At 47.2% G+C, this 115,343-nt stretch carries 101 protein-coding genes, 6 tRNA genes, 1 pseudogene and 1 other annotated feature (2 of these 109 cut by a window edge); of the genes and pseudogenes, 98 read left to right on the top strand and 10 right to left on the bottom strand.

Features of this window, described 5'->3' with window-relative positions:
* A protein-coding gene (locus SATMO3_RS20865) for a LysR family transcriptional regulator (RefSeq protein ID WP_371371673.1) crosses the window boundary here: on the top strand, positions 1–802 show its 3' portion. It extends 95 nt beyond the left edge of the window; the window shows 802 of its 897 coding nt (coding positions 96–897); the start codon falls outside the window, past its left edge; it ends in the stop codon at positions 800–802.
* Positions 803–1,050: 248 nt separating this feature from the next.
* Here SATMO3_RS20865 and SATMO3_RS20860 read toward each other — a convergent pair whose 3' ends face one another.
* Both SATMO3_RS20860 and SATMO3_RS20855 read right to left on the bottom strand, forming a co-directional pair.
* Positions 1,051–1,515, bottom strand: a complete 465-nt coding sequence (locus SATMO3_RS20860; RefSeq protein WP_371371672.1) for a hypothetical protein — start codon at positions 1,513–1,515, stop codon at positions 1,051–1,053.
* 8 nt (positions 1,516–1,523) lie between these two features.
* On the bottom strand, positions 1,524–1,802 hold the full coding sequence (locus tag SATMO3_RS20855) for a hypothetical protein (RefSeq protein ID WP_371371671.1): 279 nt from the start codon (positions 1,800–1,802) through the stop codon (positions 1,524–1,526).
* Positions 1,803–1,970: 168 nt separating this feature from the next.
* On the opposite strand from SATMO3_RS20855, the gene SATMO3_RS20850 reads away from it, so the two are divergent.
* Positions 1,971–2,186, top strand: a complete 216-nt coding sequence (locus SATMO3_RS20850) for a hypothetical protein (protein WP_371371670.1) — start codon at positions 1,971–1,973, stop codon at positions 2,184–2,186.
* On the opposite strand, the gene SATMO3_RS20845 is transcribed toward SATMO3_RS20850, so the two are convergent.
* From SATMO3_RS20845 to SATMO3_RS20835, 3 genes are all read right to left on the bottom strand, one after another.
* A complete protein-coding gene (locus SATMO3_RS20845; protein ID WP_371371669.1) occupies positions 2,183–3,235 on the bottom strand; it encodes an AbrB family transcriptional regulator in 1,053 nt (350 codons plus the stop codon). The genes SATMO3_RS20850 and SATMO3_RS20845 overlap by 4 nt on opposite strands.
* A gap of 125 nt (positions 3,236–3,360) precedes the next feature.
* Positions 3,361–4,656: a CitMHS family transporter gene (locus SATMO3_RS20840; protein WP_371371668.1), complete on the bottom strand. Its 1,296-nt coding sequence runs from the start codon at positions 4,654–4,656 to the stop codon at positions 3,361–3,363.
* 212 nt (positions 4,657–4,868) lie between these two features.
* Positions 4,869–5,753, bottom strand: a complete 885-nt coding sequence (locus SATMO3_RS20835) for a LysR family transcriptional regulator (RefSeq protein ID WP_371371667.1) — start codon at positions 5,751–5,753, stop codon at positions 4,869–4,871.
* A gap of 211 nt (positions 5,754–5,964) precedes the next feature.
* Here SATMO3_RS20835 and citD point away from each other — a divergent pair, with 211 nt between their 5' ends.
* From citD to SATMO3_RS20695, 28 genes are all read left to right on the top strand, one after another.
* The gene (gene citD, locus SATMO3_RS20830) at positions 5,965–6,237 is read left to right on the top strand and encodes a citrate lyase acyl carrier protein (protein ID WP_371371666.1); all 273 of its coding nucleotides are present in this window, start codon (positions 5,965–5,967) and stop codon (positions 6,235–6,237) included.
* 13 nt (positions 6,238–6,250) lie between these two features.
* Positions 6,251–7,123, top strand: a complete 873-nt coding sequence (locus tag SATMO3_RS20825) for an aldolase/citrate lyase family protein (RefSeq protein WP_371371665.1) — start codon at positions 6,251–6,253, stop codon at positions 7,121–7,123.
* A 16-nt stretch (positions 7,124–7,139) separates the two neighbouring features.
* Positions 7,140–8,678 carry a citrate lyase subunit alpha gene (gene citF / locus SATMO3_RS20820; RefSeq protein ID WP_371371664.1) on the top strand — a complete coding sequence of 513 codons (1,539 nt, stop codon included), beginning with the start codon at positions 7,140–7,142 and terminating at the stop codon, positions 8,676–8,678.
* Between the two features lie 186 nt (positions 8,679–8,864).
* Positions 8,865–10,253: a triphosphoribosyl-dephospho-CoA synthase CitG gene (gene citG / locus SATMO3_RS20815; RefSeq protein ID WP_371371662.1), complete on the top strand. Its 1,389-nt coding sequence runs from the start codon at positions 8,865–8,867 to the stop codon at positions 10,251–10,253.
* A 133-nt stretch (positions 10,254–10,386) separates the two neighbouring features.
* Positions 10,387–11,736, top strand: a complete 1,350-nt coding sequence (locus SATMO3_RS20810; protein WP_371371660.1) for a pyruvate carboxylase subunit B — start codon at positions 10,387–10,389, stop codon at positions 11,734–11,736.
* 162 nt (positions 11,737–11,898) lie between these two features.
* A complete protein-coding gene (locus SATMO3_RS20805; RefSeq protein ID WP_371371658.1) occupies positions 11,899–13,518 on the top strand; it encodes an ABC-F family ATP-binding cassette domain-containing protein in 1,620 nt (539 codons plus the stop codon).
* A 39-nt stretch (positions 13,519–13,557) separates the two neighbouring features.
* Positions 13,558–14,418: a YitT family protein gene (locus SATMO3_RS20800; protein ID WP_371371656.1), complete on the top strand. Its 861-nt coding sequence runs from the start codon at positions 13,558–13,560 to the stop codon at positions 14,416–14,418.
* Between the two features lie 222 nt (positions 14,419–14,640).
* Complete coding sequence (locus SATMO3_RS20795) at positions 14,641–15,699, top strand: GNAT family N-acetyltransferase (RefSeq protein WP_371371654.1); 1,059 nt, start codon at positions 14,641–14,643, stop codon at positions 15,697–15,699.
* Positions 15,700–15,748: 49 nt separating this feature from the next.
* Positions 15,749–16,567 carry a bifunctional DNA-formamidopyrimidine glycosylase/DNA-(apurinic or apyrimidinic site) lyase gene (mutM, locus tag SATMO3_RS20790; RefSeq protein WP_371371652.1) on the top strand — a complete coding sequence of 273 codons (819 nt, stop codon included), beginning with the start codon at positions 15,749–15,751 and terminating at the stop codon, positions 16,565–16,567.
* Between the two features lie 66 nt (positions 16,568–16,633).
* Positions 16,634–17,101, top strand: coding sequence for a pyridoxamine 5'-phosphate oxidase family protein (locus SATMO3_RS20785; RefSeq protein ID WP_371371650.1), 468 nt, complete (start codon positions 16,634–16,636; stop codon positions 17,099–17,101).
* 11 nt (positions 17,102–17,112) lie between these two features.
* On the top strand, positions 17,113–17,829 hold the full coding sequence (locus tag SATMO3_RS20780; RefSeq protein WP_371371648.1) for a class II aldolase/adducin family protein: 717 nt from the start codon (positions 17,113–17,115) through the stop codon (positions 17,827–17,829).
* 512 nt (positions 17,830–18,341) lie between these two features.
* Entirely contained in the window at positions 18,342–18,584 is a 243-nt protein-coding gene (locus SATMO3_RS20775) for an ACT domain-containing protein (RefSeq protein WP_371371646.1), read from the top strand.
* 5 nt (positions 18,585–18,589) lie between these two features.
* On the top strand, positions 18,590–20,251 hold the full coding sequence (ilvB, locus tag SATMO3_RS20770) for a biosynthetic-type acetolactate synthase large subunit (RefSeq protein WP_371371644.1): 1,662 nt from the start codon (positions 18,590–18,592) through the stop codon (positions 20,249–20,251).
* Between the two features lie 52 nt (positions 20,252–20,303).
* Positions 20,304–21,572, top strand: coding sequence for an ATP-binding protein (locus tag SATMO3_RS20765; RefSeq protein WP_371371642.1), 1,269 nt, complete (start codon positions 20,304–20,306; stop codon positions 21,570–21,572).
* A gap of 243 nt (positions 21,573–21,815) precedes the next feature.
* Positions 21,816–22,817 (top strand): galactose-1-phosphate uridylyltransferase, encoded by a 1,002-nt coding sequence (galT, locus tag SATMO3_RS20760; RefSeq protein WP_371371640.1) that lies wholly within the window; start codon positions 21,816–21,818, stop codon positions 22,815–22,817.
* On the top strand, positions 22,804–23,979 hold the full coding sequence (locus tag SATMO3_RS20755) for a galactokinase (protein WP_371371638.1): 1,176 nt from the start codon (positions 22,804–22,806) through the stop codon (positions 23,977–23,979). The genes galT and SATMO3_RS20755 overlap by 14 nt, the downstream gene beginning before the upstream one ends.
* A gap of 5 nt (positions 23,980–23,984) precedes the next feature.
* Positions 23,985–24,917 carry a hypothetical protein gene (locus tag SATMO3_RS20750; protein WP_371371637.1) on the top strand — a complete coding sequence of 311 codons (933 nt, stop codon included), beginning with the start codon at positions 23,985–23,987 and terminating at the stop codon, positions 24,915–24,917.
* Positions 24,914–25,903 carry a UDP-glucose 4-epimerase GalE gene (gene galE, locus SATMO3_RS20745; protein WP_371371636.1) on the top strand — a complete coding sequence of 330 codons (990 nt, stop codon included), beginning with the start codon at positions 24,914–24,916 and terminating at the stop codon, positions 25,901–25,903. Before SATMO3_RS20750 ends, galE begins: the two co-directional genes overlap by 4 nt.
* Positions 25,887–27,098 (top strand): ROK family transcriptional regulator, encoded by a 1,212-nt coding sequence (locus tag SATMO3_RS20740; RefSeq protein ID WP_371371635.1) that lies wholly within the window; start codon positions 25,887–25,889, stop codon positions 27,096–27,098. The genes galE and SATMO3_RS20740 overlap by 17 nt, the downstream gene beginning before the upstream one ends.
* Positions 27,099–27,294: 196 nt before the next feature.
* The gene (locus tag SATMO3_RS20735) at positions 27,295–28,329 is read left to right on the top strand and encodes a galactose ABC transporter substrate-binding protein (protein ID WP_371371634.1); all 1,035 of its coding nucleotides are present in this window, start codon (positions 27,295–27,297) and stop codon (positions 28,327–28,329) included.
* Positions 28,330–28,422: 93 nt separating this feature from the next.
* Entirely contained in the window at positions 28,423–29,940 is a 1,518-nt protein-coding gene (locus tag SATMO3_RS20730) for a sugar ABC transporter ATP-binding protein (protein WP_371371633.1), read from the top strand.
* 15 nt (positions 29,941–29,955) lie between these two features.
* Positions 29,956–30,969, top strand: a complete 1,014-nt coding sequence (mglC, locus tag SATMO3_RS20725) for a galactose/methyl galactoside ABC transporter permease MglC (RefSeq protein ID WP_371371632.1) — start codon at positions 29,956–29,958, stop codon at positions 30,967–30,969.
* A 188-nt stretch (positions 30,970–31,157) separates the two neighbouring features.
* Entirely contained in the window at positions 31,158–33,638 is a 2,481-nt protein-coding gene (gene hrpB, locus SATMO3_RS20720) for an ATP-dependent helicase HrpB (protein WP_371371631.1), read from the top strand.
* A gap of 144 nt (positions 33,639–33,782) precedes the next feature.
* A tRNA-His gene (locus SATMO3_RS20715) sits at positions 33,783–33,858 on the top strand.
* 16 nt (positions 33,859–33,874) lie between these two features.
* Positions 33,875–33,950: transfer RNA gene (locus tag SATMO3_RS20710), tRNA-Gln, on the top strand.
* A gap of 95 nt (positions 33,951–34,045) precedes the next feature.
* Positions 34,046–34,121 (top strand) — tRNA-Lys (locus tag SATMO3_RS20705).
* Positions 34,122–34,363: 242 nt separating this feature from the next.
* Positions 34,364–34,439 (top strand) — tRNA-Lys (locus tag SATMO3_RS20700).
* A 146-nt stretch (positions 34,440–34,585) separates the two neighbouring features.
* Positions 34,586–34,668 (top strand) — tRNA-Leu (locus tag SATMO3_RS20695).
* Between the two features lie 135 nt (positions 34,669–34,803).
* On the opposite strand, the gene SATMO3_RS20690 is transcribed toward SATMO3_RS20695, so the two are convergent.
* Entirely contained in the window at positions 34,804–35,049 is a 246-nt protein-coding gene (locus tag SATMO3_RS20690) for a hypothetical protein (RefSeq protein ID WP_371371630.1), read from the bottom strand.
* A 149-nt stretch (positions 35,050–35,198) separates the two neighbouring features.
* Between SATMO3_RS20690 and SATMO3_RS20685 the strand changes: the two genes are divergently transcribed.
* The gene (locus tag SATMO3_RS20685) at positions 35,199–35,777 is read left to right on the top strand and encodes a hypothetical protein (RefSeq protein ID WP_371371629.1); all 579 of its coding nucleotides are present in this window, start codon (positions 35,199–35,201) and stop codon (positions 35,775–35,777) included.
* A gap of 665 nt (positions 35,778–36,442) precedes the next feature.
* Here the strand turns inward: SATMO3_RS20685 and SATMO3_RS20680 are convergent.
* Positions 36,443–37,690, bottom strand: a complete 1,248-nt coding sequence (locus SATMO3_RS20680; protein ID WP_371371628.1) for a radical SAM/SPASM domain-containing protein — start codon at positions 37,688–37,690, stop codon at positions 36,443–36,445.
* A 179-nt stretch (positions 37,691–37,869) separates the two neighbouring features.
* Here SATMO3_RS20680 and SATMO3_RS20675 point away from each other — a divergent pair.
* The 49 genes and pseudogenes from SATMO3_RS20675 to glp all read left to right on the top strand — a co-directional run bounded on the left by SATMO3_RS20675 (position 37,870) and on the right by glp (position 90,942).
* A tRNA-Gly gene (locus SATMO3_RS20675) sits at positions 37,870–37,944 on the top strand.
* A 242-nt stretch (positions 37,945–38,186) separates the two neighbouring features.
* Positions 38,187–39,476 carry a trigger factor gene (gene tig, locus SATMO3_RS20670; RefSeq protein WP_371371627.1) on the top strand — a complete coding sequence of 430 codons (1,290 nt, stop codon included), beginning with the start codon at positions 38,187–38,189 and terminating at the stop codon, positions 39,474–39,476.
* A gap of 23 nt (positions 39,477–39,499) precedes the next feature.
* A complete protein-coding gene (gene clpP, locus SATMO3_RS20665) occupies positions 39,500–40,105 on the top strand; it encodes an ATP-dependent Clp endopeptidase proteolytic subunit ClpP (protein WP_371371626.1) in 606 nt (201 codons plus the stop codon).
* A gap of 12 nt (positions 40,106–40,117) precedes the next feature.
* Entirely contained in the window at positions 40,118–41,380 is a 1,263-nt protein-coding gene (gene clpX, locus SATMO3_RS20660; protein WP_371371625.1) for an ATP-dependent Clp protease ATP-binding subunit ClpX, read from the top strand.
* Between the two features lie 188 nt (positions 41,381–41,568).
* Entirely contained in the window at positions 41,569–43,263 is a 1,695-nt protein-coding gene (gene lonB / locus SATMO3_RS20655) for an ATP-dependent protease LonB (protein ID WP_371371624.1), read from the top strand.
* A gap of 214 nt (positions 43,264–43,477) precedes the next feature.
* On the top strand, positions 43,478–45,799 hold the full coding sequence (gene lon / locus SATMO3_RS20650; protein ID WP_371381764.1) for an endopeptidase La: 2,322 nt from the start codon (positions 43,478–43,480) through the stop codon (positions 45,797–45,799).
* A complete protein-coding gene (gene yihA, locus SATMO3_RS20645; protein ID WP_371371623.1) occupies positions 45,792–46,424 on the top strand; it encodes a ribosome biogenesis GTP-binding protein YihA/YsxC in 633 nt (210 codons plus the stop codon). The genes lon and yihA overlap by 8 nt, the downstream gene beginning before the upstream one ends.
* 70 nt (positions 46,425–46,494) lie before the next feature.
* On the top strand, positions 46,495–46,944 hold the full coding sequence (locus SATMO3_RS20640; protein WP_371371622.1) for an Lrp/AsnC ligand binding domain-containing protein: 450 nt from the start codon (positions 46,495–46,497) through the stop codon (positions 46,942–46,944).
* Between the two features lie 41 nt (positions 46,945–46,985).
* Complete coding sequence (locus SATMO3_RS20635; RefSeq protein ID WP_371371621.1) at positions 46,986–47,471, top strand: AsnC family transcriptional regulator; 486 nt, start codon at positions 46,986–46,988, stop codon at positions 47,469–47,471.
* 7 nt (positions 47,472–47,478) lie between these two features.
* Entirely contained in the window at positions 47,479–48,387 is a 909-nt protein-coding gene (locus SATMO3_RS20630; protein WP_371371620.1) for a phosphate butyryltransferase, read from the top strand.
* Positions 48,388–48,802: 415 nt separating this feature from the next.
* Complete coding sequence (locus tag SATMO3_RS20625; protein WP_371371619.1) at positions 48,803–50,434, top strand: L-lactate permease; 1,632 nt, start codon at positions 48,803–48,805, stop codon at positions 50,432–50,434.
* A gap of 269 nt (positions 50,435–50,703) precedes the next feature.
* On the top strand, positions 50,704–51,780 hold the full coding sequence (locus tag SATMO3_RS20620; protein ID WP_371371618.1) for a ferredoxin oxidoreductase: 1,077 nt from the start codon (positions 50,704–50,706) through the stop codon (positions 51,778–51,780).
* Between the two features lie 20 nt (positions 51,781–51,800).
* Positions 51,801–52,571 carry a thiamine pyrophosphate-dependent enzyme gene (locus SATMO3_RS20615; protein ID WP_371371617.1) on the top strand — a complete coding sequence of 257 codons (771 nt, stop codon included), beginning with the start codon at positions 51,801–51,803 and terminating at the stop codon, positions 52,569–52,571.
* A 4-nt stretch (positions 52,572–52,575) separates the two neighbouring features.
* Positions 52,576–53,292: a 2-oxoacid:acceptor oxidoreductase family protein gene (locus SATMO3_RS20610; RefSeq protein WP_371371616.1), complete on the top strand. Its 717-nt coding sequence runs from the start codon at positions 52,576–52,578 to the stop codon at positions 53,290–53,292.
* 12 nt (positions 53,293–53,304) lie between these two features.
* Positions 53,305–53,553, top strand: coding sequence for a 4Fe-4S binding protein (locus SATMO3_RS20605; protein ID WP_371371615.1), 249 nt, complete (start codon positions 53,305–53,307; stop codon positions 53,551–53,553).
* A gap of 79 nt (positions 53,554–53,632) precedes the next feature.
* Positions 53,633–54,607, top strand: a complete 975-nt coding sequence (locus SATMO3_RS20600) for a polyprenyl synthetase family protein (RefSeq protein ID WP_371371614.1) — start codon at positions 53,633–53,635, stop codon at positions 54,605–54,607.
* Positions 54,608–54,626: 19 nt separating this feature from the next.
* Positions 54,627–55,412, top strand: coding sequence for a FadR/GntR family transcriptional regulator (locus tag SATMO3_RS20595; protein ID WP_371371613.1), 786 nt, complete (start codon positions 54,627–54,629; stop codon positions 55,410–55,412).
* Between the two features lie 115 nt (positions 55,413–55,527).
* Positions 55,528–55,737 (top strand): twin-arginine translocase TatA/TatE family subunit, encoded by a 210-nt coding sequence (locus SATMO3_RS20590; protein WP_371371612.1) that lies wholly within the window; start codon positions 55,528–55,530, stop codon positions 55,735–55,737.
* A gap of 171 nt (positions 55,738–55,908) precedes the next feature.
* Entirely contained in the window at positions 55,909–56,592 is a 684-nt protein-coding gene (gene tatC / locus SATMO3_RS20585) for a twin-arginine translocase subunit TatC (RefSeq protein ID WP_371381763.1), read from the top strand.
* A gap of 37 nt (positions 56,593–56,629) precedes the next feature.
* A complete protein-coding gene (locus SATMO3_RS20580; RefSeq protein WP_371371611.1) occupies positions 56,630–58,090 on the top strand; it encodes a menaquinone biosynthesis decarboxylase in 1,461 nt (486 codons plus the stop codon).
* Positions 58,083–58,928, top strand: a complete 846-nt coding sequence (locus SATMO3_RS20575; RefSeq protein ID WP_371371610.1) for a UbiA-like polyprenyltransferase — start codon at positions 58,083–58,085, stop codon at positions 58,926–58,928. The genes SATMO3_RS20580 and SATMO3_RS20575 overlap by 8 nt, the downstream gene beginning before the upstream one ends.
* 15 nt (positions 58,929–58,943) lie before the next feature.
* Positions 58,944–58,991, top strand: a pseudogene (locus SATMO3_RS20570) (KxYKxGKxW signal peptide domain-containing protein); the annotation flags it as partial.
* A gap of 203 nt (positions 58,992–59,194) precedes the next feature.
* Positions 59,195–59,827, top strand: coding sequence for a cyclodeaminase/cyclohydrolase family protein (locus SATMO3_RS20565; RefSeq protein WP_371371609.1), 633 nt, complete (start codon positions 59,195–59,197; stop codon positions 59,825–59,827).
* A 13-nt stretch (positions 59,828–59,840) separates the two neighbouring features.
* Positions 59,841–60,704 carry a bifunctional 5,10-methylenetetrahydrofolate dehydrogenase/5,10-methenyltetrahydrofolate cyclohydrolase gene (locus tag SATMO3_RS20560; protein ID WP_371371608.1) on the top strand — a complete coding sequence of 288 codons (864 nt, stop codon included), beginning with the start codon at positions 59,841–59,843 and terminating at the stop codon, positions 60,702–60,704.
* Between the two features lie 44 nt (positions 60,705–60,748).
* Positions 60,749–61,396, top strand: coding sequence for a DUF3786 domain-containing protein (locus SATMO3_RS20555; RefSeq protein ID WP_371371607.1), 648 nt, complete (start codon positions 60,749–60,751; stop codon positions 61,394–61,396).
* A gap of 119 nt (positions 61,397–61,515) precedes the next feature.
* Entirely contained in the window at positions 61,516–62,280 is a 765-nt protein-coding gene (locus SATMO3_RS20550) for a P-loop NTPase (protein ID WP_371371606.1), read from the top strand.
* Between the two features lie 47 nt (positions 62,281–62,327).
* Positions 62,328–64,001: a formate--tetrahydrofolate ligase gene (locus tag SATMO3_RS20545; protein ID WP_371371605.1), complete on the top strand. Its 1,674-nt coding sequence runs from the start codon at positions 62,328–62,330 to the stop codon at positions 63,999–64,001.
* Between the two features lie 185 nt (positions 64,002–64,186).
* Positions 64,187–66,121 carry an anaerobic carbon-monoxide dehydrogenase catalytic subunit gene (cooS, locus tag SATMO3_RS20540; RefSeq protein ID WP_371371604.1) on the top strand — a complete coding sequence of 645 codons (1,935 nt, stop codon included), beginning with the start codon at positions 64,187–64,189 and terminating at the stop codon, positions 66,119–66,121.
* Between the two features lie 84 nt (positions 66,122–66,205).
* Positions 66,206–68,335, top strand: a complete 2,130-nt coding sequence (gene acsB, locus SATMO3_RS20535) for an acetyl-CoA decarbonylase/synthase complex subunit alpha/beta (protein ID WP_371371603.1) — start codon at positions 66,206–66,208, stop codon at positions 68,333–68,335.
* 135 nt (positions 68,336–68,470) lie between these two features.
* The gene (acsC, locus tag SATMO3_RS20530; RefSeq protein ID WP_371371602.1) at positions 68,471–69,814 is read left to right on the top strand and encodes an acetyl-CoA decarbonylase/synthase complex subunit gamma; all 1,344 of its coding nucleotides are present in this window, start codon (positions 68,471–68,473) and stop codon (positions 69,812–69,814) included.
* 75 nt (positions 69,815–69,889) lie between these two features.
* Positions 69,890–71,857: an ASKHA domain-containing protein gene (locus tag SATMO3_RS20525; RefSeq protein ID WP_371371601.1), complete on the top strand. Its 1,968-nt coding sequence runs from the start codon at positions 69,890–69,892 to the stop codon at positions 71,855–71,857.
* Between the two features lie 45 nt (positions 71,858–71,902).
* Positions 71,903–72,658: an AAA family ATPase gene (locus SATMO3_RS20520; protein ID WP_371371600.1), complete on the top strand. Its 756-nt coding sequence runs from the start codon at positions 71,903–71,905 to the stop codon at positions 72,656–72,658.
* A 21-nt stretch (positions 72,659–72,679) separates the two neighbouring features.
* The gene (locus SATMO3_RS20515) at positions 72,680–73,648 is read left to right on the top strand and encodes an acetyl-CoA decarbonylase/synthase complex subunit delta (protein WP_371371599.1); all 969 of its coding nucleotides are present in this window, start codon (positions 72,680–72,682) and stop codon (positions 73,646–73,648) included.
* An 84-nt stretch (positions 73,649–73,732) separates the two neighbouring features.
* Positions 73,733–74,524 carry a methyltetrahydrofolate cobalamin methyltransferase gene (locus SATMO3_RS20510; protein WP_371371598.1) on the top strand — a complete coding sequence of 264 codons (792 nt, stop codon included), beginning with the start codon at positions 73,733–73,735 and terminating at the stop codon, positions 74,522–74,524.
* A 40-nt stretch (positions 74,525–74,564) separates the two neighbouring features.
* Positions 74,565–75,155, top strand: a complete 591-nt coding sequence (locus SATMO3_RS20505) for a 4Fe-4S dicluster domain-containing protein (protein WP_371371597.1) — start codon at positions 74,565–74,567, stop codon at positions 75,153–75,155.
* On the top strand, positions 75,152–76,015 hold the full coding sequence (locus tag SATMO3_RS20500) for a CoB--CoM heterodisulfide reductase iron-sulfur subunit B family protein (RefSeq protein WP_371371596.1): 864 nt from the start codon (positions 75,152–75,154) through the stop codon (positions 76,013–76,015). The genes SATMO3_RS20505 and SATMO3_RS20500 overlap by 4 nt, the downstream gene beginning before the upstream one ends.
* 118 nt (positions 76,016–76,133) lie before the next feature.
* Positions 76,134–78,977: an FAD-dependent oxidoreductase gene (locus tag SATMO3_RS20495; protein ID WP_371371595.1), complete on the top strand. Its 2,844-nt coding sequence runs from the start codon at positions 76,134–76,136 to the stop codon at positions 78,975–78,977.
* Positions 78,978–78,979: 2 nt separating this feature from the next.
* Positions 78,980–79,387 (top strand): hydrogenase iron-sulfur subunit, encoded by a 408-nt coding sequence (locus tag SATMO3_RS20490; RefSeq protein WP_371371594.1) that lies wholly within the window; start codon positions 78,980–78,982, stop codon positions 79,385–79,387.
* A 21-nt stretch (positions 79,388–79,408) separates the two neighbouring features.
* Positions 79,409–80,077, top strand: a complete 669-nt coding sequence (locus tag SATMO3_RS20485) for a methylenetetrahydrofolate reductase C-terminal domain-containing protein (protein WP_371371593.1) — start codon at positions 79,409–79,411, stop codon at positions 80,075–80,077.
* Positions 80,074–81,027, top strand: coding sequence for a methylenetetrahydrofolate reductase (locus SATMO3_RS20480; RefSeq protein ID WP_371371592.1), 954 nt, complete (start codon positions 80,074–80,076; stop codon positions 81,025–81,027). Before SATMO3_RS20485 ends, SATMO3_RS20480 begins: the two co-directional genes overlap by 4 nt.
* A 254-nt stretch (positions 81,028–81,281) precedes the next feature.
* Positions 81,282–81,797, top strand: a complete 516-nt coding sequence (locus SATMO3_RS20475) for an NAD(P)H-dependent oxidoreductase subunit E (protein ID WP_371371591.1) — start codon at positions 81,282–81,284, stop codon at positions 81,795–81,797.
* Positions 81,794–83,095, top strand: a complete 1,302-nt coding sequence (locus SATMO3_RS20470) for an NADH-quinone oxidoreductase subunit F (protein ID WP_371371590.1) — start codon at positions 81,794–81,796, stop codon at positions 83,093–83,095. The genes SATMO3_RS20475 and SATMO3_RS20470 overlap by 4 nt, the downstream gene beginning before the upstream one ends.
* A 2-nt stretch (positions 83,096–83,097) precedes the next feature.
* Entirely contained in the window at positions 83,098–84,843 is a 1,746-nt protein-coding gene (locus SATMO3_RS20465) for an NADH-dependent [FeFe] hydrogenase, group A6 (protein WP_371371589.1), read from the top strand.
* A gap of 115 nt (positions 84,844–84,958) precedes the next feature.
* Positions 84,959–85,561 carry an aminodeoxychorismate/anthranilate synthase component II gene (gene pabA, locus SATMO3_RS20460; protein ID WP_371371588.1) on the top strand — a complete coding sequence of 201 codons (603 nt, stop codon included), beginning with the start codon at positions 84,959–84,961 and terminating at the stop codon, positions 85,559–85,561.
* Positions 85,562–86,968: an aminodeoxychorismate synthase component I gene (gene pabB / locus SATMO3_RS20455; RefSeq protein ID WP_371371587.1), complete on the top strand. Its 1,407-nt coding sequence runs from the start codon at positions 85,562–85,564 to the stop codon at positions 86,966–86,968.
* 19 nt (positions 86,969–86,987) lie between these two features.
* Positions 86,988–87,833 carry an aminotransferase class IV gene (locus SATMO3_RS20450; protein WP_371371586.1) on the top strand — a complete coding sequence of 282 codons (846 nt, stop codon included), beginning with the start codon at positions 86,988–86,990 and terminating at the stop codon, positions 87,831–87,833.
* Between the two features lie 5 nt (positions 87,834–87,838).
* Positions 87,839–88,636: a formate dehydrogenase accessory sulfurtransferase FdhD gene (gene fdhD, locus SATMO3_RS20445; protein ID WP_371371585.1), complete on the top strand. Its 798-nt coding sequence runs from the start codon at positions 87,839–87,841 to the stop codon at positions 88,634–88,636.
* A gap of 53 nt (positions 88,637–88,689) precedes the next feature.
* Positions 88,690–89,715: a molybdopterin-binding protein gene (locus tag SATMO3_RS20440; protein ID WP_371371584.1), complete on the top strand. Its 1,026-nt coding sequence runs from the start codon at positions 88,690–88,692 to the stop codon at positions 89,713–89,715.
* Between the two features lie 12 nt (positions 89,716–89,727).
* Positions 89,728–90,942 carry a gephyrin-like molybdotransferase Glp gene (gene glp, locus SATMO3_RS20435; protein WP_371371583.1) on the top strand — a complete coding sequence of 405 codons (1,215 nt, stop codon included), beginning with the start codon at positions 89,728–89,730 and terminating at the stop codon, positions 90,940–90,942.
* A gap of 186 nt (positions 90,943–91,128) precedes the next feature.
* On the opposite strand, the gene mobB is transcribed toward glp, so the two are convergent.
* A complete protein-coding gene (gene mobB, locus SATMO3_RS20430; RefSeq protein ID WP_371371582.1) occupies positions 91,129–91,617 on the bottom strand; it encodes a molybdopterin-guanine dinucleotide biosynthesis protein B in 489 nt (162 codons plus the stop codon).
* A 271-nt stretch (positions 91,618–91,888) separates the two neighbouring features.
* Between mobB and fdhF (SATMO3_RS20425) the strand changes: the two genes are divergently transcribed.
* The 5 genes from fdhF (SATMO3_RS20425) to SATMO3_RS20405 all read left to right on the top strand — a co-directional run bounded on the left by fdhF (SATMO3_RS20425) (position 91,889) and on the right by SATMO3_RS20405 (position 98,885).
* Positions 91,889–94,030, top strand: coding sequence for a formate dehydrogenase subunit alpha (gene fdhF / locus SATMO3_RS20425; protein ID WP_371371581.1), 2,142 nt, complete (start codon positions 91,889–91,891; stop codon positions 94,028–94,030).
* A 231-nt stretch (positions 94,031–94,261) separates the two neighbouring features.
* Positions 94,262–96,403, top strand: coding sequence for a formate dehydrogenase subunit alpha (gene fdhF / locus SATMO3_RS20420; protein ID WP_371371580.1), 2,142 nt, complete (start codon positions 94,262–94,264; stop codon positions 96,401–96,403).
* A gap of 43 nt (positions 96,404–96,446) precedes the next feature.
* Positions 96,447–96,992 carry a 4Fe-4S dicluster domain-containing protein gene (locus tag SATMO3_RS20415; protein ID WP_371371579.1) on the top strand — a complete coding sequence of 182 codons (546 nt, stop codon included), beginning with the start codon at positions 96,447–96,449 and terminating at the stop codon, positions 96,990–96,992.
* A gap of 12 nt (positions 96,993–97,004) precedes the next feature.
* Positions 97,005–98,375 carry a [FeFe] hydrogenase, group A gene (locus tag SATMO3_RS20410; protein WP_371371578.1) on the top strand — a complete coding sequence of 457 codons (1,371 nt, stop codon included), beginning with the start codon at positions 97,005–97,007 and terminating at the stop codon, positions 98,373–98,375.
* A gap of 3 nt (positions 98,376–98,378) precedes the next feature.
* On the top strand, positions 98,379–98,885 hold the full coding sequence (locus tag SATMO3_RS20405; protein WP_371371577.1) for a 4Fe-4S dicluster domain-containing protein: 507 nt from the start codon (positions 98,379–98,381) through the stop codon (positions 98,883–98,885).
* 83 nt (positions 98,886–98,968) lie between these two features.
* On the opposite strand, the gene fdhF (SATMO3_RS20400) is transcribed toward SATMO3_RS20405, so the two are convergent.
* Entirely contained in the window at positions 98,969–101,656 is a 2,688-nt protein-coding gene (gene fdhF, locus SATMO3_RS20400; protein WP_371371575.1) for a formate dehydrogenase subunit alpha, read from the bottom strand.
* 256 nt (positions 101,657–101,912) lie between these two features.
* Positions 101,913–102,779, bottom strand: a complete 867-nt coding sequence (locus SATMO3_RS20395; RefSeq protein ID WP_371371574.1) for a formate/nitrite transporter family protein — start codon at positions 102,777–102,779, stop codon at positions 101,913–101,915.
* Positions 102,780–103,119: 340 nt separating this feature from the next.
* Between SATMO3_RS20395 and SATMO3_RS20390 the strand changes: the two genes are divergently transcribed.
* The 13 genes from SATMO3_RS20390 to nuoF all read left to right on the top strand — a co-directional run.
* Positions 103,120–103,749 (top strand): molybdenum cofactor guanylyltransferase, encoded by a 630-nt coding sequence (locus SATMO3_RS20390; protein WP_371371573.1) that lies wholly within the window; start codon positions 103,120–103,122, stop codon positions 103,747–103,749.
* Positions 103,750–103,808: 59 nt separating this feature from the next.
* Positions 103,809–104,031 (top strand) — a binding site (T-box leader).
* 45 nt (positions 104,032–104,076) lie between these two features.
* Positions 104,077–106,737, top strand: a complete 2,661-nt coding sequence (locus SATMO3_RS20385; protein WP_371371572.1) for a valine--tRNA ligase — start codon at positions 104,077–104,079, stop codon at positions 106,735–106,737.
* Positions 106,738–106,758: 21 nt separating this feature from the next.
* Positions 106,759–108,042, top strand: coding sequence for a folylpolyglutamate synthase/dihydrofolate synthase family protein (locus SATMO3_RS20380; RefSeq protein ID WP_371371571.1), 1,284 nt, complete (start codon positions 106,759–106,761; stop codon positions 108,040–108,042).
* Between the two features lie 256 nt (positions 108,043–108,298).
* Entirely contained in the window at positions 108,299–109,537 is a 1,239-nt protein-coding gene (locus SATMO3_RS20375; RefSeq protein ID WP_371371570.1) for an O-antigen ligase family protein, read from the top strand.
* A 264-nt stretch (positions 109,538–109,801) separates the two neighbouring features.
* The gene (locus tag SATMO3_RS20370) at positions 109,802–110,182 is read left to right on the top strand and encodes a DRTGG domain-containing protein (protein ID WP_371371569.1); all 381 of its coding nucleotides are present in this window, start codon (positions 109,802–109,804) and stop codon (positions 110,180–110,182) included.
* Positions 110,161–110,589 carry an ATP-binding protein gene (locus SATMO3_RS20365; RefSeq protein WP_371371568.1) on the top strand — a complete coding sequence of 143 codons (429 nt, stop codon included), beginning with the start codon at positions 110,161–110,163 and terminating at the stop codon, positions 110,587–110,589. The genes SATMO3_RS20370 and SATMO3_RS20365 overlap by 22 nt, the downstream gene beginning before the upstream one ends.
* Positions 110,590–110,721: 132 nt before the next feature.
* Positions 110,722–112,053: a [Fe-Fe] hydrogenase large subunit C-terminal domain-containing protein gene (locus SATMO3_RS20360; RefSeq protein WP_371371567.1), complete on the top strand. Its 1,332-nt coding sequence runs from the start codon at positions 110,722–110,724 to the stop codon at positions 112,051–112,053.
* Positions 112,054–112,085: 32 nt separating this feature from the next.
* The gene (locus SATMO3_RS20355; protein WP_371371566.1) at positions 112,086–112,427 is read left to right on the top strand and encodes a DRTGG domain-containing protein; all 342 of its coding nucleotides are present in this window, start codon (positions 112,086–112,088) and stop codon (positions 112,425–112,427) included.
* Positions 112,424–113,167, top strand: coding sequence for a PHP domain-containing protein (locus SATMO3_RS20350; RefSeq protein ID WP_371371565.1), 744 nt, complete (start codon positions 112,424–112,426; stop codon positions 113,165–113,167). The genes SATMO3_RS20355 and SATMO3_RS20350 overlap by 4 nt, the downstream gene beginning before the upstream one ends.
* Before the next feature lie 60 nt (positions 113,168–113,227).
* Complete coding sequence (gene nuoE / locus SATMO3_RS20345; RefSeq protein WP_371371564.1) at positions 113,228–113,737, top strand: NADH-quinone oxidoreductase subunit NuoE; 510 nt, start codon at positions 113,228–113,230, stop codon at positions 113,735–113,737.
* Positions 113,738–113,746: 9 nt separating this feature from the next.
* Complete coding sequence (locus tag SATMO3_RS20340; protein WP_371371563.1) at positions 113,747–114,310, top strand: ATP-binding protein; 564 nt, start codon at positions 113,747–113,749, stop codon at positions 114,308–114,310.
* Positions 114,297–114,662, top strand: a complete 366-nt coding sequence (locus tag SATMO3_RS20335; RefSeq protein WP_371371562.1) for a ferredoxin — start codon at positions 114,297–114,299, stop codon at positions 114,660–114,662. The genes SATMO3_RS20340 and SATMO3_RS20335 overlap by 14 nt, the downstream gene beginning before the upstream one ends.
* Positions 114,663–114,690: 28 nt before the next feature.
* Positions 114,691–115,343: the beginning of an NADH-quinone oxidoreductase subunit NuoF gene (gene nuoF / locus SATMO3_RS20330; RefSeq protein ID WP_371371561.1), read on the top strand. 1,138 nt of this gene lie beyond the right edge of the window; 653 of the gene's 1,791 nt are visible here — the first part of the coding sequence; it begins with the start codon at positions 114,691–114,693; its stop codon lies off the right edge, out of view.

Raw genomic sequence — 115,343 nt, 5'->3', positions numbered from 1 at the left:
AAGCCAAACCATTGCCGAGCTTGAAAATCATTATAGTATTAAATTGTTTGAACGATTGGGAAAAAAATTGTTTATCACGGCTGCCGGCCGGAAACTTATCACTTATGCCAGGCACATTGTGAACCTGAGTAAAGAGGCCGAAGATGCGATGCGGGATATTGGAAGCAATGCAGTTATAAGACTTGGTGCGAGTGTTACTGTCGGCACCTGTATATTAAATGACATCATTAGCGAATTTTCGGGCTATAATCCGCATGTACGCATCATTGCCACTGTCAACAATACAAAAGTAATTGAAGAGATGATCTTACTGGATCAACTGGATATCGGCTTGGTTGAAGGCAAAATCCATTCACAGGCAATTATGTGTAAGCCGTTTATGGACGATGAACTTGTCCTGGTTTGTAGTTATTCCAATCAACTAGCAAAGAGCGGTAAAATCAAGCCCGCAGCAATTCATGCTGCGAGTTTCATCATTAGAGAAGAAGGCAGTGGCACCAGGGAATTATTTGAGGAAGTAATGGCCAAGCACGGGGTTCCTTGGAAGATTTACGGCGTTTATAATAATGCCGAGGCGATTAAAAATGCTGTCGCCGCCGGGCATGCACTATCGGTAATGTCAAGATTAACAGTTGATCAAGAGGTAAACCGTCACGAATTGGCTGTTGTAGATATCGCCGGACTGGACTTTAAAAGACAGTTTACTATTATTCATCATAAAAATAAGTTTATTTCTTCAGCATTGGATAATTTTATTAAGCTTTGCATGGAATTGAGCTTTAACCATAAAAGGAAGATTTAACAAAAATACTACAAAAATGCGGCATAAATATAATAAAATAGACTTAGCTTCAAGAGGGGCCTTAACCCTATCTAAAGCTAAGTCGCGGGATAAGATTAACGCCGGCGGGAAGGGCCCCTGCAGTTTTAGAGACAAAAAAACAGGATGCAAATCTTATTGCATCCTGTTTTCAGTTGTCCTCCAGCAGCTTCCTTCTGGATAGAGACGATGTCGCTATTGAGCTTTAGAGAAAGATTTTCTTTACTGCGTTAGCGGTAGTCTTTCTTATCACGGTTTTTGAATTTATCCCATAGGAAACGTCCGGCCATAAATATGCCGGCAAGTATCAGCACGTTGAATAACATCCCCATGATGTTGGCAAACATTCCTGCATTGCCAAAACCAAACATACCGCCAAGCATGCTGCCTAACAGCATACCGCCGCCGAAGAGGCCGGCATTGCGCAAGAAACCGCCGGTATTGGATTGTTGTGCAGGCTGCTGCATAGTTTGCGAATTCGGCTTGGCGGCGGCGGCAGGAGCTTTATCGCTATAGCTTTGCGCCGGGGCGGAAGGCTTATATTCGCTGGAAGTATCTTTGGCAGGTGTTGTTTGTGTGGTAGGCGGTTTGGACGATGGTGCAGACATTTTGGACTTAGAGCCGCTTACTGCGGCAAAACTTACCGTATTAAAAGCAAACATGAGCATAAAAGTCAGTAAAAGCAGTTTTTTCATTAGTGTGTTTACTCCTCCTTATAAGTCTTTACATCTTCAGGGAACGTGTATATTTCCGCTAAATTGGGCAGTTCTCCTGATAAATAACGGTCAATATCATGGACGTCGATATAAAATGTGCAGGCTACCTCCAGATAACCCTGTTCTTTGGCTTGACTTAGGTCCCTAATGGCCATCAACCGTTCGCGAAGCGAACGGCAATCCTGCTCGGATGCTGTTACGTGGAGAGTTGCGAGTGGAATGCCATACTCCCGGAGAACATCTTGCAGGTTCATTCTTTCTGACATTAAATTAATCACCACTTTGCTATATTTTGTCCTCATTATAAGGGCTCAACACCAACAATGTAATATGAAAGTGAAAAAAAGTCAAGGGATAAACTGGGTTAAAGGATGACTCAAGCCATGCTCCTTGTTATAATAGAGAGCATAAATAATTGTCTGTGAGGTTATTTCATGCGTAAATTTGTTAAAGTCACCGAAGGTGTTATTACTCCGCTCGAACCGCGCCGCGCCTGTATTTTGGGCGACGAATGCCTTGTCGATGTACGCTTTGTCGAAAGTCGCAGCGAAGCTGCTGGCTGGCTGTATGAATATGAAGTTAGCGGGGAAGTGGGTAAAGTAGAAAAATTTTTGATTCGGTTAAAAGATATTGAGCAAAAACGGGCTTAGTGCTGGCTGGCGCACTTTCTTTGTATTAGCCGCCGGGTTACCGGTACGCATACCAGCAAAATGAACAACAGGCGAAACAATTGGTAGGCAACAACGGTCGGCAGGTCGGCGTTGACTGCCATGGCTGTCAGCCCCATCTCCGATATACCCCCGGGGGCCATGCTGATAAAGGCTGTCACCAGAGAGGTTGGAGCAATATGCGAGTAGGCGAAGGCTATTCCCAACAGCACTGCTATTACTGACGTTACACTTAAAAAATTAATAAAGGCAATAGTCTTCCAGTTGGTAAGACTGCCAAAATCAACATCCTGTCCCATCTTAATGCCAACAACAATCTGGGCAACGGCCACAATGGGAGTTGGCAATACGGGAGCGGTCACACCCGCTAAAACCAGACTGGCTGTGCCCAGGACCGGGGCCAGGACATAGACGCTGGATAATTGAATCCGTTTGGCCAATTTTACTGAAACCAGTATCAACAGGGTGAACAGAGCCAGAACCGGTAGCTGACTTAATTCAAGATGCGTAACCGGACGGCTGGTGGCTGCAACCTGGTCAGCCAGACCATGCAGAGCCAGCAGGGGAACAACAAATAACACTGTAAGTACCCGGACGGTTTGCATGAGCGTTACTACCGACAGGTTAATTCCTTCGATTTCTTCGCAGATAACAGACATCTGCGACAAGCCGCCAGGTATGCTGCCCATCAGGCTGTTGGCCAAGCCCACCCCTGTATAGCGGCCGGATACATAGCCAGTGCCTAAACACAGGCCAATTAGCAGCAATGTGGATGCCAGCATTAGGGGAAGCTGCTGTACAACCTGGTGGGCAACGGCAGGTGTAAAAGGACTTCCCAGCATATACCCCAAGATGACCAGGCCGGCGTTACGTACTTTTTTGGGCCAGTTTAAGGTTCTTTTCAGCAGCAATTTCCATATAATTGCCATGGCCATTGGACCTAAAGTCCAGGGAATCGGCAGATGAAGCAGGCTGAAGATATAACCGCCGATTGCCGCCAACAAAAAAATAAGCAGATTTTGTTTATACATGTACTCACCTTTTTAAAACGTAATGAGTATATATTACCACTTCATGCTCAAAAGTAAAAATACGACAGAGCTTAAAAAACAGGCTCTGTCGTATTTATTAGCTCTACGGTAACCAAAGCGGCATTTTAGAAAGGAATGATACCGATTACCAGTGAGAGGGCCAGCATGACCAGCGAGGTGCCAATGGCCCACAGCAGCGTATATTTTTGGAAATCACCGAATTCAACCCCGCACAGGCCAACCAACAGGTAGGTTGAAGCGACAAGCGGGCTCAATAGATGGGCTCCCTGACCAATCAGGGATGCGCGGGCAATCTCTGCCGGAGTGATGCCATAGGTTGCCGCTGTTTTAACGAGCACAGGGACAACGCCGAAGTAGAAGGCATCATTAGTCAGAAAGAAAGTGAACGGCAAGCTGGCTAAAGCGGTAATGAGCGCCAAGTGCGGACCCATGGAGGGAGGAATGACAGAGACCAGGGAGTTGGCCATTGCGTCGACCATTTTTGTTCCTGACATAATACCCATAAAGATACCGGCGGCGAACACCATAACGATAACCGGCAGAGCGTTGGCGGCGTGAGTGGCAATACGGGCCTGCTGCTCCTTCAGTTTTGGATAGTTAATAATGAGAGCCAGAGAGGTACCGATCATAAACAAAACGTTGAGTGGCAGAACTTCTTTTACCAAGGCAGCCATTAACAAAACTGTCATGCCCAGGTTAACCCAGAAAAGGTGCGGGCGTTTAAGCCGTTCGCTTTCTTCGTCAACCGCGGCGGTGGTTTCTGCAATTACGTCATGATACTGTAATGTGCCAAGACGGGCGCGTTCTTTTAAACCAATACGGTAGGCTACAAACAATACCCATAGGGTGCCGGCAACCATTGCCGGAATGAGCGGAACAAACACCTCGCCGGCATCAAGACTCAAGGCGCTCATGACCCTGCCGGTAGGTCCGCCCCACGGCAGGATGTTCATAACACCATTTTGCATAATTGCCATAGCCGGCAGAACCAGGGGATGCAGGCCAATACGGCGATGTACGGCCAGCATGGCTGAACAGGTAATCATATAGGTGGTTGAACCGTCACCATCCAGTGAAACAATACCTGCCAGTACGGCTGTGCCAACAACAACCTTCATCGGGTCGCCTTTAACTGCTTTTAGGATCCGGTTTATCAACGGATCAAAGAGACCGGCGTCAATCATGACACCAAAATAAAGAATAGCAAAGCAAATCATGATACCGGTAGGAGCAACCTTTTTGATGCCGTCTAATGACATTGCACCGAGTTTAGGCCCAAAACCGAGGGCGATGCCGAAAGCCAACGGCACCAGCACCAGAGCCGTCATAGCGGAAAGTCGCTTAGACATGATGAGATACATAAAAACGATAACCATTAAAAATCCTGTTAATGCGAGCATAGGAACAATCTCCTCTCTGACTAAAAATTACGACAATTGTCATCGTATACGTTTCTGAGTATAGAGTATGACTGTATATAAGTAAAATTCAAACTACTTATGGCTGGATATCGAAGAAAGTTATAAGAATATTTATAATAGAGGTAATGCTTAGCATGCTGCGCGGTAAATATATAAGCCCGTGCCTTTGGTGAAGTGCACGGGCTTATGCTTTAGCGCTGAGACAAAATGACGCGGGGAAAATCAGTATTTTTTACGAACTCTACAAAGGCGCTGACAATGTTCATCTCCAGCATCTCTTCATGGTACAGCATCCAGGTCCGGCGAAGCAATGGCGCCCCGGCTTTGTCGGTGAGTATGATTTTATGGAGGTTCTTATTATTGTTAACAATCATTGTTGGTATTATGCCATATCCCAAGCCGTTCACCACCATCTCCTTACAGGTGGAAAGTTTGTCCACCTCCATGCTGATAGAGGGCGGTTCACTAAAGTTTTCCCGCCACCATTTATCAATAAGAGCTTTGATTAAAGCATCGGTTTGATAGTTAATTCGTGGCAGTTTGGGCAGCTGACTGATGTCAATCTCGCTTGTCGACGCAATGCAGATGGGTTCTTCAAATAAGAGATGCTGTTTGCCTTGCCAACCATAATCAGAACTGACCAGACCGACATGGACATCCTGATTATGGACGAGATTAAATATATCGCGGCTCCAGGTTGTTGTCAGCTTGAACTCCACGTGCGGATATTCTTCTTTAAATAGTTTGAGCAGCCGGGGCAGCATGTACATGGTTAAATAACCGGAAGCGCCCAGACGCAGTGTGCCGGCTACCGTGGTATTCATGTCGGTTACCCGTTCTTTGATATTACGCAATGTAAGCAGCATAGCGGCTGCTGATTTGGCTATATATTCGCCCTGGGGTGTAAAATGCACGCCTTTACTTGTTCGATAGACAATTTTTATGCCGAAATATTCTTCAATAGATCTAAGGCGGGAGGTTAGGGCAGGCTGGGAAATGAATAAGGCCTGGGCTGTTTTAGTAATATTCTTTTGTTCAAAAAGTACTTGTAAAATGAGCCAGTCACGGTCTTCCATAGCAAAAATCCTCCTGAACCCGGTGTTTGTCTATTTCTAGTATACGCTATTCGTTGATGGTTTCCTCCCGGCATGGCAGCCAATATGATTTCAGTACCTGATATACAAATATGTTATGGCCTGCTATCGTGTATATGTATTGTTGTTGTTTCAGAATATTAGTTATAATATGACAGAACTAGATTGTCAATTAACGGGGGAGGATTATGTTATGACTAAATTGCTCAAACCGGCGCAAGCCGGCAGCATAGAATCAAGCGACATTCTTATTATGCTTGCTCCGGCACAGCCCGGAGACGGAATAAAAGTAGAGTTAGTTAGTCCCACAATGCAACAATATGGCGAGCAAATTAAGAGCGTAATCATTCAAACGCTCATGGCACATGGCATCGAGGATGCCGTTATTCATGCCAATGATAAAGGTGCACTAGACTTTGTTATTGAAGCCCGGGTCACAACGGCTGTCAGCCGGGCTTTGAGTTAGGGAGGGAGCTATTATGGATAAGAAGTTACGGCGCGCTATGATGTTTATGCCGGGCAATAACCCGGCCATGCTGCAAAATGCAGGTATTTACGGAGCCGATACGGTTATATTTGATCTTGAGGATGCTGTAGCCATCAGTGAAAAAGATGCGGCCCGGCACCTTGTGCATAACGCAATAAAAATAATTAAATATCCCTGTGAAGTTGCCATCCGTATTAACCATATCCAAACACCTTACGGCCTTGATGACTTAAAGGTGGTATTGGCCGCTAAACCGGATCTGATCCGGTTGCCCAAGGCTGAACTACCCAGCGATATTGCCGAGGTAGACGCTATTATTACAGAGGCTGAATCACGCTATGGTTTTGCGGCAGGATCCATCCGGATGATGGCGGCAATCGAAACGGCGAAAGGCTTGCGGAACGCCTATGAAATTGCTACCGCCAGTCCGCGGATGGAGGCTCTGGCTATTGGCGGCGAAGACTTTATCGCCGATTTGAAAACTACCCGCAGCAAAGACGGCAAAGAACTGTTTGTCGCCAGATCGCAACTTTTATTAGCAGCCCGGGCGGCCGGTGTTGACGCCATTGATACTGTTTTCTCGGATATCAATGATGAGGAAACATTTATCGCCGAGGTTAACATGATTAAGCAGCTGGGCTTCGATGGAAAATCAGTTATTAATCCGCGGCAGGTACGTATTGTTCATCAAATATTTACGCCCAGTGAGAAAGAAATAGCACAGGCTAAGCGGGTAATTACCGCATATCAGGCGGCCATAGAACGTAATTCGGGTGTAATTAACCTTGATGGCAAAATGATTGATACGCCGATGGTGCTTAGAGCCGAACGAGTTCTGGCTTATGCTCAGTCGGTAAAAAAGTAACAGGGGGATTTATATCATGATGAATGCAGCTGGAAGAGTAATTCCGGATCAAATAGCAGGCTACACCACAGTTCGCCCGTATGCCGGCGCCTTTGCCACTATACCGCAGGGGCGCCTGACCGGACCTAAGATCAGATTCAATATTCCTAAATCCGATAAACTGGTAAAGTCTATTGATCAGGCTATCGACGCTGCCGGCTTAAAAGATGGAATGACAATCTCATTTCATCACCACTTCCGGAACGGGGATTTTATTTTAAATCAGGTAGTTGAGGCTATTGCCAAAAAAGGAATCAAAAATCTTACTTTGGCGCCCAGCTCGCTAAATGATATTAATGATGCCATTATTCCTTTTATTGAAGAAGGTATCATAACTGCCATAGAAACCAGTGGCGGACGGGGCAAACTGGGCAAGCTGATGACTTCAGGACAACTGGCTAAGCCGTCCATTATCCGGTCGCATGGCGGGCGGGCCCGGGCTATTGAAGCCGGCGACTTAAAAATTGATGTCGCCTTTATCGGGGCTCCCTGCTGTGATGCTTATGGCAACATGAACGGTATTCATGGCAGGTCGGCCTGCGGCTCCATGGGATATGCCATGGTTGATGCGGCTTATGCCGACAAGGTCGTGGCCATTACCGATAATCTTGTGCCGCACCCGGTATATCCTATCAGTATCCCGCAGACTCAAGTCGACTTTGTTGTTGTTCTGGAAAGTATCGGCGACCCTAAAGGCATTGCCTCAGGTGCGCTTAGAATCAGCCGTGACCCCAGGGAATTGTTAATTGCGGAATATGCTACCGGGGTTATTGAACATTCTGGCTATTTCAAGGACGGCTGGTCCTTGCAATTGGGCAGCGGCGGCGCTTCGCTGGCGGCTGCCAAATTCATCAAGGAGAAGATGCTTGCCCAGAGCATTACGGCCAGCTTTGGTGTCGGCGGCATTACCGCGCCTTTTGTTGATATGCTGGAACAAGGGCTTATCAAAACCATCTTTGATACTCAGGATTTTGACATACCCTCTATCGAATCATTAAAAAACAATCCCAATCATTTGGAAATGTCGGCTTCGTACTACGCCAATCCTCATAGTGGCGGCCCGATTGTCAATAATCTGGATGTCGTCATTTTAAGCGCCACCGAGGTAGACGTTGATTTCAACGTCAATGTCATTACCGATTCCAACGGCGTCATCATGGGAGCCTCCGGCGGTCATTCCGACACGGCGGCAGGCGCCAATCTCGCCATTGTTGTTGCGCCGCTGCTCAGGGGTCGGCTGCCTATGGTACTGGACAAAGTTAATACCATCGTAACGCCGGGAGAAACAGTTGACGTTATTGTCACAGAACGTGGTATTGCAGTTAATCCGCGCCGTACCGACCTGCGCGACAATCTTAAGGGTACAGGCCTGCCTGTCATGGATATTCATGACCTGCAGAAAATTGCCTATGAGTTGGCTGGTAAGCCGGAGCCCATTACTGTGAGCGATGAGGTTGTCGCTGTTATTGAATATCGTGACGGTACGATTATTGACGTTGTCCGCAAACCGCTATAATTTGCGCATAGGTAAACTAATAAACCGTATTTTAAAGGCAGGTTGCCAGTAACGCCTCAAACCGGCGCTTGCTCAATGCTTATAGGAATGTTCTGCCATTAATCTGTATTGAGTACTATATGGATTTTCTATTTCGGACAAACTATGGTAAAATTGGATAGATATATTTGGAAGGGAGATGGGAGATTGCAGGAGATTACCCTGGAAGCTGTTCTGGAAGCCAAGGAACGGCTTGCTTCCCTTCAGGCGGAATTACGTAATTGCTACCATTTGCCGCTAGTCAGTTTTACCACAAACATTCCCGGACCTGTAAAAGACAGCCCGACAATACGGAGACTGCTCAGGCATGCTGTTGACGAGTTTCGCAGTATGGCAGAGGGTATGGGCTGTAGCATTCAGGAAGAGCGGTTTCTCTATCGCCTTACAGGACCGGCTGCCGTGCTGGCAGTCGGCGGTGATGCAAGCCGGCTTAAACACGCTTGCGTCCGCCTTGAAGAAACCGGTTTTTACGCCAGGTTGTTGGATATTGATGTTTTTGACGCCGGCGGACGGCAATTATCCCGCAGTTCCTTGGGCCAGCCGGAACGTACCTGCTTTATCTGCCCGGAGGCAGCTGTCGTATGCCGGCGGTCAGGCAGACATACACTTGAGGAGCTTGGGCGGAATGTGCAGGAGCGGCTGCTGGCTTTTACCGCTGCCGGGACGAATCCCTGGCCTAAAAGTGTCTGGGATATTGGCTCGTGGGCTGTAGAAGCCATGCTGATGGAAGCAGCCTGCACACCTGCCCCGGGCCTGGTGGACCGGGATAATGCCGGAGCGCACCGGGATATGGACTTTTTTACGTTTCAGATGAGCACAAGTGCGCTGGCCGGCAGCATGTTCCGCTGCGCTGCCGCCGGACACAATCACCAGGGCTTTTCCCGGGAGTTACTGCCTGCGCTGCGCTATATCGGCAAAGACGGCGAACAGCAAATGCTCACAGCGACAAAGGGCGTTAATACCCAGAAGGGCTTGATGTTTTTGCTCGGCATCCTTACGGCGGCAACTGCTTACAATACCAGGAATGCGGCTGTTACTGCCGGGCAGATTCTCGAAACCGTAGCTGATATGACGCAGGGGATTGTAGCCAGAGAGCTTTCGCCGTTAGCGCTAAAGCAGCCGGACAGGCTTACTGCCGGTGAAAAGCTGTATATGCAATATGGTGTGCCTGGCATTCGCGGCGAAGTGGAAGCAGGTATACCCAGTATTCGACACCAGGGGCTGCCGGTGCTGAAGCTGGCGCTTGCCGCCGGCTTGTCTTTAAATGATGCCTTGGTCCACACCCTCATGAATTTAATGACAGTAGTTGAAGATACAACCATCTTAAACCGCCATGGTATGGAAATTTTACTTGACGTCCAAAAGAGGGCCAAGTGTATAATGGATATTGGCGGAATGCTTACAGACATTGGCAAGCAGCAAATTATTGCCCTGGATGAAGTATTTATTGCCCGTAATATTAGTCCGGGTGGAGTTGCCGATCTTTTGGCTGCTACCTATTTCCTTTATTTAGTCGAGCAAAAACAGTCTATGTGAATCCAATAAAGATTTTCTCAAAGGCAGGTAGTGAGTAACGCTCCGCCGCTGGCGTTTTTACCGTAGCTCACTGTCTGCCTATAAATCTTTATTGGACTATATAGCCAACTACACTGGGAAGGGGCCGAATTATATGACTACTAACAACCGTGTAAAAATTATGGAGACAGTACTTAGAGATGGTCACCAATCACTTGCTGCCACCCGTATGCGGATTACCGATATGATTCCCATGCTGGAACAGCTCGATGAAGCGGGGTTTCATGCGCTTGAGGCCTGGGGCGGAGCAACATTTGACAGCTGTCTCCGGTTTCTCGATGAAGATCCGTGGGAACGTCTGCGTACATTAAAAAAATATCTTAAAAAAACTCCCATTCAGATGCTGCTGCGTGGGCAGAATGTACTTGGCTATAACCATTATGCCGACGATGTTGTCAAGGAGTTTGTCAACCGGGCGGTAGATAACGGGGTCGGCATTATCCGGATTTTTGACGCTTTAAATGACGTCCGTAATCTGGAAGTTGCGATGAAGGCCGCCAAGGCAGCCGGCGCTCATGTCCAAGGCGCGTTTGTCTATACCATCAGTCCGTATCATAACCAGGAGAGTTTCCTGAAAGTCGCCAAGGATTTAGTCGACCTGGGAGCTGACTCGATTTGTATCAAAGATATGTCCGGTCTCTTAGCCCCCTATGCTGCCTATGATCTTGTTAAGGCGCTGAAGGCCGATATTGCCATTCCTATTCAACTTCATACCCACTACACCAGCGGCATGGCTTCGATGACATATCTCAAAGCCATTGAGGCCGGTGTTGATATTGTTGACTGTGCGCTATCGCCATTTGCCATGGGAACATCCCAACCGGCAACCGAAGCCATTGTTGCCGCTCTGGAAGGAACAGAGCGCGACACCGGTATTAAAAAGGAGCAGCTGTATCCAATTGCCGATCACTTCCGGAATGTGAAAAAGGCGTTGGCTCAGGACTTCAATCTTAACACTGCGATTGATATCGATACCAAGGTGCTGTCCTTCCAGATACCGGGTGGCATGCTTTCCAACCTTCTGAATCAGATGAAGGAACAGGGAATGGCTGATAAGTATCCCGAGCTTTTGGAAGAAATGCCGCGCGTGCGGGCTGAGCTCGGTTACCCGCCGCTGGTAACGCCTACAAGCCAGATTACAGGCTCCATGGCCGCCTTCAATGTTATGCTGGGCCGGTATAAGGTTGTTCCCCGGGAGATCAAGGACATTGTCCGCGGTAAATATGGTCGTACGCCGGCCCCTATTGATCCGGAATTCAGGCAAATGATTGTCGGTGATGAGCCGGTTATTACTCATCGTCCGGCCGATGATATTGCGCCGCAAATGGATGCGTTAAAGCAGGAGCTGGCGGAAAAAGGGTATGCCAATGCTTCAGTGGAAGACGTATTGTCTTACGCTTTATTTCCGGAAGTGGCTTTAAGCTTTTTCGGTAAGCACCGGTAAAATAATTAACAGGCAGCACTGTTTGTTTTGGCAGTGCTGCCTGTAATTTTTTTAAATGCGTAATTTCTTTAAGTATAAAATTGCTAAAAGACTTTATTTTTACAGAAAAATATGGTATAATTATGAACCCAAGACAATGCTTAAGAAAGATAGGTACAAAAAATGATTAGCACAAGTAATCTGACTCTACAATTTGGCAAGCGCATTCTGTTTAAAGATGTCAACATAAAGTTTACGCCCGGCAACTGCTATGGGCTTATTGGCGCCAATGGCACTGGCAAATCAACCTTTTTAAAAGTCCTATCAGGCGAGATTGAGCCCACTGCGGGTGATGTGGTAATTACCCCCGGGGAACGTCTGGCAGTGCTAAAACAGAACCACTATGAATTCGACGAGTTTGAAGTTTTAAAAACAGTTATTATGGGGCATACCCGCTTGTACGAAATAATGGAAGAAAAAGATGCCCTGTACGCGAAACCTGATTTTTCCGACGAGGATGGCATCCGGGTATCGGAACTGGAGTGTGAGTTTGCCGAACTCAATGGCTGGGACGCTGAAACGGAAGCTGCTAAACTTTTGAATGGACTGGGAATTAAGGAAGAACTCCATCAGCAAAAGATGGGAGAAATCAGTGGCAACGAAAAGGTGCGGGTGTTATTAGCGCAGGCATTGTTTGGCAATCCTGACATTTTATTGTTGGACGAGCCGACAAACCATTTGGATATCGATTCGATTTCCTGGCTGGAAGATTTCCTGGCCGATTTTCCCAACACAGTAATCGTGGTGTCCCATGACCGGCATTTCCTTAATCAGGTCTGCACCCACATTGCTGATATCGATTTTCAAAATATCCAGTTATATGTCGGCAACTACGACTTTTGGCTGGAATCCAGTCAGCTGGCCCTGCAATTAGCCAAGGAAGCCAATAAGCGCAAGGAAGATAAGATAAAAGATCTGCAGAACTTTATCCAGCGGTTTAGCGCTAACGCATCTAAATCTAAACAGGCTACGTCGCGCAAAAAGTTGTTGGAAAAAATTACGCTGGATGATATAAAACCCTCGTCCCGCAAGTATCCCTACATTGCTTTTAAGCCTGACCGCGAGGCCGGAGCACAACTCTTAACGGTAGAAAACATTAGTAAAAAAGTAGAAGATGAGCAGGTGCTGAACAACATTAGCTTTACTCTCAGCAAAGGTGACAAAGTTGCTTTTGTCGGTCCGGAAGGAATGGCCAAAACCACCCTGTTTAAAATGCTTGTGGGTGAGCTTGAACCTGACAGCGGATCTTTCAAGTGGGGGGTAACGACAAGTCAGGCTTATTTTCCTAAAGATAATTCCGCCTATTTTGACGGGGTTGAACTAAATCTTGTTGATTGGCTGCGGCAGTTTTCCAAAGACCAGGAAGAAAGTTTCATCAGAGGTTTTTTGGGCCGGATGCTTTTCTCCGGGGAAGAGAGCTTAAAAGAAGCCAGTGTCTTGTCCGGGGGCGAAAAGGTCCGGTGTATGCTGGCGCGGATGATGTTAAGCGGCGCTAACGTTCTTCTCCTGGATGAACCGACAAATCATCTGGATTTAGAGTCCATTACCTCACTTAATAACGGTTTGATTAACTATGACGGCACAATTTTATTTGTTTCCCATGACCATCAATTTATTCAGACCATAGCCAACAGAATTATCGAAATTACACCAAATGGAATTGTTGACCGCCGGATGACCTATGACGAATATCTGGCAAATGCCGATGTCAAAAAACAATTGGCAGACTTATATGCAAACTAGAATGGGGTGTTAAAAGCATTTATTTAAGGAGGCGATGTCATGCCACATACCCGGAATCCTGTAGTGGCTAATGTGAAGAAGTATCTAATTTTATTTATCGGCGCGATTCTTGCTTCCATCGCGCTTGAGATCTTTCTTGTTCCCAATCAGATTATTGATGGTGGCGTTGTGGGGATTGCCATTATGGCCAGTCACCTTACCGGCATGGATATCAGTATATTTTTGGTGTTGCTTAATATACCATTTCTTTATGTCGGTTATAATCATATCGGAAAATCATTTGCGGCTTCGACCTTGTTTGCTATTCTTTCGCTGGCATGCTGGGTGTATGTATTTCATCCGGTGCCTGAGCTGACGAATGACTTGTTTTTGGCGGCTATCTTCGGCGGGATCATTCTGGGGGTCGGCGTGGGGCTTATTATCAGAAACGGCGGTTCGCTCGACGGTACAGAGATTATGGCTATCCTGCTAGATAAACGCACCGGGTTTTCGGTTGGCGAGATAATTATGTTTTTTAACTTGTTCATCTTAAGTGCTGCCGGACTGGTATTCAGCTGGGAGAAGGCCATGTATTCACTGGTAGCTTACTTTGTGGCTTTTAAGGTTATTGATGTAACCATTGAGGGGCTTGATGAATCGAAAGGTGTTATGATTGTCACTGATAATCCTGATGAAATAGCTGAAGCGCTTATGGCCCGTTTAGGACGGGGCGTGACGGTGCTTCACGGTGCCGGCGGGTTTACCGGCGAGCCTAAGAAGGTACTGTATTCCGTTGTTACGCGTCTGGAAATTGCTAAACTCAAGTCCATTATTTACGAAAAAGATGAAGGGGCTTTTGTAACAATAAACGAAGTCCATGAAGTTTTTGGCGGCAAATTTAAGAAAAAAGCCATTCATTAATATAAACAAGCAAGATTGCCACACCGGCGCTTGTAATGACCAGCGAGACAGTCGTTACGTGCGCCGATGGAGCAATCTTGTTTTCTTTTGAGAAGACAGGGGGCTTTGTTCCGCCTGGAATGCCGGCAGACCGAAGGTTGCCAAGAAACTGGTGATAAATTACCCGGCTATAACCGATAATAAGAAAAATAAGCGATTATCTGCTGCTTTGGGGAGAACAATATGCCGGACAAACCGTTTGCTGGATTAACTATTGAAAAAATACAGCGTTCTGATCTGGAACAATTGGAAAAGTTATTTGCCAGCGCCTTTGGCGATGAAGTGGATATTGAACAAGTGCGCCGAAGAATCCACCGGGCGCGGCAGTTCTACTTTATACTGCAGCCGCTCAGTCAATTTTCTGCCTGGGTCAAAAACCACTTTAATGTGTATGTTGCCAAAATTGCCGGCCGGGTAATTGGTTTTATCCAGGTGTCCTATCTTAATCCCACACAATTGCATATTGACTACATAGCTTTTAGCAAACAATACCGGGGGCAGGGATTAGGCAAATGGGTCTTAAACAAGCTGCTTACCGATGTTGCTGATGCTAAGCAATATGATGTTGTCCTCGAAGTGCGGGTAGACAACCGGGCTTATCACTTCTACCGACGGTTGGGTTTTAAACAGGCAACTAAAATACTGCATTACGAATTGACTCTGGGGCCGGAAAAGGCCAAACTGCCGCAGGGGGAACAATTAACCGGATTCCGGGAAGTAAAAGGGCGGGACCGGGCCAAACTTTACCGGTTGTATCTGGAATCGGTGCCGGCTGCTTTACGGCACGTTATCAAACGTACCTACGGCGAATTCAATCCTGGTATGATTGTCAGGCATTTAGACTGGGCTAAAAATCATTTGATGCGTAAGCGGAAAAAGGACTATATAATTGAGCGCGAGGGAAAAATTGTTGCTTGGCTGACTGTAACCAGTTACTTAAAAATAAGAAACCATGTAATCAGCCTTATCCTTCATCCTGCCTTTGAATCACTGCGGCCTAGTATGATTTTAAAAGCTATTAGCCTCATTACCGGCAACTATCATCATGGCACAATCAGTACCACTGTATATAATGATGATCCTGCCAAACAACTGGTTTTGGAACAACTGGGCTTTAAAAGAGAACTCTCTTATTTCCTTATGTTTCGGCCGGCGGCAGCTAACAGACAGTATACAGACGGGACCGAGCAGGTCAGTCAGCTGCGGCCGATATCCAGACAGCATTTAATGAAGCATAAGTAATCGTGAATATCTTTTCGGGGAGCGTTAGTGCAGAAGGAAGGGAAAGCCAGTGCCGGAAATCCCGGAAATAGAGACTGTGAGACGTCATCTTACTGAAAAAGTCCAGGGAAAAATAATTCAGAAGGTTGAGATCGCCCGGGAAAAGTCACTCAATGTGCCTGGCGACATATTTGCGGCTTCCATAACCGGGCAACAGGTAGTCAGTGTCAATAGGCGGGCCAAGCAGATTATCATAGGTTTGGCTAACAATCACTCGCTGGTGGTGCATTTTATGCTGGAAGGATATGCGCGTTTCTTTTACGCCGGTGAGGAAGCAGCCGGTACGCCGTCTGTCACCTTAACTTTTCATACGGGAGAAAAGCTAAGCTTTTTTAAACTGACGCTGGGATATCTTCATCTTGCGCCTACAGTCAAGCTTGCTGATATTCCGGAATTGGCCGGACTTGGTCCGGAACCGTTGTCGCCGGAATTTTCTCTGGATATTTTCCGGCAGCGATTGTCGGAACGCAGGGCTATGATAAAGCCGCTGCTCATGAATCAGGAGTTTATTGCCGGTATCGGAAACGTGTATTCCAATGAGACCCTGTTTTGCAGCAAAATCAGGCCGGAGCGCAAAACGACCACGCTTACAGAGGCTGAACAAAGCAAGCTTTATCATTGTATACGGGACATTCTGGCGCTTGCTACCCGGTTAGGCGGAGTCTATGAAGAAAAGTTTGCCGCTGACGATATATTGACAGGCGGCTTTGAGCCGCATCTTAAGGTCGCATACCGTACCGGGCAGCCCTGCTATATATGTCGTAGCAGTATTGAAACCAAGCGGGTTGGCGGGAGAAATGCGTTTTACTGTCCGGTGTGCCAGCGCTAAAAGACTATTTACCTTTCGGCGGTTATTTGGTATAGTATACCAAATAAATGGATAGAGGGTGAGAAGATGTTTGCCAATATGAGACGCAGTGACAGACAAATCAGTAACGAGGACGCAATTCAAATCTTAAAAAAGTGTGAGTTTGGCGTTTTGTCCACTGTTAATAAAGATGATTTTCCTTATGGAGTACCGCTTAGTTATGTATATGCGGACGGTATTATATATTTTCACTGTGCCAACGAAGGGTATAAACTGGATAATATCGCCGCTAACAGCAAAGTGTCCTTTTGTGTTGTGGGCGACAAAAAGACCTTGCCGGAGAAATTCACAACAAGTTATGAAAGTGTAATTGTTTTTGGACAGGTCTCGCTTGTAGAGGGCCGGGAAAAGCAGGAGGCCCTGTTGGCTCTAGTTGAAAAGTACGCGCCTGATTTTATGGAAAAAGGCAAGATATATGCCGGAAAAAGTAGTGAAGCTACTACTGTTATCAAACTTGCTGTTGAACATATGACAGGCAAAGTGCGGCCGCAATAGGAGATCAGACTATGACAGAATTTGAGCTTAAAGCGCAAGTCTGCCAGCTGGGCAGGCGAATGTATGACAGCGGTTTTGTCGCCGCCAATGACGGAAATATTAGTGTCAGACTGAATGAACGGGAGATTCTTACCACGCCAACGGGTGTCAGCAAGGGGTTTATGACACCGGAAATGCTAATTACTGTGGATACCGCCGGCAATGTGCTGACGGCAAACGGAGACTGGCGGCCATCCTCAGAACTTAAAATGCACCTCAAAGTGTACAAAGAGCGGCCGGATGTTACTGCGGTTGTACACGCTCATCCACCTTACGCGACTACTTTTGCGATAGCCCGCAAGCCGCTTAACCAGCCGCTGGTGGCGGAAGCTGTCGTCAGTCTTGGCTGTGTTCCGGTTGCAGCTTATGCTACTCCTTCTACCAGCGAGATACCAGCTTCAATTGAACCATATCTTCAGGATTTTGATGCCGTGCTTTTGGCGAATCATGGTGCGCTGGCCTGGGGCTGCGATCTCGTGACCGCCTATCATAAACTTGAATCAGTGGAATTCTATGCCAAGCTGACGTTTCTGTCGACGCAGCTGGGGCAGCCTGTCGAACTGGCGAAGGAGCAAATTGAAACCTTATATACGATTCGGGAAAAGATGGGCTTAACCGGACGGCATCCGGCAAAACGCTGTGGAGTAAACTGCGATTTACAATGTGGTCGAAATTATCAAAGAAAATGAATCGAATTGTAACGGATTGACTTGACAGTGATTTGGTTTTTTGGGATAATGTATACAAAGCATGGTGTAAATGAGTTTGTTTTTCCGGTAGACTGACAAATAAATACTACACTCAAAGAACAGTGATGACTGGGAGCGGAATACTTGCGTAACCCGTTACAGAGAGCCGGTGGCTGGTGCGAACCGGTGCGGTGCGATTATTCTAAATCACCCACGAACTCCCTGCCCAAAGTGTCTGGAACGCAAGTCTGGTTCAGGCACCGTAAGTCAGGGCGCAGGCTCGGCGTTAACAGAGAAGCCGGTGTTGGCCGGTCATGAGTACAACGCAGGGTGGTACCGCGGAATTTTCCCGCCCCTGCTCATAGGTTTGACCTATGAGCAGGGGCGGTTTCAGTTTCTTTATAGAATTTTCCAGGAAACGGGCTGCACCGGTTTCTTTTCGAAAAGGCTAGCGTAAGCAGTGCGGACAGTGTAAGCAGCTGTCATGTAAAAAAAGTTGAAGGGGTGTTAACGTGCAACAGGCAATTTCGATCATACTGAAGCGGCAGGGAGATTCGCTGGTAAGGCTGACAGGGCTTTTATACAGGCGCGGGTATGTTATTGAGAGTCTTTCTGTCGGCCCGGATACTTGTCAGGGGCAGGTCCGGGTAAAGGCTGTGGTTACAAACAGTCAGGCCGCTCCCCGGCAGCTATATAGTCATGTCTCCAAGCTGGTAGACGTAGTTAAAGTCGAGGCATGCCCTCTGGGAGGTTAAGCGCTATGAAGATGACGGGAAGCAAAATTATCATTGAATGTCTGCTGTCATTGGGGGTAGATACGGTATTTGGCTATCCTGGCGGTCAAATTATGCCATTCTACGATGCTTTATATGATGCGCCGCTGAAACATATTTTAACAGTGCACGAACAGGGGGCCGCCCACGCTGCTGACGGCTATGCCCGCGCCACCGGCCGGGTAGGTGTATGTATTGCCACCTCCGGACCGGGCGCGACAAATCTTGTTACAGGCTTAGCTACCGCCTTTATGGATTCTTCGCCGGTTGTTGCCATTACCGGTCAGGTTCCGACCAATTTGCTGGGACGGGATTCTTTTCAGGAGATTGATATAACCGGGATAACCATGCCTGTGACTAAGCACAATTTTCTTGTGCGCGACATTTCTGTGCTGGCTGAAACCATCAGGCAGGCATTTAGGATAGCTGCCAGTGGCCGCCCGGGACCGGTACTGATAGATGTACCTAAGGATATACTGGTCGGTTTCGCCGATTATTACCCGGAAATAGCTGCCGGGTATTGTGAGCAGCCCATAGAGGAATGTGCATTGGAACAGGACGTTTATGCGGCTGCGTCTTCCCTGACTGTGGCCAAACGTCCGGTCCTGGTAATTGGCGGCGGTGTTAAAGCTGGCAAAGCTGAGCAGTCTGTGCTAAAATTAGCCCAAGCCTGTAAAATGCCGGTCGTCAGCACCCTGATGGGATTAGGCGCTTTCGAGCCGGCTAATAAACAATTTCTTGGCCTGACTGGAATGCATGGGCATAAAGCTGCCAATCTGGCTGTTGCCAATGCCGATGTGATTATAGCGGTAGGTACCCGTTTCAGTGACCGGGTGACCGGAGATCCTAAACGGTACTCAACGGGAAAAATCATCATTCACCTTGATGGTGATATGGCCGAGTTTGATAAAAATATCGCGACTGATATTACTGTTGCCGGTAATTTAAATACATCACTTGAACAAATAGTAAGCTCGCTGCCCCCGCAGGCTGATCTGTCCGAATGGTGGGAAAAGATTGAAGCGTGGCGGCATAGTTATGCTTCTGTTTATACGGAGCAGGTTCTAACGCCTCAATGGATCATGCACCACATGTCCGCAGAAACGATCAATATGCCTGTTACCTGGGTTACCGATGTGGGGCAGCATCAGATGTGGGCTGCCCAGCATCTGCGAATTGCCGGCTCGCGCAGTTGGCTGACATCAGGCGGATTAGGAACAATGGGCTTCGGCGTACCGGCTGCTCTGGGCGCTCAGGCCGGCTGCCCTGATAGAAAAGTTATTCTCATTGCCGGCGACGGCGGTTTTAAAATGACCGCTATGGAATTATACACCATTGTCAATAATCATCTGCCGCTTATTTGTGTGCTGATCAATAACCACTCATTGGGAATGGTGCGACAATGGCAGCGTTTGTTTTTTGACGAGCGCTACTCGGCGACAAGTCTGCCGGGATTCGACTTTGCCGGCTTTGTCCGGGTATGCGGAGCATTGGCCCTGACTGCGGCAACACCGTCAGAATTTAAACAGGCTTTTGCTGAAGCGTTGCTTGCAGGTTTGCCGGCAGTTATTATCGCTGACATTGATCCTGATCTCATGGTCACACCCATGACAGCGCCCGGTCAGCCCATTAACCAGTTCATAGAATAGGATTTATGATAATTTGTAAAACTTTAACGCGCTGTATTTAGGAGGTTTTTTTGTGGCAGATATTGGTTTGACTTTAAACAAGCTGCTGATTTTTCGCAACTTGCTGGGCGATAATGTTGTTAAGGGATTTCAGGCGCTTTATGCGGCCGGGGTCGAGGAGTATGATGAGTATGAACTTGCCGCTGTTTTGCTGGAGTGGGCAGAAGATAATGACATAAGCGGCAATCTGCCGGAAAACTACCTGTTGGGATTAATCGGCAGTGATAGCAATACTTTCAGTAGCGCCGCAGAAATCCGGCATGTGCAGCCGGACTGCAGTCTGGTACAGGCGGTTACCCATGATATTGTAATTCTGAAAAAACTGTTGCAGGCTGGTTTAAGCACCCTGTTTTCCGAGCAGGTACGGGCGATAATTGGAAATTACCGGTCTGCTGGTTGCACTGGCGGGAAAAATTTAAGAAAACTGGAGAATTTAGCTTTGCTCCGGGAATTGTTTTTCGATGATACACACACACCGCTAGAAGTAGCTGAGGCGCTTGGGGCATATTACCGGCGCTATGGCCGTGGCAAGCTGGCCGGCTACGGAGCCTTCAAATGGGACTCTGAACGGCGGGAATTGACTGGGATTGAATTTACCGATCCGGTTCAGCTTAGTGATATTGTCGGCTATGAGTATCAGAAGGCCGAACTTGTCCGCAATACCGAGGCTTTTGTCGATGGTAGGCCGGCCAATAATGTGCTGTTGGTCGGAGCCAGGGGAACAGGCAAATCGTCGTCGGTCAAAGCGGTGGCTAACCGCTATTTTAATGAAGGTCTTAGACTGATTGAAATAGCCAAAAGCGATTTTAAGCAGATCCCGGATATTATGAAAGTCCTCAGGCAATGCGGCAAAAAATTCATATTGTATATTGATGATCTGTCATTTGAAGAATTTGAAGCTGAGTACAAAGTATTAAAGTCGCTTATTGACGGCGGCATGGAGGTGCGTCCTGATAATGTTTTGATCTATGCCACCTCCAACCGGCGCAATCTGATCAAAGAGACCTGGGATGACCGCGGCGGCAACGAACTGCACCGTCAGGATACCCTTAATGAAAAAATATCACTGGCCGACCGTTTCGGTATTACTCTGTTTTTTACTTTGCCTAATCAGGAAGAGTACTTTAGAATTGTTGAAGAAATTGCCAGGAGAAACAGCATCCGCCTGACTAGCGCCGAACTTAGAGCCGAGGCGGTGCGGTGGGAGATGTCTCACTCAGGGCGCTCCGGGCGGATTGCCAAGCAATTTATTGATTATTTGGCGGGCGATATTGCAAATTGACGAATGGGACTTGGCAAAAAGCCAAGTCCTACTTTTTATCCTGACAGAAAGGATAACTTTCCTTCCGGATAAAGGCACATATGCTTGCGTTGTTACTAAAGGCTCGGCCGTAAGCCGTATTTCTTGCATTATCAGCAAGTAAATTTTCAAAAAAGCAGGAATTTTTTGTTTAATGATGAATTATTTAGAAAAAGACTTAATAAAGTATTTAATAAAGTGTTTGCGTTATATGGAGGCAAAATCATGGCAGAGCTTAGATGGAACCCTCTACTATCGACCTGGACAATGGTTGCGGCAAACCGACAGGCAAGGCCTCACTTTCCGAAAGACTGGTGCCCGTTTTGTCCCGGCTCAGGCAAAGTTCCCGATACTTATGAAGTACATAAATACGATAACGACTTTCCCGCCTTATCATTAGCTCCGGCCGAGCCGGAGCTAATGGGGAGCGGTCCCTATCAAAGCAGGCCAAACTATGGCAAATGCGAGGTTATCCTTTATTCGCCGGATCATCAGGCCACTTTGTCTACTCTTGCAGTTGATCATGTAGAGAAGTTAATCAATCTGCTTGCGGATAGATATACCGCTTTAGCTTCAGACCCCCAAATCAAATATGTTTTTCAATTTGAAAACAGGGGGGCAGAAGTGGGCGTTACCATGCCTCATCCCCATGGGCAAATATACGCTTATCCGTTTGTGCCGCAAAAAATTCAAATTGAGCTCGAAAATTGCCGGGATTATTACCGGCAGAAGCAGTGTTGCCTTATCTGCGATATGAATCAGGAGGAGACGGCATTTGCGCAGCGTATTATTGCTGAAAACGACAGCTTTGTTGCTTATTTGCCATTTTTTACCGATTATCCGTATGGCGTGTTTATTGTCAGTAAGGTCCATAAAGGTAATATTACGCAGTTTGATAAAGGGGAACGGCGGGATTTAGCCGCAATGCTGAAAGCTATCACTGGCGCATTTGATAGTTTGTTTAGTAAATTGTTTCCGTACATGATGTGTATTCATCAGACGCCGGTCAATATAAAGGAGTATCAGGACGCCGGCGAGTATTATCATTTTCATATTGAATTTTATCCGCCGCTCAGGGAAGCGGAAAAAATCAAATACTACGCTTCATCGGAGATGGGCGCGTGGGCAGCCTGTAATCCCATGGCTGTCGAACAGACAGCCGTTACGCTCCGGGAAGCGTATGCGCGTTTTGTAAAGGTCAAGGGGGGACACCATGCTTTCTATTGATACTGTACAAACAGCTTTTCAGCAGGAATATGGTATTGATAGCCGCCCGGAATACTGTTTTTTTTCGCCGGGGCGGGTTAATCTGATTGGCGAACACATCGACTATAATGGCGGCTACGTATTTCCCGCGGCGTTGACACTGGGAATTTATGGCGCTGTCAGGCGGCGGCCGGATATGCTTGTTGTTTTAAAATCCGCCAATGCCGCCCTGACAGTAACAGTAGATCTAAGAGCTCCTATTGAGAACTGTGTCCGGGCTGGCTGGGCAAACTATCCCAAAGGCGTGATTAAACACCTGTTAGAAAATGGACATATATTAACTGGCTGTGATATTCTATTCTATGGTAATTTGCCTGATGGTACCGGGCTATCCTCTTCAGCCGCCCTGCTTGTTTTAACAGGTTATATGCTGCGGACGATAAACGGCGAGACCGATATTAACAAGGTCGAACTGGCAAAGGTATGCCAAAGAATAGAAAATCAGTTTATCGGGGTGAATTGCGGCATTATGGATCAGTTTGCAGTGGCGCTAGGCCGGAAGGACTGTGCCATACTGCTTGACTGCCAGACGCTGGCGTATAAGTATATCCCGTTTATGTTGGATAATTATAGCCTGGTAATCATGAACACCAATAAAAAACGTGAAGTGGCAGAGTCTAAATATAATGAACGCCGCAGTGAGTGCGAGCAGGCTCTCATAATTCTTAACCGGCAGAGAAAGATTGAACATCTATGCCAGGCAACGCTCGCCGAAGTTGACAGCTATCTGGACGACCCTGTGCTGCGCCGCCGGGCCAGGCATGTTATAGCGGAAAATACGAGGGTTCTCGGAGCGGTAGATTTGCTTACTCAGAGAGATATTACCGGTTTTGCCGATTTGATGACGCAGTCCCATCGGTCATTACAAGTCGATTATGAAGTTAGCGGACCGGAACTGGATGCCATTGTCGAGGCTGCGTTACAATCTCCGGGCTGCATCGGGTCCCGGATGACAGGCGCCGGTTTTGGCGGCTGCGCCATTGCTCTGGTGGAAACAGTCCGGCTGACAGAGTTTAAAGTGGCGGCAGCTGACAGTTATCAGGTCAGAACCGGCCGGCCGGCAGACTTTTATGTTGCCGGTATAGCTGACGGCGTTAGCAGGGTAGCGGGTTGTGAAAGGTAAATTACATGGAAACGTATAAGGGACTCCAAGCTGTAATTCTGGAAAACGACTGGCTCAGACTAACCGTTTTACCGGATTTAGGAGCCAAGATTGCTTCCTTAATATATAAACCGCAATATTTTGAGGTGTTTTTTCAACCGGCGGACAACCGGTTTCGTGTCAGCCGCTATGCGGCGGATTTTGCGGAGTATGACACGGCCGGGGCCGACGAGATGTTTCCGACAATAGATGCCTGCCTATATCCGTATGATGGTTATGCAGGCACAGTGCTGCCAGACCATGGGGATTTGTGGAGCATTCCCTGGCAGGTGACGGTAACTGGCCAGCAGCAACTGTTTGGTCGGGTTGCCGGACGTTCACTGCCCTATGAGTTCACACGCACGCTTACGCTTAATAAGAGTCAGGTACAGCTTACCTATCGGCTAAAAAACTATGGAGCAAAACCGTTGTACGGCATTTGGGCCTTTCACGGGCTGACAGCCTGCGATGAAAATACGCAAATTATTTTACCGGCGACAGACCGGGTAATTAATGTGCATAACAGCGCTTTGCTGGGAACGGCCGGTACAAGACACCGTTTTCCCGTGACTACGGACCGGGCGGGGCAGAGCTGCCGCCTGGACAGAATTAAAGCCTGGGCGGTTAACACTACTGCGAAGTTTTATACCGACGGCAAAGTAGGGTGCGGGCAAGCGGGGTTAACGTTGAATCAGAACAGGCTTCTCTACCAGTTGTTTTTTCCTAAAGAACATATCCCCTACCTGGGGGTGTGGATAAATCAAGGCGGGTTTAAAGGCGAGTATAATTGTGCGCTTGAACCAAGCAACGGTTTTTACGATTCGCCAGCAACAGCTAAGCAACTGGGGGCATTAGAACCCATACTGCCGGGAGCGGTGCTGGAATGGTTTCTTACTATAAATCTGGAGGCATTACTATGAATATTTTGGTAACAGGCGGTGCGGGCTATATTGGCTCTCATACCGTACGCCTTTTAGAACAACAGACAGGCGGTAGAGTGGTTGTCTACGACAACATGGTTACAGGCCACCGGCATGCTGTAAAAAACAGCATTTTTGTCGAAGGGGACATTTTTGACAGTGCACGCCTGGCTGACACTATCAAGCGTTATGATATTAGTTCTGTTGTTCATTTTGCAGCCTACAGTCTTGTCGGTGTATCCATGGTCAACCCGCGGGAGTATTATCATAATAATGTTGTCGGCACGCTGAATTTACTGGATGTTATGCTGGAAACAGGCGTGAAGAAGCTGGTATTCTCATCGACAGCGGCTGTGTATGGCGAGCCGGAATCCTCGCCCATAACGGAAGATACCGGGAAGAGTCCTACTAATGTTTATGGCCGGACCAAGCTGATTATGGAAAATGCTATGGCCGACTATTCCCGTAGCTATGGCCTCAATTATATTGCCTTGCGTTATTTTAATGCCTGTGGCGCCGATCGAGCCGGTGACATCGGTGAAGATCACCAGCCGGAAACGCACTTAATTCCGTTGGTTTTAAAAGCATGTCTTGGCAAAACCGATAAGCTTAAGATATTTGGCGATGATTATCCGACCAAAGACGGCACCTGCGTCAGGGATTATATTCATGTCAATGATTTGGCCCAGGCCCATCTGCTGGCCCTTAAAGCACTCTACGCAGGTCATGAGTCAGAGGTATACAATCTAGGCAATGGTAACGGTTTTACTGTCCGGGAAATTATCGAGGCGGCTGAAGCGGTGACTGGTCTTACCGCACCCAAGGAAATTGCTCCCCGGCGCGCCGGAGATCCGGCCGTCCTGGTGGCCAGTTCCGAGAAGATAAGGCGGGATTTAAACTGGCAGCCTGAGTATACTGACATTAAAAATATTATTGCAACTGCCTGGAACTGGCACAAGGGAAATCCTGATGGCTTTGCCTGCTGATATGTGCGTTATGCCGGTATTGAGCCCGAATGAAGGGCAGATTCTTAATATTATCAGACGCCATGGCCCGGTATCCAGGGCCGAAATAGCCCGTTCAACCGGACTGACCCCGCCAACAGTCGCTACTATTACCAACAAGCTTATTGATGCGCAGCTTGTTATGGACAATAAGATTGGTGAATCCAGCGGCGGACGGCGTCCTTTGCTTTTAACTGTCAATCCGGCGGCTGGACAGGTAATCATTATACATATTCGTTCTTTTAAAATGATCGGTTATGTAGTGGACGCTGCTTTTGGCGTGCACTTTGAACATACGGTGAGTATCAGGGATTGTAATCAGGCAGCCGTACTGGACTTAATCCAGCAGCTGATAGACGAATGCCGGTATCGGGCTTCCTTGCCGCCGCAGGCTATTGGTGTTGTTGTCCGCGGGCCGGTAAGGGTACGTGAGGGAATATCGGTTTTTGCCCCCAACATTGGCTGGAAGAATGTGCCACTCAAATATATTATTGAAGAAAAAAACCGCTTGCCGGTGTTTGTTGAAAATGATGCCAATATTTTGGCTTATGGCGAGTATTACTTTGGTGAAGCGAAAGATGCCAATAGCCTGGTTTTGCTTAAAGTCGCGCATGGTATCGGCGGCGGTATTATGTTTAACGGGGCCCTCTATCGCGGGATTACCGGCAGTGCCGGTGAAGTCGGCCACACGGTGATTGATATGGCCGGCCCGCTATGCAGCTGCGGCAATAATGGTTGTATGGAGGCCATGGCTTCCGAAACGGCGCTGATCAGGTTGGTTGCAGGCGCTATACAAAATGGACAGTTTTCCATTGTTGACGAGTTGGTAAAAGGAAACTTGGCAGCCATTTCGCCGGAAGACATTTATCAGGCTGCCGACGACGGTGATGCGTTGGCGTTAGAAATGCTAAGCAGGGTTGCCGGTTATCTTGGCATCGGCATTGCCAACCTGGTTAATGTCTTTAATCCTGAGCTTGTCGTTATTAGCGGCGGTCTGGCCAAGGCTAAACGTTATATTGAGAAAAAAGTCTGGGAAACGGTAGACCGCAGGTCTTTTGAGAGTTGCAGCAGTGTGCTGGAAATCCGGTATTCTACCCGGACGAGTGTCATTACTATGAAAGGGTCGGCCGATATGGCTTTTTCCATACTAGCCGCCAAAGCCGCAGAGGCAGGGTAATGCCAGCTTTAACAATATATTGGCAGAATATTTCGGTAGTTATACTATGACACTGGGTAATCGGCATATAATTGCTAATAGTACGGAACACTAGAAATTTGGGATTTGATGTGCCTGGGGTGGTTATAAGGTAGGGGTAGGGGAGAATTATCACTACTTTATAATAAATTTTGCTCAAAAATAAGGGGGTTTTTTAGTGAAGAGGTACATGAAAGGACTCATCGTTTCCACATTGTTTGCCAGCTTGGCTGTTGCCGGCTGCGGCGGGTCTCAGACGACTGCGCCTGCGGGGGACAAGGCTAAAGCGGTTATCGGTGTAGCTATCTACAAATTTGATGATACCTTTATGACCGGTGTGCGTAATGCCATTACCAAATTTGCGGAAGGTAAAGCTCAAGTCGATATTGTAGACAGTCAAAATTCACAACCAGCGCAAAATGATAAAGTTGATCTTTTCATTACTAAAAAAGTAAATGCACTTGCTATTAACCCTGTTGACCGCACTGCGGCCGGAGTAATTATTGATAAGGCTAAGAAAGCCAATATTCCGGTAGTGTTTTTAAATCGTGAACCACTGCCGGAAGATATGAAAAAATGGGATAAGGTTTATTATGTTGGCGCTAAAGCTGAAGAATCAGGCACCATCTCCGGCAAACTGATCGTTGATTACTGGAAAGCGCATCCGGAAATGGACAAAAATAAGGACGGGGTACTGCAATATGTAATGCTTAAAGGCGAACCAGGTCATCAGGATGCCGAACTGCGCACCAAGTTCTCGGTAAAAGCTGTTGAAGATGCCGGTATAAAAGTGGAAAAAGTGGCTGAAGACACCGGCATGTGGGATCGTGTAAAAGGACAGGAAAAAATGGCTGCTTTCCTGGCTGCCAATGGCGATAAAATTGAGGCCGTGTTTGCTAATAATGACGACATGGCATTAGGTGCTATTGAAGCTTTAAAGGCAAAAGGCTACTTTAAGGACGGCAAGTTTATGCCTGTAGTTGGTGTTGACGCTACGGCTCCGGCGCTCAAGGCGCTGGAAGAGGGGACGCTGCTCGGGACGGTATTAAACGATGCCAGCAATCAGGGTAAAGCCACTTTCAATATTGCCAATGCATTGGCGCAGGGCCAGACACCGAATAAGGACAATACCGGCTTTGATATTGTTGACGGTAAATATGTCTGGGTTGCCTACAAAAAGATTACTAAGGATAATATCAACGAAGCCAAATAAGCACTGCTTTTACGGCACTAACAAGGGGGCAGGGTATGACAATACTTTGCCCCTGCATTAAATAGGAAGCCATGGTGGAAGTGAGGCGTTGAGATGACTGAGACTCCAATTTTACTGGAAATGAAAAACATCTCGAAAAAATTTCCCGGGGTAAAAGCTCTGGACGATGTTACCTTACAGGTCCGGGCCGGAAGCGTTCATGCCCTTATGGGGGAGAATGGCGCAGGCAAATCAACGCTGATGAAATGCCTCTTCGGCATATATAAGCCTGGTGCCGGGGATATATTTCTAAATGGTCATAAAGTTGCAATCAACAGTTCGAAAGACGCGCTAAATTCCGGGATTTCCATGATTCATCAAGAACTTCATCCGGTTCCGCACCGTAATGTTATGGAAAACATCTGGCTTGGACGCTTTCCAGTCAAAGGAATCGGACCTTTTCAGTTTATTGATGACAAGAAAATGCTGGCAGACACAAAAGCGTTGTTTCGCGAGCTTGAAATGGATATAAAGCCGACAACCATAGTTGGCAGTATGTCGGTGTCGAAAATTCAGTCTATTGAGATTGCCAAAGCCGTCTCATTCAGTGCAAAAGTCATTGTAATGGACGAACCAACCTCGTCACTTACGGGCAACGAAGTGGAGCAATTGTTTAAAATTATCCGTGACTTAAAGAAACGGGGGGTAGCCGTCATTTATATCTCCCATAAGATGGAGGAAATCCTGGAGATATCTGATGAAGTCACAATTATGCGTGACGGACGAAAAATAGGCACATGGCAGGCCGCCGAGCTGACAACTGACATGATCATTGCCAAAATGGTAGGCCGTGACCTTACGCAGCGATTTCCGGAGCGGAATAACGTGCCGGGAGAGATTGTGTTTAAAGTGGAGAGCATTACCTCCCCGTTACCAAAATCCTTTAAAGAAGTTAGCTTTGATCTCAGAAAGGGGGAGGTGCTAGGTATCGGCGGCCTGGTTGGCGCCCAACGCACTGAACTGATTGAAGCGTTATTCGGTCTGCGGTCATTGGCTGCAGGCAGGTTCTATATTAAACAAAAAGAAGTTAAAATTAATTCTCCTACAGACGCCAAAAAACATAAAATGGCTCTTCTTACGGAGGAGCGACGCGTGACAGGAATATTTCCTGTATTGTCGGTCTTAGAAAATACTTCGATTGCCAAACAAGCCAAATATGAAAACCGCTACTTTCTTCTGGATGATGCACTCCGCCGGCAGGATGCTATGCAAAGTATTCAGAAACTGCGGATAAAAACGCCAACCATCCAGACACAAATGAAAAATTTATCGGGAGGAAATCAACAAAAGGTGCTGCTGGCCAGATGGCTGCTGACAGAACCCGAAATACTACTGCTGGATGAGCCTACTCGCGGGATTGACGTCGGCGCCAAATTTGAGATATACACCATCATCGCTGAATTGGCCAAACAAGGCAAAAGCATTATTATGATTTCATCAGAAATGCCTGAGCTTCTTGGGATGTCAGACCGGATTATGGTTATGCGTGAAGGCCGGGTTACCGGCATTATTGATGGAAAAAATGCCACGGAAGAAGAAATTATGCGTCTGGCAACCCTGCGCAAGGTATAGAAAGGAGGTAGGGCCGTGAATTTTGATGTCAAAAGGATCCAGGACTTTTTTTTGCAACATGCTATTTATATTGTTCTTATTGTCCTAACGATTGCTATCGCAGCGTACGATCCGCGTTTTTTATCTGTTACCACCATCCGTGATATCCTGCTGCAGTCATCAACACGAGCTATTATTGCTTTGGGGGCCGCTTTTGTTTTAATTACCGGCGGTGTGGACCTGTCAACAGGACGGGTTGTTGGCTTGACGGCAGTACTGTCGGCGTCGATGTTACAGGTCGCCGATTATTCCCGCCGGTTCTATCCGGATATGCCTGATTTACCGCTGTGGTTGCCTATCGTGCTTGCGATATTGGCAGGACTCCTGGTGGGGATTATTAACGGTTTCATTGTTGCCAAATTAAGTGTGCCGCCGTTTATTGCGACGCTCGGAACCATGGTTATTGTTTATGGTGTTAATTCTATTTATTTTGACATGAAGCCAAATGAATCGCAGCCGATTGGCGGGCTGAGGGCCGATTTTACCGAGCTGGGTTCAGGGGCGTTTGGCACAGGCACTTATTCGGTTCCTTATATCGTGATTATCGCTATCATCATTTCCTTAATTGTCTGGGTTATTTTTAATAAGACCCGGTTAGGCAAGAATATGTATGCGATTGGCGGTAATGTCAATGCGGCGGTAGTCTCAGGCATTAATGTCGGGTTAAATTTGCTGATACTGTACTCCATTGCCGGTGCTCTGTATGGCCTGGCCGGCGTATTGGAGGCCGCCCGTACCGGCGGGGCGACCAATAATTACGGAAACATGTATGAATTGGACGCTATTGCCGCCTGTGTTGTCGGTGGTGTTTCAACCGCCGGGGGGATTGGTACCGTTCCGGGGATTCTGGCCGGGGTGCTTATTTTCGGTGTAATAAACTATGGCTTAACCTTTATTGGCGTGAATCCATACTGGCAATTAATCATTAAGGGCCTGATTATCGTGGCTGCCGTTGCCTTTGATATCCGTAAATATCTGGCGAAAAAATAATCTTTATCCGGCGACTAACCTTCAGATGGGGCTAAAAACCCTACCTGAAGGTTAGTCTGCTTTATAATTAATCATAACAGGGGCTGCCTATGAGTCTCTTTCTAATTTTTTTGTGGACTGGGAAATAAGTCTTAATTTCGGTATAATAAAGATTACACTGTATTTTTATTGTTTATTAGAGGTGACTCATGAGGAAACTGCCTATTGACGTAACACTCCCCGAACTTAAGGCCGTACTCGTCAGCCAGGTTAACGCTGTGCTGGTTGCACCACCCGGGTCAGGCAAAACAACACAGGTTCCGCTGGCGCTCATGGATGAGCCCTGGCTCAAAGGGCAGCGTATCCTGATGCTTGAGCCAAGAAGAATGGCGGCGCGGGCGGCGGCCCGCTACATGGCCCGGCTGTTGTCGGAACAAGCGGGTGAGACGGTAGGCTACCGGGTGAGGCTGGATTCCTGTGTTGGTCCTAGAACCCGCATTGAAGTAATAACAGAAGGTGTACTTACCCGTATGCTGCAGAATGATCAAGGCATGGCCGGGGTAGGGTTAATTATATTTGACGAATTTCATGAACGCAGTTTACAGGCTGACCTTGGTCTCGCGCTGGCTTTAGAATCTCAGGCCGTTTTGCGGGAGGATATGCGCCTCTTGGTTATGTCAGCAACACTGGAGGCTGAGCCGGTAGCCAAGATCCTTGGCAACGCGCCGGTTATTCACGGCACAGGCCAGATTTTTCCGGTAGAGACGCATTATCTGGAAAGGCGCATTACCACACGGGCGGAAACGGCTGTTACGCAGGCGATATTTACTGCTCTTAGTGCAAACACCGGCGACATTCTGGCGTTTTTGCCCGGCGCCGGTGAAATTCGCCAGGTTCAGGCGGAATTGGCAACAGGCGGTATAGAAAGATTTGCCCGTGTGGCGCCGCTCTATGGCAGTTTGCCCCCTGCCGGCCAGGATGCTGCTATATTGCCAGGAGCGCCGGGAGAGAGAAAAGTCGTATTGGCTACGTCGATAGCCGAAACCAGTCTTACCGTGGAAGGTGTTCGTACCGTAATTGACAGCGGGCTGATGCGTGTGCCTTGCTATTCGCCCGGTACCGGGCTGACCCGCCTGGAAACCATCAGGGTTTCCAGGGAGGCTGCCGACCAGCGGCGCGGCCGTGCCGGCCGCCTGGGTCCAGGGGTATGCTACCGGCTTTGGACCAAACAGGACGATCTATACTTGGAGGCTAAAGCCCGGCCGGAGATATTGTCGGCTGATCTGGCTTCGCTGGTTTTGGAGCTTGCCGCCTGGGGGGTTACTGACCCGCAGGCGCTGGCCTGGCTGGATATCCCGCCGGCGGCGGCATTTATCCAGTCACGGGAACTGCTCTGTATGCTTGGCGCAATAACGGAGAATGGCAGTATTACCGGCCATGGGCGGCGAATGGCGGCTGCCGGTTTGGAGCCGCGGCTGGCTCATATGATACTGACAGCGGAAGAACTGGGGATTGGCGGCTTAGCGTGTGAGCTTGCCGCTATTCTCAGCGAACGTGACTTTTTTCAGGGAGAAAACGGCATTCGGGATGTGGATTTACGTTTGCGCGTGGAGGCGCTGCGCAACCCAAACTACAGCGCTCAACAGGGGGCGGCGATTCGCCGCATAAAAGAGTATAGCAAGCGGCTAGCACAAATTTTTGGATTGGACGACAAGCAAACCGCAATAGATGATTGCGGTTTATTGCTGGCATTTGCCTATCCAGATCGGATCGGACAGTTGCGGAGTGATGGCCGGTTTTTGCTCGCAAACGGACGAGGCGCCAAAATATCCGGGACGCAGCCTCTTGGGCGGAGTTCTTACGTTGTGGCTGCTGATCTTGACGGTGAGGGAACCGACAGTAAAGTTTTTTTGGCCGCTCCGCTTATGCTTGCACAGATAGAGCGGTATTTCGGCCCGCAAATAATCGAGGAAAATTCCGTTGTTTGGGATACTGCGGCTCAGGCCGTACGGTCCAGACGGTACAGGCGTCTGGGAGCTCTGATTTTAAATGAAAGCCCGATAGCTAATCCGGAGCCTGCCGCTGCTCAAGCTGCTTTGCTGCACGGGATTGCACTTGCGGGCTTATCTATCCTGCCCTGGAGCAAGCAGGCCTGTCAGTTGCGGCAGCGCCTGTTGTTTATAAGACAATATGAAAGCAACTGGCCTGATCTAAGTGATGAGTCTTTGCTGGCTACACTGGAACACTGGCTGGGACCTTATATCCAAGGGATAACAAGCAGGGGGCAGTTAGAGCAGTTAAGCTTAGCGGCAATATTAACCAATATGCTTACATGGCAACAACGCCAGGAACTTGATGAATATGCGCCCACCCATATCGTTGTTCCCAGCGGGCAGCGGATTATGATCGATTATAGCACTACGGATAATCCCATTCTGGCCGTTAAGCTTCAGGAGATGTTTGGACTAAATGATACTCCGCGCATTGCTTGTGGAAAAGTGGCGGTAACCTTGCACTTATTATCACCGGCACAACGTCCTGTCCAGGTAACACGCGACTTGGCCAGTTTCTGGCGTACCACATACTTTGAGGTGAAAAAGGACCTGATGGGACGCTATCCAAAGCATTATTGGCCTGACGATCCATGGACAGCTATACCGACTAACCGAGTTCGTCCACGCAGTTCCTGATCTTAGGGACGGCGGTTTCCTCCTGGCCGGCCAGGAAGCAAATAATAATACAAAAAAAGCTCAAAGGAGAGTCAAATCATTATGCTTGACATAAGGATAGTGGTATGATAGAATGAATTCTGTCGTTAGCGACAATGGATAATGGTGGCTATGGTGAAGCGGTCAACACGGCGGATTGTGGCTCCGTTACTCGAGGGTTCGATCCCCTCTAGTCACCCCATTTTAACTTCATTTGTAGGGGCGTAGCCAAGTCGGTAAGGCAACGGACTTTGACTCCGTCATGCGTTGGTTCGAGTCCAGCCGCCCCTGCCATAAGCAGAGAACTAGGTTTTTAGGAGCGATAGCGACGCGGAAACCTATGTGAATCGCTTAGTTCCAAGCGATAGCGAGGAACATCATTATACGTCGACCCACTAGCTCAGTCGGTAGAGCACCTGACTTTTAATCAGGGTGTCGATGGTTCGAGTCCATCGTGGGTCACCATAAGCTGTGAATCAAGTTCTCATGAGTTGTGAAGGCTCATGAGAACTTGTACGATTGGCTGCTTTCAGTTGCCTGCTCAGCTCTGAGTTTTCTCCGGCTGAGACTCAATGGGAGTATTCCTTAAGCTAAAGTAGACTTAGCGACCACTCGCCTGTGCCCGTAGGGGTATAACTCTCGCTTGTAGAAATGAGAGCCTTAGGGCGGGTTAGTCGTCGGATAAACAGTTGGCTTATTCACTCAATGATCCACTAGCTCAGTCGGTAGAGCACCTGACTTTTAATCAGGGTGTCGATGGTTCGAGTCCATCGTGGGTCACCATTCTACCGGCCGCTTGGTGTGAGCATCAAGCAAGGGCAGTGTATTGCCGGCTGCAGGTGCAAACAGGATGTTCCGTAAGTTTCTTATTGACACAAAGTATTATACTATGATAAGATATCATCTGCGGCAATAAGTTAATATCATATGCGGGAGTGGCGGAATTGGCAGACGCACCAGACTTAGGATCTGGCGGGTGACCGTGGGGGTTCAAGTCCCTTCTCCCGCACCAATTCATAAAACGGCCTACAGGCTTAACCTGTAGGCCGTTTTTATATGCCAAAGAAAAAATGTACGGAGTTTATTTAAATGTAGATTTCGGCTTTGATAGTGTTGCTTAAGGCAGGTATTTGGCAGAGACGAGGAGCTATAAATTAATAATTCCGATGTTTGCAGGCCAGTTTTGCACTCTGGCAAGCAGGCTTCGCCATTCCTGGGGCGTGAGAATAACCTGCCCGGGCTCAAAAACATGTGCAGGAATGCGGAAGTTCTCGGAACTGCCTAAACTGGTGCCGGAAAGATCGCCGCCATAAGCGGAAATAGCTATCCGGTCTGTTTTTCTTATAGGGAGAGTTTGACTGAGAAAGAAATCTTTAGTCACGCTGGCTCGCATAATTTACCCTCCTTGGTTTAGAATGATTATCCATTGATACTTTATATTATAACATGGAATTCCTTAAAGTGGAATACTGGAAATCCGGAAATAGTATTTGTTTATTGTCGTTAAGAGTGGATAATAATAAAGATCTGGGGGGAACGATTTTGACCAACTACAACAGGAACAACTTGCTTTTGACGGGAATTTTCCTGGCTGGATTGCTTATTTTAATTGTAGTGTTAGCAGAACAGGGCCGTTATGACTATGCAAAGAATATTGCTGTAAAGGCCTCTATTTGGACAATTTATTCTTTTTTTGAACTAAAATATAATATGACAGTGCCCAATTACATCCGGGCGCTTGTAATGGTGGCTGTTCTTAGCGATAGTTTTATCGGTTTGTACTTAAATTTGTATGTTACGTCATCGGTTTTTGACAAAATTCAGCATGTCTATGGCAGCTACGCTTTCTCGCTGTTTGCTTTTACTATTCTGCACCGGTTGCTGCACCCGGTTGTGAGCCGTGCGTTTAATTGTCTGCTGGTAATTTTAATAGGGCTAAGCATTGGGGCGGTTTATGAGATCGGTGAATTTATCGGGGACTTAGTGGCCCGGCCGCAGGTGCCTAGCCAACCAAGCCTGCTGGATACCAATCTTGATCTGATAGCTGATTTCACAGGGGCGCTAATAGCGGCTGTGCATGTTGCTTTTTTTTCGACAATTGGCCGCACGTTCAAATTATAAAGCGGCAGCCTATTTGTTCTTATGGCAGCAGAAGCTTGCACTTTTAACAAATTAAAAAACTAAGGCGCTACTTTTAGTGCCTTAGTTTTTGTCTGCAGCAGGATGCTGCGTAGGGGCAGGGAAGATCTTTATCCGACGACTTAGCTTCAGATGAGGGTAAAACCCCGCCTAAAGCTAAGTCTGCTTTATCGGGGGAACAACGGTGCGCATTTCATTGACGGGGCCAGCAAGGCGTCCAGGAAGGACGGCAGCCGATAGGTTTGGAAGGGCGGCAGGAGCTCCAACTCGGTTGACAGCCTACTGACTGGTTAGGGCGGCAGGAGCTCCAACTCGGCTGACAGCCTACTGACTGGTTAGGGCGGCAAGGGCTCCAGCTTGGTTGACAGCCTACTGACTGGTTAGGGCGGCAGGGGCTCCAGCTTGGTTGACAGCCTACTGACTGGTTAGGGCGGCAGGAGCTCCAGCTTGGTTGACAGCCTACTGACTGGTTAGGGCGGCAGGGGCTCCAACTCGGTTGACAGCCTACTGACTGGTTAGGGCGGCAGGGACTCCAGCTTGGCCGACAACCTACGGTTCCAACGCGGTCATCAAATTCTTCTTCGTCAGAATCATCGTCCCATTCATCTAATTCGGGATTTTCCCATTTAGGATTTTTGTACTTATCATTAGGCATTTTTATCATCCTCCCATTTTCCTGTATAGGGATTATAGGAACAATCCGCAGGTGCTGCCTGCCAGCATTTTTGCGGATCCTGACCTTGTGCCAGTGGTCGGCAGTCGGCGCAGGCGTAGCGGAACTCACAATCACGACATTTTTCTATACAGTCTTTGGTGGTATGCCAGCATGTGATCAGTGGCTGACTGTTAAGTATGGTTTTCAGCGGCATGGCTAGTATACTGCCGCACACCTGGTCACGGGCGAAAATACAGGGTATTACATCCCCTGTTGCGGTAATGGCCAGCCGGCCCGCCAGGCAGCCATGAGCGGTATGTGCTTTGGCAAAAGATTCAGGATCTGTAAAAAAAGGCGGTCTGATAGGTGGTTTGGTATAGGCTTCAGGCAGTAATCCCAAATCATCGCCGCGGCCGGTAGGACGGACAACATCAGGAGGTGCGGGCTCTACTCCTAGATCGGTACAAAGCTTCATGATGTTTTCTGCTTCATGCTCATTGGCCTTCATAATGATGGAGGCCATTCTAAGGGGAATGCCTTTCGCCAGTAGTTTTTTTATTGCCGTCATGGTCTTGTCAAAACTACCGGGATGCAGGGTAACCGTGTCATGAACAGGGGCGTTATTGGCATAAATCGTGGTTGCAATACTGACATCGTATTCTTTAAAGAAATTGATGCAGTCGTCGTTGACGAGTGTGGCATTCGTGAAAATTTCTATGAGTTCATAACCTTCTTCGTGAGCTTTTACTACTAAATCACGCCATTTGGGATATAGTAGCGGTTCACCGCCAATCAACTGAATAGCATAGGCTCCTTCCTGACGAGCCTCAGTGATAATTTCAAGCCAGCGGCTGTGAGGTACGCAATCGGTAGCTGTAGTTGGGCCGCTGGCCGAATAACAATGCAAACAGCGATTATTACAGGTTGATGTAATTTCCAGCCAGACAAACTCCAGGTTATGTTGTTGAACAGGTAAACCGGTTGCCGGATATGGCTTTTGCGGTGTAGTGTACGTTGCGCCCAGGCCTTTGTTGGTTAGATTGTCGAGGAATTCAAGGTACCGTTGATTATCTGCAAGAGTAATATCCATAATGTCCTTGACAGATGTATCCTGACATGCTTTGAGAAGCTCGACAGCTCCGCGGTTGATAGAATAAACCCGTCCTGAGGAAAAATCGTAGATGGCACCCCGGGTACTGCCTTCGACAAGCCTGCACTCTTTTTTTAAGTAAAAATACAACTGGACAGCCTCCCTTTATAGCGGCACTTTTTGTACTGAAAATTGGATGCATTTTAATGATCCTTCTACATAATATGCAAGCCGGCTGGCAGGTGTTAGTTGTATTTGCTTTAGTGGGTAATTTAATGTTGACAAATGATAGGTTAACGTATATAATAGTGTTTGTTGTTATCCCCAATGCGGAAGTAGCTCAGTGGTAGAGCATCGCCTTGCCAAGGCGAGGGTCGCGAGTTCGAATCTCGTTTTCCGCTCCATACACCCAAAAACCCAGCATTATTCGCTGGGTTTTTTGTGCATATCTTGTCTTTGCTGATTAATTATGGTATGATATTATGCATGACATTGCTGCAAATTATGGATACTGGCCGGAATGTAAAGGCTGCACCAGGACAACCATAAATTTACGTCAATAATGGGAATACTGTGGTAAGGGACTATGTTGACAATTAATTAGAGCTGTGTCAGCAGTTTAATTTAATAAGGAGGAAGTACATAAATGAAGGTAACAGCGGAAAGAATAGACAATCATAAAACGATACTCAATCTTGAAATACCTCAAGCAGAGGTGGCTAAGGCTCTGGAAAAAGCTTACCGCAAGCTGGCTAACCAAGTCAACATTCCTGGTTTCCGCAAAGGCAAGGCTCCGCGTAAAGTGGTTGAAATGCGCATCGGTAAAGAAGCGCTCCTGGATGAAGCTTTTGAAATTCTGGCTCCTGAAGCATATAATAAAGCATTGGCAGAGCAGGCAATTGAGCCTGTCGGCCGCCCGGAGATCGAGGTTGTTACTTTAGAAGAAGATCAGCCGCTGGTATTTAAAGCAACCGTTGTTAAGAAACCTGAAGTTACATTAGGTCAGTATAAGGAACTGGCAATAGAAAAAACTGTTGCAGAAGTTACCGATGCCGATGTTGATAAAGAACTTGAAACAAACCGCAGCCGTAACGCAAAAATGGTAGTTGTGGAAGATGCTGAACTCCAAAAAGGAGATTTGGCGATTATCGACTTTAAAGGCTTTATTGACGGTGTTCCATTTGATGGCGGCGAAGGCAAAAGCTATCCGCTGGAGATCGGTTCCGGCAGTTTCATTCCGGGCTTTGAGGATCAACTGATAGGCGCTAAGTCAGGTGAAGAGCGTGAAGTCAGCGTTTCTTTCCCTGAAGAATATTTCGTAGCCGAATTGGCCGGCAAGGCCGCTAAATTCACCGTAAATATTCATGATATCAAGCGGAAAGAAATGCCTGAGCTTGATGACGAATTTGCAAAAGAAACCAGTGACTTTGATACTCTGGCGGAATTAAAAGCCGATATCAAGAATAAGTTAGAACAGGCCGCTGCAGCAAAAGCTGAACGTGAGTTCCGTACGGCCGCAATCAAGGCTGCTGTTGATAACGCATCTCTTGAGATTCCGGAAGTAATGGTTGAAACGCAAATTGACAATATGATTCAGGATTTTGATATCAATCTGCAGCAGCGCGGCATGAAACTTGATAAATATCTTGAATATACTAAAATGGATATGGAAGCCCTCCGCAATAACTATCGCGAGTCAGCATTATACAATGTAAAAACCGATCTGGTATTGGAAGCCGTTGTTAAGGCTGAAAATCTTACTACAACTCCTGAGGAGATGCAGCAGGAAGTCGTATCTATGGCGGAGAATTATCAAACAACGGTTGAAGAAATTGCGAAAGTAATTCGTGAGACCGGCCGATTCCAAGCACTCCGGGATTCAGTTCTCCGGAAAAAAGCTGCTCAGCTTGTAATCGACAGTGTAACAGCAAAATAAATTTTGGGTTCGAGGTGATAATTATGCCTTATGTGCCAATAGTTGTTGAACAGTCTAACCGTGGTGAGCGGGCATATGATATTTACTCACGGCTGCTGAAAGACCGTATTGTATTTATCGGGGGGCCGATAGACGACAATGTCGCCAATTTGTTTATTGCGCAGTTGTTGTTTCTGGAATCGGAAGATCCTGAGAAGGATATTCACGTGTATATCAACAGTCCTGGCGGTGTAGTAACAGCTGCTATGGCTATGTATGATACTATGCAATATGTTAAACCAGATGTCACCACCACCTGCATGGGGCAGGCTGCTAGCGCAGGTGCCTTACTGCTTGCCGCCGGCGCCAAAGGTAAACGTTATGCATTGCCAAACTCCAGAATTATGATTCATCAGCCGCTTGGCGGTGCACAAGGGCAAGCTACTGATATAGAGATTCACGCTAGGGAAATTCTCCGTATGCGGGAACATCTAAATGGTATTTTAGCCCATCATACCGGTCAGCCGCTGGAAAAAATCCAAAACGACACCGAACGGGATTTCTTCATGTCTAGTGAACAAGCAAAAGAATATGGCCTCATTGATGCAGTTGTGGTTCGGGGTGACAGACAAAAGGAGACTCCTAAGTAGAGAGGTGGTAATATGTTGAAATTCGGTGATGACAGAGGTCAACTGAAATGTTCTTTTTGCGGCAAACTACAGGAACAAGTAAAGAAGCTTGTTGCCGGTCCTGGCGTATATATTTGCGATGAATGCATAGAGTTGTGCAATGAAATCATCGAAGAAGAGCTAAGCGAGGATATGGATGTTGAGCTTAGGGATGTTCCTAAGCCGAAAGAAATAAAGGACATTTTAGACCAGTATGTCATAGGTCAGGAAGAAGCGAAAAAGTCGCTGGCTGTGGCTGTGTACAATCACTACAAACGAATTAATCTTGGTGCTAAAATGGATGATGTTGAACTGCAAAAGTCTAATATCATCATGCTTGGACCAACTGGCAGCGGCAAGACGCTTTTGGCCCAAACCCTGGCTAAGATTCTCAATGTCCCCTTTGCTGTCGCGGATGCCACCTCATTAACAGAAGCCGGCTATGTTGGCGAAGATGTGGAGAATATTCTCCTAAAGCTAATTCAGGCTGCTGATTATGATGTGGAAAAAGCCGAAAAAGGCATTGTATACATTGATGAAATTGATAAAATTGCCCGTAAGTCAGAAAATCCCTCCATCACCCGGGATGTTTCCGGTGAAGGCGTACAGCAGGCTCTGCTTAAAATCCTGGAGGGTACGGTAGCCAGCGTGCCGCCGCAGGGCGGGCGTAAGCATCCACACCAGGAGTTTATCCAAATCGATACAACCAATATTTTGTTTATTTGCGGCGGTGCTTTTGACGGTATTGATAAGATTATCAATGCGCGGACAGGCAAGAAGTCAATGGGTTTCGGTGCGGAAGTCCGTAGCAAAGAAAAGAAACTTTTGGGTGAAATGCTTAAGAATATACTGCCTGAAGATCTTCTTAAATTCGGGCTTATTCCTGAATTTGTGGGACGTCTGCCGGTAATTGTTACGCTTGACGCCCTTGATGAGGATGCGCTGGTGCGTATATTGATTGAGCCTAAGAATGCGCTTGTTAAACAGTATCAGAAGTTCCTGGAAATCGATAACGTACAACTTGAGTTTAAAGAGGAAGCATTAAAAGCAATCGCCGCCGAAGCTTTAAAGCGTAATACCGGGGCGCGGGGACTGCGTGCTATCATTGAAGGCATTATGCGTAACGTGATGTATGACATTCCTTCACGTACCGATATCGCAAAATGCATTGTAACCAGGGAAGTCGTTGTCAACAAAGAGGAACCAATGCTGGTAGCTGTTGAGCGAAAAAGTAAGAAAAAAGAAGAATCTGCCTGAATTTTTAAGGAGCCGTAAGGCTCCTTTTTATTGTCAGGAAAAAGACCGTTAATCTCATTATACATAGTGTTTTTATGCGCTAGCTTGCCGGGTTTTGCCAGGATAAAATAGTCTCTATTGCCTATACTAGATTCAAGAAAGTGAAGAAACACTTAAAAATTTTGCCCGGGGAAGGAGGTTCATTACATTTGGATTATGCTGTCAATATTATCAGTGTGATTCAGTTGTTTTTTGCTGTGGTTATCGGGCTCTATTTCTGGAACTTGCTTAAATCGCAGCAAGGAAACAAAATTGCGGTAGAGCGTGAATCCAGAAAAGAAATGGACAAACTGCAAAAAATGCGGGAGATATCCTTAACCGAACCACTTGCTGAAAAAACACGGCCAACCGACTTTTCCGAAATAGTTGGTCAGGAAGAGGGGTTAAAAGCACTACGGGCGGCACTATGCGGCGCTAACCCGCAGCATGTACTAATCTATGGCCCCCCAGGTGTCGGTAAAACAGCGGCGGCGCGTTTAGTGCTCAATGAGGCAAGACGCAATGGGTACTCACCTTTTAAAATAGCTGCCCAATTTATGGAGCTGGATGCTACAACCGCCAGATTTGATGAACGGGGGATTGCCGATCCACTCATTGGCACAGTACATGATCCTATTTACCAAGGCGCCGGTCAGCTAGGGATGGCAGGTATTCCTCAGCCCAAAGCAGGTGCAGTGACCAAAGCGCATGGCGGTGTGCTTTTTATTGATGAGATTGGCGAACTTCACCATATCCAAATGAATAAACTATTGAAGGTGCTGGAAGACCGCAAAGTATTTCTTGATAGTTCCTATTATAATAGTGAGGATGCTAATATTCCTCAGCATATTCATGATATATTTCAGAACGGCTTGCCTGCCGATTTTCGACTGATTGGGGCTACGACCCGCATGCCGCAGGATATCCCGCCTGCCATTCGCTCCCGGTGTGTTGAAATATTCTTCCGGCCGTTATTGCCTGATGAAATTGCCAAAGTAGCACTCAATGCAGCCAAAAAGATTGACTATCAAATTGGTGATGGCGCGCTTGAGGTGATTAAACGCTACGCCACGAACGGGCGCGAGGCAGTAAATATTATCCAGATTGCCGCAGGGATAGTCCAAAGCAGTGGCAAAACCGAGCGTAGCATTACCCAGGCAGATGTCGAGTGGGTTATCAATTTTGGTCAATACAGCCCGCGACCGGAGAAGAAGATCCCATTAAAGCCTCAGGTTGGTGTAGTAAACGGCTTAGCTGTATATGGTGCGAATATTGGCATGCTTATGGAACTGGAAGTCTCAGCAGTCCCCAATAATTATGGAACAGGCAAACTGACGGTTACCGGTGTTGTGGATGAAGAAGAAATCGGCTCACCAGGTAGGACAATGCGCCGCAAGAGTATGGCCAAAGGTTCGCTGGATAATGTACTTACCGTATTAGCCAAGGAATTTGGGTTAGAATATCACAAATTTGACATACATGTGAATTTTCCGGGAGGGATTCCGGTCGATGGTCCTTCAGCCGGAGTAACGGTAGCAGCGGCTATTTATTCTGCGGTAAATAATGTGCCAATTGATAATACCGTTGCTATGACCGGCGAAATCTCTATAAGAGGGTTGGTAAAGCCAGTAGGCGGTGTTAGTGCCAAAATAGCGGCTGCTAAACAGGCGGGAGCGCGAAGGGTCATAATTCCTGAAGAGAATTGGCAGGAGTTATATAAAGATATGGAAATTGAAGTTATTCCGGTTGAGACGATTGAACAGGTGCTAAAATACGCCATGGTTAAGACTGGTGAAGTGCTTAGACCAGATATGCCGGCCGTGATGCCAGATGTGCTGGTTGCCGCTGGTGTGGATAAAGTGTAACTTCTTCAGCCGGGTTATCACCCGGCTGTTATTATCTGCCGCGAAAGTTCCCTCTGCTTGATTAGTTGTACGCATTCGCCTTTGACGTGTGTTTTCTTTATTTAGGAAATAAGAGGATTTTTATCACTCACTCAGAATATTTTAAATAGCGGTGTTGAAACTACTATTACTTAGGAATTTATTCACCGCAGGTTACCGAAGGGAGGAAGCAATGTTGGCAGATAAACGGCGTACAATACCACTCCTGCCGCTAAGGGGCATTTTAGTATTTCCCTATATGATTATTCATCTGGATGTTGGCCGGGAAAAATCAATCAGCGCCCTGGAGGAAGCAATGGTCCAGGACAGATTGATTATGCTGGCTACACAAAAGGATGCCCAGAATGATTCGCCGCAGCCTGAAGATATTTTTACCGTGGGTACGGTCGCTGAAATTAAGCAATTACTGAAATTGCCAGGAGGAACTATCCGGGTGCTGGTGGAAGGACTATACCGGGGTGAAATTCAGGAATTTATCAGCTTTGACCCTTATTATCAGGTTCAAATTCGCGAGTTTACCGAAGTTGAGCCCAAGACTCCGGAAGTTGAAGCCCTTACCCGTACAGCAATTAATCAGTTTGAACAATGGGTCAAATTAAGTAAAAAAATTCCGCCTGAGACTTTGGTTTCGGTAGTTGTAGTGGAAGAACCCGGCCGTCTTACAGACCTGATCGCCAGTCATTTATCACTTAAAATTGAAGACAAACAAACCCTGCTGGAAGCCGTAGGAATTACCGAGAGGCTGGAACGACTATGTGAAATTCTGGGACGGGAAATGGAAATTCTTGAGCTTGAGAAAAAGATTCACGTTCGGGTTCGCAAGCAGATGGAGAAGACGCAAAAAGAATACTATCTGCGCGAACAGCTCAAAGCTATTCAAAAAGAACTGGGAGAAAAAGATGAACGTACTGCTGAGGTGGAAGAGTACCGCCAGCGGGTTAAAGAACAAAATTTGCCCAAAGAGGTCGCAGAAAAAATAAATAAAGAAATCGACCGTTTAGAAAAAATGCCGCCAATGGTGGCTGAAAGCGGTGTTATTCGTACATATCTCGACTGGCTTCTGACTCTGCCGTGGACTACCGAGACAGAAGACCGGCTGGATATTGGCATAGCCGAAGGAATACTTGATGAGGATCACTACGGACTGGAAAAAGTTAAGGAACGTATTCTGGAATATCTGTCTATCCGTAAACTGACAGAAAAAATGAAAGGTCCGATTTTGTGTCTTGTCGGTCCGCCCGGTGTTGGTAAAACTTCTCTGGCGCGTTCTATCGCCAGGGCCATGGAGCGCAAGTTTGTCAGGGTATCACTTGGCGGTGTCCGTGACGAGGCTGAAATCAGAGGCCATCGCCGTACCTATGTGGGAGCTTTGCCAGGGCGGGTTATTCAAGGCATGCGCACAGTCGGATCTAAGAATCCGGTCTTTCTCCTGGACGAAATCGATAAGATGAGCGCCGACTTCCGCGGCGATCCTTCCTCCGCATTGCTTGAGGTACTTGATCCTGAGCAGAATAATTCCTTTAGTGATCATTACATTGAATTGCCATACGATTTATCCAGGGTGCTCTGGGTAGTAACCGCCAATGTTATGCATAATATACCGCGGCCGCTATTGGATCGTATGGAAGTAATCAGCATAGCCGGCTATACTGAAGAGGAAAAAGTGGAAATTGCCAAACGCTACTTAATTCCCAAGCAAACTGCCGATCACGGGCTAACCGCCAAACAAATCTCTTTCTCTGAAGGAACCATTCAAAAAGTTATCCGGGATTATACCCGTGAGGCGGGTGTCAGAAATCTGGAACGGAATATTGCCAACCTATGCCGGAAAGCAGCGCGCAAAATCGTTCAGGATCAAGGACCCACTATCAAAATTACAGCACAAAATCTGCATACGTTCTTAGGCGCTCCTAAATACCGGCATGCTCAGGCTGAGCAAACCAATCAAGTAGGGGTAGCCACTGGTTTGGCCTGGACCGAAGTGGGCGGGGATGTGCTGGCTGTTGAAATATCTACTATGAAAGGTAAAGGGAAACTTACCCTGACCGGTCAGTTAGGCGAGGTGATGCAGGAATCGGCGCAGGCCGGGTTCAGCTATATCCGCTCCCGGGCCAAAGAGCTAGGTATTGAAGAGGATTTCCATGAAAAACTGGACATTCATATCCATCTGCCTGAAGGCGCTATTCCCAAAGACGGACCTTCAGCCGGTATTACAATGGCATCTGCCGTAGCTTCGGCGCTAACCGGCAGGGCTATTCGCAGCGATATGGCCATGACCGGGGAGATTACTCTCCGTGGCCGGGTATTGCCTGTTGGCGGAATTAAGGAAAAAGTACTCGCCGCTCACCGGGCAGGCATAAAGAAAGTCATGTTGCCGAAAGAAAACAAGCGGGATATCGATGAAATCCCGGCCAATGTGAAACGAAATCTCGAGTTTATTCTTGTCGAGCATATGGATGAAGTTCTCAAAACTGCTATGGTGCCAAGTAATGACTGATTCGTTTAATGTTGTGAATGCCAGCTATGTCGCTACTGCCGTTAATACCAGTCAATATCCTGAAGGTGATTTGCAGGAAATTGCCTTCATAGGCCGGTCTAATGTCGGGAAATCCTCACTTATCAATTCTCTCTGCCGGCGTAATGGCCTGGCCCGCACCAGCGGTACACCGGGTAAGACTCAGACTATCAACTACTTCAGGATTACCGGCAAGCTGCCGGATGATTCGCGGCTCGAATTCATGCTTGTTGATTTGCCCGGGTATGGTTATGCTAAAAGAGCGCAAACATCCCGTGCCGCTTGGTCGAAATTTATCGAGGAGTATTGGATGACATCCACACGGTTAAAACTGGTGTGTCAACTAATAGATATTCGTCACCCGCCTATGGAAAGCGATATCAACGTTTACCGCTGGTTGATAGAACATGGCCTTACTGTTCAGGTGGTAGCAACTAAAGCCGACAAGCTGGCCAAGAGCCGCATTCAGCAGCATGTGCGCACAATCAGCGCAGGCATTAGCCTGCCGCAGTTAAATCCGGATGGGCGGATTATAGCCTACTCAGCGGTTAATAGTGACGGACGAAATGAACTTCTTGACGTCATCAAGAATATTTTGTTAAAATGATAATGTTACACGGAGGGGACAGCAGCCGGCTGTCCCTTTACTTAATTCTGTCAAAGCCAGGAGGCTATGCATGCTGACCCATTTTGACAAAAAACTGTTAAATGTTATTCAAACCAAGCTGCCGCTTGAATCACGGCCTTTTGCCAGGGTGGCTGAATTGCTCAACGTGGATGAGAAAACTGTTCTTGAGCGTTTGAATTACCTAAAAGAGCAGGGTTATATTCGGCGTTTCGGTGCCTTTTTTGATTCTGCTTATTTGGGATATGTAAGTACGCTGGCGGCAGCTAAGGTACGGACAGAAAAAGTTGCCGATGTTGCCAAGGCTATTAATGCCTATCCAGGTGTAACGCATAACTATGAACGCGAGGGTGAATACAACCTTTGGTTTACCCTGCTTACCCCAAATCAGGCTGAGCAGGACCGGATTTTAGAGTCGATCCGCATTCTGGAGGGGGTTGAAGGCTTGCTTAGTCTACCGGCTATAGAAAAATATAAAGTCAGTGTAGAGTTTAATTTATGAGAATAACTGGATTAATTTGTTCGAGCAGGTGAGGTGGCTTTATGTTAGACTGCCTGGATAAAAAAATAATTGCTGTCTTGCAGGGGGATTTTCCATTAGTGGCTGAGCCGTATGCAGTATTGGCGGCCAGAATTGGTATAAGTGAACAGGAACTCCTGGACAGACTTAACAAGTACCGTCAATCAGGACAGTTGCGGAAAATGGGAGCCGTTTTAAAGCACAGAGAGGTCGGGTATGCTGCTAATGCCTTATGCGCCTGGATTGTGCCGGAGTCACGGCTGCCTGAGGCAGGCCGGCTTATGTCAGGCTTCCGGGCGGTTACCCATTGTTATGCCCGTATTCCCCAAGCGAATTGGCCTTATAATTTTTATACCATGCTGCACGCTCATACCCGCGAGGAGTGCCGGGCACTGGCTGCTGAACTAGCACAAACTGCGGGTCTGGACCGTTATATTTTGCTGTTCAGTACACGGGAATGGAAAAAAACCAGTATGAGTTATTTCCCGGAATATGTGCAAGGAGAGTGAACGGGAATTGAATGGTAAAGCCCTTAAAAGCTTTGAAGACATACTTGCCGCAGTGAAAGACAAAGCCCCGAAACGGGTGGCTGTTGCTGTTGCCCAGGATGATGCCGTTCTGGAAACAGTCCAGGGAGCGCGCGAACAAAAAATCGCCGAATTTACGCTGGTAGGAGATATCGATAAAATCAAAGTTACGGCTGATAAATTGGGGGTCAGCCTGGATGAGGTTCAAATGGTTCATGAGCCGGATGACCGCAAAGCCGCTTACCGTGCCGTGAATCTGGTGTCTGGCGGGCAAGCTGACGTTTTGATGAAGGGTTTAATTAATACTGCTGATTTACTAAGAGCAGTGCTTGATAAGGAAGTTGGACTGCGAACAGGGCGGGTGCTCAGTCATACCGCTGTATATGAAGTACCGGGCTTTGAACGGTTACTGATGATAACAGACGGCGGCATGAATATTGCACCCACCTTGCAGCAAAAGGCCGACATCATTCAAAACAGTGTTCAATTGGCGAAAGTATTGGGAATCAGCCCGGCCAAGGTTGCCATCCTGGCTGCTGTGGAAGTAATTAACCCTGATATGCCGGCAACGCTGGAAGCGGCTGCCTTAGCGAAAATGGCCGAACGCGGTCAGATTCAAGATGCCATTGTTGATGGACCTTTGGCGCTTGATAATGCTATCAGCATTGAAGCTGCTGAACATAAAGGAATAAAAAGCCCTGTTGCCGGCATGGCGGATATTTTGGTTACACCTGATATCGAAGCAGGCAATATACTTGGTAAATCGCTGGTTTATATTGCCAGGAGCAAGATTGCGGGCTTGGTTTTAGGGGCAGCAAAACCGGTGGTGGTTACATCGCGGGCTGATACATATGAAGCAAAACTCATGTCAATTGCCATGGGAGCGCTTCTTGGATAATGTAAATAAATGTAATAGGACAGCACCAATTGGTGCTGTCCTATTACATTAGCCAGAGAATATAGCTCTCCTTTTTATCGCCCGGAAAACTACCTGATAAGGCAGTGAATGCATGTAATCTCAGGGAGAAGGACAGGCAGGAAACGGCTTAATTTTGTGAAAATAGAAACTTAATAAAAAGTTGTAAATATTTGCAATGCTGAGAAGGATTTTGCTAGAGGAGGTAGAATAATTTCAGAGGTAAGATGGTCAGACCACCTGTCCTCAAGACCACTATGTGGAAATTGAGGATATTTATGGTACTATTCGGACAGAGGTGGTGTAAACAGATAAAGGGGGTGGGGGAAAGCGGAATCCGAGATTGAATGAACAGGATATAAGCTGATAAGTTAAATTAATAATAAGGGGTGTAAATATGACGTGGACACAAGTTTATGACCCGATGGGTAATCTTGCTTTATCGGCGTTTATGGCCGCAATTCCAATGATCATTATTTTTTATTTGCTGGCCATTCGCCGTACTCCGGGTCAAATCGCCGGTCTTTGCGTGACAATTTCCGCCTTGCTGGTAGCAATTTTGGCTTATAAAATGCCTGTTGCTACTGCTATTACTGCCACCGGTATGGGTGCCCTGTATGGAATATTCCCTATATTCTGGATTGTTATTACAGCTATATTTATTTACAATATGACCGTTGAAACAGGTCAATTTGAAATTATTAAAAATTCAATTGCAACAATTACAGATGATCGCCGTTTACAAGCCCTGCTTATAGCTTTTGCGTTCGGCGCATTCCTGGAAGGCGCGGCTGGGTTCGGTACTCCTGTTGCTATCTCAGCAGGCATGCTGGTTGGTCTTGGCTTTAACCCGCTGTATGCTGCCGGGCTTTGCCTGATTGCCAATACTGCGCCGGTTGCCTTCGGCGGTATCGGTATTCCCATTATTGTTGCCGGACAGGTAACCGGTATTGATACTATGAAAATAAGCGCCATGGTAGGTCGTCAGTTGCCGTTCTTATCGGTAATTATACCAATTTGGCTTATTGTGCTTATGTCTGGCTGGAAATCCACCATGGAAGTGCTTCCTGCCTGTTTGGTAGCAGGTATTTCTTTCGCTTCCTTGCAATGGTTTTCTTCTAACTTCCTTGGACCGGAACTTCCCGATATCTTGTCCTCACTGGCCGCTATTATTTCCCTGGCTCTCTTCCTAAAAGTATGGAAACCGGTCAAAATTTGGCGTTTTGCCGATGAAAAAGCGGCTGCCGCAACGGCTACCAGTCTGCCGAGCTATAGCTTCGGAACGATACTAAAAGCCTGGTCACCCTTCATTATTTTGACTGTAATGGTTATTCTCTGGGGCTTGAAACCCGTTCAGGCAGTCCTGGAAGCTGTTACTATAAAATGGCTTGTTCCTGGTTTGGACAAGGTTGTTATGCAAGTGGCGCCTATTGCTAAAAAACCGACCGCAATGGCTGCCTTATACAAAATTAACTGGATGAGTGCCGCCGGTACAGCTTTATTCATTGCCAGTGTCATATCCGCAATGATTCTTGGCGTTGGCCCGTCCCGTTTCTGTAGCATTTTTGTAAGAACCTTCAAGCAATTGACCAAGCCGCTTATCACCATTCCCTGTGTTCTTGGCCTCGCTTATATTATGAACTACTCCGGCATGAGTTCGACGCTTGGTCTGTTCCTCGCCGGAACCGGCAGCTTTTTCCCCTTCTTCTCTGCCTTCCTGGGCTGGCTTGGCGTATTCCTGACCGGTTCGGACACTTCCGCGAATGCCCTTTTCGGCAACCTGCAAGCGGTTACCGCTCAGCAAGTTGGGGTTGATCCTGTATTAACAGTTGCTGCTAACTCTTCGGGCGGTGTTACCGGTAAAATGATATCACCGCAAAGTATTGCGGTCGCTACTGCTGCTACCGGCTTAGTCGGCAAAGAAGGCGATTTGTTCAGCTTTACTGTAATGCACTCGCTGGTGTTAGCTATTATCGTTGGGTTGATGACCTATGCCCAAGCGTATATTTTGACCTGGATGATACCGTAGAAAGTCAAAAGTAACCTAGTATATAGAATTTTACTTTACTGGGTATGATATGAAGGTGGGGATAAACTCCCCACCTTCATCTATCTCGAAAAAAGTTTGTATATTGCGAATAATTGTCAATTTAAAAGTAGGAAGAGTATTTTCACTTCCGTGGGTTGACTGTTGTCCATATATAGATATGGGCAGCAGTCAGGCTATGGCCTGAGTATATAAGTGCTCAGCCTGGACGGCTGAATTTACTAGGATACATATTTTCAGGAGGTGCTCTTATGGCCGAAGCTTCACTGAAAGGTGAACAGAGAGTATTCATGACAGGCAATGAGGTGTGTGCCTGGGCTGCGGTAGCAGCTAAAGCCGATATTATGTATGGCTACCCAATTACACCGCAAAATGAAATCATGCATTATTGGACAAGGCTTGCTCCCAAATACGACAAACGCTTTCTCCAGACGGAAGATGAGATCTCGGCAGGCTTTACAACTCTTGGCGGTGTTATGTCGGGAAGAAAAGCGTTTACGGCGACAGCCGGTCCCGGCAATGTGCTTATGCAAGAATCGGCCGGTATGGCGGAAATGATGCGGCTGCCCATCGTATACATAATCCAACAGCGTGGCGGTCCGTCCACAGCTACTGTTATTTATGCTCAGCAGGAAACGTTACTAACGACCTTTGGCGGTAATGGCGAAGGACACCGTATTGTATATTCGACTGCTACCCATCAAGAGTTATTTGATTATACAATCAAAGCCTTCAACGCGGCCTGGAAATACCGTTTTCCGGCATTTGTTCTCGGCGATGGCTATCAGGCAAAAATGCGTGAGCCTTTAACTATTTATGATCCGGCAGAAAAAGGTATGGAACTGGTGAACGCGGAAGCCCTCCTGGGTGATACTGAAAAGCCGGATCGCGGCTTCAAACATTTACGTAATACTTACAATACGGAAGATGAGCTATACGAAGTTGTCATGAAAAATCAGCGGGATTGGGATAAAATGGCGGGGGAAGTGGTTGAGTGGGATGCTCAGGGCTGCGAGGATGCCGAAGTTATTCTACTGACGCATGGTATTGTGTCGCGTGCTGCGCTGACTGCCTACAATCAACTGCGGGCTGAGGGCAAAAAGGTTGGCTACTTCCGGCCGATAAGTGTTCGACCATTCCCTGGTCAACAATTAAAGGATGCTATTAAAGGCGCAAAGAAACTGCTTCTCGCCGAATCCGCCTATGGTCAGCTCTTAAAACTGGTGCAACATGAAATTTACGGTAGCAACATTACCATTGTGCCCATGCTTCGTCCGGGTGTAGGCATTACTACGGAAGAAATTCTTGAAGAATATAACAAACTGTAAAAACAGGAGGGAGGACTACCATGCAAGAGCTTAAAGAAAATGACATTCTTCAGCCGGCAATACCTTCAAGCTGGAATGAAGAAACTAAACCGCATAAATTTTGTCCTGGCTGCGGCCACGGAATTATTCTGAAATGTCTTGGTGAGGCTATTGACGAACTAGGCATCCAGGCTAAGATGGTATTCGGCTGTGATATTGGCTGTTCATTACTGGCCTGGGATTTCTTCAATGTGGATACTGTACAGACTCACCACGGCCGGACAACCCCGGTAATTACCGGCATGAAGCGGGCCAACTCCGATATAATTGGCGTCGCCTACATGGGGGACGGTGGCGGTTATGCGATTGGATCGCAGCATCTGTTTAACGCGGCTGTCCGTGGAGAAAAGATTACTATCATATTGTGCAACAACTGTAACTATGGTATGACGGGCGGTCAGATGGCACCGACTACATTGCCGGGCATGAAAACGGAAACAACGCCATATGGCCGTGATGTAGAACAGACCGGACAACCCACCAAGGGACCGGAAATGGTTGCGGCTGTGGCGCCTGAGGGGGCGTATGTCGCTCGCGGCACTATCGCCAATGTCCGCCAGCTTAAAGGTTTTATCAAAAAAGCCCTGCAAAATCAAATCGATGGCAAAGGTATTTCTTTTGTGGAATGCCTATCCTCCTGTCCGACGAACTGGCGTACCAATGCCAAACAAACCTGGGAATTCGTCGAAAAAGACATGGCTCAATACTTTAAAGTCGGTGAACTTCGTACGCCGCAAGTAAAGGAGGGCTAAAAACGTGGCAAAAGTTATTAAAGTAGCAATAGCTGGTGAAGGTGGCCAAGGTGTTCAGTCGATCGCGGAAATTTTAGCCGAAGCTGCCAATGAAGAAGGCAAAAACGCTTTATATATTCCGAATTTTGGTGTCGAGCAGCGCGGTGGTGTTTCTATCGCGTTTGTTCAAGTCAGTGATGGTGAAATCGGCGCTCCCAAGTTTCAAAAAGCTGACATTCTTATTCCGGTCAGCCCGCGTGCGGTGCAGCGCACTAAAATGTATGCAGGCCAAGACACCGTGTATATCTATGATAATTCCTTAATCCAGGAAGGCGAAGTAAATGATAATATAGTTGGTCTTCAGTATTTTGATGTAACGCCGCCATGTCCGACCGCCGAGGCGCCTAATGCCGACTTGCCCCAGGACATGATTGCCGGTGAGCCAAAGACCTGCTCCTACACCAAGCCGGGCCCCGGGGTAGACCCCGATGAAATTCCTGAAGTGAAAAAGGTTGTAGCCATCCCTGCCAACGATATTGCTAAAAATGAACTGCATCCCAGGGTATTTAATATCATTATTCTGGGAGCCGTGATTGCCGCAACCGAAGTGCTGCCTATGAATAGTATTAAACAGGCGTTGGAAACAAAGCTGGGTGAGAAATTCAAGCAAAATCCTGAACTGCGGGACATGAACTTTAAAGCTTTGGAACGTGGCTATCAACTAATCAAGAGTGCTATGTAAGGAGGGGGAAAAATGTCTAAAGTTATTTGGAAATCTGCAAAATATGACAGCGAAAAAGGCCTCTGGGCTAATTTCCCTAATCTCTGCAAGGGATGCGGTCTGTGCATCGAGAAATGTCCGGTAAAATGCATAACCTGGTCGGAAGACCTGGGAGTATACGGTACGCCCCGTGTTGAAGCCGATATGAAAAAGTGCATTCTTTGTGGCATTTGCCAGATGGTATGTCCGGATTGCGCCATTCGCGTGGAAAAAAATAAATAAAAGACTACTAACCTTGTAGACTACTACTGGTAAAATGGTGTATTATAGAAACAGATTTTGTCTTGTAGGTGATTATCTAGTGAGCAAATTCCCCAACAACATTTTTGGTATAATTCAAGACGACCTTGTCGCTGTTGAACAGGAACTGTATACTATAATACAATCGCCGGTTGAATTGGTGAATGATATTAGTACCCATCTGGTACAGGCGGGCGGTAAACGTCTGCGGCCCGCTTTGTACCTGTTATGTGCCCGGGGGGGAAACCCCAGGCAGGAGGAACTCTTGCCAATGGCTGTAGCCATTGAACTTATTCATATGGCGACTTTGGTACACGATGACGTTATTGATAATGCTACGACACGACGTGGCCGGCAAACTGCGAACGCTCGCTGGGATAATCACAGCTCAGTGTTAACCGGGGATTATCTTTTCGCCAAAGCGTTTTCCGCAATAGCCTTGGGAGCAGAAAAGAAAATGCTGAAGATTCTGACCGATGTAATCTGCAGCATGTGTGAAGGTGAGATTGTTCAGTTGCGCGAGTCTTTTAATCCGGATCAGGATGAAGCTGATTACCGTCTCAGAGTATCCCAGAAAACGGCTGACTTTATTGCCGCCAGTTGCGAACTAGGCGCTATGTCCGGCGGACTTGATGAAGGAGATACAGCACAAGTCCGCGAATATGGTTACGCTATAGGGATGGCTTTTCAAATCACAGATGATATATTGGATATTACTGCTTCTGCTGAGCAGCTCGGAAAACCAGTAGGCAACGATTTGCGCCAGGGAATTGTAACCTTACCGGTAATTTACGCGTTAAAAAACAGCCCGCACCGGGATGAGCTTAGAAGTATAGTTACCAAACAGAATATGTCTGATGTTGATGTAAAGCGTGGTCTGGAGATTGTTCATGAAGCAGATGCTATTGAATACAGTTATGCGCAAGTAAACCATTTTTTACAGCATGCACGGAACATTTTGCCGGTAACATTAAATGGCTCTCTCAGAGATTCTTTATTGTCGGTAGCTGACTTTGTGGGCTTGCGAAAATTCTAGCATTACCGCGGAGGGCCGTATGTTTAAGCCTGTTAAAACAAAAAAAGTTTATGAAGAAATTATTGGACAAATTAAAAAGCTTATTATTGATGGTAAGCTGCAGCCGGGAGATAAGCTGCTATCTGAAAGGGAACTTGCTGAAACGCTGAACGTCAGCCGCGCGTCTGTACGGGAAGCGTTTAGTGCCTTGGAAATCATGGGAATCATTACCATTAGGCCGGGTGAGGGGAGCTTCGTCAAACAGGTTTCGTATGAGGGCATGATTGAGCCGTTGGCGTTTTTTCTGCAAATTGAATTTGACGATATTGTTCAGTTGCTGGAAGTACGCAAAATTCTCGAAATAGAAACTGCGGCGTTAGCTGCGGAAAGAGCTACGCCTAAAGATCTCGAAGCTATACAGCAAGCGCTTGTCGGTATGCTGGATGAAGTCAGTGCCGGCGGGATTGGCGAAGTGGGAGATGCGGCCTTTCATTTTTCTATTGCGCAGGCGGCCAATAATCCTATTTTAATACGACTAATGAACGCTATTTCCGACCTGTTAACAAAAACCTTCCGTACCTCGCGGCAGAAACTTTTTTTGATAGACAACATGCCGACATTGCTGCATCAATCGCATTATGAGATTTATGAAGCAATTGCGGCCCGCAATCCCCGGCTTGCCAAGAGAAAAATGCAAGAACATCTCAGTATGGTTGAAACTTTCCTCATTAAGATTAAAGAAGGACATCATATCAATACCCCGAAAAAGCGGGGCGACGCAAAAACATTGCATATTCCCCACGAAGATTACGGCTTTCCTTCGTAACTGTCTTAAAGGCATACTGAGGTAGCCGTATTTTTGCGAGTAGTGTGCAGCATTGTGTTTTTTGGGACTGGCAGGTATAATATAAGTGTTCAATATGAAGAGGGGGATGGAATTTATGTTTAGTTTCAGCATGCCGGAATTGGTTTTGATATTGGTAATTGCTCTGATTGTATTTGGTCCCGGAAAGCTACCGGAAGTTGGCAAGGCGATTGGCAAGGGAATTCAGGAATTTAGACGGGCAAGCAGCGACATTACCAGCCCCAAGGAAGAACCTGCAAAAGTAGAGACAAAACCCGACAGCAAACAGCCTGACGAGAAAAAGTGAGGGTGTTAGATGCCAGAGTATACGAGTGATGAGGAACAACGTAAACCGGTCGCTCAGACAGCTGAAAATACCGGTGTAGTATACAGTGACAAGGTGATCCGCGATGACGGCGGGGAAGCGGAAGCGTCCACCGAAACAGAACAGGCTGAAAAGGATGAAACGCAAGGGGCCATGTCACTCATTGGTCATCTTGAGGAACTTCGCCGCCGTATCATTGTAATCATTGCCGCTATTGCTACAGGCAGCATTGTTTGTTATTTCTATGCGGCTGAAATCACTGCACTGATTACCGCTCCGGCCGGCAAACTTTATTATATGAACCCGGCCGAAGCATTCTTTACATACTTGAAGGTTTCTTTTTTTGCCGGTTTTCTTTGCGCCTTACCCATTGTTATGTATCAGCTATGGGCGTTCATCGTTCCGGCAATGACCAATAAGGAACGTTCGGCCGGGATATTCTTAGTTCCGGCGTCAATTATTTTATTTTTTATTGGTTTGATTTTTTCATACTATCTTGTTTTGCCTGCCGGCATAAAATTTTTCATGGGCTTTGCCACCGATAACCTGCAGCCCATGTTTTCGATTGGACAATACATGTCTTTCGTTATCTCATTTTTATTGCCGTTTGGCTTTATCTTTGAGCTGCCGTTGTTTATACTGGTAATGGCCAAATTGGGCATTATCAGTTCAGCCTTTTTGACCGCTAAACGCAAGCTGGTTCTTGTTATGTCTTTCGTAATCGGGGCGGTTATATCGCCGACTCCTGATGTTTTTTCACAGACTATGGTGGCGGTTCCGGTGATTTTGTTATATGAAATTAGTATTCTGATTGTAAAATATGTATTGCGGAAGTAGCAGTTTTTTACCTCATAGCTTGAAAGGAGCATTGTAAGTGGCTTATAATGACCTGCGGGAATTTATTGCTGCATTGGAATCGCGCGGTTGGCTTAAACGAATTAGTCAGCCTGTCGATTGTGAACTGGAAATTACCGAAATTACCGACCGGGTCTCCAAAATGCAGGGAAATAAGAATGTTGCTTTATTATTTGAGAATGTAAAAGGCTATGACATGCCGGTGCTTATGAACGCTTTCGGCAGCATGGAGCGAATGGCTTTAGCGCTTGGTGTCGAAAAAATAGATGATATTGCCCAGGAAATACGACAAATACTTAAACTTCCCTATATTTCCTTACAGAATAAGTTGGATTTGGTTAAGATTATTCCGTCTGCCAAGCGAGCCGTTAACTTTCCTAAATATGTGAAAAGTGCCCCGTGCAAAGAGGTTATAATTAAAGACAAGCCATCTTTGGAAAAGTTTCCGATATTAAAATGCTGGCCGGGAGATGCCGGACGGTTTATTACTTTACCGCTGGTATTTACGAAAAACCCAATTAACGGCAAACGAAATGTCGGTATGTACCGTTTGCAGGTTTTTGACCATCAGACAACAGGTATGCATTGGCATATTCACAAGAACGGCGCCGAAAATTTTCGCGCTCACCGGGAGCTTGGCAAAGATAAGATTGAAGTGGCTGTTGCGATTGGTGGTGATCCTGCGATTACCTACTCCGCTACTGCGCCATTGCCGCGAGATATTGATGAAATGGTTTTCGCCGGTTTTTTGAGGAAGAAATCAGTTGAGATGGTTAAGTGCGAGACGGTTGACGTTGAAGTGCCGGCAGGTTCAGAGATTGTTCTTGAAGGTTATGTGAATATGGATGAGCTTAGAGTAGAAGGGCCTTTTGGCGATCATACCGGCTACTACTCCCTTGCCGACAATTATCCGGTTTTCCACATTACCTGCATAACTCACCGGAAAAACCCCATTTATCCGGCAACAATAGTTGGTAAGCCGCCTATGGAGGATTGTTTCCTGGCAAAGGCTACAGAACGTATCTTTTTGCCTGTTTTGCAAACTCAACTGCCGGAAATTATTGATATTAATCTGCCGCTGGAAGGCGTATTCCACAATTGCGCTGTCGTTTCAATTAAGAAGAGTTATCCCCAGCATGCCAAAAAAGTAATGCACGCTATCTGGGGAATGGGGCAGATGATGTTTACTAAAATGATTATTGTCGTGGACGCCCATGTTAATATACAGGATATGAATGAAGTGTGGTGGCGGGTGTTTAATAATATTGACGCCCGGCGCGATATTGTTATGGTAGACGGACCCCTTGATGTGCTTGATCATTCCTCGCCGATGCCTAACTGGGGGACAAAAGTAGGTATTGATGCGACCAAATCCTGGCCCCAAGAGGGGCAAACCCGTGAATGGCCTGACGAGATTACTATGTCGGAAGACGTAAAACGAATGGTTGACGCTAAATGGAAGGCGTTAGGTCTTGAGTAAATTAAAGTCCCATCTCGATAATATTGCTTTGTCCCATACGGTATTTGCGCTGCCGTTCGCCTATATGGGAGCTTTTTTAGCGTCAGGTGGTTTGCCAAGCGGACATGACCTCTTATGGATTACCTTGGCCATGATTGGGGCCCGCAGTGCGGCCTTGGCTCTCAATAATTTCATAGATTTAAAATATGACCGTTTACATCCCCGTTTCACACAGCGCCCCATGGTTACCGGCAAGGTGAAACCATGGGAGGCAATTTTGCTGATTATTGTAAGTTTATTGCTGTTTTTGCTGGCTGCCTCCCAATTAAATCCTTTATGTCTTAAGCTTTGGCCGCTGGCGCTTATTCCGTTTGTTATCTACCCCTATATGAAACGCCTTTCCTGGACCTGTCATCTGGTTTTGGGGCTGGCGCTGTCGGTGGCGCCGATCGGTGCCTGGGTGGCTGTCAGGGGGGACATTTCTTCCGCAGTATTGTTTTTGGGATTATCTGTCGGCGTGTGGATTGCAGGCTTTGATGTTATCTACGGCTGCCAGGATGTGGCCTTTGATAAAGCGCAAGGGCTGAATTCTATGCCGGTCCGCTTTGGTGTCCGGGGGGCATTACGACTGGCAAGATTAATGCATTTCGTCAGTGTTGCCGGCTTTGCGGCTGTTGGCCTGATGCTGAATTTACAGCTTATTTATTTTGCCGGTGTGATACTGGCAGCCTGTGTGTTAGTGTATCAGCATTCCATAGTCAGCCCGGAAGATCTGAGTCAGGTTACCCAGCGTTATTTTATGCGCAACGGCTTGGTTAGTATTTTGTTGTTTATTTTTACTTTTTTCGCTCTACCATAAAGGAGCAACTATTCTCGCAAATCCAAAAAACGATGGCTTAAAATCTCCCTAACTTTCTGTTAGGGAGATTTCTGTATATTATATAATTGTCGACAAATTTCAACAATAATATTTTTTTTGAATAGTTAAAAACAAGCAGGAATTTCAGAATAAAAAGCGAATTTTTTCCATTGGAATGTATGTGAAATAACAAACAAGTTAATGCGTCTAAGTTTTAACTGTTTGTTATTTCGAGTAAAACGGACAAGTGGGAGGATAAAAAAATCATGAGTATGTTAGACCAATCCTGCTCCGATTTTTTGGAAGTGCTTGCCTCTAAAGCTCCGGTACCGGGCGGCGGCGGTGCAGCAGCCCTTGGCGGTGCAATCGGCATGGCTCTTTCCAACATGGTCGGAAATTTGACTGTAGGCAAAAAGAAATATGCCGAAGTAGAAGATGAAGTCAAAGAACTCATCGCTAAAGGCGACAAGGTTATTGCCGAGTTAAAAGCTTTGGTTGATGAAGATGCCGCCGTTTTCGAACCTCTTTCCAAAGCCTACGGCTTACCGAAAGACACTCCGGAGCAGATTGCTTATAAAGAACAGGTTATGGAAAAGTGTTCAAAAGATGCCTGTGACGGGCCAATGCAGATTATGCGCAAATGCTTTGAAGGTATTAAAATTCATGAACGTATGGGGCAGATCGGCACCAACCTGGCTATCTCGGATGTCGGCTGTGGCGTAGTATTCCTGAAGTCTGCTTTGATTAGCGGCATGCTCAATGTCGTAATTAATCTCAATACCATAAAAGATCAGGAATATGTCAATAAAAACCGTGCGGAAATGGAACAGCTGCTTGCTGAAGGTTCCAAGATCGCAGATGCTACTTTAGAACTGGTACTTAACAAAATAAAAAAATAGGAGGAATTTGGGTATGGCCGAAAGATTAGCCGGCAAGGCCGTTGCTGATGCCATGAAGGAGGAACTCTCCCAAAAGGTTACAGCAATTAAAGCCAAAGGAATTACTCCCAAATTAGGCATTATCCGGGTTGGGGCCCGTCCTGACGACCTTTTTTATGAAGGCGGCGCCAAAAAAACCTGTGATTCAATAGGTATGGCCTATCAAGTTTTCGAATATCCCGCCGATATTGATCAGTCTGCTTTTGAACAAGCAGTAATTGCTGTTGGCGCCAATAAAGAAATCAATGGTATTTTAATGTTTGCTCCCCTGCCTAAGCAGTTGGATGAAAAGAAAATTCGCAGCCTGATTCCTGTGGAGAAAGACGTAGACTGCATGACTATCGGCAGCGCTGCTAAAGTTTACACAGATGATCCGACCGGCTTTCCGCCTTGTACGCCTACTGCCTGTATGGATATTTTGAAGTTTTATAATATCCCCTTAAAAGGTAAGAAAGCAGTAGTATTAGGCCGTTCCCAGGTTGTTGGCAAACCTGTGGCCATGCTGCTGCTCAGGGAACACGCCACGGTTACCATCTGCCATTCACGGACTGATGATTTACCGGCCGTTTGCGCCGATGCCGATATTCTTATCGCTGCCGTTGGCCGCGCTAAAATGGTGAAGGCTAATTTCGTAAAACCCGGTCAGGTTGTAATTGACGTAGGTATTAATGAAGATCCCGACAATCCTGGCAAGTATTGCGGCGATGTTGATTATGCCGAAATTGAGCCGGTCGTGGCTAAAATTACCCCGGTTCCCGGCGGCGTTGGCTCGGTAACTACCATCGTTCTCTGTAAGCAGACCCTTCAGGCTTGCGAAATGCAAAACGGCCTGGCTTAGTCTTATTTGTTAATTCTGCTTCATTGCACTAGGAGGCACGTCTGATGCAAACCGGTAAAAGCACTTCACAGCATCTGCAGGAAGGTTATCAACTGGCGTATGAGAAAGCCTGCGCTAACTTAGCTGCTAAAAATCCGGAAGAAATGGCCGTAAACAGTGGTGCTGAGTTTGACAGTAGCAGAAATGTATTTACTCTGCGATATATAAATGAGGTATATACAATCAGTTATCCTGACGGTGAAGTTAAATTTGCCGGCAGCCTGGAACCGGTCCCGGTAGCCGCCAAGGTTGTTATGCTGCATTATTTGCTTACTGCCGGCGGACAGCCCGTCAGCGGGCAGGTAATCTCTTTCAAAGAGATTCCGGGCGGGATGATTTATTTACAACCGTTTAACGGTCGGGTGCTTGGCGGTTTCAAAGCGATCTTTGGCAAAAATGCCGGCATGCTGACGAAAGTCGGTGAAAAGCTTGGCATTGGTTTTGCCAAATATGGCGACACCGCTGTTACTATGAATGTCTTACCTCGCATTCCGGTTACTTATGTGATTTGGGAAGGGGATGAAGAATTCCCTGCCAACGCTACTGTGTTATTTGATGCTACGGCCCAGTATTATCTTCCGACTGAGGATTTAGTGGTTGCTGCCGCAGCTGGAGCCAGTTTGCTTAATAAAACAGTCAGAACACTTAGTTAGTCCAGTCTAAAGAGAAGACTCTCAAAAGTTAACAGATAATTTAATAAATACAAGCAATATGCAATATTGTGTAAACTATTGCGGTTTGTATAATAAAGTGGGAATGAGGAGGTGAAGATTTGAAAATCGCAGTCTCCGGCAAAGGCGGCGTCGGTAAAACGTCTGTCTCTGCCAGCTTAGCTAAATTATTTGCCCGCGATGGTCGACGCGTATACGCAGTCGACGCTGATCCTGATGCAAGTTTAGGTCTTGCATTGGGGATTCCTGATGATATCTTGGCTAAAGTAATTCCGCTAATTGACATGGAGGAAGTGATCAAGGCGAAGAGCGCAGGCGGTGGTCTGCTATATAGTCTTAATCCGGACGTCGATGATGTATTAGACGAGTATTCCATTAGCGTGGGTAACATCAAATTTTTACGTATGGGTGCTGTTAAGCCGGGTGGCTCAGCATGTTATTGCCGTGAAAATGCTTTTCTGTACTCGGTTGTCGATTCCCTGATCCTGGACAAAGATGATGTAGTTATTCTTGATATGGGAGCGGGAATCGAGCATCTGACCCGTGGTACTTCAAAAGGCATGGATCTCATGATTGTAGTTACCGAACCTAGTAAGACCAGTGTTCAGACGGCCCGGGTAGTAATGAAGCTGGCTGAAGATTTGGGCATTGATGTTGTAAAGGTAATTGCCAATAAAATACGCTCTCCGAAAGAAGAAAAATTCATCCAGGAACAGTTTACTGCTCAAGAACTGTTAGGCGTCATTCGTTTTGATGATGATCTGCTGGATGTTGCTCTCGGAAACGAAGCAGACATACTTACCGGAGCCTTTAAAGCGACTTTGGAGGAAATATATGCGCGGATAGGCGCAAACTTCAAGTCTTAAAGATTTTAAGGGAATAATTCACACAATATTAGGAGGTAAGTCAAAGAATGTCTTTTAAAAGTGACGTAGAAATCGCCCAAGAGGCGAAGATGTCCCCCATCGTTGATGTTGCTAAAGAGCTTGAAATCCCCGCAGAAGAACTGGAGCTTTATGGTAATTACAAGGCGAAAGTTTCCCTTAAAACCTGGGAGCGCATAAAAAATCGTCCTGACGCTAAGTTGATCCTGGTTACTGCTATTAATCCGACTCCGGCTGGCGAAGGCAAAACCACTACAACTGTTGGTCTTGGCGACGCTCTACGGAAAAAAGGTAAGAAAATTGTAATTGCTCTGCGTGAACCATCTCTTGGACCTTGCTTCGGTGTTAAAGGCGGTGCTGCTGGCGGCGGTTATGCCCAAGTAGTGCCGATGGAAGATATCAACCTTCACTTCACTGGCGATTTCCACGCAATTACCACTGCCCATAACCTCCTGGCAGCTATTATTGACAATCACCTGCATCATGGCAATGCTCTTGGTATTGATCCCCGTCGTGTAACTTGGCGCCGGGTGCTTGACCTCAATGAGCGTGCTCTTCGTTTTATCGTGTGCGGTCTTGGCGGCAAAGCCAATGGCGTGCCGCGTGAAGGTGGCTTCGACATCACCGTTGCTTCTGAAATGATGGCCATCCTTTGTCTGGCTAAAGATCTTGATGACATGAAAGAGCGTATCGGCCGTATTATTGTAGCCTATACTCTTGATGGCAAGCCGGTTACTCCTAACGATCTTAACGTAACAGGCGCTTTGACCCTGCTGTTCAAGGATGCTATTAAACCTAACCTTGTTCAAACCCTCGAGAACACTCCTGCCTTCGTTCATGGCGGACCCTTCGCCAATATCGCTCACGGCTGTAATAGCGTATCTGCTACCAAATATGCTATGAAGCTTGCTGACATTGTTGTTACCGAGGCTGGCTTCGGTGCTGACCTTGGTGCGGAAAAGTTCCTCGACATCAAGTGCCGTTTTGCTGGTTTCAAACCGGCTGCTGTTGTTATCGTGGCTACTGTCCGCGCTCTCAAAATGCATGGCGGCGTTCCCAAAACCGAACTTGTTGGCGAGAATATGGCTGCTCTTGAAAAAGGGCTTGCTAACCTTACCAAACACATCGAAAACATGCAGAAATACGGTTTGCCGACCGTTGTTGCCATCAATGCTTTCCCGACCGACACTGCCAAAGAACTTCAATTCGTGGAAGACAAATGCAATGCTATGGGTGCGGAAGTGGCTCTTTCCGAAGTCTGGGCCAAAGGCGGCGAAGGCGGCCTGGCGCTTGCTGACAAAGTTCTGGCAGCTTGTGAAAAGCCCAACAGCTTCAAATTCATCTATGATGAAAAAGCTCCGATCAAAGATAAAGTTGCCGCAATCGCCACAGAAATCTATGGCGCTGACGGCGTAAATTATACACCAGCAGTCGAAAAGACGATTCAGGAGCTTACTAAACTTGGCTTTGACAAAACTCCGATTTGCATGGCTAAGACACAGTATTCCCTGAGTGATGATATGGCTAAACTGGGCCGTCCTACCGGCTTTACCATTACTGTGCGTGAGCTTCGTGTAGCTGCTGGTGCTGGCTTCCTGGTAGCAATTACCGGCGAAATCATGACCATGCCTGGTTTGCCGAAGCAACCGGCAGCTGAGAGAATGGATATTGACAATGCCGGCAAAATTGTTGGACTGTTCTAATCGTTTAATAATTTGCTAATATCGGAATTTTTTTATAAAGCTTGCAGGTATTCGCTCGCCTAAGGGCGAATACCTGTACAATAGGTTTGTGAAAAAATCCTCATAATGTAACCCTGGGTAGCTAAACTCCTTGTAAGTGGTTTTACAGAAAAACAACTATGATGAACATAGGGAGGAAAAGAAGAATGTCCGAAAAAAGAACAATCGACGTGGCAGCCACTCAGATGCTGGATAAAGCCAAAGAAATCGGCTTTTTAACAACATTTGACCGCGCCAAAGCCCAAGAGCCCCGTTGTACCTTCGGCAATACTGGTATTTGCTGCCGTATTTGCCTCCAAGGCCCATGTCGTATCCTGCCGAAGAAACCTGGCGGTAACAAAGGTATCTGCGGCGCGGCTGACTACACTATCGTTGCTCGTAACACGGTTCGTTACATTGCCGGTGGCTCTGCTGCTCACTCCGACCATGGTCGCCACATTGCTGAAACAGTTTTGCATGTTGCTGAGGGCAAACTGAAAGATTATCAAATTACTGATACTACCAAACTTATGGCTGTTGCTAAGAAAATCGGTGTTGAAACCGAAGGTCGCGATGTAATGGCTGTTGCTAAGGATGTCGCTACTGCCGCTCTTGATGAGTTTGGCCGCGTAACCGAAGACGAAATTACCTGGGTTAAAGCTAACTCCAATGAAAGCACTCTGGAAGTTCTCCGCAAAACCAATATTATGCCTAGTGGCATCAATTTAAGTCTTGCCCAACTTCTGCATCAAACTCATGCCGGTAATGACGCTGATCCGGTTAATATTATCTTTGGTGGTCTGAAGGCTGCTTTGTGTGACTATGACGGTATGGCTTTGGCCACTGATCTGTCCGATATTCTGTTCGGTACTGGTGTACCTGTGGTAACAGAGGCTAACCTTGGTGCCATCAAAGCCGATAAAGTAAATATTGCTCTCCATGGCCACAACCCGCTGCTCTCGCAAATGGTTGTTAAAGCTGCCAAAGAGATGCAAGAGGAAGCTAAAGCTGCTGGCGCTGCAGGCATAAATCTCGTTGGTATCTGTTGTACCGGTAACGAAGTCCTGACTCGTGAAGGCGTAGCTATTGCTACTAACTTTGCTACTCAGGAATTAGCTATTCTGACAGGTGCTATGGACGCCATGGTTGTTGACGTTCAATGCATTATGCCTTCTCTCCGTACTTTGGCAGAGTGCTATCACACTAAGATTGTTACTACAATGCCCATCATGAAGATCCCTGGATCCTACCATATGGCTTTTGATGAGCATAATGCTCTTAACAGCGCAAAAGAAATCATTCGCCTGGCAATTGATGCTTACAAAAACCGTGATGCTGCAAAAGTTTGCATCCCTGACGTTCGTAATACTGTTGTTGCCGGTTTTACTCTTGAATCCCTGCTCAATATCTTCAAGAAAATTAATGCCGACGCTCCTATCAGAGTTCTTGCCGATGCCATCGAAGCTGGCGAAATTAAAGGTGTTGCTTTGTTCGCTGGCTGTAACAACCTTAAAGGTACTCATGATGAAAACCATTTTACCATGGCCACCGAATTGGCTAAAAACGATGTTTTCATTGTTGCTACTGGTTGTGCCGCCCAGGCATTTGCTAAGGAAGGCCTATTAAATGGCGAAGGCGTTAAGAAATATGCTGGCGAAGGCCTCAAAAAACTATTTGCCCGTCTTAATGCAGCTGCAGGTTTAACTGCCGAATTGCCGCTGGTATTCCACATGGGATCTTGCGTTGATAACAGCCGTGCTCAAGACCTGGCTAACTTACTTGCTAAGGAAATGGGTCTTCCCAATCGCGATGTTCCTTATGTTGCTTCAGCTCCGGAAGCTATGTCCGAAAAAGCTGTCGCTATCGGTTCCTGGAACGTGGCTCTTGGTAACCCTGTACACGTAGGCGTTGTCGCTCCGACTGTTGGTAGCCAACTTGTTAATGATGTTGTTACCAAAGTTGCTGAAGACGTATTTGGCGGTTTCTTCTTCTGGGAAACTGATCCGGTTAAAGCTGCTGGAAGACTTGTTGAAATTCTTGAAGAGCGCAACTGGAAAAATGCTATGCGGAAAAAAGCTATCCAAGCTAAAGAAGCTAACTAGTAGTAATTTCTTTAGTAACAATAGCCATTAGCTACCCTTTAGATATTAGAGAAAATGACTCTATGAAGGAGGACGAAAAACAATATGTCTATGGAGCTTTTTAAAGGCGCCTATGAAGGTGCTGTGACAGCTACCAGCTATGCGGAAATTCTTCTGGCAAAAGCCATTAAGGAATATGGTGCCGACTGCCCGGTTAAATATCCTGATACTGCTTACAGACTGCCGGTAATCACTGCTCTGAGCGGTGAAGAGGTCAATACTATTGGTGATCTGGCCCCCATCTTAAACCGGGTTCGGACTACCAATATCAGAGAAGAACTGACTTTTGAAAATGCAAAATTAAACGGTGAAGCTACTCTGTATGCCGCAGAAGTCATCGAAGCTCTGCGCTATCTGAAAGGTGCAAAACCTGACCAATTTCCGTATACCGGTTTCATATCTGACCCGATTCTCCGTAAATTCGGCGTACCTTTGGTTGACCAAACCATCCCTGGTGTTGCCGTTATCGTTGGTAAAGGCAAAGACAGCAAATCCACTGCGAAAATGGTTAAAGACCTTCAATCCAAAGGTATCATGATCTTCCTGGCCAATGAAGTTATCGAACAATGTATTGAAGAGAACGTTAAAATCGGTGCCGACTTCATTACCTTCCCGCTCGGTAATTTCACCCAGGTTATTCATGCCGTTAACTTTGCCTTCCGTGCCGGTCTTGCTTTCGGTGGCATTCCTGCCGGGCAGCGTGAACGGGCTATTGAATACCAAGCTAAACGCGTACTTGCTTTCGTTATCCAGCTTGGTCCTAACGATATTGTTAAGTTTGCTGCCGAGTTCGGCGCTATCTTCATGGGCTTTCCGATCGTTACCGACCAGCCTGTTGCCGAAGAAATTCCTGACTGGTATCAATCCGAACCGGATTATGAAAAAATCGCTAAGCTTGGCCTTGAACTTCGCGGTATCAAGATTAAAATTGTTGATATCCCTGTGCCTATTACCATCGGACCTGCTTTCGAAGGTGAAACCATCCGTAAGAAGGATGCTTGGGTTGAGTTCGGCGGCGGTCGTTCCACCAGCTTCGAGCTCGTTCGCATGTGCGAAGCCGAAGAAGTCGAAGACGGCAAAATCCAGGTTATCGGACCTGAAATCGACGAAATGCCCGAAGGCAGCGTTTTCCCGCTTGGCTTCATGATTGATGTCTATGGCCGGAAGATGCAGGAAGACTTTGAAGGCGTACTTGAGCGTCGCGTTCACTATTTCACTAACTACGGTGAAGGCCTCTGGCACGTAGCGCAGCGTAACATGATGTGGGTGCGTATTGGTAAGAATGCTAAAGCTGCAGGTTTTAAAATTAAAGACTTCGGTGAAATTCTTATTGCCAAATTCAAATCCGATTATCCTGCCATTATTGACCGTGTTCAGGTTACCATCATTACCGACAAAGACGTTATTGAAGATAAAATCAAGATTGCAATCGAGAAGTATGCTGCCCGTGACGCCCGTCTCAAAGGTCTCACCGACGAAGCAGTCGATACTTGGTACACATGCACACTCTGCCAGTCATTTGCACCTAACCATGTGTGTATTGTAACGCCAGAGCACGTAGGCTTGTGCGGTGCTGTTAGCTGGCTGGATGCCAAAGCCTCCAATGAAATTACCCCAACCGGCCCCAATCAGCCGGTTCTAAAAGGCGAATGCATAGATCCTGTAAAAGGTCAGTGGCAAACCCTTAATGAGTTCTTCTATACAGGCTCCAACCGGACGATAGAAAAGGTTAATTTTTATACCATGATGGAAGATCCGATGACTTCCTGCGGTTGCTTCGAAGCTATCATGGCTGTACTACCATTGTGTAACGGCGTTATGATTACTACTCGTGAACATAGTGGCGATACTCCTTGCGGCATGAACTTCTCCGCTCTAGCCGGCACTTGCGGCGGTGGTATTCAAACTCCTGGTTTCATGGGAATGGGCCGTCGTTACCTCTGCAGCGCTAAGTTTATTCCAGCAGACGGTGGTTTGGGACGTGTTGTCTGGCTGCCAAAAGAACTTAAAGAATTCTTGGGCCAAGACTTGGTAGATGCTGCAGTTGCTGCCGGTTTGGGTGCTGACTTTGTTGATAAGATTGCCGATGAAACCGTTGGCATAACCGAAGACGAGATTTATCCGTTCCTCGAAGAAAAAGGACATCCGGCTCTTACAATGGATCCGATTATGTAGCAACCACTTACCCTAGTCACCTAATTTTAGCAAGAATGCGGGACACATCCCGGGGCCACAATATAGAGAGCAGCCAGATGTGTCCCGGTTCTCATATTTATCAAAAAGTTCTTATATTCGAAAGGAGAAGAGAAAATGGCATTAACAGGTTTGGATATTTTCAAACAACTTCCCAAAACAAACTGTAAAGATTGTGGTTCACCTACCTGCTTGGCTTTTGCAATGGCAATGGCCAATGGTAAAGCTTCCCTAGACATGTGCCCGCATGCATCTGAGGCTGCAAAAGAATTTTTAGGTTCAGCTACCGCACCGCCTGTTCGCACCGTAAAAGTTGGGGTTGGCGAACAAGAAATCGTTATGGGTGACGAAACTGTCCTCTTCCGTCATGATAAAACTTTCTATCATCCTACAGCGATTGCTGTTCAAATTTCCGATACACTTTCCGGCGCTGAGTTAGATGCCAAAATTGCTAAAGTTAACGGCTTGGTAATGGATCGTGTTGGCCAAAAAATCGCTATTGATCTGGTTGCTGTTACTAACTGCTCCGGCAATGCTGCTACCTTCAAAGCTGCTGTTGAAGCTGTAGCTGCCAAAGCTAATTTCGCTCTCTTGCTGGTTGGGGATGTAGCCGCTCTTGAAGCTGCTGTTCCTGCTGTAGCTGCTAAAAAACCGCTGATTCATGCCGCAACTGCTGAAAACTGGGAAAAAGTTGTAGCTCTTGCCAAAGCTAATAACTGCCCTGTGGTTGTTAAAGGAAATGGCCTTGATGATACCGCAGCTTTAGTAGAAAAAGTAGCTGCTCAATATAAAGAACTGGTTATCGACTTCGGTAACACTTCACAGTCCAAAACTCTTGGCGAGATGGTTAATGCCCGTCGTCTGGCTATCAAGAAAAAATTCCGTCCGTTCGGTTATCCGATGCTTGCTTGTACTCAAGCTACCGAAGCAAGAGAGGAAATTCTTGAAGCAGCTACCTATGTAGCTAAATATGCCAGCATCGTTTGCCTCAAAGCTGACGAAAAAGCTCAACTTCTGCCACTCATGGCATGGCGCATGAACATCTACACCGACCCGCAAAAACCAATGGCTGTTGAAGCAAAAGTTTACGAAATCGGCGATGTGGGCCCTGACTGCCCTGTATATGTTTGCACTAACTTTGCTCTTACCTACTTTGCAGTTGAGGGCGAAGTTGTGGGCAGCAAAATTCCGGGCTATATCGTAGCGGTTGACACTGACGGCTCTTCTGTACTTACTGCCTGGGCTGCCGGAAAATTCGTAGCCGAGCCTATTGCCGAATTCGTTGAGAAAACCGGTATTATGGGTAAAGTTAACCACAAGAGCATTGTTATTCCTGGCTATGTTGCTATTATCAGCGGCAAGCTTAAGGAAAAATCCGGCTTGGATGTAATCGTTGGACCGCAAGAAGCCGCCGGTATTCCCGCTTTTGCTAAAGCCAGATATCCACAACTCATGAAATAATGTTGTGTCGCATACTTGTTATCTCAACTGAGTAACAGCAGCCTCGGTTAAGTAATCAGGAGGGTAATTTTAAGGATGGACAAACGGTTCGTAACATTTCTTCCCGCAGGTGTCAAAGTTGAAGTAGAGTCAGGTACTGATTTGCTTACTGCTGCGAGTAAAGCCGATATTGAGATAAAGGCTCCTTGTGGCGGTGACGGTACCTGCGGTAAATGTGCAGTTCAACTGAAAAGCGGTACTGCTAAAGCCCGTAGAGACAGCCATCTGGCAACACGACTTGCGGAGAAGGGTCTCAATCTGGCCTGCCAGACTTTGGTTCAGGATGAGGATTTGGTGGTAGAGATACCTAAGACCTCAGCCATGAGCCAGCATCAGGTACTTGTTGAGAACAATACACTTGGCGGAGTTTCAGATGCTCTCAGCAATTATTTATTGCATGTATGGCAGCTAAAAGAACTGCTGCTGGAAAAGCAAGAAAGCCCGCTTAACGGTTACCCCCTCAATCCCTTATGCCGGCGTATACGCCTGACATTGCCTGCAGCCAACCTGCAGGATAACCGTGATGATCTTAATCGGCTGACTATGGCTCTCAGGAAAGAAACTAAGTGCACGGACATTAATGTGCCTCTCCCTGTGATTCGAAATCTGGGAGAGACTCTCAGAGCGGAACATTTCAAAGTGACTGTACTGCTATCTGAGGTTGGTGGTAAGGCGGAAGTAATTGCTGTTGAGCCAGGTCATGGCCATCAGCCTCTGTACGGTATAGCTGTAGATATCGGCACTACTACCGTGGTAGCCTACCTTCTCGACCTGGAAAAAGGCAGAGTTGTTGATACCGCAGGAACACACAACCGTCAGGCTCGCTTTGGTGATGATGTTATAAGCCGCATTGTCTATGCTGTTGATGAACCTGATGGACTAAAAACCGTTCATCAATCGATCATAGATACCATAAATACACTTATTGCGGATTTGCTGGTGAAGCAACGGCATGTAAAGGAAACAGATATCCGTGTGCTGCTGACGGCCGGCAATACAACCATGGCGCATTTGTTCCTGGGGATAAACCCCAAGTACATACGGCTGGAGCCCTATATTCCGACTGCAAACTTCTTCCCGGTTGTTAAGGCTCAGGAATTAGGTCTTAGGGTACATGCCGATGCCCTGGTGTTTAGCTATCCTTCCGTAGCTAGTTATGTTGGCGGCGATATTGTATCCGGAACATTGTTTACCGACATGGGCAACGCCGAGGCTCCTGTATCACTTTTGATTGATATAGGGACTAATGGTGAAATGGTATTAGGCGCCGGTGACTGGCTGGTTACCTGCTCCTGTTCGGCCGGGCCTGCATTTGAAGGATCGGGGATAACGTTTGGTATGAGAGCTATGCATGGTGCCATTGAGCGCCTGGAGATAGATGCTCAAACCTACGAAGTCTCTTATACGACCATCAATAATGGCAAGCCGATAGGTATTTGCGGCTCAGGTCTTATTGACTGTCTTGCTAAGCTTAGATGCACCGGCATTATCGATAGAGCCGGCAAGTTCCAAACGAGCCTGTCGACACCACGGATGCGAGTGGGTGAGGCAGGGCCGGAATTTGTTCTCGCTTGGCAAGAAGACACTGACCTTGACCGTGATGTAATCATAAGTGAAGCGGATGTCAAAAACCTGCTTAGAGCAAAAGGCGCGGTGTTTGCTGGCATTCGGACGCTCTTAAATGTTGTCGGTTTTGAGCTTGACAGTATCGAAAACATTTATGTGGCTGGCGGATTCGGCAATTATCTCAATATTCCTGATGCGATTGCAATAGGTTTATTGCCGGATATACCTGTGGAAAAGTACAAGTATGTCGGCAATACGTCGGCCAAAGGCGCTTGTATAGCCCTGCTTTCACAGGAAGCCTGGACTGAAGCCAATGATCTGGCAGGTAAAATGACGTATATTGAGTTGTCGGTTGGCAACTTATTTATGGATGAATTTGTCTCATCATTATTTATTCCACATACTGATTTGACTTTATTCCCCAATGTTAGTCTTTAATTTATTTAAAGCTACAAACTGGGCGTATTGAAAGGAGTTCACGACATGGCAAAACAAATAGCAGTGGCAGGAAAAGGCGGTACCGGTAAAACTACGTTTACTGCGCTACTGATTCGGTATTTGGTTAAAAACAACAAGGGCTCCATTCTGGCGGTTGATGCTGATGCTAACGCTAATTTGAATGAAGCCTTGGGCATGGAAGTTGAACAAACAATTTCCGAGTTGATAACCAGTACGAAAAATCCGAAGAACATTCCTGCTGGTATGACACAGGAAACGTATATTGAATATAAACTCCAATCGTCATTGGTTGAATCAGATCATGTTGATATGCTGGTGATGGGAGGTCCGGAAGGTCCTGGCTGTTACTGCTTCCCCAATAACCTGTTAAAAGGCTTTATGGATAAGCTTGGCAAGAATTATGGCTATGTCCTCATGGACAATGAAGCCGGGCTGGAACATATCAGTCGCCGGGTTACCACGGATATTGATTATATGTTTGTCGTAAGCGATGCATCGGCCCGTAGCATTCGGTCGGCCGGCCGGGTACGTCAACTTGTCGATACTCTGAAATCTGATGTTAAAAAGATCTTTCTGATTGTGACGAAGACGCAAAATGATGAGGATCTTGCCACATTGCAAGGTGAGATCGATAAGACCGGTCTTACGTTGATTGGCGTAATCCCGTATGATCCCCAGGTGGCAAAATATGACTTATTAAGCCAGCCGTTGTTCGATTTACCTGACACTTCGGCGGCTGTACAGGCGGTTAACGCCATATGTAAAGAAGCACAAATCTGATAGTTTGGAAGGAGCGTAACTATGGCAACAAATATCTTGAAAGAAAAATATACCGGTAAAATTTGTACTACTACCCTTGGTGCTACCAAAGAACAGGGTGGCACCCGTACCAGCACCGTAACCGTTGGCGGCGACGCTACTATGCCTTTCCTTCATTTCGAAGGTGAAATGCCGTTAGGACCTGTAGTTGCAATGGAAATTCAGGACATTAATCCTGGCTGGCATCCTGAATTAGACAAAGTGTATGCTGAAGTTATTAATAATCCCATAGCCTGGGCCAAAAAATGCGTAGAATTCGGCGCGGATTTGATTTATGTAAAATTAGCCGGTGCTCATCCTGATAATGGCAACAAGAGTCCGGAAGACTGCGCCAAGCTTGTTAAGGACATACTGGCCGCTGTAGGTGTACCTCTTATCGTCGTTGGTTGCGGCGATGACGAAAAGGACAGCGCTGTTCTGCCTGTTGTTGCAGAAGCTGCTGCCGGCGAAAACCTGCTTATCGGTTTAGCTAAACAAGACAGCTACAAATCAATTGCTGCTGCTGCTATGGTTCATAAGCATAAGGTGTTGGCACAAAGCCCGCTTGATATTAATATCTGCAAACAGCTCAGTATTCTTATCACTGAACTTGGTTTGTCTGCTGAAAACATTGTTATTGATCCGAGCACTGCTGCTCTTGGTTACGGTATTGAGTATACCTACTCCATCCTTGAACGTGGCCGTCTGGGTGCTCTTTCCGGTGACAAAATGTTGTCAGTTCCAGTAATTTGCCAAGTTGGCTATGAGGCATGGCGGGCAAAAGAAGCTGTTGCGTCTGAAGAAGATTTCCCCAATTGGGGAGACCAAGCAGAACGTGCTATTCTGTGGGAAGCAATGACTGCTACCGGTCTGTTGCAAGGTGGAGCACATATCATGGTATTACGCCATCCGGAGGCTGTTCGTCTCTTTAAGAAAAATGCTGAAGCATTAATGGAAAAACCTGAAATCTAATAGTGTTTTTCTCAGTTTAGGGTATGGCTGTTTTTTTACAATAGGATCTCTTAAATTATAAATATATTGAGGAGGATTTACTTAATGATTATCATTGGCGAAAGAATTAATGGTATGTTTAAAGACATCGGTCAGGCTATCCGGGAACATGACCCGAAACCGTTACAGGAATGGGCTGCTAAACAAAAAGAAGGCGGCGCACATTATCTTGACGTAAACACCGGACCTAATTCCGAAGACCAAACGATAGATCTTCCTTGGATGGTTAGTGTTTTAAAAGAAGTTACTGACCTGCCGCTAGCAATCGACACTACTAATTATGACGCAATGGAAGCCGCTCTTGAAGCATACGGCAAACCAGGTGCGCTGATTAACTCCATCGGTTGTGAACAAGAGAAAATCGATAGAGTTTTCCCGATGGCTGCTAAGTACCAAGCTGATGTTGTTTGCTTGTGCATCAATAAGGTAGGTATCCCTAAGAGCGCCGAAGACCGTGTTGCTATGGCTATGGAGTTTGTTGCCAATGCGGAAGCATATGGTCTCCAGCCGGATAACCTCTTTATCGATCCGATCATTTTGCCAGTCAACGTGGCTCAGGAACATGGCGTTGAAGCTTTGGAAACTATTCGCCAGATTAAAATGATTTCTAATCCTCCTCCCAAAACCACAGTCGGACTTTCCAATATTTCACAAAAAAGCCCGCATCGTCCGATTATCAACCGTACGTTCGCTGTCATGGCTATGACTGCTGGTCTGGATTCAGCTATTTGTGATGCCAATGACGAAGCTTTGGTTGACGCCATTGCAACTGCACGTTTAATTCTGAACCAAGACATTTACTGCGACTCCTACGCTAAGGTGTTCAGACAGCGGTAATATTTCCGCTGGGGGTGTACGCCCGGAAAGGAGGTCAATGATGTCAACGGTGAGCCAACCTGTAAAGGGTAAAGCTTCTTTCTGCAGGGAAATTGAAGAAAAGTCTCACCAGCCAATCACTTCATGCTATCATTGCATGAAGTGTGCTGGTGGCTGCCCGATTAATTTTGTCATGGAACACAATAACTATGAGATATTGCGTATGATTCAACTGGGAGAAAAGGATAAAGTATTCGCAAGTAATACTCCTTGGCTCTGCGTAGGCTGTAAAACCTGCGCTGTCCGCTGTCCTAACGGCATCGACACATCCAAAGTTATGGATACCATTAAAATGGAGACCATAGCAGAGGACAAGATTCCGGCCAGTCATTACAATATCAAACTGTTTTATGAACTGTTCCTTGACTCCATGAAAGGGTTCCCGATCATCGGCGGTGAAGGCCGTGGGTATGAGCTCGGACTCATGGGACTCTACAAATTGTGTACAGGGACTTATTTTGCAGATATGGACCTCGGCAAAGAAATGACAAAAAGAGGTAAGATGCCATTCTTACCTCATAATGCTCTGAAGCGGCGCAAAGGCGAAATCAAGAAAATATTCCAGAGAGCAAAGGAGAAACGGGCACGATGAAACTAGGCTATTATCCGGGATGTTCACTTCACTCTACAGCAGCCGAGTATAACATGGCTACCGAGGCTGTCTTCGACGCCCTGGACCTTGAACTCAGCGAACTTCCGGAGTGGAATTGCTGTGGAGCTACCGCCGGACACTCCACCGATCGTTTTCTCGCCCTCGCTTTGCCGCTGAGGAATCTTGTTATCGCTGAAGCCGAACAGCAAAAAGAGCTGCTTTTGCCATGCGCTGCCTGTTATAATCTTGTAAAAGCCGCTGACCATTATGTGCGGGAAGGTACTCCGGAGGCTAAAGAAGCTAACGAAGAACTGAAGAGCATTATGGGATCGTCTTATAGCGGTAATGTCCATGTTACACATCCGTTAGAAGTCATCATGAGAAAAGAGTATCTTGGCAAAGTAGGCGAAAAGGTTAAAAAGCCTCTCAAAGGACTTAAGCTTGTGCCATATTATGGCTGTTTGCTTACGAGACCGACCTACGTAGCATTTGACGATGTGGAGCAGCCGCAGGCAATGGATCAGCTGATGAAGCTGACCGGAGCTGACGTGAAAAAATGGTCGTATAAAACCGACTGTTGTGGCGGCAGCCTGACAGTACCGCGTACTGACGTTGTTTACGAGATAACCAAAAATTTGGTTACTGCTGCACAACGCGCAGGCGCCGATGCCATTGTGACTGCCTGTCCGCTATGTCAGATGACTTTAGAAACCCGGCAGAAAGAAATACAGAAACCAATACCGATATTTTTCTTCACCGAATTGCTAGGGATTAGTTTCGGACATCCTGATGCAAGGAAATGGATGAAGAAGCATATTGTTGATCCCGTACCGCTCTTGACATCATTGCAGTTGTTGTAACCAATCCAGAGAAACCGGCAGAACTATTAATAGGTATGTCCGGTTTCTCTGCGGTTATACCCCAAAAAATGCAATGATGGTGAAGTAAAGATATTTTTATCGAAAGGCAGTGAGAGCCATGCAAAAGGATGTGCTCGTTATTGGCGGTGGCATTGCCGGTCTGCAGGCGGCTCTGGAATTAGCTGGGGCAGGATATTCTGTTCATTTGGTAACAGATGAAGCCAATCTGGGCGGAAAACTGGTGGATTCATCGGATAAAGCCAGCCAGGCAGCATGTGTCTGGGGAGACCAGGTTAACATTTCTGCTTTGTATTTAGGCGGTAATCTTCATGCTTCCAGTACGGTATTGGGCTCGCTCATTACCCGTGCCTATAACAACCCGCTTCTGCATGTTTATACCAGCAGCAAACTGGATGATCTGCAGGGAGACGTAGGCCATTTCCAAGCTACCATCAGCGATGTCGCAACCGGTCAGCGCACCCAAAAACTTGTCGTCGGAGCGGTTATTCTGGCAGCCGGTTTCAGCATGTATGACGTCTCGAAAAAAGGCGAATACGGCTATGGATATCACAAAAACGTTGTCACCAGCTTAGAGTTTGAGCATATGCTTTCGGAAAGCCGCTATCGCTCAGACTGCATCAGACGCCCCTCAGACGGAAAATGTGCGGAAAAAATCGCCTTTATACAATGTGTTGGTTCCCGGGACGTAGTTTCCAAGGGAGAATATTGTTCGGCGATTTGCTGTATGTTTACCGCCAAAGAAGCGATACTGGCGAAGGAGTTCACTCCACGTACCGATGTTACGGTATTTTACCTTGACCTGCGAGCTTGCGGTAAGAACTTCGATACTTTCTTGTCGCGGGCGCAGGAGTTGGGCGCAAAATATGTGCGCACTATGATTTCGGAAGTAAAAGAAGATCCTGTGACCGAAAAGCTGTCCATAAACTATGCAGCCGCGACAAAACCGCGTGTTGAAGAGTTTGATCTGGTTGTTCTTGCGGCAGGTATTCGTCCGTCTAACAGACTGAAGGAAACTGCCGGAATTTTACAACTTCCACTAAACGAATTCGGGTTTGTACAGGTTGATCCGCTTGACCCGGTAGTAACCAAACGAACCGGTGTATTCTCTGTAGGCGGCAGCCAAGGCCCGCTTGACGTTCCGGAAACTATGGCGCTGGCCAGCGCCGCGGCGGCTGCCACTGCCAAAGTATTAGGCAAATCGGATGGACGACCTGCCCGTAAACCGGCTCCTGAAAGAGATGTTACTAAGGAACCTACGCGGGTAGGTGTTTTCCTGTGTAAAGACGGTCTGGCTGCAATGGGGGCCGATGCTGAAGCTGTTATTAAGGCAGCTAAAGAACAGGGAGATGTCGCCGTTGTTGAATGTAACCAGGCGGTGTGCAAACCAGAGTCAATTGCTAAAATTCAAAACTTAATCGCAACGCAGGGACTCAATCGTATCGTTGTAGCTCCTTGCGTTTTAAAGCACAATCTCAATTTGTTCCAGGAAACTGTACAAACTGCAGGTTTAAACCGGATGCTGGTTGAGATGGTGTCTGTGCCGGTTAAAGCCTGGGAAAATAACGCCGTCAAAGCCACTGGTGATGCTGTAGCCAGAACCAGCCGCGCAATTAGCGATGTGAAGGCTTACAAGCCTCTTAGATGGCATGCTGAGCCGGTTGTGTCCCGCGCTCTTATCGTTGGCGGCGGCGTCAGCGGTATGGCAACCGCCATGGCCTTGGCAGACCGTGGGTTCCATTCTACAATTGTAGAAAAGTCCGCACAAATCGGTGGTTATGTTCGTAACCTTACCGGCAGTTTGGAGACCGACAACCTGAAAAAGACGGTCGAGGACTTGGAAAAGCAAGTTGCCAAGAGTGACAAGATTGAAGTTCTGACTAACTCAGAAGTTGCTGGCTTTACTGGCCGCCAGGGACATTTTGTAACAACTGTCGCTACTGGCCAGGGACAGGTTAAGACAACTAAAAAGGTGGAACATGGTGTTGTAATCCTGGCGACAGGAACAACCACTTATGTGCCCTCCGAGTATATGTTTGGCGAAGACCCGCGGATTATTACCGGCGTCGAAGCCATGTACCGTCTGGCTGACGGCCGCTTACCGGCCACAGGAGATTCTACTTATGTCTTTGTCCAGTGCGTGGGGTCACGTAATGACGAGCATAAATATTGTAGCCGTACTTGCTGCGGGGAAACAGTTTATGCCGCCACCAGGATCAAAGAACAGAATCCGGATGCTGCGGTTTATGTATTGTCCCGCGACATCCGTACGCCAGGTTATCTTGAGCTTAAATATCGTGAAGCACGCAGGGCCGGCGTGGTGTTTGTACATTACGATGAAGCCGACAAGCCTGTGTTAGTAAAAGATAAAGCAGGCAATCTGTCGATGGCGGTTAATGACCCGCAATCCGGATTAACTTTGAATCTTAAACCAGATCAGGTTATTTTGGCAGTTGCGCAAACTGCAACACTTGAAGCCCAGCAACTTGCTGATATCTTCAAGATTCAGTTAAATGCAGACGGTTTCCTTTCAGAAACTCACTCCAACTTTGGCACAATAGCCTTCCCGGGCGGCGGTATCTTTATTGCCGGTGCGGCGCACGGTCCGAAATCGGTTGTAGAGTGCTTCACGCAGGCCAAAGGCGTAGCTGGCCGCGCAGCCCGTATCCTGGCGCAGCCTGCCCTAATGATGGGTGGCATGGTTGCCGAAGTGGAATGGGAAAAATGTGCTGCCTGCTTGACTTGCGTACGGACTTGTCCTTACACAATCCCGCAAATTACGCGGGAGAAAAAGGAAATGGGCGCTGCTTATATTCCGCCTGCCGATTGCCGCGGCTGTGGCATGTGCGCGTCAGAATGCCCAAACAAGGCTATTTTTGTACACCATTACCAGGACGATGAGGTTCTCGCCCGGGTTAAGACTGCGTTAACGGAGGTGGGTTAATAGTGAGTGATGTTAAAGTAGTTGGTTTTGTTTGCCGCCTTTGCGCGCTAATCAGCTCTGACCTTGGCCCGCCAGCCGATGTTAACGTAAAAATAGAGACTGTGGAATTGCCTTGCGCCGGTAAGGTTGACGGCAGATTGTTGTTAGAAGCGTTTGAAAAAGGCGCAGACGCTGTATTTGTCGCTGGCTGTCCTGAGCATGAGTGCATGAATGTCAAAGGCAGTTCACGGGCCCGGAAACGCGTGGAGCATATACAGGAAATACTGGAGCAGATTGGTGTTGGCAAAGACCGTTTGGTCATGTACAACGTATCCGGCACCCATGGTCCGCGTTTTGCCCATATCGCCCGGGATATGGCCGGACTGCTTGAAAAAATAGGTCCGAGTCCGCTTAAGGCCCGGAAGGCCTAGAAAGGAGACGAGTCAAGCGATATGATAGTTGCAGAAATCAAGCCTATTGAAGAAATTGCCGAGACTATTAAAGGCGCCAAAAAAGTATTGGTTGCCGGCTGCGGCGGCTGCGTTACCGTATGTTTGTCCGGCGGGCAAAAGGAAACCGATATTTTAGCCAGTGCCCTTCGGATGAAGATGGAAGTTGACGGTCACCCTACGCAAATAGAGACTGCTACCTATGAGCGGCAGTGTGATCCTGAGTATGCCGTCAGATTTAAGGAACATCTGAAAGATGTTGATTATGTAGTTTCCATGGCCTGCGGTGTAGGCGTACAGTATATGGCCGAAACGTATCCTGACATCATCTTTGTACCTGGTCAAAATACTAAATTTGCCGGTGCTGCCATTGAACACGGCATCTGGGAAGAGCGCTGTATGCTTTGCGGTGAATGTGTGCTTGCCAAAACAGGCGGCGTTTGCCCGATTATCCGTTGTTCCAAGAGCTTGCTCAATGGTCCTTGCGGTGGCTCCCAGAACGGTGTTTGCGAAATCAGCAAAGATACTCCGTGTGGTTGGCAGCTTATCTATGACCGCCTAAAAGGTCAAAACCGTCTGGATCTCTTGACAGAAGTACTGCCGGTTAAAAACTGGTCGAAAAACAGAGACGGCGGTCCCCGCAAAATTGTGAGGGAGGATGTGCGGTTATGAGCGAAGCAGCTATTGATAAACAAGCTTTGTTAAAAACAGAAAGCAAATTAGAGAAACTGTACTCCTTAGGCCATTTTGTAGTAACTGGTGAACTTGGACCGCCCCAGCATTCCAACGGTCATGAATTGGAGCACCATTCCCAAGAACTCAAAGATATTGTTGACGGCTTTAACCTTACCGATAACCAAACGGCCATCGTGCGGCTGTCCAGTATTGCGGCCGGCGTTCATGTCTTGAAAGGCGGCGGGGTGCCCATCATTCAGATGACTTGCCGGGACCGGAACCGTATTGCTATGCAAAGCGATTTGCTGGGCGCTTATAGCCTGGGTATTCGCGATGTACTTTGCTTGAGTGGTGACCATCAGTCTTTTGGTAATCACCCGACAAGTAAGAATGTATATGATGTTGACTCGGTGCAATTAATCTCAATGGTTAAAAAAATGCGGGACGACAAAAAGCTCCTGTCAGATGCAGCGATTAAAACCGATGAGCCCCGGTTTTTCATCGGCGCTGTAGAAAATCCATTTGGCGATCCGTTCGAGTTCCGGGCTATCCGCCTGGAGAAGAAAGTAAATGCTGGCGCCGACTTCATTCAGACCCAGGCTATCTTTGATGTCGAGAAGTTTGCCCGGTTTATGGAAATGGTAGTGGCCCGCGGCATTCATGAAAGAACTAAGATTACTGCCGGTATTCTGCCTGTGCGCTCGGTAAAAGCGCTGCAGTATATGAAGAAAGACGTCGCCGGTATGGAAATTCCCGACAGCCTGATTGAGCGGATGAAGAAGGCCGAGGACCCGAAAAAAGAGGGTATTCAGGTTTCTATCGAACTGTGCAACCAGATCAAGAAAATCCCGGGTGTGGCCGGTATCCATATTATGCCTGTTGGCTGGGAAGCTGCGCTGCCTGAAATCGTTAAAGGCGCCGGATTCCTGCCGCGGCCTAAAGTTTAATATTAGTAAGTTCCCATCATCTGGCTAAGCATTGGTTTAGAAGGATAAGCTCAGGGCGGAATGGTAGGGTCAGCCTGGGAAAAAGCGGCTGGCCCTATATTCTATCATAGTGTGACAAATCCTTTGGTAACCTAAATTGTGCAAATTTTCACAAATGACTTATTATAATTATTATTCAATAGGTTGCTTTTACGCTCTAAACCTGGCTTGTCTTGGTAATTTCAACATGCAAAAGAAAGGGTGAGATAACAAGAATGTGTTGTTCAAAAGTGACAAAGGATCAGGCATTAGAAATTATTAAAGCATACGAGGGAGTCTTAGCAATTATTAATAAGTACGGCAAGGCTAAGGAGCAACTGTTATCAATTCTGCTCGATATTCAGGCCAGTTCGGGTGAGAACTATGTGGCGGAAGAATGGGCTGAAGTAGTTGCCTGTCAACTGGATTTGCCGATTACCAAAGTTCACGATGTTTTGACCTTTTACGCCATGTTTAACATTGAACCACGCGGCAAATATGTAATTGAAATTTGCAAGAGCACCCCCTGCCATGTGACCAAAGCGGACGCGGTAGTCGCCATGTTTGAGGGAGTTTTAGGGATCAAACTAGGTCAAACTACGCCTGACAATATGTTTACCCTCATGCATACCAGCTGCGTAGGCGCCTGCGACATCGGCCCGGTAGCCAAAATCGGCGACGAAGTATATGGTAACCTGACGGCAGCCAAGGTGGCCGAAATCGTTACTAGTTACCGGGGGGTGTCGGCATGACAAAAATAAAGAAACTGATATCAGGAAACTGTGGCGCCATTCGCCCTGATTCTGTGGAAGAGTATGTAAAAGCCGGCGGTTACGAAGGTTTGAAAAAGGCTTTTACCATGAAACCCGAAGAAATTATCGGTGAAGTAAAGAAAGCCAAACTGTTAGGCCGCGGCGGCGCCGCCTACCCGGCCGGCTCCAAGTGGGAACAGCTCCTGGAAATTCCCGAATTCCCCAAATATATCGTCATCAACGCCGACGAAGGCGAGCCCGGCACCTTCAAAGACAAAATCCTCCTGGATCAGGACCCGCTCAGAGTTATTGAAGGCATGACCATCGCCGGTTATGTTTTCAACTCCCATGACGGCTACATCTATATTCGCGGAGAATACCGCGCCATCCAGAAAGTATTCCAAAGCGCCATCGATAATGCCATTAAAGCCGGCTACTTAGGCAAGAACATCAACGGTACCGGTTTTGAATTCAACATCCATATCATGACCGGAGCCGGCGCTTATGTATGCGGCGAAAACTCCGCGCTCCTAAACTCCATCGAAGGCAAGGCCGGCCGTCCGCGGATAAAACCGCCGCATCTGGCCGAAGTGGGCTTATTCCTCATGCCTACCCTTGTTAATAACGTAGAATCCATTGCCAACATACCGACCATCGTCTTAGAAGGCGGCGACCAGTATCTGAGCTATGGCACCAAAGACAGCGGCGGCACCAAACTCATCTGCCTGTCCGGCAACGTAGTTAGCCGCGGCGTATATGAAATACCGTTTGGCGTCAGCCTGCGCGACGCCATTTATGATCCCGAACTGGGCGGCGGCATCCCTAACGGCAAGAAACTTAAATTCTTCCACTTAGGCGGCCAGTCCGGTCCTATCGGCAGCGAAGCCCATCTTGATACCGCCTACTGCTACAAAGCCCTGAGAAACGCCGGCTTAAGCGTTGGTTCGGGCGCTGTAGTCGTTATGGACGAAGACGTCTGCGTCATCGACTACCTCAAAGGCGTAACCGAATTCTTTATTCACGAATCCTGCGGCAAATGTACCCCTTGCCGGGAGGGCAACAAACAAATCTATGCCATCCTGTGCAAACTGTCGGCAGGGGAAGCCAGCCAGGACGATATGGCCGTCTTAAGGCGCTTGATCGACACCATGACCAACGCCTCCTTCTGCGGTCTCGGACAGTCGGCAGCCGTGGCCCTGAATACCTGCTGGAAACTGTTTAAAGCCGAATTTGAAGATCACCTGAACAAGAAATGTCCGGCAAAAGTCTGCTTTACTGAACAGGAAAGAGGTGAGTAGTGATGGGTCATCATGCTTCAGATCCCAACAAAATCGTAAATATTACCGTTGACGGCATACACGTATCGTGTCCTGAAACCACACTGATCCTGGACGCCGCCAAAATGGCAGGTATCGATATCCCCGTCCTGTGTTATCATCCTGACCTAAAAGTACGCGCCACCTGCCGCATCTGCGTAGTCGAACTTAAGGGGCAGAAAAAACTCAAAACCGCCTGTGGCAACGAAGTCTGGGACGGCGCCGAATTCATCACCAACAGCCCGGCTGTACGCCAGGCCAGAAAAGATGTTCTGGAACTTATATTAGCCGAACATCCCCAGGATTGCCTCAAATGCGTGAGAAGCACCAACTGTGAACTGCAGCAGCTGGCGAAAGACTTCGGCATCAGCAAGCCGTTGTTTGCCAACCAGCCCAAACAAATTCCCCTCGAAGATTCCAACGGCGTGATCGTTCGCGACATGGCCAAATGCGTAAAATGCGGCCGCTGTGTCGAAATGTGCCAGGAAGTCCAGACCGTCGGCGCCATCAACACCGCCCACCGGTCGGTCGAATTCGAAATCACCACCGCTTTTAACAGGCCGCTGCAGGACAGTACCTGTGTATACTGCGGCCAGTGCATCTCCGTATGTCCCGTAGGCGCCTTATATGAAAAAGACGAGACCGAAAAAGTCTGGGGTGCCATCGCCGACAGCGATAAACACGTCATCGTCCAGGTAGCGCCGGCCGTCCGGGTTGCCCTGGGCGAAGAATTCGGCCTGGAACCGGGCAGCATTACCACCGGTAAAATGGTAGCCGCCCTCCGCCGGTTAGGCTTTGATAAAGTATTTGACACCGACTTTGCCGCCGACGTCACCATCATGGAAGAAGGCAGCGAACTCCTAGAAAGAATGGGACAAGGCGGTACCTTGCCGCTTATTACCTCCTGCAGCCCGGGATGGATCAACTTCGTTGAAACCTTCTATCCCGATTTGCTGGCGAATGTATCTTCCTGCAAATCTCCCCAGCAGATGTTTGGCGCACTGGCCAAGAGCTACTATCCGGAAAAAGCCGGCATCGATTCCGCCAAAATCGTGTCGGTGTCCATCATGCCCTGCACAGCCAAAAAATACGAGAGCGCCCGCCCCGAAATGAATGGCAGCGGGTATCGCGACGTCGATATTGTGCTGACCACCCGAGAACTGGCCAGAATGATCAAACAGTCCGGTTTTGACTTCAACAAGCTGGCCGGCGAAGAATTTGATGCGCCGCTTGGCCTTTCCACCGGCGCCGCCGTAATCTTCGGCACCTCCGGCGGTGTTATGGAAGCGGCTCTTAGGACCGTTTACGAAATTGTCACCGGCAAAGAACTGGCCAATGTTGACTTTGAAGGCGTACGCGGCCTTACCGGCATAAAGGAAGCCGAAGTCGACCTGGACGGTAAAAAAGTCAAAGTAGCCATTGCCAACGGCCTTAAGAATGCCCGCGTAATTCTTGACAAGATCCGCGCCGGCGAATGCGACTATCAGTTTGTGGAGATCATGTGCTGTCCCGGCGGCTGCATCGGCGGCGGCGGTCAGCCCTGGGGAACCACCCAGGCTACCAGGGAAGCCCGGATGGCCGGCCTGTATCAGGCCGACCGCGACCTGCCAATCCGGCAGTCGCATAAGAACCCGGCGGTAAAAGCCTTGTATGATGAGTTTCTGGGCAAACCGCTCGGTCACAAGTCTCACGAGCTTCTGCATACTCATTATCATTCCCGTCATAAGTAATTAAGTCAATGAGGGCGGCTTTTTATATAGCCGTCCTCATTTTATGAGATATCAGCAATCATCGTTTGTACATCCGCAGCAGGCATGATAAAATAGTGCCGAGGAGGAATGGAACATGATACTAATGATAGATAACTATGATTCGTTTGTATACAACCTCGTCCAATACCTTGGCGAAATCGGCGAAGATATTCGGGTCTTTAGAAATGACAAAATTACAATTTCTCATATAGAAGATTTGCGCCCAGACCATATTATCATTTCTCCCGGGCCATGTACGCCTAATGAGGCAGGTATCAGTCTGGAACTCATTCGGCATTTTAAAGGAAGGATTCCTATGCTGGGGGTTTGCCTGGGACATCAGGCAATTGGACAGGCGTTTGGCGGCGATGTAATCCGCGCCCAACGTTTAATGCATGGGAAAACATCACTGGTATATCATGATGGTAAAGGCGTGTTCAATGGCCTGAAAAATCCTCTCACTGCCACAAGGTATCATTCTCTTATTGTTAAGAAAGAAACATTGCCCGACTGTCTGGAAATCTGTGCTGAGACTGATTTTGGGGAAATTATGGGTATCCGGCATAAAGAGTATGCCATTGAAGGCGTGCAGTTTCATCCGGAATCCATTCTCACGGAAAATGGACATGCCATGTTGATTAATTTTCTTGCATTGAATCCAAACTGGACAAGCAAGCGGAAAGGAGCCAACTGGTAAATGAAGCCGACACCGACAATTCGCGAGATAACACTCAGCCTACCGCCTGCTGAAGTGTTTGCATTGTTTGCCCAGCAGCCAAACAGCGTATATTTGGATAGCGGTAAGGATATAAACGGTATGGGGCGTTATTCATTTATTGCCCGTGATCCTTTTTTGGTGTTTACAAGTAAAGGAAATACAATACATATTAAAGAAAAAGGTGAAACACAGAGTTTTACCGGAAATCCGTTTGGTGAATTGCAACGGCTCCTTAATATCTATAAAATGCAAAAACTGCCAGGACTGCCGCCCTTAACCGGCGGCATTATCGGCTATTTTGGTTATGACATGGGCTATCTGCTGGAAACCATTCCTGCTTTAAGTGTCGACGACTTAGATAATCCTGACTGTGTTTTCGGCTTTTACGATACGGTGCTGATATTTGATCACCATACCAGTAAAGTGTATATTGCTGCTAACGGTTTCCCCGAGCGGGAAGAGTCGGCGCGGTGCAAACGGGCTGAGGAACGTTTGCAGGAAATGACTGCCTTAGTGGCTCAGGCTAAGCCGCTGCCTGAGCCCAAAGCCCAAATCCCTGAAGGTGAGTTTGCGTCGAATTTTACCCGTCAGGGACACTGCGACATGGTGCAGAAAGGGATCGATTATATTGCCGCCGGGGATATTTTTCAGGTTAATTTGACACAGCGATTTCATGCTAAGCTAACAGTACCTCCCTATGAATTGTACCGGTATTTACGGCACATCAATCCTGCGCCATTTGCCTCCTATCTGAATTTTGGCGAAGTCATCATTGCCAGTGCTTCCCCGGAACGCTATTTATCGCTTACTGACCGAGTTGTGGAGACAAGACCGATAAAAGGTACAAGACCGCGTGGACATGACGCAGAATCTGACCGGCAGCTCCGGGAAGAACTTATAAACAGTGAAAAGGACCGGGCTGAGCTAGTTATGATTATTGATCTTGAACGCAACGATTTAGGCCGGGTATGTGAATTTGGCAGTGTGAAAGTGCCTGATTTAATCCGTCTGGAGGAATATGCGACAGTCTTTCATTTAGTCTCAACTGTGGTTGGTAGAATGTCGGAAGGGAAAGATGTCATTGACTTAGTAAGCGCTTCATTCCCCGGCGGCTCCATCACCGGTGCGCCCAAAGTGCGGGCTATGGAGATTATCGACGAGCTTGAGTCGGTACGGCGCAGCATCTATACCGGGTCAATCGGATATGTTGACTTTAACGGCGATGCTGATTTGAACATTGTAATCCGGACTTTTGTGATTAAGGGAGACCGGGCGTATTACCAAGTTGGCGGCGGCATTGTTGCTGACTCTGTACCTGAGTTAGAATATGAGGAAAGCTTGGACAAAGCACGTGCACTTATGAACGCTTTGGGTTATCAGGTCTAATTTTGAGGCTGGTGATATAATGTTTATTTATTTCAATGGCCGGATTGTCTCTTCAGATGAGTGTGTTGTTTCTCCACTAGATCACGGTTTCCTTTATGGACACGGCTTGTTTGAAACCATGCGGGCATATGGCGGCAGGATTTTTCGGCTTGAAGACCACTTAGGGCGTCTGGAGGACAGCGCAGGGACGCTCAATTGGCCTGTTTTGCCTGCAAGAGAAGAACTGAGTAAGGCTATTGATAAGGTCTTACAGATTAATAATTTGCCGGAGGCATCTGTACGGTTAACTTTGTCGCGGGGTATTGGCGCTTCGCGGCCGGACGCTGCCAGTTGCGGGCAGCCAACCGTGGCTGTGTATGCCTCTTTATTACCGCAGCCGCTGCCGCCGGCCGGTTGGTCGTCAGCCACGGTCAAGCTGCGCCGCAATTTGTCTTCACCGCTTGTCAGCATAAAATCAGCAAACTACCTGGATAATATGCTGGCGCGAGCCGAAGCCAGGCAACTGGGGGCTCATGAGGCTATTATGCTAAATACAAACGGATCAGTGGCTGAAGGGTCAATGAGTAATATATTTCTTGTAGCAGCCGGCAGGCTGATTACTCCCCATGAAATGAGCGGCATTTTGCCGGGGATTACCCGCCGTGTTGTTATTGAACTAGCCCATTCAGCCGACATACCTGTCGAGGAGCGGGAAGTAGAGGTCGAAGAACTTGCCGGTGCTGATGAAATTTTTCTGACAAGCTCAATTATGGAGGTTATTCCGGTAACTGTTCTTGATGGACGTCCGGTGGGGGCGCAGCCTGTACCGGGAGCGGTGACTTTGCGGCTTGCCCGTTTATATAGAGAACTTGCCAATAGGGAGTGAGGGATATGGACGCACTCAGGGGAACAGCCAATTATCAGGTTGTTAAAATAGACGGGCAGAATGTTACCAGGACTGACGAAGCGGTTGTTGAAGAAATCCCGCTGACAATTTATTTGAATGGTAAGGAACTTGTTACCATGCTGGCTGCTGCCGGTGAGGAAAAGTACCTTGTCATTGGTTTTCTGGCTACAGAAGGAATCATACAGAATATTAATGATATTAAGACGATTGATATTGATATGCTGCAGGGTGTAATTCATATTACCACCCACGCAGGTGAAATTGCCGCCGAAAAAATGTTTTTAAAACGCTATCTTACTGCTTGTTGCGGCAAAGGGCGCAGCGCCTTCTATTTTGCCAATGACGTATTGACTGCCAAGACGGTGAGTGCTGACTTAACACTTACACCTGAGGAAGCTATGCGTTATTCCGAATTGCTTGAGGCAGCTTCGGCGACATTCCGCTTAACAGGCGGTGTTCATGGCGGGGCACTGGCGGCGGCAGGTAAACTGGTCTGCTGGAGTCAGGATATTGGCCGCCACAATGTATTTGACAAGTTGTACGGGCGTTGTCTGACAGAGGGGATTAGTACGCATGATAAAGTTCTGGTCTTCTCAGGAAGGGTGTCCTCGGAGATTTTGTTGAAAGTCAGTAAAATGAATATATCTGTCATAATTGCCCGTTCTGCTCCCACGAGTCTGGCAATTGATATGGCTGAGGAACTTGGTGTGACAGTCATTGGTTTTGCCAGAGGCCAGCGTTTAAATGTTTATAGTCATAAGGAACGCATTGTTGGACTTTAAATTTAAAATACAGTGGCAGAATAAAAGATTGGCGATCTAGGAGGAGAAGTACGGTGGCGCTCAAGAAAGTAAGGATACATGAAGCTGTTGGTATGGTGCTAGGCCACGACATGACAAAAATTGTGCCTGGAGAATACAAGGGACCGGCTTTCAAGAAAGGACATATTATCCGTGAGGAAGATATACCCCATTTGCTCAATATTGGTAAAGAGCATATTTATCTTCTTGAACTAGGTAAGGACCAAGTTCATGAGAACGAAGCGGCGTCACGGATTGCCAATCTGGTAAGTGGAACTAATACCTATCTGACAGGACCTTCTGAGGGCAAGGTAACCATATGTGCCGGTCAGGACGGGCTGTTAAAAATTAATCGCGCCGCCGTTACGGAAATTAATACTGTTGATTATACTGTCTTATCGACTTTGCATGGCAACCGGCTGGTCCAGGCGGGACAAATCCTGGCCGGAGTAAAAGTAGTGCCCTTAATTGTGGATAAGCAAACTATCCGGAATGTGGAGCAGCTTGCTGCACAATATCAGGACATAGTAGCCGTTAAACCGCTTCAGTCTCTGAAAACAGGGATAATTACAACAGGCAACGAAGTGTTTTACGGGCGTATTCAGGATAGATTCGGCCCCGTATTGCGGGAAAAGGTAGAGACTTATAACGCCACATTTAACGGCATCGCCTACCAGCCGGATAATACTGAGACTATTGCTCAGGCTATTAGGACTCAGGCTCAGGCGGGGTCTAAGGTTATTATTGTAACTGGCGGAATGTCTGTTGATCCTGATGATGTGACACCGGATGCCATCCGCGCGACCGGGGCTGAAGTTATTACTTACGGCACACCGGTATTGCCGGGAGCGATGTTTATGCTGGCTTATCTTGATGATATCGCGATCCTGGGTTTGCCTGCCTGTGGAATGTTTTCGAAGATCACAGTACTGGATTTGGTTTTCCCCAGAATACTGGCCGGAGAAAGGCTCACTAAACAGGATTTTGCTCAAATGGGATATGGCGGTTTATGTATGGGTTGTGAGGAATGTACGTATCCCTGTTGCCCTTTCGGAAAGTAAGGAGGAAATCAAATGTCAGTTAAACTAGAGATTGCTCAGGAGATTTTGTTAAATTTAGTAACTGTAATGCCTAGGGAACGAGTACCCTTACAGGAGTGCTGGCGACGTATTTTAGGTGAAACGGTTACCTCTGATATGGATTTTCCGCCTTTTGACCGGTCGCCGCTTGACGGTTACGCACTTATCGCCGACGAAGTTGCTGCCGCCACGCCGGAAAACCCGGTAATCCTACGGCAGATTGATTATATTCCCGCCGGTGAAAATCCTCATACGGCTGTTAGGGCCGGGACAGCATGCCGGATTATGACCGGGGCGCCTTTACCACCGGCGGCAACAGGCGTCATTCGTTTGGAAGATACAGTCTTACAGGGGAACAGTGTAGCTATCCTGGCCGGTAAGGGGGCAGATAAAAATATCTGCTTTCGCGGTGAGGAAATCTTTGCCGGTGAGGAGGTTGTTGCCCAGGGGACTGTTATCAATGCAGGGGTTATGGGGATGCTGGCTGTACTTGGTAAAAGTCGTCCCTATGTTTTCTGTAAACCACGGGTGGCGCTTATTGCCACAGGCAGTGAGATTGTACCGGTGGACTTTCCGTTAGTGCCGGGAAAAATTCGTAATTCCAACAGTTATATGCTTAGTGCTCAGGTGGCTGACGCTGGCGGGCAAACAGTACTATTAGGCAATGCTTCTGATAATGTCGATGAAATTGCGCATTTACTAGAGACAGCATCTGACTGTGATGTTTTTGTAACTACCGGCGGTGCATCGGTAGGTGACTATGATCTTATTGGCGAGGTATATAAAAAACTGGGTATTACTTTACTGTTTGACAGAGTAAGCATCAAGCCGGGCATGCCTGTGTTAGCCGGTACCCGTGACGGGAAACTGTATCTTGGTTTGTCAGGCAATCCGGCCGCGGCCGCTATTTCTTTTGAACAACTGGTGCGGCCGGTTTTGATGAAAATGGCTGGACGCAAGGTATGGTGGCGTCCAAGGATTAAAGCGATACTGGCGTCGCCGTTTAAAAAAGCGACAGGCGCCAAACGCTTTGTGTGGGCCCGGTGCTGGCAGACAGCCAATGATATTTTGGTTGAGCCGTCGCGCGGACAGGGCAACGGTATGCTAAAATCAGCAATGGGAGCAAACTCGATAATTGTGATACCTGAAAATTCGCCCCCATTACCAGTAGGTACCGAGGTAGAGGTAGTTTTACTGGCCGATGCTTAGTTAAAATCACCTAAAAGCACCAAAAAACGACTGATAAAAAGATCAGCCGTTTTTTTTATGTTCGCAGATATATGTGTTTGCTTATATACTATTCAATAAAGATTTACAGGCAGGATGCTAAGTAAAGCTACGATTAAGCGCCGGTGTTGAAACGTTGTTAATATCCTGCTCAGAATTTAGTTGATTTTATTTAGCTATGATATTTTTAACCAGGAAATCAGCCATGGGGATTGGATTATCAACGGGAAAATGCGGTACTTCCTGATAAACCACGGTATCAGTAGCCATCGCCAGCAGTTCTTCTTCTAAACAAAGCGGGCTGTCGCAGGCTTCTTTGCGGAATACTTCGATTCTGCGTTTGCTTTCCCGCTTGTAGCCTTCGGTAAAGATAATATCAACTCCGTCAATGTGGGCAGCTACTTCCTCAAGTAATAATTCTTGATCCACTTTTTTGATCATGGCCATTTTGGCGGGCGAGGATATGCAAACAATATCTGCGCCTGCCTGCGCGTGGCGCCAGGTATCCTTGCCTGGTTTGTCAATATCAAAGCCATGTACATCATGTTTTATTGTGGCCACTTTATAGCCTCGCTGTTTAATTTCCCGAATCAATTTCTCTAAGTATGTAGTTTTACCGCAGTCAGAGCGGCCTACAATCGATATTATCGGAATCATGGCGCTGGTATTACCTCTTTTCTCTATTTATTTGGCAAATGATTACAATTTAATTATACGTGGATGATGAGCATTTGTGCAAGCAGTTGGTAGCGGTAAAAAGATGTTCTGACTTTGTGAAATTTTTTTCATAACTATGCAGGAATTTTTGGGAAAATATTGAATAATTGCAAAAAGGTCAACAACTTGCTTCTAAAATGCAATAATTCTATTCTGAACAGCTTAAAATGTTTACTCAAGTGCGAAAATTAATTTTATTGGGGGGAGAGTTTTGGAGAAAGTTTTAACAGTATGTCCGTATTGTGGGGCCGGTTGCCAAATGTATCTGCTGGTGGAAGGCAACCAAGTTGTGGGCGCTGAGCCGGCAAACGGACACATTAATGAAGGCGAGTTATGTCTGAAGGGTCACTACGGCTGGGATTTTTTAAACGATACCAAAATCCTGAGCAAACGCTTGACCAAGCCATTGATTAGAACCAGCAGAAGTGAAGAGTTTCATGAAGTGGAATGGGATGAAGCACTGGATTTTGTTGCCGATAAATTAATGTCAATTCGTGGCCAATACGGGCCGGATGCTATAATGGGTACTGGTTCGGCCCGTGGTATGGGCAACGAACCTAACTACCTTATGCAAAAATTTATGCGCGCAGTGATCGGTACCAATAATGTCGACCATTGCGCCCGGGTTTGACACGCTCCTTCCGTAGCCGGTCTGGCTACAACATTTGGCAGTGGCGCGATGACAAACTCGATACCGGAAATTGAAGACGCTACTTGTCTGTTTATTTTCGGCTACAATGGTGCGGATGCCCACCCGTTGGTTGCCCGCAGGATTGTCAAGGCGAAGGCAAAAGGCGCCAAAATTATTGTGGTGGATCCCCGTAAAACGGAGGCTGCCAGGATTGCCGACATATGGCTGCCGATCAAAAACGGCTCTAATATGGCTGCAGTAAACAGCTTTGCTAATTTTATCATAACCCGGGGCTTACAGAATAAAGCCTTTATCGATAATTATACGGAAGGCTATGAGGAATACAGGAAGACAGTTGAGAAATATACGCTCGAGTATGCACAGGCAATTACCGGATTAGATCCGCAGCTTGTGGCCCAGGCTTTGGAAATCTACGCCAAGTCTGAACGGTCCTTTATCTTATATGGAATGGGCGTTACCCAATATAACCAGGCAGTAGATGTTGTCAAAGGCTTAGGCTCGCTTTGCCTCCTGACAGGTCAGATAGCAAAGCCCAGTTCCGGCATAGGCCCGGTCCGTGGCCAAAATAATGTTCAGGGCGCCTGTGACATGGGCGCACTTCCCAATGTATTTCCGGGATACCAGACGGTTACTGACCCGGTTATACGCAAAAAATTCGCCGATGCCTGGGGTGTGGAAAGCCTGCCGGAAAAACCGGGCTATACACTGACAGATGTGCCGCACTGTGCTGAAGAAGGAAAACTAAAAGCCTTCTATATTATCGGAGAAGACCCGGTACAAAGCGATCCTGATGCGGCCGGCGTGAGAAAGGCCTTAAGTGAACTGGAACTGGTTGTTGTTCAAGATATATTTATGAATAAAACGGCGCTGCATGCGGACGTTATCCTGCCGGCTACCTCCTGGGGTGAGCATGGCGGGGTGTTCAGCGGGGCGGACCGCAGATTCCAACGCTTCCGCAAAGCAGTAGACGCTAAAGGTGACGTTAAAGACGACTGGGTAATTATTTGCGAATTGGCAAAACGATTCGGCTATGAAATGAAATATAAAGATACCGAGGAAATCTGGAATGAGATGATTGGTTTATGCCCGAGCTTTGCCGGCGCTACCTACGACAAGCTTGAGAAACTGGGCAGTATTCAATGGCCGTGCCGGACGGCGGAAGATACGGGGACGCCTTATTTGTTTAAAGGCAACGTATTTCAGACGCCCAGCAAGAAAGGGAATTTCTTCGCGGCGGAATGGCGGCCGCCTGTCGAACTGCCTGACGCCGAATATCCGCTGGTACTGTCTACCGTACGGGAAGTAGGGCATTACTCCTCCCGCACGATGACTGGCAACTGCTGGGGCTTGGCTAAATTGGCGGATGAACCCGGATTTCTCCAGATTACTCCGGAAGATGCCGAAAAACTTGGTATTCATGATGAAGAGCTTGTACGAGTAACCTCGCGACGCGGGTCGGTTATCACCAGAGCGCTGGTTACTGACCGGGTGCGGGCAGGTGTTGTATATATGACCTATCAATGGTGGGTCGGCGCTTGTAATGAATTAACTATTCATGTTGTTGACCCAATTTCCAAAACACCTGAGTACAAATATTGCGCGGTTAAGGTAGAAGCGATTAAAGACCAGCACAAGGCTGAGTTGGAGCTGACAGCCGCATACAATGATCTTAAGCGTAGGCTGGGAGCCGTCGTTAACTAGTAGGATTTGAGAATGAGCTGGACGTTTGTTTAAGATCTATGTTGCTTAATTTACTCTCGGCTGTAACTGGTTTGTCAAGTAGCAAGGAAGATTCTTTGGTAGATTTTTGGGCTGCCTGTTTTAACCGGCAGCAAGAAACTACGACAGAAGATTATTGTTTTGACTATTTGCTAATAATTCTCCCGGCGTTTAACATAAATAAAACTTTATGCTTAAAGGGGAGAATTTTAGATGGAAAAAGTATTGACAGTATGTCCATATTGCGGTTCTGGCTGCCAATTGTACTTATGTGTTGAAAACAACAAAGTTGTTGGGGCTGAACCGGCAAACGGACCTATCAATGAGGGCGAGTTATGCTTGAAAGGCCACTATGGCTGGGATTTTTTAAACGACACTAAGATTTTAAGCAAACGTCTTACCAAACCTATGCTTCGCTACAGTCGCAGTGAACCGCTGCGCGAAGTTGAATGGGAAGAAGCGCTTGACTATGTGGCGGACAGACTCAGGTCTATTCAAGAAAAGTATGGTCCTGACGCCATTATGGGCACCGGATCAGCCCGCGGAACAGGTAATGAGACCAACTATGTCATGCAAAAGTTTATGCGGGCCGTAATCGGGACCAACAATGTCGACCATTGCGCCCGTGTGTGCCACGGACCTTCTGTGGCCGGGCTGACAACAATTTTCGGCAGCGGGGCCATGTCCAATTCAATACCTGAGATTGAAGACGCTGATTGCCTGCTTATCTTTGGTTACAACGCAGCCGAGGCGCATCCCCTGGTGGCAAAACGGATTCTGCGGGCTAAGCAAAAAGGCGCCAAAATTATTGTTGTCGATCCGCGCAGGACAGAAGCAGCCCGGATTGCCGACCTATGGCTGCAACTAAATAATGGCTCCAATATGGCGCTGGTGAACAGTTTTGCTAACGTTATCTTAGACCGCGGCTGGCAAAATGATAATTTTATCAATAACTTCACCGAGGGATTTGCCGTATACCGGAAGATTATTGAGCGTTATACGCCGGCATATGCCCAGACAATCACCGGTATTGCACCCCAGTTAGTGGAAGAAGCCATGAAGATCTATACCCATTCTGCCAATTCGTTTATTCTGTGGGGGATGGGCGTAACTCAGTTTGGGCAGGCGGTCGATGTCGTCAAAGGTCTTGGCTCGCTATGTCTTCTAACCGGACAGATTGGCAAGCCGAGTTCCGGCGTTGGGCCTGTACGCGGACAAAACAATGTGCAAGGTGCCTGCGACATGGGAGCATTACCAAATGTTTTCCCCGGTTATCAACCGGTCACCGATGCTGCTAACCGCAAAAAGTTTGCCAAAGCCTGGGGCGTAGAGGACCTGCCGGACAAAATCGGTTTTACGATTACAGAGGTTCCACACGCTGTGGAGTCCGGCAAATTGAAGGCCTTTTACATCATTGGCGAAGATCCGGCGCAAAGTGATCCTGATTCCGGCCGGCTGAAAAAATCGCTTGCTAATTTGGATTTTGTAGTATTTCAGGACATTTTTATGAATAAAACGGCACTGCATGCGGATGTAATACTGCCGGCAACTGCCTGGGGAGAACATGGCGGCGTATTTAGCGGGGCTGACCGCCGGTTCCAGCGTTTCCGCAAAGCCGTTGACGCTAAAGGTGATGTTAAGGATGACTGGGTTATCATTGGCGAACTGGCAAAGCGGCTTGGCTATGAAATGCACTATCAGAATACGGAAGAGATCTGGAATGAGTTAATTAGCCTGTGCCCGGGCTATGCCGGAGCAACCTACGAAAAAATGGAACGGCAGGGTTCAGTGCAATGGCCTTGCCGGACGCCGGAAGATCCCGGTACACCGTACCTGTTTAAAAACAATATTTTTCAAACGACCAGCAAGAAGGGGATTTTCTTTGCGACAGAATGGCGTCCGCCGGCAGAAGTTCCAGATGCCGAATATCCGACAGTTCTCTGTACGGTTAGAGAGGTTGGGCACTACTCCTCGCGGACAATGACCGGCAACTGCTGGGCTTTGACTAAGCTCGCAGATGAGCCTGGCTATGTTCAGATCAGTGTTGAAGATGCGAACCTCCTTGGTATCGAAGACGAAGAGCTTATGCGGGTTAGTTCGCGGCGTGGTTCGGTTATGTCCCGGGCGAAAGTGACTGAACGGGTAAAACCGGGTACGGTATACATGACCTATCAGTGGTGGATTGGGGCTTGTAATGAATTAACGATTGACAATCTTGACCCTATTTCCAAAACACCGGAATATAAGTATTGTGCAGTTAAGCTGGAGGCCATCGAAGACCAGGCGGGTGCGGAACAACAGCTGATTACTTTATATGAGAATCTCAAACGAAAACTCGGTGCCGTAGTGTCTTAAATTTTACGGATAAGAAGCTAGGCTTCTTGAAGGAGAGGAAAGTATGGAGAAGTTAAGCCCGTTTGTTGTTGGGGACGGGGAAAAATGCATTGGCTGCAAAGCCTGTGAAGTTGCCTGTCATGTATCTCATAATGTCAATGGTATTACGGCCGGGAATATTGATACGCCAGTGTTCCCCAAACTCTTTGTCACCCGGGTGGATGAAGTGACTATGCCGGTGCAGTGCCACCATTGCGAGGATGCCCCGTGTGCGCAGGCTTGTCTGGAAAAGGCTATTTATTTTGACGGCGATAAAGTGTTGATTCATACAGAAAAATGTAAAGGCTGTAAAGACTGTCTTGTGGCCTGTCCGTTTGGAGCGGTGGAACTTGTGCCGCTTTTTGCCGACGGCCGGGAAGTTATCCAAACAAACTTAGGCAAGCCGCTGATGTATGGCAACAAATGCGACTTATGCCACACACGGGGAAGCGGACCCATTTGCGTGGAGGTCTGTCCGGAAAAGGCGCTGCGGCTGGTGGAGCCGCATAAGGAAAAAAAAGAGAAAAATAGAAAAGCAGTTGCCACAATTGCTGGCATGTTTAAAAAATAGGAGGTGAGTCATATGCAATATACAATTGAAATTGATCAGGAGTTGTGTACCGGCTGCCGGCGGTGTAGTGATGTATGTCCCGTTGGCGCAATTGACGGACCGGAAGGTATGGCGGTTGACATCAACTATGACAAGTGCTGCTTTTGTGGTCAATGCGTCCAGGTTTGCAGCGCTTACCAGGAATATAAATCGGAAACGTCTGCTCCCCGGGAAGCAAAGCTAACAGACCGCGGTTTACTGGAAAGTGTTAAGGAGCCACTGTTTGCTGCCCATAATATGGGGCATGCCAAGAAGGTATGGGAGGCGCTTAAAAATCCCGCTGTGGTCACTATGGTTCAGTGCGCGCCGGCCGTCAGGGTTGGTTTGGCCGAAGATTTCGGCATGGATTCAGGCGAACTGGTCGATGGTAAAATGGTTACAGCTCTAAGAAAGCTTGGCTTTAACCGCGTGTATGATACCAACTTTACTGCCGACCTGACAATCATGGAAGAAGGCAGTGAACTCATTAAACGAATTCAGGACAATGGTGTTTTGCCTATGTTCACTTCCTGCTGTCCGGCGTGGGTTAAATTTGTAGAACAGGAGCACTATGATCTTCAGGCCAATTTGTCTACCTGCAAATCCCCGCAGCAAATGGCCGGTGCACTCTTTAAGACCTATGGCGCCCAGGTTGACAAGACGGATCCTAAGAAAATCGTCAGTGTATCGGTTATGCCGTGCACAGCAAAAAAATTCGAAGCTTCGCGGCCGGAAATGACTGCAAGCGGCAGCCCGGACGTTGATCTTGTACTGACAACCAGAGAACTGGCCAATCTGATCAAGCATGCCGGTATTGATTTTAGAAATCTCGAACCAGGACAGCCTGACTCTGTACTGGGGGCCTATACCGGCGCCGGGCATATCTTCGGTGTTACCGGCGGCGTTATGGAAGCCGCTCTGCGTACCGGGTATGAATTAATTACCGGCAAGGCGCTTGATGATATAAATATTGTGAATGTGCGCCACAGTGAGGGCATAAAACGGGCTACTATTCAGGTTGGCGACCTGACTGTTAAAGTAGTTGTTGTTGCCGGTTTGGCTAATGCTGCGCCAATCCTGGAAGAAATTAAAAATGGTACTGCCGATTTTCATTTTGTCGAGGTTATGGCTTGTCCGCAAGGCTGTATCAGTGGCGGCGGACAACCTAAAGTTTTATTGGAAAATAAGCGCAAAGATGTATATGCCAGCCGTATGGCGTCCATGTATAAGCATGACAAGGAACTGCCGCTCAGAAAATCACATGATAACCCTGAGGTAAACAAACTGTATAAAGACTTTTTAGGTAAACCGCTGGGACATAAGTCGCATGAATTACTGCATACTCATTACATAAGGAGGGGATAACAAATGATGAATACCGCCTTTGTGATAGGCAATCCTGACCTGTGTATTGGCTGCCGTACTTGTGAGATTGCCTGTGTGTTAGCCCACACAGAAAAAAAACTGGGCACGGAAGAAATTAAGGAGGTACCGTTCGTTCCCCGCCTTACGGTGGTGAAAACCGAGGATATCAGTGTCCCCATACAGTGCCGTCAATGTGAAGACGCGCCTTGCGCCGAAGCCTGCCCGGAAAAAGCTATTGTACAGCGCGCCCAAACCATTTATGTGTTAGCTAATAAATGTGTAGGCTGCAAAAACTGTATCATGGCCTGTCCGATTGGGGCCGTGTATCTGACAAGGGTAGAGGAAAATCCCTGCCAAAAGACGGCCTATAAGTGTGATTTATGTATTGACGTAGAGGATGGGCCGCAATGTGTAAAAAAATGCCCGACCAAGGCATTATCGGTAATCCTGCCGGAAGCCATTAAAGCGAGTATAAAGGAAAGACGTGCCAACACGGTTAGAAATGCATAGCGTATTGTTGCCGGATTAAGCCTGGAAGCAAAGAAGAAAGCTGCGCCTCTGGGGAGTGACGCAGCTTTCTTAACGTAGTTTAATTATTGATTGGCGGCCAGCTTTTCGATCTTAACAGCACAAACCTTATATTCATAAGTCTTCGTTGTTTTGTCCAGGTTACTGCTGGTAAGTTCATTGGTCGGGGTAGCGAGATAATGGAAGGACATCCAGACAACTCCCGGCGGCACACGGTCTGTTACCCACGCTTTGGTCTGGACTTTGCCGCGGCGTGAGGCTACGCTGATAATTTCCTGATCCTGAATATCGAGCCGCTTGGCATCAACGGGATGAACCATAGCCTGCTCTTCGGAACGGAAGGAAGTAAGTGTTTTTGAATAACCAGGAGTAGTGATATTGTAATGGTAGAGTATCCGGCCGGTGCTTAGCAGGAACGGATACTCGGCATCCGGTTCTTCACCGGGCGGCTGATGCTCGATAGGCATAAAACGGGCAATACCGCAAGTAAATTTGCCTTTATCATGCAAGTATTGGGTGCCGGGATGGTTTTTGTCGGGAACCGGCCATTGCAGACCGCTTTCTTCAAGGCGATCAAAGGAGATACCTGCAAAAATAGGGCTAAGTGAGGCAATTTCATCCATAATCTCACTTGGATGATTATAGGACATCGGGTACCCCAGTCTGCTGGACAGTTCCGCCAGAATTTTCCAGTCGGGACGACTGTTGCCGATCGGGGATATAGCTTGCCGTACCCGTTGCACGCGGCGTTCCGTATTGGTAAAGGTGCCGTCTTTTTCGGCGAAGGAAGCCCCTGGCAGCACGACATCGGCTAATTTAGCCGTTTCGGTCAGGAATAGATTCTGGACAACAAGAAAATCCAGATGTTTAAGTGCTTTGCGCACATGATTGGCATCGCCGTCGGTCAGCACCGGATCTTCACCCATGATATACATGGCTTTCAATTCGCCGCTAATGGCTTTGTCGAACATATCGGGTATCATAAGTCCTACTTTACCGGACAGCTTTACGCCCCATGCCTTTTCAAATTTATCTTGAACCATCGGGAAATCGACTTTTTGGTAGCCTGGGTATACATTGGGCAGTGCTCCCATGTCGCAGGCTCCCTGCACGTTGTTTTGACCGCGCATCGGATTCAGACCTGCATTGGGTTTGCCAATGTTACCAGTCATTAAGGTAAGATTGGCCAAGCTCATAACATTATCTGTACCGCATACGTGTTCGGTAATCCCCAACGTGTAAAAAATCTGAGCCCGTTCAGCAGTACCATAAATTTCAGCGGCCTGCCGCAGCAGGTGTTCCGGTACGCCGGTAATATTTTCAACATATTCGGGGGTATATTTTTCCACAATCTCCGCAACTTGGTCAAAGCCGCTGGTGCATTCGTCAATAAAGCTCTTATCATGCCAGCCGGATTTGAGAATAATGTGCATAAGACCATTGATTAACGCGATATCCGTACCGGGCTTCAGGCGCAGCCACACATGCGCTTTGCCGGCCAGTTCGGTTTTACGCGGATCAGCTACCACAAGCTTGGCGCCATTGCGGAGAGCCTGGCGCATTTTTGCACCAATAACAGGATGGGCTTCTGTTGGATTGGCCCCAATAACAAACAGGACTTTACTATGAGGAATTTCATTAATAGAGTTAGTCATTGCCCCGGAACCGAATGAAGTAGCCAGACCGGCTACGGTAGGAGCGTGTCAGGTACGTGCGCAGTGATCAATATTATTGGTGCCGATCACTGCGCGCATAAATTTTTGCATTAGATAGTTATCTTCATTGACGCAACGGGCAGAACTAAGCGCTGCAAATGCGTCGGAGCCATGGGAGGCTTTTATTTCGCCAAACTTGCTGGCAATTAAGTCAAATGCTTCATCCCAGCTTGCTTCCACAAACTCGCCGTCTTTTTTGATGAGTGGAGTAGTCAGGCGCTCAGGGCTGTGAATATAATCAATGCCAAAACGTCCTTTTACACAGGTGAGACGACCATTTACCGGACTGGTTAAATTTGAGGTTACCCCAATTACTTTGTCGTCTTTGACGTTGAGGTCGAAATTACAGCCTACGCCGCAGAACGGGCAGGTTGTTTTAACTTTTTTATCAGGTAAGCCGGCATGGCGCATCGGCTTTTCCGTTAAAGCGCCTACCGGACAAGCCGATACACAGGTCCCGCAGAATAAGCAAGTGGACGAATCAACCAACGCTTCATCAAAGGCCGGAGCAACTTTGGTATCAAAACCCCGGTTTGTCCATTCCATGGTGTCGCAGCATTGAATTTCACGGCATACCCGGACACAGCGGCCACATAAAATGCATTTGTTGTTATCTCTGACAATAAATGGATTACTGTCATCGATGGCATATTTGCGCTGTTCACCGTGAAAACGGATTTCGCGTATGCCCAGAGTACTGGCGAGAGTTTGCAGCTCGCAATCTAGATTGCGCTGACAGGAAAGGCAATCTTGCGGATGGTTGGCTAGCAAAAGCTCAACAACACTTTTGCGGGCTTCCCGGATGACTGCCGAATTAGTGCGGACTATCAGTCCTTCTGTTGCCGGATAGGTACAGGCGGTAACCAGTCCTCTGGCGCCTTCGACTTCAACAACACAGACCCGGCACGCACCTTCGGGGGTTAGATCAGCAAGGTGGCACAATGTGGGAATACTGATTCCAGCCTTACTGGCTGCCTCAAGTACTGTACTTCCCTCAGCGGCTTCAATGATTTGACCGTCAATTGTTAGTCTGATCATTTCCTGGATTCACACTCCTTGTAGTAAATAATGATCTGAATACCTATATTGATATTCAATATGGTATTGCATGTAAGTTGGATTTGTATTTTAAATGATCGCTAAATTTTTATTTGCAAAAAAATTGCGATTTTTTACGGGACTGCAACAGAAAACTGCTGCTTGCTAGGAATAATATATTTTTTCTGACAGGAAGCCGGACAAAGCTTGACTTTCTTTTTACTGCGCATATTACCTCGTGTAATTTCTAAAATGCTTATTTACTGCAAGCTGCGTCCTTTTGCAGTGCGGCTGATTTGGCAGCGTTAGCATTGCGTAAATAACAGTACCAGTAGTAGGAGCCGACAAACAGCGCGCCACCGACAATATTGCCTAAGGTCACAGGTACTAAATTGCCAATGATTACCGACTCAAGATTTAACGCATCCAGTTTAACGCCCAATTTGCTGGCTTCAGCCAGAGCAGGTACCGACTTGGCTAATAAGCCGGCAGACAGATAATACATGTTGGCGATGCTATGTTCAAAGTTACTGGTAACAAACAGCATGATGGGAAAGAAAATGCCCCAAACCTTACCAACAATGTCTTTGGCCGAATAAGCCATCCAAACGGCCAGACAAACAAGCCAGTTACACATAATGCCACGGATAAAGGCCTCGTAGAAAGTCAGACTTACTTTTCCCAGCGCAATTTTAATAACATAGGCTCCGTGCAGTGAATTGTTAAGAGACCATAGATTGGATGCATACATGAAATAGACGATTAGCAAAGAACCAATCAGGTTTCCGCAATAGACCCAAAACCAGTTTTGCAGCATAGCGGCGACACTGACGCGTCTTTCCAGAACGCCAATGGTAATTAATACGTTACCAGTAAACAGTTCCGCGCCGCAGATAATTACCATCATTAGTCCTGTGGCAAATATGGCCCCGCTTAAAAAGCGGCCTAACCCAACGAGGGGTATGTCATGCGTAGCCATAGTGGAGCCCTCGGCACCGAACGCAATGTACGCACCGGCCAGCACTCCCAGCAATAACATCTTAGTTATGTCCATACTGGATTTTACACAGCCAATATCTAGTGTGTTTTGGGTAATTTCCTTAGGGGTACAGTAATTACTCATGATACATTCCTCCTTGAAAAAATTCGACGTAACCCTGTTTTTCCCTCCTTATTAGAGTTTGGTATAATAGTTTACTAAGTATATTGTAAAAACTGACCCAAAGAAGTGCTAACGCATTATTCTGAATGGCAAGAATATTATGCCGAAATGACTTGGATAATGCATGGTTGTTATAGCATGGTGTTGGTGAAATAAATCACGGTCCTGATGAATTGGATTGCTATACAGTGTAGCTGGTGAGGACAATGCAGTACAGTAAACTGCTGAAATCTTGACTTTGGTGGTTTTATCTATTACAATTATTCCAAATGTCTATTTACGAGATGGAGCGCTGGTTGAATTGAATAACTTGCAGGAGAGTCCCGGGCGGCGGAATACGATTACTCCGTTTATTCTGTCTGGCGGAAAAAGCCGGCGTATGGGTACCAACAAATCTTTTGTGCGCTTGGGTGATAAGCCTCTAATCGAGATTGTAGTGGAAAAGACGGCGGTAGCTTTTGCTGCGCGGCCTGTTATTATTACCAATCATCCTGGTGACTATGCGTATTTAGGCTGTGATATGATTGGCGATATTGTTAAAGATAAAGGTCCGCTTGGTGGAATACATTCCGGCTTGATCCACTCGCCAACTCCTTACATATTTGTTTTTGCCTGTGATATGCCGTTTATAGAAAAAAACTTTATTTACTATATGATGAACCGGTTGACTCAGGAAGACATTCTGATTCCTCATAATGGCGAAAGTGTGGAGCCTTTGCACGCCATCTATTCCAGGAACTGTTTGCCGGCTATTGAGGAACATCTGCATGAGGATCACCGTTGTGTACAGTCTTTTTTTAAAGATGTAAATGTTGCTTATGTCAGTCAGTCGGAAATGACCGAACTTAAATTATCTGATTTCTACTTTCTCAATTTAAACACGCTCGAAGATTTGGCCAAGGCTGAAAGCTATTTTAAAAGGTCCAACTAATGCTCCAAATCTTGACATCAGCTGTATCGATAGGTATAATGAAGCCACAATTATATATGCGAATAGTGAAGAATGGAAGAGTATGCTGTCGCATCTGTTTAGAGAGGGAGCCCTTGGCTGCAAGGCTTCTCAGAGCGTGAGCTGAAGGTCATCCAGGAGCTGCCCCGCTGAACTATAAGTAGGCGCGGCCGGTATGCCCCCGTTACGGCAACTGAGTGTCCGGCATGTATTATGCCGGAAAGCAAGGTGGTACCGCGGAAGTTAAGCCCTTTCGTCCTTATATGGACGAAAGGGCTTTATATATTACAGTGTAGCCAAGGAGGATTTATGGAACAAGAACAGACGAACAATATTTCAACAGTATATGACCCGCAGGCAGTCGAGGCCAAATGGTATAAATTCTGGGAGGACAACAGACTGTTTCATGCGAAGGTTGAGCAGGATAAAAAGCCGTTCAGCATTGTTATTCCGCCACCCAATGTTACCGGTCAGTTACATATGGGACATGCGCTTGACAACACGTTACAGGATATTCTTATTCGCTTTAAGCGTATGCAGGGCTATGATACACTTTGGATGCCTGGTACTGACCACGCCGGTATTGCCACGCAAATCAAAGTGGAAGAGGTGCTGGCGCAGGAAGGAAAAACCCGCTATGATCTGGGGCGTGAAACCTTCATTGACAGAGTATGGGACTGGAAAGCACAGTATGGCAACCGGATTATTAATCAGTTAAAACGTCTTGGTGCGTCCTGTGACTGGGAGCGCGAACGCTTTACCATGGATGAAGGCTGCTCACAGGCTGTGCGGGAAGTATTTGTGAGCCTGTATGAGCAAGGCCTTATTTATCAGGGCAACCGGATTACCAACTGGTGTCCGCGCTGTAATACGGCTCTTAGTGATATTGAAGTAGAGCACGAAGAAAAACCGGGTAATTTGTTTCATGTCCGCTATCCTGTGGAGGGAATGGCGGATGAATATGTAACTGTTGCCACTACACGGCCTGAAACTATCTTAGGCGATAGCGGCGTGGCTGTTCATCCGGAAGATGCCCGCTATAAGCATTTAATCGGGAAATTCTTGATTTTGCCGCTGATAGGACGTCGATTGCCGGTTGTGGCCGATGAATATGTTGATCCGTCATTCGGAACAGGGGCTGTTAAAGTAACGCCGGCACACGATCCCAATGACTTTGATATGGGGCAGAGACATCAGCTTGCTGAAATTGTTATCATGAATCCGGATGGAACCATGGCAGCCGATACTGGCAAGTATGCCGGTCTTGATCGTTATGAGTGCCGCAAGATATTGGTTAACGACTTAAAAGATCAGGGATACTTGGTCAAAATTGACGAACATACTCATTCTGTAGGCCATTGCCAACGCTGCAATACCACTGTTGAGCCACTGGTATCCAAGCAATGGTTTGTCAAAATGGAGCCCTTGGCCAAACCGGCGATAGAAGCGGTTACTTCCGGCGAAATCCAGTTCGTGCCTGAACGGTTTACAAAAATATATACCAATTGGCTGGACAATATCCGTGATTGGTGTATTTCACGCCAGATTTGGTGGGGTCACCGGATTCCTGCCTGGTATTGCCAGTGCGGGGAAGTTACCGTATCCCGGGAAGCGGTTATCGCCTGTCCCAAGTGTGGCGGCCATGTCGAACAGGATCCGGATGTGCTGGACACCTGGTTTAGTTCGGGACTGTGGCCGTTCTCGACCATGGGCTGGCCTCAGGAGACTGAAGAACTAAAACAATTTTACCCGACCAGTGTATTGGTTACCGGTTATGACATCATATTTTTCTGGGTAGCCCGGATGATTATGATGGGCCTTAAATTCCAGGGAGAAATCCCTTTCCGCCATGTATTTATTCATGGCCTGGTACGTGACAGTCAAGGTCGGAAAATGAGCAAGTCACTCGGTAATGGCATCGACCCGCTGGAGGTAATTGAAAAATACGGCGCTGATACACTGCGGTTCATGCTGGTGACAGGCAACACGCCCGGTAACGATATGCGCTTTTACTGGGAAAGGGTGGAATCCAGCCGGAATTTTGCCAATAAGATTTGGAATGCCTCCCGGTTTGTGCTTATGAATCTGGAAGGGTTCGACCCGGCGTTCACGCCGGACGAAAAAGCGTTTACCCTGGCAGACCGTTGGATATTGAGCCGCTACAATCAGACAATAGCCGAGGTTACCCGTAACCTGGAACGGTTTGAACTGGGCGAAGCCGCCCGTATGGTCTACGAGTTTATCTGGGATGAATTTTGCGATTGGTATATTGAACTGGCCAAAGGACGTCTTTATAATAAGACTGATGCTGAAAGCCGAAAAGTGGCTCAGTTTGTGCTGCGGCATGTTCTCGGTAACACGCTCAAGCTGCTGCATCCGTTTATGCCGTTTATAACCGAGGCCATCTGGCAAAGTCTGCCGCATGAAGGAATAAGCATAATGACTGCAGGCTGGCCGGCAGAGGATAATAAGTTAGCCAACCCGGACGATGAACAGCTAATGGCCGTGATTATGGAAGTAATCAAGGCGGTTCGCAATATGCGGGCTGAAGTTAATGTGCCGCCAGGCAAGAAGAGTGAGGTTATCCTTAAGATTGCCGCTAATGATCTTAAAGTACAACTGGAAGCCAATGCCGGCTATATCAAGACTTTGGCCGCGGCCGAACCCATAACCATACTTGCCGGTGCGGCAGATACTCCGGAGAATGCTATGACAGCCGTAGCCAGTGGCGTGGAGATTTACCTGCCTCTCAAGGGACTAATTGATGTCGAGAAAGAATCAGCCCGCCTGAATAAAGAGATGGATAATCTGGATAAAGAGCTTGCCCGGATTGCCGGCAAACTCAACAACCCGGGTTTTACCGCCAAAGCGCCTGCTGATGTTATTGAGAAGGAAAAAGCCAAACAAACCGAGTATTTAGAAAAGCAAGCCACTATCAAGGAGCGTCTGGTATATTTGGCAGGTTTGTAAAAAAATACGGAGGTGCAGCATATGACTTATGAACAAACATTAGCATACCTCGAAAATTTGAGTAAGTTCGGTATCAACCTTGGCATGGCCCGGATTGAGCGGCTGCTTGAGCTTATGCAACATCCGGAGCGACGTTTTAAAACCATCCATGTAACCGGTACAAATGGCAAGGGATCAACAACTGCTATGCTAGCGGCTATTCTGGCAGCCAGCGGTATAAAAACAGGCATGTATACCTCGCCTCATCTTGTCGACTATCCGGAACGGATGATAGTTAACGGTCAGGAAATAACGCAAGAGGCATTTGCCCAGGCAATCGATTATACCAGCAAGTTTGTTGACCAGATGCTGGCGGACGGTTTTGAGCAACCGACAGAGTTTGAGGTAATTACTGCTGCCGCTTTCTATTACTTTGCGGCTGTGGGAGTAGAATATGCTGTCATTGAGGTAGGTTTGGGCGGTTTGCTGGACTCTACGAACGTTATCATTCCGGAAATTTCCGCAATAACCAATGTTACTTTGGAGCATACCGATCGCTGTGGTTCTACCATTGCCGAAATTGCCCGCCATAAGGCCGGCATCATCAAAGCTGGCGTTCCGGTTGTTACGGCTGCCCAAGGCGAGGCGCTGGCGATTATTAAAGAGACTGCGGCCAGTAAAAATGCACAGGTTTATGCTAAAGAAGAACATTTTTTCAGTCAGTTTAAAGGTCTTGCCCAGGGGCAGCAACAGATTTTAGTGGATGCCGGCGAGTTGGGTAAAGTAGAAGCCGCCCTCAATCTAATTGGTTTTCATCAATTAGAGAACAGTGCGGTCGCTGTAACTGCTGCACTTATTTTGGGTAAGAAAGACAGCCGTATTACAGAGCTGGCAATTGGCAAAGCTCTGGCTGAAGTCTGCTGGCCGGGCAGGTTTGAAATAGTCCCGGGAGAACCGGTTATTATTATTGACGGGGCTCATAATCCTGATGGCGCCAGGGTACTTCGACAAAACCTCGACCAGGTATTTCCCGGGAAAGATATAACCTTTGCCTTAGGTATTTTACGCGACAAGGACGTGTCAGGAATTATTCGCGCCCTTATCCGTCAGACCGATACCGTTGTTACTGTCCAGCCACTTTCTTACCGGGCGGCAACGCCGGAGGAAGTTGCCCGGGAAATTCAGGCGCGGCGTGTGGAGGCGGCTGCCACAATCGGCAGCGGGATAGAGCGGGCGAAAGAACTGGCCGGTGCTGACGGCATTGTCTGTGTGGCAGGATCGTTGTATTTAATTGGTGAAGCCCGGCAGATTATCCTGAATAAGTAGACAAATTAACTATAATTGTATATAATAAATACTGGCGCTTGGAGCATAATGCAAGCGCCAGTAATATTTTTGCTTTTTTGAAGTAAAATAGCATAGCATTTAAACATAATATTTTATAAAACCAGCAATATATGAAACCAATAAAGATTTTGAACTGAACAGGTTATCAGGTACGCTTTTACTAACACCCTGCCGGTAAAGCTTTAGTGGATACTATATTGCAAAATACCGAAAATTTTAAACCGTAGGTGAAGACGTGCATATTGCGTATTCGTTCAACAGCCAAATCCAATACCGGCTTGACTATTTAATCGAGCACTGCATTTTAGCGGTTGCATTTTTTTTACCGCTTTCGCTGGATGTTGCGACACTGTTTTTGGGAGCGGGAACTATACTGTGGGTCGGGAAAATGTTTGTGACCAAAAAACTATTGCTAAGACGAACTCCGTTTGATGCAATTATCGGACTTTTAGTTATCTTGTCGGCGGCGTCAATTGCCGGTTCGCCCGACAGAGATTTTAGTTTTTATAATTATTATCACTTAATGGGGCGCTACATATTAATTTATTATCTGGTAATCAACAATTTGACATCACTTTATCAACTGAAACGCCTGGTTTGGTCTGTCCTGACTTCGGCAATCTTCGTAACCTTGTACGGCTTTTATCAATATATTCATGGTGTGGATATATCTGCGTTTCAGTGGGTGGACGGGGAACAGTTTCCGGAGCTTAAGGTGCGGGTTTTCTCCACCTTGCAAAACCCTAATTTGTTAGCAGGTTTCCTGGTTGTTGTAATGTCTTTGGCTGTTGGTCTTGGCCTGCATACCGAAAGTACCAGGGGTAAACTATTGTTGCTTGCGCTTGTGGCAACCCTGGGTACATGCCTGGTGCTTACCTATTCCCGGGGCGCCTGGCTGAGTATTGTCGCAGTTACTGCCATTTGCGGGCATTTGTATAATCGCAAGATTTTATGGTTTTTTCTGGTGATTCCTTTAGTGCTGCTGTTTTGTCAGGATGCCGTCATGGAACGGCTGGTATCCATTCTTAATCCGACCGATACTTCCTCCACCCTCAGGATTGCACTTTGGGAAAGCACAATCGCTATGATCCTGGATAAGCCGCTATTGGGAATCGGCTGGGGCGCTTACTGGATGGTGTATCCGGAGTACGACTTTTTTCTGAATAACCCTGCGGCTACCATTGTTCATGCACATAATATGTATCTGCATATCGCGGCGGAGATCGGAGTCCCCGGACTTTTAGTCTTTCTGGGCATCATCTACGGACATACGCGGAAGGCTATGGATGTTTTAAACCGAACAAAAAACCGCTGGGTAGCCGGAATTATGCTGGGAGTTGTGGCTGCTGTTCTGGGGCTTGCCGTCAACGGCTTTACCGATTATGTCATGTTTAATGTTCAGATGTCGATGTTATTCTGGCTTTTAAACGCCGTAGTTATTGCAGTATGGAAAAATTATAGCTATTATAGTTAGCATGCGTCTTAACGGCATAAATGCTGGTGCTTAATCGCGAGTTTATATACAAAGAAAAAGTGCGGAATCCTGCAATGTTATGTAATTTCTGGTAAAATCTTAAATTTATTTACAATTGCAAAGAAGGATTTACGGTAAGCAAGGCGAATATATCAGAAATATTAGACCATTCTTGCTTCATTAAGGGGTTAATTCCCCTTAAATTTTTTGCACACAATTTTGTGAAATTTCGCACAAACTTAATTTGATGCAGGGGGTGCCGATTTGAAACTGGCTCAAATCAGAAAATTACTGGATGCCGAGGTACTCTCAGGAATGGAATGGCTTGACCGGGAAGTGAAAAGCGCTTGTGGCTCTGATCTCATGAGCGATGTCCTGGCCTTTACAAACGAGCAGGCGCTGTTGTTAACCGGTCTGACTAATATCCAGGTAATTCGCACCGCAGAAATGAGCGACCTGGCTGGAATCATGTTTGTGCGAGGTAAGCGTCCGGGTCCGGAGGTAATTGCAATGGCTAAAGAAATGGGAATCCCATTGCTTTTAACCGAGCGGCAAATGTACGAGGCATGCGGCATTTTGTACAGAGATGGGTTGGCGGGATGCTCGCCAAAGGAGGAAACCCTTTGCTGTCAAATCAAGGAATAGTATTGGATTTTATCTTGGAAGGTGCCAATTTTAACAGTGCGGGTGAAGCGTCGAGTAAAATTAAGCGCACTCTGCAGCAGCTTGGTGTGCGGCCTGACATAATCAGGCGTATCGCCATAAGCACCTATGAAGCCGAAATGAACGTAATTATTCATGCGTATCGCGGCATGCTTAAGGCTGAAATCTACTCTGACCGGACCAAAATTATTGTTGATGACGAAGGTCCGGGAATTCCCAATGTTGAACTCGCAATGAAGGAAGGCTATTCGACTGCACCTGACCACATCCGGGAGATGGGGTTTGGCGCCGGCATGGGTTTGCCGAATATGGTGCGTTGCACTGATCAATTTGACATTAAAACTAAGACCGGTATTGGCACAAAACTCAGTATGACTATTTACCACTAGTGCCTTGGCCGGATTAGATATTAGGTTTCGATGGTGTAGTTTTTTCGCAATGCCAGGCTAAGGAGCCGCACATTATCTAAGGCACTAGGCATAAAGTGTAAGATAGATGTTGTAGATTGAGTGGTGAAAGTGATGGAAGAAGAACGGTATCACTCGGTGCGTTTATTGCCGGAGCGATGTCAGGGATGTGTGAACTGTACAAAGCGGTGTCCGACAGAAGCTATACGGATTCGTGGCGGTAAGGCACAAATTACGTCTTCCCGGTGCATTGACTGCGGTGAATGTATCCGCCACTGTCCAGGCCACGCTAAATCGGCTGTGACTGATGAACTTGATGATTTAAAAAAATATAAGCACAACATTGCGCTACCGGCGCCATCGCTATATGGACAATTTAATGTAGACATTCCTGTCAGAGCTATTTTATCCGGCTTGCTAAAGCTGGGCTTTGATGAAGTTTTTGAAGTAGCTCACGGCGCTGAGATTGTTTCACTGGCAATTAGAGATTATCTTAAGCGCCCTAATATTGTTCGCCCGGCTATTTCTTCGGCATGTCCGGCTGTTGTCCGGCTGATTCAGGTTAAATTTCCTGAATTAATTGACCACCTGGTACCTTTTGATGCTCCTGTTGAAGTGGCTGCCAGGCTGGCGAGGGCTGAAGCGGAAAGCCTGCATGGCCTTAACCCTGAGGAAATCGGCATTTGGTTTATTACACCTTGCCCGGCAAAGATGACAGCTGTAAACCAGCCGCTGGGGACAGACAAATCCAGCATAACCGGTGCAATTGCCATTAGTAAGATCTACCCGGACCTGTTTAAAGTGGTGACGGCAGAAGTACAGGATGCCCGCCGCCAGGCTTCCTGGGTAGGTGTTGGCTGGGCTGTGCCCGGCGGGGAAACGTCGGCGGTCGGTGTTTCCAATATACTGGTGGTGCATGATATCCATCATGTTATCAATGTATTGGAACAAATTGCTCTGGGTAAGCTCAAAGGGGTGGATTATGTCGAAGTACTGGCCTGCGCCGGCGGTTGCATCGGCGGTGCGCTCACTGTTGAAAACCGGTATGTTGCTGAACATCGCATGAAACAACGCATTGAGAAGAAAAAGATACTTGATCCTATGCTAGGCAGATTACCCAGGACTGATTATTCCGAGTTTGAATTAGGCATTGCCGGACGGCGGGCTATAGAGCCAAAGCCGGCGCTTCGTTTGGATCCCGATATAACCAAGGCCATGTCCAAAATTGAGATGATGGATGTTACACTGAAAAATTTACCAGGACTTGATTGTGGTTCGTGCGGTTCCCCGAACTGTAAGGCTTTGGCTGAAGATATTGCCCAGGGGCGGGCCAGTATGACTGACTGCTTATTTATCTTACGCAAAAAGGTGCGGGATTTGGCTTACGAAATGGTAAATCTTGCTGATAAGCTGCCGCCGCCGCTTGATAAAGAGCAAGATAAATAATTTCATATAAAATCATAATGGGAGGAGTATATGTGACTGTTCAAGAGTTAGTGAATACATTGCCTCTAAAAGTAGTATCAGGTCAAGCCAGCCTGGGTAAAGAGATCAGTGGTGGTTATGCTTCCGATTTGCTAAGCAATGTGATGGGACAGGCGCGTGCCGGTAACATATGGGTGACCATGCAGGGACATCAGAATATTGTGGCGGTGGCCTCGCTGGCCGGATTGTCAGCCGTAATCATCGCCGGAAGTGTTGAACCTGAAAAAGATGCCGTTCGCAAAGCCGGAACTGAGGAAATTGTTGTTCTGACCACCAGCCTTACATCTTTTGAGGTAGTTGGCCGCTTATACCAGCTAGGTATAAAAGGGGAATGATGCGTCAGTTTGTGGCAGACTTGCATGTGCACACATTATTATCACCCTGTGCAGCTATCGAAATGACTCCCCGAAATATTGTCTGGCATGCCGTGCAGCATAAAGTCGATATAATTGCCATAACTGACCACAACGCCTGCGATAATGTTACTGCTGCCTTAGAAGCGGCCAAAGGTACTGACGTCACCGTATTGCTTGGAATGGAAGTTGAAAGTAAAGAGGAAGCTCATCTTATTGTTCTATTTGAAAAGATGCGGCAACTGAATGCCTGGGAGAAATTTATCCAGGAGCACATGTCCGGCCGTCTCAATGATGCTGAGCGGTTTGGCGCTCAATTTATTGTTGATGCCGATGACAACTTCGTCGCAGAAAAAAACGAACTTTTACTTGCCTCATTAACTGCCGGAGTGGCGGAAATATCTGCGGCTGTTAAGCGCCTTGACGGGATATGCATTGCCAGTCATGTAGACCGCCCGACCTACAGTATTATTTCGCAGCTTGGCTTTATCCCGCCTGATGTTGATTTGGCGGCAGTGGAGGTATCACGGCATATGCCTGTAGAGGATGCTGTACAACGTATTCCCGCTATTGGCAGCTTGCCTGTAATAACAGCCTCGGATGCCCATGTAATGGAAGACTTTGTCTACGGACCCAAAACAGTTTTTTACCTTGAACAACCTACACTAGGGGAAATCCGGCAGGCATTATTAGCACAAAACATGCGAAAGGTGGTGGTTTGACCACTATTAACTATAACGTTACCAGAATATGTGATTTTTTTTCATAAGGAGGAAGTTAACATGAACAGCGACAAGGAAACGAAATGCTGCTGCTGTGGTGGCGGTGAAGTCAACAAGCTGGCTCTGGACCGACTGGACGAAATTCTGGTCAAATACCAGGGTGTAAAAGGAGCTCTTATCCCGGTACTGCAGGAAGCGCAAAATGCTTATGGCTATCTGCCACGGGAAGTTATCCAGTGTATTGCTGAAAAGATGGCCATCCCCGTTAGCCAAATTTATGGAGTGGTAACTTTTTACGCCCAATTCCATCTCAATCCCCGCGGCAAAAACATTATCCGTGTTTGCCAAGGCACTGCCTGCCATGTGCGCGGTGCGAAAGGCATCCTCAAAGCATTGGAAGACAATTTGCAGGTTAAGGCTGGCGGCACTACTCCGGATCTGAAATTCACTTTGGAAACAGTGGCCTGTATTGGTGCCTGTGGCTTGGCTCCGGTACTGATGGTCAATGACGATACCCATGGTCGTCTGACTCCCGACATTATTACCGAGTTATTGGCAAAATACGCCTAAATTTAGACAATGCGTGAAATATCTCTTCATATACTTGACCTGGTTCAGAATTCAATTGAAGCCGGAGCGACGCAAGTTGAATTAACAATCGTTGAAGATTTAGTAAAAGATAGCATGGTTATTAGGCTTTCTGATAACGGGCGAGGTATGAATGAAAAGCTTCGCCAACTTGTGATTGACCCTTTTATTACTACCCGGACCACGCGGCGTATTGGCCTGGGATTGCCGCTGATGGACATGTCTACTAAACGCTGCGGCGGGTATTTGCGAATTGATTCGACGCCTGGCAAGGGTACTGTGGTTGAGGCAATGTATCAGCACAGCCACTTTGATAGACCGCCAATGGGGAATCTGGTAGAAACAATTAAGAGTATACTTGTTGCTAACCCGGACTTGCTCTTTTTATATAATCATACCGTTAACAACAGAAGTATTTCGGTTTCTTCCCAGGAGCTAGCCAATATATTGGATGGTATTCCGTTAACGCAGCCTGATGTTCTGGTCTGGCTGCATGGGTACTTATCAGATAACATAGCCAATTTGTACGGAGGTGCTGAAGATGAAAACAATTGAAGATTTGAAACGCCTGCGGGAACAACTTAAGTCTCAAAATAATCTGCGTCACGAGGGTGGCATTAAAATAATTGTCGGCATGGGTACCTGTGGCATTGCTGCCGGTGCCAGGCAAGTTATGACCGCTGTATTAGAGGAAGTCGCCAGGCTCAAGCTTGAGGACGTTAAAGTCTGTCAGACTGGTTGCATCGGTATGTGCGAAAAGGAAGTTCTGCTTGATGTTGTGCGCCCGGGTGAACCGCGCATTACTTATGGCAGAGTGACACCGGCAGATGTCCCCAAAATTATTTCCGAACATGTAATAAACGGACGGATCGTAGCAGAACTTGCTATCGGTAAAATAACTGAATAATTTTGGTAGAGTAACAGGAGGGGATATAATGGAACATATAAGAGCGCATGTGCTCATTTGCGCCGGTACCGGCTGCGTGTCTTCTGGCTCAAAAAAGGTTGAAGCCGCATTCCGGGAAGAACTGGTCAAAAAAGGGTTAGATAAAGAAGTTAAAATTATTGAGACTGGCTGTCATGGCTTTTGTGAAATGGGTCCATTGGTAATAATCTATCCTGAAGGCACTTTCTATGTTCGCGTTCAGGAAAGTGATGTACCGGAATTAGTTGAGAATCATCTTTATAAAGGACGGATTGTCGAACGCCTCTTATTTAAAGAGCCTATTACCCATGAAAAGATTCCCAGCTATAACGAAATTGACTTTTATAAGAAACAGATGCGGATGGTATTGGCCAACTGCGGACATATCAATCCGGAGGACGTTAATGAATATATTGCCGAGGGTGGTTATGAAGCCTTGGGCAAAGTGTTGACCGAAATGAAACCGGAAGATGTGGTTGAAGAAGTTAAAAAGTCCGGGCTGAGGGGCCGGGGCGGCGGCGGTTTCCCGACTGGCATGAAATGGGGATTTACCCGCAATGCTCCCGGCACGAAAAAATATGTTGTATGTAACGCCGACGAAGGTGACCCGGGCGCGTTCATGGACCGCAGCGTATTGGAAGGAGATCCTCACCGGATCATTGA

The organism is Sporomusa aerivorans (assembly GCF_041428895.1).
Lineage (GTDB): Bacteria > Bacillota > Negativicutes > Sporomusales > Sporomusaceae > Sporomusa > Sporomusa aerivorans.
This window is presented reverse-complemented; position numbering and strand designations above follow the sequence as displayed.

What these genes read in the sequence shown, in the direction of transcription:
- SATMO3_RS20595 (WP_371371613.1), top strand. Translation starts at nt 54,627, where the DNA reads ATGTTTAAGCCTGTTAAAACAAAAAAAGTTTATGAAGAAATTATTGGA.
- SATMO3_RS20740 (WP_371371635.1), top strand. Translation starts at nt 25,887, where the DNA reads ATGGCTTTGCCTGCTGATATGTGCGTTATGCCGGTATTGAGCCCGAAT.
- SATMO3_RS20860 (WP_371371672.1), bottom strand. Translation starts at nt 1,515, where the DNA reads ATGAAAAAACTGCTTTTACTGACTTTTATGCTCATGTTTGCTTTTAAT.
- SATMO3_RS20785 (WP_371371650.1), top strand. Translation starts at nt 16,634, where the DNA reads ATGTTTGCCAATATGAGACGCAGTGACAGACAAATCAGTAACGAGGAC.
- tig (WP_371371627.1), top strand. Translation starts at nt 38,187, where the DNA reads ATGAAGGTAACAGCGGAAAGAATAGACAATCATAAAACGATACTCAAT.
- SATMO3_RS20560 (WP_371371608.1), top strand. Translation starts at nt 59,841, where the DNA reads ATGGCCGAAAGATTAGCCGGCAAGGCCGTTGCTGATGCCATGAAGGAG.
- SATMO3_RS20845 (WP_371371669.1), bottom strand. Translation starts at nt 3,235, where the DNA reads ATGTATAAACAAAATCTGCTTATTTTTTTGTTGGCGGCAATCGGCGGT.
- clpP (WP_371371626.1), top strand. Translation starts at nt 39,500, where the DNA reads ATGCCTTATGTGCCAATAGTTGTTGAACAGTCTAACCGTGGTGAGCGG.
- SATMO3_RS20640 (WP_371371622.1), top strand. Translation starts at nt 46,495, where the DNA reads ATGCTGACCCATTTTGACAAAAAACTGTTAAATGTTATTCAAACCAAG.
- pabB (WP_371371587.1), top strand. Translation starts at nt 85,562, where the DNA reads ATGAAGCCGACACCGACAATTCGCGAGATAACACTCAGCCTACCGCCT.
- tatC (WP_371381763.1), top strand. Translation starts at nt 55,909, where the DNA reads ATGTCACTCATTGGTCATCTTGAGGAACTTCGCCGCCGTATCATTGTA.
- SATMO3_RS20340 (WP_371371563.1), top strand. Translation starts at nt 113,747, where the DNA reads ATGCGTGAAATATCTCTTCATATACTTGACCTGGTTCAGAATTCAATT.
- acsB (WP_371371603.1), top strand. Translation starts at nt 66,206, where the DNA reads ATGTCTATGGAGCTTTTTAAAGGCGCCTATGAAGGTGCTGTGACAGCT.
- galE (WP_371371636.1), top strand. Translation starts at nt 24,914, where the DNA reads ATGAATATTTTGGTAACAGGCGGTGCGGGCTATATTGGCTCTCATACC.
- SATMO3_RS20470 (WP_371371590.1), top strand. Translation starts at nt 81,794, where the DNA reads ATGACAAAAATAAAGAAACTGATATCAGGAAACTGTGGCGCCATTCGC.
- SATMO3_RS20840 (WP_371371668.1), bottom strand. Translation starts at nt 4,656, where the DNA reads ATGCTCGCATTAACAGGATTTTTAATGGTTATCGTTTTTATGTATCTC.
- SATMO3_RS20800 (WP_371371656.1), top strand. Translation starts at nt 13,558, where the DNA reads ATGCCACATACCCGGAATCCTGTAGTGGCTAATGTGAAGAAGTATCTA.
- SATMO3_RS20475 (WP_371371591.1), top strand. Translation starts at nt 81,282, where the DNA reads ATGTGTTGTTCAAAAGTGACAAAGGATCAGGCATTAGAAATTATTAAA.
- SATMO3_RS20515 (WP_371371599.1), top strand. Translation starts at nt 72,680, where the DNA reads ATGGCAACAAATATCTTGAAAGAAAAATATACCGGTAAAATTTGTACT.
- yihA (WP_371371623.1), top strand. Translation starts at nt 45,792, where the DNA reads ATGACTGATTCGTTTAATGTTGTGAATGCCAGCTATGTCGCTACTGCC.
- SATMO3_RS20485 (WP_371371593.1), top strand. Translation starts at nt 79,409, where the DNA reads ATGATAGTTGCAGAAATCAAGCCTATTGAAGAAATTGCCGAGACTATT.
- SATMO3_RS20755 (WP_371371638.1), top strand. Translation starts at nt 22,804, where the DNA reads ATGCTTTCTATTGATACTGTACAAACAGCTTTTCAGCAGGAATATGGT.
- mobB (WP_371371582.1), bottom strand. Translation starts at nt 91,617, where the DNA reads ATGATTCCGATAATATCGATTGTAGGCCGCTCTGACTGCGGTAAAACT.
- SATMO3_RS20750 (WP_371371637.1), top strand. Translation starts at nt 23,985, where the DNA reads ATGGAAACGTATAAGGGACTCCAAGCTGTAATTCTGGAAAACGACTGG.
- SATMO3_RS20405 (WP_371371577.1), top strand. Translation starts at nt 98,379, where the DNA reads ATGATGAATACCGCCTTTGTGATAGGCAATCCTGACCTGTGTATTGGC.
- SATMO3_RS20380 (WP_371371571.1), top strand. Translation starts at nt 106,759, where the DNA reads ATGACTTATGAACAAACATTAGCATACCTCGAAAATTTGAGTAAGTTC.
- SATMO3_RS20620 (WP_371371618.1), top strand. Translation starts at nt 50,704, where the DNA reads ATGGCCGAAGCTTCACTGAAAGGTGAACAGAGAGTATTCATGACAGGC.
- pabA (WP_371371588.1), top strand. Translation starts at nt 84,959, where the DNA reads ATGATACTAATGATAGATAACTATGATTCGTTTGTATACAACCTCGTC.
- SATMO3_RS20525 (WP_371371601.1), top strand. Translation starts at nt 69,890, where the DNA reads ATGGACAAACGGTTCGTAACATTTCTTCCCGCAGGTGTCAAAGTTGAA.
- SATMO3_RS20565 (WP_371371609.1), top strand. Translation starts at nt 59,195, where the DNA reads ATGAGTATGTTAGACCAATCCTGCTCCGATTTTTTGGAAGTGCTTGCC.
- cooS (WP_371371604.1), top strand. Translation starts at nt 64,187, where the DNA reads ATGTCCGAAAAAAGAACAATCGACGTGGCAGCCACTCAGATGCTGGAT.
- fdhF (WP_371371580.1), top strand. Translation starts at nt 94,262, where the DNA reads ATGGAAAAAGTATTGACAGTATGTCCATATTGCGGTTCTGGCTGCCAA.
- SATMO3_RS20605 (WP_371371615.1), top strand. Translation starts at nt 53,305, where the DNA reads ATGTCTAAAGTTATTTGGAAATCTGCAAAATATGACAGCGAAAAAGGC.
- SATMO3_RS20385 (WP_371371572.1), top strand. Translation starts at nt 104,077, where the DNA reads ATGGAACAAGAACAGACGAACAATATTTCAACAGTATATGACCCGCAG.
- SATMO3_RS20410 (WP_371371578.1), top strand. Translation starts at nt 97,005, where the DNA reads ATGCAATATACAATTGAAATTGATCAGGAGTTGTGTACCGGCTGCCGG.
- SATMO3_RS20730 (WP_371371633.1), top strand. Translation starts at nt 28,423, where the DNA reads ATGACTGAGACTCCAATTTTACTGGAAATGAAAAACATCTCGAAAAAA.
- SATMO3_RS20555 (WP_371371607.1), top strand. Translation starts at nt 60,749, where the DNA reads ATGCAAACCGGTAAAAGCACTTCACAGCATCTGCAGGAAGGTTATCAA.
- SATMO3_RS20810 (WP_371371660.1), top strand. Translation starts at nt 10,387, where the DNA reads ATGACTACTAACAACCGTGTAAAAATTATGGAGACAGTACTTAGAGAT.
- SATMO3_RS20510 (WP_371371598.1), top strand. Translation starts at nt 73,733, where the DNA reads ATGATTATCATTGGCGAAAGAATTAATGGTATGTTTAAAGACATCGGT.
- SATMO3_RS20335 (WP_371371562.1), top strand. Translation starts at nt 114,297, where the DNA reads ATGAAAACAATTGAAGATTTGAAACGCCTGCGGGAACAACTTAAGTCT.
- SATMO3_RS20360 (WP_371371567.1), top strand. Translation starts at nt 110,722, where the DNA reads ATGGAAGAAGAACGGTATCACTCGGTGCGTTTATTGCCGGAGCGATGT.
- SATMO3_RS20545 (WP_371371605.1), top strand. Translation starts at nt 62,328, where the DNA reads ATGTCTTTTAAAAGTGACGTAGAAATCGCCCAAGAGGCGAAGATGTCC.
- citF (WP_371371664.1), top strand. Translation starts at nt 7,140, where the DNA reads ATGATGAATGCAGCTGGAAGAGTAATTCCGGATCAAATAGCAGGCTAC.
- clpX (WP_371371625.1), top strand. Translation starts at nt 40,118, where the DNA reads ATGTTGAAATTCGGTGATGACAGAGGTCAACTGAAATGTTCTTTTTGC.
- glp (WP_371371583.1), top strand. Translation starts at nt 89,728, where the DNA reads ATGTCAGTTAAACTAGAGATTGCTCAGGAGATTTTGTTAAATTTAGTA.
- SATMO3_RS20505 (WP_371371597.1), top strand. Translation starts at nt 74,565, where the DNA reads ATGTCAACGGTGAGCCAACCTGTAAAGGGTAAAGCTTCTTTCTGCAGG.
- SATMO3_RS20500 (WP_371371596.1), top strand. Translation starts at nt 75,152, where the DNA reads ATGAAACTAGGCTATTATCCGGGATGTTCACTTCACTCTACAGCAGCC.
- SATMO3_RS20465 (WP_371371589.1), top strand. Translation starts at nt 83,098, where the DNA reads ATGGGTCATCATGCTTCAGATCCCAACAAAATCGTAAATATTACCGTT.
- SATMO3_RS20780 (WP_371371648.1), top strand. Translation starts at nt 17,113, where the DNA reads ATGACAGAATTTGAGCTTAAAGCGCAAGTCTGCCAGCTGGGCAGGCGA.
- SATMO3_RS20855 (WP_371371671.1), bottom strand. Translation starts at nt 1,802, where the DNA reads ATGTCAGAAAGAATGAACCTGCAAGATGTTCTCCGGGAGTATGGCATT.
- citD (WP_371371666.1), top strand. Translation starts at nt 5,965, where the DNA reads ATGACTAAATTGCTCAAACCGGCGCAAGCCGGCAGCATAGAATCAAGC.
- SATMO3_RS20415 (WP_371371579.1), top strand. Translation starts at nt 96,447, where the DNA reads ATGGAGAAGTTAAGCCCGTTTGTTGTTGGGGACGGGGAAAAATGCATT.
- SATMO3_RS20805 (WP_371371658.1), top strand. Translation starts at nt 11,899, where the DNA reads ATGATTAGCACAAGTAATCTGACTCTACAATTTGGCAAGCGCATTCTG.
- acsC (WP_371371602.1), top strand. Translation starts at nt 68,471, where the DNA reads ATGGCATTAACAGGTTTGGATATTTTCAAACAACTTCCCAAAACAAAC.
- fdhD (WP_371371585.1), top strand. Translation starts at nt 87,839, where the DNA reads ATGGACGCACTCAGGGGAACAGCCAATTATCAGGTTGTTAAAATAGAC.
- SATMO3_RS20495 (WP_371371595.1), top strand. Translation starts at nt 76,134, where the DNA reads ATGCAAAAGGATGTGCTCGTTATTGGCGGTGGCATTGCCGGTCTGCAG.
- hrpB (WP_371371631.1), top strand. Translation starts at nt 31,158, where the DNA reads ATGAGGAAACTGCCTATTGACGTAACACTCCCCGAACTTAAGGCCGTA.
- SATMO3_RS20615 (WP_371371617.1), top strand. Translation starts at nt 51,801, where the DNA reads ATGCAAGAGCTTAAAGAAAATGACATTCTTCAGCCGGCAATACCTTCA.
- SATMO3_RS20795 (WP_371371654.1), top strand. Translation starts at nt 14,641, where the DNA reads ATGCCGGACAAACCGTTTGCTGGATTAACTATTGAAAAAATACAGCGT.
- SATMO3_RS20825 (WP_371371665.1), top strand. Translation starts at nt 6,251, where the DNA reads ATGGATAAGAAGTTACGGCGCGCTATGATGTTTATGCCGGGCAATAAC.
- SATMO3_RS20635 (WP_371371621.1), top strand. Translation starts at nt 46,986, where the DNA reads ATGTTAGACTGCCTGGATAAAAAAATAATTGCTGTCTTGCAGGGGGAT.
- SATMO3_RS20690 (WP_371371630.1), bottom strand. Translation starts at nt 35,049, where the DNA reads ATGCGAGCCAGCGTGACTAAAGATTTCTTTCTCAGTCAAACTCTCCCT.
- nuoE (WP_371371564.1), top strand. Translation starts at nt 113,228, where the DNA reads ATGAACAGCGACAAGGAAACGAAATGCTGCTGCTGTGGTGGCGGTGAA.
- SATMO3_RS20835 (WP_371371667.1), bottom strand. Translation starts at nt 5,753, where the DNA reads ATGGAAGACCGTGACTGGCTCATTTTACAAGTACTTTTTGAACAAAAG.
- SATMO3_RS20480 (WP_371371592.1), top strand. Translation starts at nt 80,074, where the DNA reads ATGAGCGAAGCAGCTATTGATAAACAAGCTTTGTTAAAAACAGAAAGC.
- SATMO3_RS20625 (WP_371371619.1), top strand. Translation starts at nt 48,803, where the DNA reads ATGACGTGGACACAAGTTTATGACCCGATGGGTAATCTTGCTTTATCG.
- SATMO3_RS20520 (WP_371371600.1), top strand. Translation starts at nt 71,903, where the DNA reads ATGGCAAAACAAATAGCAGTGGCAGGAAAAGGCGGTACCGGTAAAACT.
- galT (WP_371371640.1), top strand. Translation starts at nt 21,816, where the DNA reads ATGGCAGAGCTTAGATGGAACCCTCTACTATCGACCTGGACAATGGTT.
- SATMO3_RS20450 (WP_371371586.1), top strand. Translation starts at nt 86,988, where the DNA reads ATGTTTATTTATTTCAATGGCCGGATTGTCTCTTCAGATGAGTGTGTT.
- SATMO3_RS20850 (WP_371371670.1), top strand. Translation starts at nt 1,971, where the DNA reads ATGCGTAAATTTGTTAAAGTCACCGAAGGTGTTATTACTCCGCTCGAA.
- SATMO3_RS20350 (WP_371371565.1), top strand. Translation starts at nt 112,424, where the DNA reads ATGATGCGTCAGTTTGTGGCAGACTTGCATGTGCACACATTATTATCA.
- SATMO3_RS20395 (WP_371371574.1), bottom strand. Translation starts at nt 102,779, where the DNA reads ATGAGTAATTACTGTACCCCTAAGGAAATTACCCAAAACACACTAGAT.
- ilvB (WP_371371644.1), top strand. Translation starts at nt 18,590, where the DNA reads ATGAAGATGACGGGAAGCAAAATTATCATTGAATGTCTGCTGTCATTG.
- SATMO3_RS20590 (WP_371371612.1), top strand. Translation starts at nt 55,528, where the DNA reads ATGTTTAGTTTCAGCATGCCGGAATTGGTTTTGATATTGGTAATTGCT.